At 25.5% G+C, this 91,433-nt stretch carries 75 protein-coding genes, 9 tRNA genes and 2 rRNA genes; 35 read left to right on the plus strand and 51 right to left on the minus strand.

Translation table 4 applies throughout. From position 1 onward, the window contains the following. The 16 genes from KQ876_RS02635 to KQ876_RS02710 form a co-directional block, all read right to left on the minus strand. Positions 1 to 77, minus strand: a 16S ribosomal RNA gene (locus tag KQ876_RS02635); the annotation flags it as partial. A gap of 224 nt (positions 78 to 301) precedes the next feature. Then, positions 302 to 493, minus strand: coding sequence for a 50S ribosomal protein L28 (gene rpmB, locus KQ876_RS02640; protein WP_205852270.1), 192 nt, complete (start codon positions 491 to 493; stop codon positions 302 to 304). 51 nt (positions 494 to 544) lie between these two features. Beyond that, a complete protein-coding gene (gene rpsO / locus KQ876_RS02645) occupies positions 545 to 811 on the minus strand; it encodes a 30S ribosomal protein S15 (protein WP_205852269.1) in 267 nt (88 codons plus the stop codon). A gap of 122 nt (positions 812 to 933) precedes the next feature. Then, a complete protein-coding gene (locus KQ876_RS02650) occupies positions 934 to 1,803 on the minus strand; it encodes an FAD synthase (RefSeq protein WP_205852268.1) in 870 nt (289 codons plus the stop codon). Positions 1,804 to 1,805: 2 nt separating this feature from the next. Further along, positions 1,806 to 2,630 (minus strand): YcsE-related riboflavin metabolism phosphatase, encoded by an 825-nt coding sequence (locus KQ876_RS02655; RefSeq protein ID WP_241006976.1) that lies wholly within the window; start codon positions 2,628 to 2,630, stop codon positions 1,806 to 1,808. Continuing rightward, positions 2,621 to 3,433, minus strand: coding sequence for a tRNA pseudouridine(55) synthase TruB (locus tag KQ876_RS02660; RefSeq protein WP_205852693.1), 813 nt, complete (start codon positions 3,431 to 3,433; stop codon positions 2,621 to 2,623). The genes KQ876_RS02655 and KQ876_RS02660 overlap by 10 nt, the downstream gene beginning before the upstream one ends. 75 nt (positions 3,434 to 3,508) lie before the next feature. Further along, positions 3,509 to 3,742 carry a phosphopantetheine-binding protein gene (locus tag KQ876_RS02665; RefSeq protein ID WP_308699364.1) on the minus strand — a complete coding sequence of 78 codons (234 nt, stop codon included), beginning with the start codon at positions 3,740 to 3,742 and terminating at the stop codon, positions 3,509 to 3,511. Between the two features lie 16 nt (positions 3,743 to 3,758). After that, entirely contained in the window at positions 3,759 to 4,169 is a 411-nt protein-coding gene (locus tag KQ876_RS02670) for an MHO_1590 family protein (protein WP_205852265.1), read from the minus strand. Then, complete coding sequence (locus tag KQ876_RS02675) at positions 4,144 to 5,244, minus strand: hypothetical protein (protein ID WP_205852264.1); 1,101 nt, start codon at positions 5,242 to 5,244, stop codon at positions 4,144 to 4,146. The genes KQ876_RS02670 and KQ876_RS02675 overlap by 26 nt, the downstream gene beginning before the upstream one ends. Further along, a complete protein-coding gene (locus KQ876_RS02680) occupies positions 5,213 to 5,665 on the minus strand; it encodes an MG284/MPN403 family protein (protein WP_216490160.1) in 453 nt (150 codons plus the stop codon). The genes KQ876_RS02675 and KQ876_RS02680 overlap by 32 nt, the downstream gene beginning before the upstream one ends. Positions 5,666 to 5,791: 126 nt before the next feature. Next, positions 5,792 to 7,240, minus strand: a complete 1,449-nt coding sequence (gene proS / locus KQ876_RS02685) for a proline--tRNA ligase (RefSeq protein ID WP_205852262.1) — start codon at positions 7,238 to 7,240, stop codon at positions 5,792 to 5,794. A 97-nt stretch (positions 7,241 to 7,337) separates the two neighbouring features. Further along, a tRNA-Gln gene (locus KQ876_RS02690) sits at positions 7,338 to 7,412 on the minus strand. Between the two features lie 5 nt (positions 7,413 to 7,417). Beyond that, positions 7,418 to 7,501 (minus strand) — tRNA-Tyr (locus tag KQ876_RS02695). Positions 7,502 to 7,630: 129 nt separating this feature from the next. Then, positions 7,631 to 9,064: a pyruvate kinase gene (gene pyk, locus KQ876_RS02700; RefSeq protein WP_205852261.1), complete on the minus strand. Its 1,434-nt coding sequence runs from the start codon at positions 9,062 to 9,064 to the stop codon at positions 7,631 to 7,633. Between the two features lie 136 nt (positions 9,065 to 9,200). Beyond that, positions 9,201 to 9,890 (minus strand): 16S rRNA (uracil(1498)-N(3))-methyltransferase, encoded by a 690-nt coding sequence (locus KQ876_RS02705; protein WP_205852260.1) that lies wholly within the window; start codon positions 9,888 to 9,890, stop codon positions 9,201 to 9,203. Then, a complete protein-coding gene (locus tag KQ876_RS02710) occupies positions 9,890 to 11,512 on the minus strand; it encodes an ABC-F family ATP-binding cassette domain-containing protein (protein ID WP_205852259.1) in 1,623 nt (540 codons plus the stop codon). Before KQ876_RS02710 ends, KQ876_RS02705 begins: the two co-directional genes overlap by 1 nt. Before the next feature lie 136 nt (positions 11,513 to 11,648). Between KQ876_RS02710 and rrf the strand changes: the two genes are divergently transcribed. From rrf to KQ876_RS02725, 3 genes are all read left to right on the plus strand, one after another. Then, positions 11,649 to 11,754: ribosomal RNA gene (gene rrf, locus KQ876_RS02715) — 5S ribosomal RNA — on the plus strand. Positions 11,755 to 11,882: 128 nt separating this feature from the next. Next, positions 11,883 to 12,194: a co-chaperone YbbN gene (locus tag KQ876_RS02720; RefSeq protein WP_205852258.1), complete on the plus strand. Its 312-nt coding sequence runs from the start codon at positions 11,883 to 11,885 to the stop codon at positions 12,192 to 12,194. Between the two features lie 149 nt (positions 12,195 to 12,343). After that, entirely contained in the window at positions 12,344 to 12,925 is a 582-nt protein-coding gene (locus KQ876_RS02725; protein ID WP_205852257.1) for a hypothetical protein, read from the plus strand. 81 nt (positions 12,926 to 13,006) lie between these two features. Here the strand turns inward: KQ876_RS02725 and KQ876_RS02730 are convergent. The 6 genes from KQ876_RS02730 to KQ876_RS02755 form a co-directional block, all read right to left on the minus strand. After that, positions 13,007 to 13,082: transfer RNA gene (locus KQ876_RS02730), tRNA-Thr, on the minus strand. Between the two features lie 116 nt (positions 13,083 to 13,198). After that, positions 13,199 to 13,283, minus strand: a tRNA-Leu gene (locus KQ876_RS02735). A 45-nt stretch (positions 13,284 to 13,328) separates the two neighbouring features. Further along, positions 13,329 to 13,404: transfer RNA gene (locus tag KQ876_RS02740), tRNA-Thr, on the minus strand. Positions 13,405 to 13,411: 7 nt separating this feature from the next. After that, positions 13,412 to 13,487 (minus strand) — tRNA-Val (locus KQ876_RS02745). A gap of 4 nt (positions 13,488 to 13,491) precedes the next feature. Next, positions 13,492 to 13,567: transfer RNA gene (locus KQ876_RS02750), tRNA-Glu, on the minus strand. A gap of 8 nt (positions 13,568 to 13,575) precedes the next feature. Next, positions 13,576 to 13,650: transfer RNA gene (locus KQ876_RS02755), tRNA-Asn, on the minus strand. A gap of 223 nt (positions 13,651 to 13,873) precedes the next feature. Between KQ876_RS02755 and KQ876_RS02760 the strand changes: the two genes are divergently transcribed. Next, positions 13,874 to 14,347 (plus strand): hypothetical protein, encoded by a 474-nt coding sequence (locus KQ876_RS02760; RefSeq protein WP_205852697.1) that lies wholly within the window; start codon positions 13,874 to 13,876, stop codon positions 14,345 to 14,347. Positions 14,348 to 14,368: 21 nt separating this feature from the next. Here the strand turns inward: KQ876_RS02760 and KQ876_RS02765 are convergent, their stop codons facing one another. The 4 genes from KQ876_RS02765 to KQ876_RS02780 form a co-directional block, all read right to left on the minus strand. Next, on the minus strand, positions 14,369 to 14,899 hold the full coding sequence (locus KQ876_RS02765; RefSeq protein WP_205852255.1) for a hypothetical protein: 531 nt from the start codon (positions 14,897 to 14,899) through the stop codon (positions 14,369 to 14,371). Between the two features lie 101 nt (positions 14,900 to 15,000). Further along, the gene (locus KQ876_RS02770) at positions 15,001 to 15,501 is read right to left on the minus strand and encodes a hypothetical protein (protein WP_205852254.1); all 501 of its coding nucleotides are present in this window, start codon (positions 15,499 to 15,501) and stop codon (positions 15,001 to 15,003) included. A 1,185-nt stretch (positions 15,502 to 16,686) separates the two neighbouring features. Then, positions 16,687 to 17,019 carry a hypothetical protein gene (locus KQ876_RS02775; RefSeq protein ID WP_216490162.1) on the minus strand — a complete coding sequence of 111 codons (333 nt, stop codon included), beginning with the start codon at positions 17,017 to 17,019 and terminating at the stop codon, positions 16,687 to 16,689. A 446-nt stretch (positions 17,020 to 17,465) separates the two neighbouring features. Then, a complete protein-coding gene (locus tag KQ876_RS02780; protein WP_205852699.1) occupies positions 17,466 to 17,807 on the minus strand; it encodes an HNH endonuclease domain-containing protein in 342 nt (113 codons plus the stop codon). Between the two features lie 86 nt (positions 17,808 to 17,893). Here KQ876_RS02780 and KQ876_RS02785 point away from each other — a divergent pair, with 86 nt between their 5' ends. The 7 genes from KQ876_RS02785 to serS all read left to right on the plus strand — a co-directional run bounded on the left by KQ876_RS02785 (position 17,894) and on the right by serS (position 24,759). Continuing rightward, entirely contained in the window at positions 17,894 to 18,493 is a 600-nt protein-coding gene (locus KQ876_RS02785) for a ribonuclease HII (RefSeq protein ID WP_216490164.1), read from the plus strand. A 12-nt stretch (positions 18,494 to 18,505) separates the two neighbouring features. Then, the gene (locus KQ876_RS02790) at positions 18,506 to 19,303 is read left to right on the plus strand and encodes a C1 family peptidase (protein ID WP_216490167.1); all 798 of its coding nucleotides are present in this window, start codon (positions 18,506 to 18,508) and stop codon (positions 19,301 to 19,303) included. Next, on the plus strand, positions 19,258 to 20,598 hold the full coding sequence (locus KQ876_RS02795) for a lectin like domain-containing protein (protein ID WP_216490169.1): 1,341 nt from the start codon (positions 19,258 to 19,260) through the stop codon (positions 20,596 to 20,598). Before KQ876_RS02790 ends, KQ876_RS02795 begins: the two co-directional genes overlap by 46 nt. 119 nt (positions 20,599 to 20,717) lie before the next feature. Next, on the plus strand, positions 20,718 to 21,533 hold the full coding sequence (locus tag KQ876_RS02800) for an energy-coupling factor transporter ATPase (RefSeq protein WP_205852248.1): 816 nt from the start codon (positions 20,718 to 20,720) through the stop codon (positions 21,531 to 21,533). Next, on the plus strand, positions 21,509 to 22,459 hold the full coding sequence (locus tag KQ876_RS02805; protein ID WP_205852703.1) for an energy-coupling factor transporter ATPase: 951 nt from the start codon (positions 21,509 to 21,511) through the stop codon (positions 22,457 to 22,459). The genes KQ876_RS02800 and KQ876_RS02805 overlap by 25 nt, the downstream gene beginning before the upstream one ends. Next, positions 22,459 to 23,394, plus strand: a complete 936-nt coding sequence (locus tag KQ876_RS02810) for an energy-coupling factor transporter transmembrane protein EcfT (protein ID WP_216490171.1) — start codon at positions 22,459 to 22,461, stop codon at positions 23,392 to 23,394. Before KQ876_RS02805 ends, KQ876_RS02810 begins: the two co-directional genes overlap by 1 nt. Positions 23,395 to 23,493: 99 nt before the next feature. After that, positions 23,494 to 24,759 (plus strand): serine--tRNA ligase, encoded by a 1,266-nt coding sequence (serS, locus tag KQ876_RS02815; RefSeq protein ID WP_205852245.1) that lies wholly within the window; start codon positions 23,494 to 23,496, stop codon positions 24,757 to 24,759. 27 nt (positions 24,760 to 24,786) lie between these two features. Here serS and KQ876_RS02820 read toward each other — a convergent pair whose 3' ends face one another. Further along, positions 24,787 to 25,002, minus strand: coding sequence for a sigma factor-like helix-turn-helix DNA-binding protein (locus tag KQ876_RS02820; RefSeq protein WP_216490173.1), 216 nt, complete (start codon positions 25,000 to 25,002; stop codon positions 24,787 to 24,789). Beyond that, the gene (gene ftsY / locus KQ876_RS02825; protein ID WP_205852705.1) at positions 24,995 to 26,050 is read right to left on the minus strand and encodes a signal recognition particle-docking protein FtsY; all 1,056 of its coding nucleotides are present in this window, start codon (positions 26,048 to 26,050) and stop codon (positions 24,995 to 24,997) included. Before ftsY ends, KQ876_RS02820 begins: the two co-directional genes overlap by 8 nt. Before the next feature lie 62 nt (positions 26,051 to 26,112). Here ftsY and KQ876_RS02830 point away from each other — a divergent pair, with 62 nt between their 5' ends. The 5 genes from KQ876_RS02830 (at position 26,113) to KQ876_RS04445 (ending at position 33,089) form a co-directional block, all read left to right on the plus strand. Continuing rightward, entirely contained in the window at positions 26,113 to 26,841 is a 729-nt protein-coding gene (locus KQ876_RS02830) for a hypothetical protein (RefSeq protein ID WP_205852706.1), read from the plus strand. A 211-nt stretch (positions 26,842 to 27,052) separates the two neighbouring features. Continuing rightward, positions 27,053 to 28,519: a lysine--tRNA ligase gene (gene lysS, locus KQ876_RS02835; RefSeq protein ID WP_205852707.1), complete on the plus strand. Its 1,467-nt coding sequence runs from the start codon at positions 27,053 to 27,055 to the stop codon at positions 28,517 to 28,519. 2 nt (positions 28,520 to 28,521) lie between these two features. Further along, positions 28,522 to 29,439, plus strand: coding sequence for an alpha/beta fold hydrolase (locus KQ876_RS02840; RefSeq protein WP_216490175.1), 918 nt, complete (start codon positions 28,522 to 28,524; stop codon positions 29,437 to 29,439). Then, positions 29,432 to 31,213: a S41 family peptidase gene (locus KQ876_RS04440; RefSeq protein ID WP_216490177.1), complete on the plus strand. Its 1,782-nt coding sequence runs from the start codon at positions 29,432 to 29,434 to the stop codon at positions 31,211 to 31,213. Before KQ876_RS02840 ends, KQ876_RS04440 begins: the two co-directional genes overlap by 8 nt. A 1-nt stretch (position 31,214) precedes the next feature. Beyond that, positions 31,215 to 33,089 carry a S41 family peptidase gene (locus tag KQ876_RS04445; RefSeq protein ID WP_216490179.1) on the plus strand — a complete coding sequence of 625 codons (1,875 nt, stop codon included), beginning with the start codon at positions 31,215 to 31,217 and terminating at the stop codon, positions 33,087 to 33,089. 4 nt (positions 33,090 to 33,093) lie between these two features. Here the strand turns inward: KQ876_RS04445 and rsmI are convergent, their stop codons facing one another. The 7 genes from rsmI to KQ876_RS02885 all read right to left on the minus strand — a co-directional run bounded on the left by rsmI (position 33,094) and on the right by KQ876_RS02885 (position 42,272). After that, positions 33,094 to 33,798 carry a 16S rRNA (cytidine(1402)-2'-O)-methyltransferase gene (rsmI, locus tag KQ876_RS02855; RefSeq protein WP_216490181.1) on the minus strand — a complete coding sequence of 235 codons (705 nt, stop codon included), beginning with the start codon at positions 33,796 to 33,798 and terminating at the stop codon, positions 33,094 to 33,096. Further along, on the minus strand, positions 33,791 to 34,726 hold the full coding sequence (locus KQ876_RS02860; RefSeq protein WP_216490183.1) for a hypothetical protein: 936 nt from the start codon (positions 34,724 to 34,726) through the stop codon (positions 33,791 to 33,793). Before KQ876_RS02860 ends, rsmI begins: the two co-directional genes overlap by 8 nt. A gap of 1 nt (position 34,727) precedes the next feature. Next, positions 34,728 to 35,378, minus strand: a complete 651-nt coding sequence (tmk, locus tag KQ876_RS02865) for a dTMP kinase (RefSeq protein ID WP_205852235.1) — start codon at positions 35,376 to 35,378, stop codon at positions 34,728 to 34,730. A 23-nt stretch (positions 35,379 to 35,401) separates the two neighbouring features. Then, the gene (locus KQ876_RS02870) at positions 35,402 to 35,983 is read right to left on the minus strand and encodes a recombination protein RecR (protein WP_216490185.1); all 582 of its coding nucleotides are present in this window, start codon (positions 35,981 to 35,983) and stop codon (positions 35,402 to 35,404) included. Beyond that, positions 35,983 to 36,270, minus strand: coding sequence for a YbaB/EbfC family nucleoid-associated protein (locus KQ876_RS02875; RefSeq protein ID WP_205852233.1), 288 nt, complete (start codon positions 36,268 to 36,270; stop codon positions 35,983 to 35,985). Before KQ876_RS02875 ends, KQ876_RS02870 begins: the two co-directional genes overlap by 1 nt. Before the next feature lie 18 nt (positions 36,271 to 36,288). After that, the gene (dnaX, locus tag KQ876_RS02880; protein ID WP_205852232.1) at positions 36,289 to 38,181 is read right to left on the minus strand and encodes a DNA polymerase III subunit gamma/tau; all 1,893 of its coding nucleotides are present in this window, start codon (positions 38,179 to 38,181) and stop codon (positions 36,289 to 36,291) included. Positions 38,182 to 38,723: 542 nt separating this feature from the next. Continuing rightward, complete coding sequence (locus tag KQ876_RS02885; RefSeq protein ID WP_216490187.1) at positions 38,724 to 42,272, minus strand: hypothetical protein; 3,549 nt, start codon at positions 42,270 to 42,272, stop codon at positions 38,724 to 38,726. A 175-nt stretch (positions 42,273 to 42,447) separates the two neighbouring features. On the opposite strand from KQ876_RS02885, the gene KQ876_RS02890 reads away from it, so the two are divergent. The 16 genes from KQ876_RS02890 to KQ876_RS02965 all read left to right on the plus strand — a co-directional run bounded on the left by KQ876_RS02890 (position 42,448) and on the right by KQ876_RS02965 (position 70,373). Then, positions 42,448 to 45,012 (plus strand): DNA topoisomerase (ATP-hydrolyzing), encoded by a 2,565-nt coding sequence (locus KQ876_RS02890; RefSeq protein WP_216490189.1) that lies wholly within the window; start codon positions 42,448 to 42,450, stop codon positions 45,010 to 45,012. A 116-nt stretch (positions 45,013 to 45,128) separates the two neighbouring features. Next, on the plus strand, positions 45,129 to 50,936 hold the full coding sequence (locus tag KQ876_RS04450) for a ZmpA/ZmpB/ZmpC family metallo-endopeptidase (protein WP_216490191.1): 5,808 nt from the start codon (positions 45,129 to 45,131) through the stop codon (positions 50,934 to 50,936). 293 nt (positions 50,937 to 51,229) lie between these two features. Beyond that, positions 51,230 to 52,417 carry an elongation factor Tu gene (tuf, locus tag KQ876_RS02900; RefSeq protein ID WP_205852228.1) on the plus strand — a complete coding sequence of 396 codons (1,188 nt, stop codon included), beginning with the start codon at positions 51,230 to 51,232 and terminating at the stop codon, positions 52,415 to 52,417. Positions 52,418 to 52,588: 171 nt separating this feature from the next. Continuing rightward, positions 52,589 to 56,767, plus strand: coding sequence for a hypothetical protein (locus KQ876_RS02905; protein WP_216490193.1), 4,179 nt, complete (start codon positions 52,589 to 52,591; stop codon positions 56,765 to 56,767). A gap of 100 nt (positions 56,768 to 56,867) precedes the next feature. Further along, positions 56,868 to 60,803 carry a hypothetical protein gene (locus KQ876_RS02910; protein ID WP_216490195.1) on the plus strand — a complete coding sequence of 1,312 codons (3,936 nt, stop codon included), beginning with the start codon at positions 56,868 to 56,870 and terminating at the stop codon, positions 60,801 to 60,803. Positions 60,804 to 60,939: 136 nt separating this feature from the next. Further along, complete coding sequence (gene rpsP, locus KQ876_RS02915) at positions 60,940 to 61,167, plus strand: 30S ribosomal protein S16 (RefSeq protein WP_205852225.1); 228 nt, start codon at positions 60,940 to 60,942, stop codon at positions 61,165 to 61,167. A gap of 6 nt (positions 61,168 to 61,173) precedes the next feature. Then, entirely contained in the window at positions 61,174 to 61,860 is a 687-nt protein-coding gene (gene trmD / locus KQ876_RS02920) for a tRNA (guanosine(37)-N1)-methyltransferase TrmD (RefSeq protein WP_205852224.1), read from the plus strand. Next, positions 61,850 to 62,203 (plus strand): 50S ribosomal protein L19, encoded by a 354-nt coding sequence (gene rplS / locus KQ876_RS02925; RefSeq protein WP_205852223.1) that lies wholly within the window; start codon positions 61,850 to 61,852, stop codon positions 62,201 to 62,203. The genes trmD and rplS overlap by 11 nt, the downstream gene beginning before the upstream one ends. 72 nt (positions 62,204 to 62,275) lie before the next feature. Continuing rightward, on the plus strand, positions 62,276 to 63,343 hold the full coding sequence (locus KQ876_RS02930) for a hypothetical protein (protein WP_216490197.1): 1,068 nt from the start codon (positions 62,276 to 62,278) through the stop codon (positions 63,341 to 63,343). Between the two features lie 232 nt (positions 63,344 to 63,575). Next, entirely contained in the window at positions 63,576 to 64,703 is a 1,128-nt protein-coding gene (locus tag KQ876_RS02935; protein WP_216490199.1) for a trigger factor-related chaperone, read from the plus strand. Between the two features lie 21 nt (positions 64,704 to 64,724). After that, positions 64,725 to 65,807, plus strand: a complete 1,083-nt coding sequence (locus tag KQ876_RS04065) for an LLM class flavin-dependent oxidoreductase (RefSeq protein ID WP_205852220.1) — start codon at positions 64,725 to 64,727, stop codon at positions 65,805 to 65,807. Positions 65,808 to 65,947: 140 nt separating this feature from the next. Then, positions 65,948 to 66,022, plus strand: a tRNA-Trp gene (locus KQ876_RS02945). Between the two features lie 44 nt (positions 66,023 to 66,066). After that, positions 66,067 to 67,068, plus strand: a complete 1,002-nt coding sequence (locus KQ876_RS02950) for an NAD(P)H-dependent glycerol-3-phosphate dehydrogenase (RefSeq protein WP_205852724.1) — start codon at positions 66,067 to 66,069, stop codon at positions 67,066 to 67,068. A 49-nt stretch (positions 67,069 to 67,117) separates the two neighbouring features. Then, entirely contained in the window at positions 67,118 to 68,467 is a 1,350-nt protein-coding gene (gene tig, locus KQ876_RS02955) for a trigger factor (RefSeq protein ID WP_216490201.1), read from the plus strand. Between the two features lie 102 nt (positions 68,468 to 68,569). Beyond that, a complete protein-coding gene (locus KQ876_RS04455) occupies positions 68,570 to 69,520 on the plus strand; it encodes an ABC transporter ATP-binding protein (protein WP_216490203.1) in 951 nt (316 codons plus the stop codon). After that, positions 69,513 to 70,373, plus strand: coding sequence for an ABC transporter permease (locus KQ876_RS02965; protein WP_205852726.1), 861 nt, complete (start codon positions 69,513 to 69,515; stop codon positions 70,371 to 70,373). The genes KQ876_RS04455 and KQ876_RS02965 overlap by 8 nt, the downstream gene beginning before the upstream one ends. Positions 70,374 to 71,079: 706 nt before the next feature. Here KQ876_RS02965 and asnS read toward each other — a convergent pair. From asnS to rpsD, 5 genes are all read right to left on the minus strand, one after another. Then, positions 71,080 to 72,438, minus strand: coding sequence for an asparagine--tRNA ligase (gene asnS, locus KQ876_RS02970; protein ID WP_216490207.1), 1,359 nt, complete (start codon positions 72,436 to 72,438; stop codon positions 71,080 to 71,082). A 1-nt stretch (position 72,439) separates the two neighbouring features. Then, positions 72,440 to 72,907, minus strand: coding sequence for a YhcH/YjgK/YiaL family protein (locus KQ876_RS02975; protein WP_205852728.1), 468 nt, complete (start codon positions 72,905 to 72,907; stop codon positions 72,440 to 72,442). Further along, positions 72,907 to 73,254 (minus strand): 30S ribosome-binding factor RbfA, encoded by a 348-nt coding sequence (rbfA, locus tag KQ876_RS02980; RefSeq protein WP_205852213.1) that lies wholly within the window; start codon positions 73,252 to 73,254, stop codon positions 72,907 to 72,909. Before rbfA ends, KQ876_RS02975 begins: the two co-directional genes overlap by 1 nt. Before the next feature lie 177 nt (positions 73,255 to 73,431). Continuing rightward, positions 73,432 to 73,647: a 50S ribosomal protein L31 gene (gene rpmE / locus KQ876_RS02985; RefSeq protein WP_205852212.1), complete on the minus strand. Its 216-nt coding sequence runs from the start codon at positions 73,645 to 73,647 to the stop codon at positions 73,432 to 73,434. A gap of 18 nt (positions 73,648 to 73,665) precedes the next feature. Then, positions 73,666 to 74,265 (minus strand): 30S ribosomal protein S4, encoded by a 600-nt coding sequence (gene rpsD / locus KQ876_RS02990; protein WP_205852211.1) that lies wholly within the window; start codon positions 74,263 to 74,265, stop codon positions 73,666 to 73,668. A gap of 413 nt (positions 74,266 to 74,678) precedes the next feature. Here rpsD and KQ876_RS02995 point away from each other — a divergent pair, with 413 nt between their 5' ends. The 3 genes from KQ876_RS02995 (at position 74,679) to KQ876_RS03005 (ending at position 78,821) form a co-directional block, all read left to right on the plus strand. Next, positions 74,679 to 75,782, plus strand: a complete 1,104-nt coding sequence (locus tag KQ876_RS02995) for a hypothetical protein (RefSeq protein ID WP_216490209.1) — start codon at positions 74,679 to 74,681, stop codon at positions 75,780 to 75,782. Positions 75,783 to 75,916: 134 nt separating this feature from the next. Further along, positions 75,917 to 77,983, plus strand: coding sequence for a leucine-rich repeat protein (locus KQ876_RS03000; protein WP_216490211.1), 2,067 nt, complete (start codon positions 75,917 to 75,919; stop codon positions 77,981 to 77,983). Between the two features lie 64 nt (positions 77,984 to 78,047). Then, entirely contained in the window at positions 78,048 to 78,821 is a 774-nt protein-coding gene (locus tag KQ876_RS03005; protein ID WP_205852208.1) for an MAG0110 family membrane protein, read from the plus strand. 177 nt (positions 78,822 to 78,998) lie between these two features. Here KQ876_RS03005 and KQ876_RS03010 read toward each other — a convergent pair whose 3' ends face one another. From KQ876_RS03010 to KQ876_RS03060, 11 genes are all read right to left on the minus strand, one after another. Further along, complete coding sequence (locus KQ876_RS03010; protein WP_205852207.1) at positions 78,999 to 79,433, minus strand: 23S rRNA (pseudouridine(1915)-N(3))-methyltransferase RlmH; 435 nt, start codon at positions 79,431 to 79,433, stop codon at positions 78,999 to 79,001. Further along, positions 79,433 to 81,253: a tRNA uridine-5-carboxymethylaminomethyl(34) synthesis enzyme MnmG gene (gene mnmG / locus KQ876_RS03015; RefSeq protein WP_374978438.1), complete on the minus strand. Its 1,821-nt coding sequence runs from the start codon at positions 81,251 to 81,253 to the stop codon at positions 79,433 to 79,435. The genes KQ876_RS03010 and mnmG overlap by 1 nt, the downstream gene beginning before the upstream one ends. Before the next feature lie 114 nt (positions 81,254 to 81,367). Further along, on the minus strand, positions 81,368 to 81,805 hold the full coding sequence (locus KQ876_RS03020; protein ID WP_216490215.1) for a hypothetical protein: 438 nt from the start codon (positions 81,803 to 81,805) through the stop codon (positions 81,368 to 81,370). Next, on the minus strand, positions 81,798 to 83,543 hold the full coding sequence (gene thrS / locus KQ876_RS03025; protein WP_205852733.1) for a threonine--tRNA ligase: 1,746 nt from the start codon (positions 83,541 to 83,543) through the stop codon (positions 81,798 to 81,800). The genes KQ876_RS03020 and thrS overlap by 8 nt, the downstream gene beginning before the upstream one ends. Further along, positions 83,530 to 84,546 (minus strand): tryptophan--tRNA ligase, encoded by a 1,017-nt coding sequence (gene trpS, locus KQ876_RS03030; RefSeq protein ID WP_205852203.1) that lies wholly within the window; start codon positions 84,544 to 84,546, stop codon positions 83,530 to 83,532. Before trpS ends, thrS begins: the two co-directional genes overlap by 14 nt. A gap of 91 nt (positions 84,547 to 84,637) precedes the next feature. Beyond that, positions 84,638 to 85,672, minus strand: coding sequence for a hypothetical protein (locus KQ876_RS03035; protein ID WP_216490217.1), 1,035 nt, complete (start codon positions 85,670 to 85,672; stop codon positions 84,638 to 84,640). A 148-nt stretch (positions 85,673 to 85,820) separates the two neighbouring features. After that, positions 85,821 to 86,816, minus strand: a complete 996-nt coding sequence (locus tag KQ876_RS03040; RefSeq protein ID WP_216490219.1) for an aromatic motif membrane protein — start codon at positions 86,814 to 86,816, stop codon at positions 85,821 to 85,823. After that, positions 86,803 to 87,669 carry an aromatic motif membrane protein gene (locus KQ876_RS03045; protein WP_205852199.1) on the minus strand — a complete coding sequence of 289 codons (867 nt, stop codon included), beginning with the start codon at positions 87,667 to 87,669 and terminating at the stop codon, positions 86,803 to 86,805. The genes KQ876_RS03040 and KQ876_RS03045 overlap by 14 nt, the downstream gene beginning before the upstream one ends. Further along, positions 87,656 to 88,669, minus strand: coding sequence for an aromatic motif membrane protein (locus KQ876_RS03050; protein ID WP_216490221.1), 1,014 nt, complete (start codon positions 88,667 to 88,669; stop codon positions 87,656 to 87,658). The genes KQ876_RS03045 and KQ876_RS03050 overlap by 14 nt, the downstream gene beginning before the upstream one ends. After that, a complete protein-coding gene (locus KQ876_RS03055; RefSeq protein ID WP_205852197.1) occupies positions 88,647 to 89,363 on the minus strand; it encodes an ABC transporter ATP-binding protein in 717 nt (238 codons plus the stop codon). Before KQ876_RS03055 ends, KQ876_RS03050 begins: the two co-directional genes overlap by 23 nt. Beyond that, the gene (locus KQ876_RS03060) at positions 89,363 to 91,096 is read right to left on the minus strand and encodes an ABC transporter permease (protein ID WP_216490223.1); all 1,734 of its coding nucleotides are present in this window, start codon (positions 91,094 to 91,096) and stop codon (positions 89,363 to 89,365) included. Before KQ876_RS03060 ends, KQ876_RS03055 begins: the two co-directional genes overlap by 1 nt. Positions 91,097 to 91,433: the final 337 nt, after the last annotated feature.

Genomic DNA, 91,433 nt, shown 5'->3' on the forward strand with positions numbered 1-91,433 from the left:
GAAGAACTCCGCTCGACATGCATGTATTAGGCACACAGCCAGCGTTCATCCTGAGCCAGGATCAAACTCTCGAAAAAATTGACTGTCATGTTTATTGTATATATCTAGTTTTCAAAGAACTTCTATTTAACTATCTTAATAATTGATAGCCAAATTATTATAACACATTTTATTAATAACAAAAAGTTATTTTTTATTTTTTTTGATTTATTTTTTTAAACATCTCAAAATTAAATGCGTTAATATAATTATAAACTATATAAAAAAATAAAAAAATGCTTTTTTGCATTTTTTTATTTTTTTATAATAAACCTTTTGATTTTAAAGTTTTTAAAGTTTTTGCTGAAACTCTCAATGACATTCTCTGTCCATCGATAGTAACTCTCACCTTTTGTAAATTAACATTAAATTTTCTCTTTGATGCATTCAAAGCATGTGAACGTTTGTTTCCTGATTGTGGACCAACACCTGATATTTGACATTTTCTTGCCATATTATTAAACCTCTTAGTTATTTTATAAACTTAAAATATAAATAATAAAAATTATTTACGAATTTTTAATAAATCAGTTACTTTGTTGTATTCGTTTAAATCAGATGCTTTTAAATGTTTTAATAAAACTTTACGTTGAGAAATTTTTGCTAAGAAACCTCTACGTGAGTGGTTATCTTTTGGATTATTTGAAAAATGTGGTTTTAATTTTTCAATATCTTCTGTTAAAATAGCGATTTGGACAGATACATTACCTGTATCTTTTGCATTTTTACCGAATTGTGAGACTAATTCAGCTTTTCTTGTTTTTGAAACCATAATTCTCCTTAAATAAATAAAATTATGTTTTAACCAAGCATAATTTTTAAAATTTAAATTAAACCTAGTTAAAATTTGTGTTTTGCATACTTTTGAAATGCTTACGAATTATAACATAAAAATTATTTTTTATAATTAGAATATTTATTTAGAAAATAATTTTTAGTTTCTAAAAGATCATCTTCAAAAACTTTGTCCATATTTTTATCTGATATTTTTCTAATCTTACTTAAAACCTCAACAAAAACCTCTTTATTATAAAATAAATTCAATTCTAAGTTTTCTTTAAAGTCTAAAATAAATAATTTATATTCTTTTTTATAATCTACGTATAGACAAGTGAAAAAAACTAAATCATTTATGTGCATAAAAGACGAGTATATCCCCGATTCCATCTTCATCAAATGCAATGGTAAATCTAGTACTAAATCTTCTTTTAACGTAGCATTGAAAACATAATTAGAAACTAATAATTCATTAACCAAATCAATATCTCCAAATTTTAATGACTCTTTTATCATACTTGAACTAATTTTAGTATTTAATAATTTAAAAATTTCAACATTTTTTATTTCAACATTTTTTAAATAAAAAGGTATATCAGATAATTTATATTGTGCGTTTTGACCAAATTTAAAGTCGCTACCAGCAATAAAAGTTACCTTTTTATTTTGAACTATTTTTTTTATAAATTCAATTCCGTCCAAATTTTTTATCTCTGAAAAATTTAATTCAATGATTGAATCGAAATCTAATTCCGAAATAGAAAAATATTTAGATTTATTTGTGTAAAAAATATCACTATGAAATAAATTTTTTGTGTCTAAGTTACTAAAATTAATTAATATTTTTCTTCCTTCGTATTTTATTAATTCTTTATAAAGTTGATAATGTCCTAAATGAAAAGATTCAAAGGCTCCGATTAGAAAAGTGTCATTATCTTTTGTTTCAAAATTATTTAAGTTATAAACAAGCAAATCGCTATTTTTCAATTTTAAATCAATTTCAATTCTTTTAATTTTAAATAAACACCATCATAAACGGAATCTAACGCAATATCATTAGCAACGGCTTTAATTTTTTCTCCGGCTCTTTGCATTGCCACCCCATAATATGCATCTCTAATCATTTCAAAATCATTTGAACTATCACCAAAACTAATTAAATTATCATAACTTAATTCTAATTTATTAAGTAAAAAATTTAAAGTAGTACTTTTATTAACTGATAAAGGATTTATAAAAAAACCTTTAGATCAACGCGATGATATTTCCATATCTAAATTATTTTTAGTTATAAATTCCTTAAATTCTTCATATAATTCTCTTAAATTTTCTGTTGAAGTTATTGTAATTAAGTATAAATCTTCATCTCCTATTAAATCAGGATCGAAGGCGTGATAATTTTGAACGAACGGTTTAATAAATCAAGTATTTAAATTCATATCTTTCGAATTATAAATTTTATCAAAATCACTAACCGCAAAACCTCTAACCTTTTCCCCAAACTCATTATATAACTTAATAACTTGGTCACGTTTTAATGTATTTTTAAAAATAAATTTTTTATTTTGAACATCCCATATGAACGCACCGTTAGCACCCATAAAATAATCTACTGGGTATAATTGTTCTAAAAAATCGCCTATTGTAGCAAACTCTCTAGCAGTAGAAATGACGGTTTTAATACCTTTCTTATTTAAGTTGCTAAAAATAGATTTTGTATTCTCCGAAAACTTTGTATATCCATTTGGTAAAAGTGTTTCATCAACATCAAAAGCAGCTAATTTAATTATTTCTTCTAATTTTTTTATTTCCATAATAACCTTTCCTTAAAAACTTTTTTAGGGTAAAAAAAATTATCTTTAATTTTACCTACACAACAAACATCATTATTAATATTTTTAATAAAGAAAACATTTTCATCTTTTTTTGAAATTCTAAAACTTTGACCATTAAATACTTTTATATAAATTTCCTCTGTTAAAGAAATAGAATTTATATCAAAAAGCAAATCAAAACTTATTTTTTCATACTTTTGAATTTCTAAATTATCTAATAATATTTTACCAACTCCAATTCTTTTTAACGAAGTCATAACACTAGAGTTATTTAACTCTAAAGATATATCATATAACAAAGTTCTTATATAAGTTCCTTCAGAAACATTAAACATAATTTCGTATTCTTGTTTATCATAATCAAAACTAATTAATTCATATTCTAGTACTTTAATTTTTTGAGGTTTTAATTCAAACTCTTTTCCTTCTCTTGCTAGCTTGTAAGCATGTTGTCCATTTATTTTTTTAGAACTAAATTTAGGTGGAATTTGGGATTGTCTTTTTGATACTGTCTCAATAGCTTTTTTAAGTTCTTCTAATTTTATTTTTGGAAAATTATAGCTTCTAAGTTCTCCATCAATATCTAAAGTATCAGAACCTAAATTAAACTTGGAATTTGCAATATAAATTTTATTTTTATGATTGATGTATTCTAACAATTTAGTATCATAATCAGTCGCAACTATTACTAATCCAGAAGCTAAAGGATCTAAAATTCCGGTATGTCCTATTTTTTTTGTTAAGAGAACTTTAGATAAACCTCTAACACTTTTATTTGTCATAGTGCCAGTTGATTTATGGTATTTATAAAACATAGAATAAAAAGTGAGCTATTCTAATCATAAAATTAAAATAGCTTACTTTTCACCAACCTTTTTTGAAACTAATTCTAGTACATCTTTTACTTTTTCAATATTTAAAATTTCCTCATCAGAAATTACAATTCCATATTTTTCCTCTAGATTAATAATTACTTCTGCTAAGTCCAAAGAATCAATATTAATATCTTTTATATACGCATCATAATTAACTTTTTTCTTAGATAAGCGTTCTATTTGACTCATAATTCATTTTTCATAATCTAAACTCATATTTTAATTATATCAATTAAATTTTAATTTCGTATACTTTGTGATATTTTTCTTTTTTATAATTAACTTCAATATAAACTTCTATTTCTTTATCACTTCTTTGTACAAAATCAAAATCCAACTGTGCATCGCTAATATTTGAATTTAGTATTAAATTATATATTAAATTTCTGACTATTTCTTGATCTATGTAATCTTCTCCAAATTCATTTTTTTTAATAAAATTAACTAATGATTTTTTATCGATATCCGGGAAAATAAATGAATTTTTTACGCTAAAATTATCATTTTCTCCTTTTGGAATATTATTTTTTAAATTGTTTTTTTGCTCTATTATTTTTAAATAACCATAATATGATAATCCTGCTACAAAACTAGCAATTATAGCAAAAGCTAATAATTTATAAATCGATTTGATATTCTTCATTTTTCTTTAAAAAATAACTAATATCATTTTCATTTTTTAAATTATAAAAATCTCTAAATGAAACAGTATACTTTATTTTATTCAAAAAAACTCTTTGATCTGTTATGTCATTTATTTCAAATTTTTTTGCTTTTCTTTCTTCTAGATTATTATCAAAATTAATTTCTTTCAAAATTTTAAAATTACCAAAAGTCGTTTCTAATTCAAATATAAAAATCAATTTACCACTGTAATTTTTAGGTATAACTATTTTTTTATTACTATTTTCGCCTAAAGATTTAATATATCTTTTTTCATCGGGTAAATATTTAATATATTCATCTATATAAAAATCAATTAAATCAAATTTATTTTCATTATTTTGTAATATTTTACGTATACCTTTTAATTTTATTTTTTCATTTTCTAATCCTAAACCGTTAATATTTAAGTTAATTTTCCTTACATTAAAATCCAAGGAAGTTATTTTATATGATTTTAAATTTATTGAATTTGCATCGAAAGTTATAAATAAGTTTAAAACATTAAAAATTGGTATAGCACACTTTAAATTCTCAAGATTAAAGATTAAATTTCAATATTTTTTATAATTTAACACTTGGTTATTTTTTATTCTAAAAATAGAAGAATAATGTATTTTTAATAAATTAGTTTTATTCTCCATTTTAAAAATTTCAACATTATCATTTAAATATCTATTAAACTCGACACTTTCAACAATCTTGCTTGTTTTTTTAGATTTAATTATAATTTTAAAATTATTAACTTCTTCTGCTTTCGACTTATTAAGAGATGAAATGTTTGCAATAAAATTTGAATTATTCGAACTTAATTTTTTTGTTCCTTTATATCATAACTCGATAACTCATTCTTTATAAACTTTATTGCTGAAGAAATCACAAAATAAATATAAATCATTGTTATTTTTATAATTAAAAATTTCAATTTGATAATCCAAATTAATTGATTCTTTATAAACACGTCTATCAATTCTAAAGTTATTGTATTCATATACTAATTGTTTATTAATTGAATTAATGTCATTAGTTGAATATTCCTGTATAGTATGAAACAAATTCCTTTACCGCCTCACGTTTAACTTTATAAAAAGTAGTTTTGGAAAAATGTTGTTCATATCACAACGTATTATCCATTGTGTTTTTATCTAAATAACATTTTTCAAGTATTCACGAATGCTTATGTGTCATATTATCTAAAATCATTCTTACAATGCTATTTTTCCCTTCAGCCATCTTAAGCAATCATTCTTTTTGTTTTTCATTTATTTTTTTATGATAAAACCTTTCTTTAAAAGTTTCTCCCATTAACTTTCTTTTAAATATTTCTCTAAATTTTCAATGGGTTTTAAAGATCATTTCGACAAGTTTATGCTCATAAACATAAAGTTCTTTGTCATTTTCGACTTCCTTAATTAAATCTTGTAACCTCAATTCTTCTAAAGCTTTTGTTTCTACATCTGCATTTAATTCGTTCATTTTCAAATACCCCTCCCACTTTATTTATATAAATTTTTTTGGAAATTTGTCAAAAATGAACTAAAAAAGGAAAAAAGTCGCCTCTTTCCCCTTTTATTTTTATAAAATATGAAATTTTTTTCAGTTTTAGTATGCTTTTGCAAATACAACATACCTATTAGTAGACTTATCGCAACCATCAAAAAAACACTTACTATCTTTGTTAGGTTTTTTGAACGACTTAATAGGTATACATCTCGCTGTTGCACCCGTCTCTTCTTTAATCTTACCCTCAACATAGTCGTCACAACAAAATGGAGCAACTAAAAATTTATTTTCTTTAATTTTCTCTTTAAAGTCGTCATAGTTATATACATATTCAGTATTTTCTTCTAATCTTTTTTGTGCTGAATCATACAAATTATTATGGATATTATCAAGTAATATTGGTATTAACTCTTTTAGTTTTTCTATTTCAACTAATTGTTTTTCTAAAGTATCTCTACGTACTACTAGGACTTTATTTTCTGCTAAGTCTCTAGGACCTACCTCAATCCGTATCGGAACACCTTGTATTTCACTATTCGAAGCTTTAAATCCAGGGTTTTTATCTGATGAATCTAAACGTACTCTAAATTTTCTTCCGATTTTACTCTTAATTTCTTTAGCAATTTGATGAACTTTAGGATCTTTTTTCGCAAATAATTCAAGAATATCAACTTGAATAGGTGCAACTTTAGGAGGTATTATTACACCTCTATTATCACCATGTGTCATAATTATAGCACCTAATAAACGCGTAGTCACTCCTCATGAAGTCTGATAAACATATTCTTCTTTGTTGTCTTTATTTTTAAATTTAATCCCGTATGGCTTAGAAAAGTTTTGGTTTAAGTAATGACTTGTACCAGATTGTAAAGCTTTACCATCCTTCATCATAGCCTCTATAGTATAAGTAGAACACGCACCAGCAAATTTTTCCCTTGGGGTTTTTTTACCTACTATTGTTGGGATAGCTAAATAATTTTTCAAAAATTTTGCGTATGTAGAAATCATTTCTCTTGTTAATTTACGTGCTTCTCATGCGTTATCATGGCATGTATGACCTTCTTGTCATAAAAATTCTCTTGTACGTAAAAAAGGATTTGTGGTTTTTTCTCATCTCAAAACATTTGCTCATTGATTGTAAACAATAGGTAAATCGTTATAAGAATTAATTGTTTTTTTAAACAAATCAGCAAATAAAACTTCCGAAGTAGGTCTAATAAATAATTTTTCGCTTAACTCTTTGTCTCCTACTTTTGTAACTGTAGCTAACTCAGGGTTAAAACCTTCAATATGTTCTTTTTCAAGTTGAAATAAATTTTCTGGAATCAAAAGAGGCAAATAAACATTTTGAATTCCTTTTGATTTAAATATGTCGTTTAATTCTTTTTGTATTAATTCTCAAATACCATAAGAATTTGGTTTATAAATAATAGAACCTTTAGTTGGTCCATACGCTATAAGATCTCCGTTTTTCACAACATCTGTATATCATTTTGCAAAATCCAACTCCATTGGAGTAATTTTATCTATTTGTTTTTCTTTATTCATATTAACTTAATTATATAACAAAAAAATATTTAGAAAAATGCAAATAAGTAATTTTTAGGGCAAAAAAGTATAAAAAAACACTCTTTTTAGAGTGATATGGCTGTCCCAGTTAGATTCGAACTAACGCATGTCGGAACCAAAACCCGATGCCTTACCGCTTGGCTATGGGACAATAAATGGTGGGGGGAGAGGGATTCGAACCCCCGAATCCTAAGAAAGTGGGTTACAGCCACCCGCATTTGGCCGCTTTGCTATCCCCCCATTTAATTTTGCTTATATATTATAGCATATAAAATCTTTAAATCAAAAAAAATTATTTATTTTTTAAATTTTTAACTTGCAAAATTAAACAAAAAAGTGCCTAAGCACTTTAATTTATTATATTATATATTATTTAACTTCGTGTTCTGTAAATCTTTCATTTTCAACAACTAAGTATTTATCACCTTTTTGAATTCCATATGGTCTTAAGGCTTCTTCAGCTAATGAATTATCAGCTTTAACTTTATCGAATAGATCTAACGAATCAACTGAAACAAATACACCAGAGTATGCTCCGAATCCATTAATTAATTTATCGTTATTTAAAACACCAATTGTAATTGTATTAGGTCTAAATTTAGAAACATGTTTTAATAATTCACCTGTTCTTGATAAAACAACCGCAAATTTATAATCACCATCTTTTGCTTTTTTAGCAATTTCATAAGCTATTTTTGTTCTTTTGTCTGATTGATTTGAATTTGCTCAAACTTTTTCAAGTTGTCTTTCATAGTAATTTCTTGAGTAAAATTCTTTTTCAGCACGTTTTGAAATAGCTGTCATTGTTTTAACCGCTTCAAGAGGGAATGAACCGTTTGCACTTTCACCTGATAACATTGTAGAATCAGCACCTAATTCAACTGCATAATAAACGTCAGTTACTTCTGCACGTGTTGGATGTGGTGTATTTTCCATTGAATCTAACATTTGTGTAGCGACAATAACTGGTTTACCAGCTTCACGAGCTTTTCTAATCATATTTTTTTGGTGGTAAGGAACATCGTAGTAAGGAATTTCTAAACCTAAATCACCACGAGCTACCATAATCCCATCTGATGCTTCAATAATTTCATCGATATTTACACATCCTAAATGTGATTCAATTTTAGAAATAATTTGAATATGTGATCCACCATTTTCTTTTAATAATTGTCTTAATTCATTTACATTTCTAGCTGAGTTAACAAAAGAAGCTGCAACATAATTAATACCTTGAGTAATACCAAATTTAATATCATTAATGTCTTTTTCTGCTAAGAAAGGAAGTGAGAAATCTACACCTGGTAAGTTAACACGTTTATTTGTTTTTACTTTATGTGTGTTTTCTGCTTTAACTTTCACATACCCTTCACCAACTTCTGTAACTACTGTTGATAATTTACCATCATCAATTAAAACTTGGTTACCAACAACTAAATCTCTAGCCATGTCATATGCGACTGTAATTTCTGTTGGTGTTCCTTCAAAGTTAAGGTATTTATCTTGTGTTGTATGAATTAAAACTGTAGATCCAGCAACAATAACTTGAGCACCATCTTTCATTTTTCCTACACGAATTTCAGGTCCCTTTGTATCTAACATTAATGAAACCGGAATTCTAAGTTCTTTTGAAAGTTCTTTAGCTATTTTAAATTTATTAGCTTGTTCTTCGTGAGAACCATGACTAAAGTTAGCTCTAATTGTTGTTACACCATTTTCAATCAATGTACGTAATGTGTCAATATTATCACTTGAAGGTCCGATAGTAGCAACTAATTTAGTTCTTTTATCTGTAATTTTCATTTAATTTTCTCCTAATTATGATTTGATTATTTTATATTCATTATTTTACCAAAAAAATGTTTTTATGATAATGTTTTTAAGTCATATTTAAAAAAATTCTTGATATGTTAAGTTTATACACAATAACTTAACTATATTAAGAATTTTTTATTTTTGAGAGCATATATATTGCCGCTGTTTCTGCTCTTAATATCCTTTTACCTAAAGATACTAAATTAACATTTTTATTGTCTAAAACTAATTTATCTAATTCTAAATTTGAAAATCCACCTTCAGGACCTACAACAAAATAAACATTTTTTTCGATTTCGCTTGGAATTTGGTTATTTTCTGAGTTAATTTTTTCGTGAGCTATATATATTTTATAATCTTTTTTAAAATCAATATTAGATAGCTTTGTCAACTCCCCCAATGTTGGAATTTGATTTCTAAAAGACTGTTCAGCTGCATTTTTTAAGATTTCCTCAAAGCGTTGGCGTTTTTTTTCAAACTTATTGAATGAATATAATTCACCATTAGTATGTTCTGTTATTAAAGGGATTATTTTTTTAACTCCCAATTCTGTACTTTTTTGTAAAAGCCATTCGAAACGATCGTATTTTATTAAACTCATTAATAAAATAATATCATTTTGTAATTCATGATTTTCATTAATCTCTTTTATAATATGAGCTTTATCAAAATCAACTAAGCATTCAAAAAAATTATTTTCATAAACGCAAATAATTTTTTTGCCATCTAGTCTTAAAACTTTAATATGTTTTTGAGCTTCTTTATCTAAAATAAAGTAATTATCTTCTTTTTTATTAACAAAAAAACGATTCATTAATTATCCTGCATCATAATTTCTTCATATTCTTCTAGAGTACCTCTAAATAAAAAACTTTTTGTTGCAGATTGTAACTCTAATATAACATCAGCACATTGATTAACGAAAGCTCTATTATAGGTAGTAAAAATTGCGCCACCTTTGTAATTTTGAACACCTTCAATTACCGAATCAATACTTTCGGTATCTAAGTGATCAAGAGGTTGATCTAGTATAATAAAATTTGATTCCAAAAGCATCATTCTAGAAAACATCAAGCGCGCTTTTTCTCCACCACTAGTTACATTAACTTTTTTGAATACTGAATCTGCGCTAAATAACATTCTACCTAAAAAACCACGCATTCTAGCATCATCATTTTCTTGATTTTCTTTTATTTTATTTAATAATGGTCATTTCGAGATTCACTCTAAAATATTTTCTTCAGTATTAAAATATTTTGCATTATCATTAGGAAAATAACTAGGTGTAATTGTTTGTCCTCACTCAACGGTGCCTGAAGTAGCTTCACGCTCACCAAAAATTATTTCAAGTAATCTTGTTTTTGCGATATCATCATCACCAACAATTACCATTTTTTCACCTGGTCTTAATGTAAACGAAACATTTTCAAAAAGTGTTTGTCCCAAATCATTTTTATATGTTAAATTTTCAACATTTAAAATTTGTTTTCCGTGATCACGATTCATATCTCAACGAATATATGGATATTTACGATTGGAAGGTTTAATCTCATCTAAAGAAATTTTTTCTAAAGCTTTTTTTCTTGAGGTTGCTTGTTTTGATTTTGAAGCATTTGCACTAAAACGAGCAATGAAATCTTTAAGTTTTTCTATTTGAGCTTCTTTTTTAAGATTACTTTGCTTCATCATCTCACGCGCTAGTTCTGATGATTGTTTTCAAAAACTGTAATTACCTGTATAAATTTTTGCTTCGTTATAATCAATATCAACTATATGTGTACAAATTGAATCTAGAAAATCGCTATCGTGACTAACAACAATAACAACATTAGGATAATCGATCAAGAAGTTTTCTAATCATTTAATTGAACGTAAATCAAGATGGTTAGTTGGTTCATCCATGATCAAAATATCAGGATTTCCAAATAACGCTTTTGCTAATAAAACTTTAATTTTTTGATTAGCGGTTAATTCGCTCATATTAACATTTCACTTATCTTTAGGTATAGATAAATTACTTAGCAATTCTTGCGCATCGTTTTCAGCGGTTCATCCGCCCAACTCACCATATTTATCTTCCAATTCTCCGGCTCTTGTGTAATCTTCCATTGTTGCGTCTGGATTTGCGTAAATAGCATTTTTTTCTTGTAAAACATCATATAAATCAGTGTTACCCATAATAACTACATCGGTAACATTCATGTGATCATACGCATTATGGTCTTGAGAAAGAACAGAAATACGTTTATTTTTTTCAACTAATATCTGTCCACTTGTAGCTTCAATTTGACCTGATAATATTTTTAAAAATGTTGACTTACCAGCACCATTTGCTCCTATAATTCCATATGTATTACCCTCTGTAAATTTTAAATTAACATTCTCAAATAATTTTTTATCACTAAAAATTTTACTAATATTTTGTACTTCAATCATGTTTTCTCCTTATTTGTTCTTGATCTAATAATATAAATTATATAGCAATTTTATTTTTGTTCTTTTACAAACTAAAAAATATTTTAAAAAAAAATAAAAAAAATTTTTTGTTTTTAAATTTATAGTGTATACTATTATCAGTAGCAATAGCAAGAGGGTCCACCTGATACCATTCCGAACTCAGTAGTTAAGCCTCTTTACGCCGACGATAGCCACTTGGTGAAAATAGGGAGCTGCTTTTTTTATATCTTTTTTTAAATAAAAAAATATAAAAAAACCTTTTTTCGTCATTTTTTAATATAAAAATAAACTTTTTAACTTTATTTATTAAATGATATAATTATTAATATTTAAAAATTAAGGAGGCGATATGCTAAAAGAAGCGAATAAAGAAATAATTTCTGAAGCATTAAAAAGCGAAAAAACAAAATTAGTTGTTTTTTACGCCGATTGATGCGGTCCATGTAGAATGTATAAAGGTTCTTTAGAACAATTAGATTCTAATGATAATGTTGAAGTTTTAAGAGTTAATATTGATCACAATAGAGAATTTGCACTCGAAAACGGAGTACAAGGAATCCCGTATACTAAAGTATTTAAAGGCGACAAAGAAGTGAAGGATTTCTCTGGTTATGTACCTTACGAAATTTTAAAAGAACAAGTAGCACCTTACATTAAATAACACATTAAATTAACATTGAAAATGTTAATTTTTTAATGTTTTTTGCTTAGTAATCATTTTTAATTTATTTAAAAAATATTAATTCAAAAAAATTAAAAGTAATATAATTTTTACTATTGATCAATATAAAATAAATATTTAAGGATAAAATGGATAAAGAAGAAGCAAAGAATAAAAAAACAGAAGAATTCAACGAGTATATAAGAGGGTTTGTAAATTTTTTAAAAGGTAAGTCCCTTAGATATCATCTTGATAATTTGTTCATTGAAATTGCTAGTTTTTTTAATGAAAATGCATGAGATATTAAAGCTAAAAAAGAATTATGTGATATAAAACTTTTGAATCAAAAAGATAATATCCCCATAGTCGGATGAAATGTTTTTACTGATAAAAAAGGTTATATTGTAGCTTTTAAAAACGAAAATTTGGGAACATTAAAAATTAGCTTAAATTGAATAAAAAAATTAGACGATCTTACTATAGCACAAAAAAATGAATTAATCCATTTCTTTAACGATGCTAAACAAAAATATGATGTAAACTGAGGTTATAGATATGATGCAGATGAAGAAGAACTGATCTTAGATAATCTTATGGTTGTATCTAACGTAGATGAAGCAATAAATAAAGCAAAAGATTTTGGCGGATATCAAATCTATGATTTAGAAAATGAAAAAGTTATTTCAGTTTCTGATTACGAAAAAGAGAATAATAAAAAGCAGAAAACTTAAATTTTCTGCTTTTTACTTATTTAAACCATGTCATACATACTAAAATAAGTATATTTATCCATCAAAAAGTGCATAAAAAAATGGTGCCGACAACTGGACTCGAACCAGCGACCCCTTCCTTACCATGGAAGTGCTCTACCTACTGAGCTATGACGGCACATCTAAATAAGGTCATTCAATACCTTAGTTTTTCTTTCTTGTTTGTCTTGTTTGTTATAAAGGTTAATAAAAATGTTTAAAAAATAATACTTTTTTTAAGTATTAATGTTCTAATGGTGCGCGAAGAGGGACTTGAACCCTCATGCCGTAAGGCACTAGAGCCTAAATCTAGCGTGTCTGCCAATTTCACCATCCGCGCATTGTGACTTAAAATACACAAATAATAAATAAAAAAAGCACACTATGGTGCCGTCTATAGGACTCGAACCTACGACCTACTGATTACAAGTCAGTTGCTCTACCAACTGAGCTAAGACGGCGCAATAATGGTGGAAGATAAGGGACTCGAACCCATGACATTCGCCTTGTAAGGGCGACGCTCTCCCAGCTGAGCTAATCTTCCAAAATGGCAGTCTGTACGGGGATCGAACCCGTGTATGCATGGATGAAAACCATGTGTGTTAACCGCTTCACCAACAGACCTTATAAAATGGCGCCGATTGCGGGGATCGAACCTGCGACCAACTGGTTAACAGCCAGCTGCTCTACCGCTGAGCTAAATCGGCATTTGTATTTGCGTAATATATTATAGCATATAAATATTTTTAACAATAAAAATAATATATTTTTTTGATTTAGTTTCCTAATTTGTTTTTAGGTAAAATTATTATACATACTTTTTTAAAAAATAAAAAAAATTTTTTAAATTTTAAAAGTGTTTAATAGATAAAGATTGCTCTAATGAAATTTAAATATAAAAAATATACTAAAAAATGTTTTAATTATATTATGGAATTATTAGAACTTAGAAAAGGTTTAACAAAACAAAATATAGAATTAATATACAAAACATTAAATCAACCTTTATTCAGTAAAAAGCAAATGGAACATTTCTTTTTACTGAATGTAATATTATTTTCAGAATATCAAAATAATACAAATTCAAAAGAAGCTCGCTTTAATTTTAATAAATTAGCGATTGGAGCTTGATATTTATACCAAAATGTCGTCGCACCTTGAAACGAAGATGAATTTAGAATTTATAGCAAAGAACAGTTAATTGAACTAATTCAAACAATGATTGATGTTTATGCGACATTCATAAGTCAAAATGATATTAAAATATTTTTTAGCGAAAAATATTTGGAATTTTATAACGTTTATTTTTCTGATATTAAAACATTGAAAGATTACTTAAACAAAATAGAAATATCAACAAAACAAGAATACAAATTGAATTACAACGGAAGTTTTGAAATTTAAAAAAGTTTAACATTTTGTGTGTTAAACTTTTTCTTCACTAATAAATTGTGCGGTTAGATCTAAATGAACAGGGCAAGTTAAAAATTGTTGGTCAGGGGTAAATTGAACATAAGCCACGTTATTACTATATTGGCGAACATATTCTTCTCCTGATAAAAATTTAATTTTCATTATCGGAACCGAAACTATAGATCTCTCTGTTTCGGTTAAATTAGTATTAATAATAGGAAAAACTTCTATGGTATGACCCATAACAATATTTTTTTTAATTATTTCTATTTCTTCCGGGAAGAAGAAATTTATTACTTTTTCATAATTATTATTTAGAAGTTCTAATTGATTTTCTTCAGAAAAATTTTTAAATTCTTGAATGTTATTAAGAAAAATAGGTTTAAAGTGATTGATAAATTTTTCTCTATCAAATAATTCGATTTGTGATTTTTTGTATTCATCTAAAAAAATATTAAATAATATGAGTTCATCACTTTCTCCAAATAAATATGTGTAATTAATATTACATTTAGCACAATGTGCAGTAACTTTTGAAGCCATTTTTACCTCTTTTCTATAATATAAATTATTATATCATTTTAGGTAAAAAATCATATAAACAGCTAAATAAAAACACAAATATAACAATTGTGTTCATATTATTAATTATTTTTGGTTTTAAAATTATTTTCTAATGCAAATAGAATGCTTTTATAAATGATATTATATATTTTTTCGTAATCTTTTTCATTAGAGTGGGTATTATCGCTTAATACCCAATAATTTGAACTACTAGTATCAACTTCATATATAAACTCTTTTATAGGTTTATTAGTTTTTTCGTAAATATTATTTCCTCCTAAAATAGACACTCTCTCAAATGAATTAATTTCAAAACTATTATTTAATTTACTTCCTAATAAAATACCCGAAACATAAATTCTATTTTTCGAATTATTTGTAGTATATGTGGAATTAGTGTTATTTAACAATCATTTATTGAATTTAAATTTAAGAAGCTTCGAAACACCAACATTTTGTTTTTGATTTAAATTTTCAGAATTTCCTTTTTGTATTGAACCTTCTATAATTCTATCTGTTAAAAAATCTAACCACTTTTCTCTTAAGGTTAAAAATTTATCTTTAAACTGCCAATCATTCATTTCTGTTATATGAAGATTATTTTCTTTAAAATTTGTATTATATATATTTCATTTGTTTTAGAAACTTTAAAACTTAAATAATAGAATAATTCAGAAAAAATAGAAATATTATTAAAACCACTTGTAAAAGAAAAAACTGCAGGATCTTTTTCTTTATAAACCAACAAAAACGAAGCATTAGCGTTTAGGGATTGTATTATTCTAGACTTTGATTTATAACTCCATTTTAGAAAAATAGATTCATTTAAATTTATTTTTATTAATTCGTGTTTTTTGAAGAATTAAAAAGATAACTACTTACAATATGATTATTTTTTACATAATTATCATCTTTAGAAAAATAAGTAAATTTAACAATATATTTATTTATATCTATGAAATTAAAGGATATTTCACTAATTTGCTAATTATATCCAACTTGCAAATCGTTTTAACTAATTTGAATTGTTATACCTTGCAAATCTATAAATTTTTCTAATTCTTTTTTGGTTCAATAATTTCTTTTTTATTGTTTAAACCATTAACTTTATTTTTAACACTTTCTTTTCTTGAATTTGGTCATTTTCTAAATTATTAATTTCCTTATCAATTTCGTATAATTTTTTTATATTATTTTCTATGTCTACCTTTTTATTTGAATTATCTTTAACATCAACATATAAATCAGAATCTAAAATTTTTTGTCTTAATTTTTCTTTTTTTAGTCTCTATTAACTTACTAATATCATCATTTTCTATTAAATAATTCTCTAATTCTTTTTCTAATTCATTCATTTTAAAAGAAACTTATTTTTTTCTTTAACAATTGATTCTAATTTTTTCTCGCACCTTAATTCGTTATTAAATTCAAAATGTTTTTCATCATCTAATATTTTAAAAATATCTTCAATAATTTTTGGTATATCGCTAATTTCGCTCGAAACTATTTTTTCAATAATTTCACTTTTAGTATTAGAATTTTTAATTATTTTAAATTCATCGGATACTTTTTTATATTTTATTAATTCACTTTCTAAATCTTTTAATTTATCAAAATTATTTAATATTTTGTCTTGTTTTTAATAAATTTATCTTTTAACAAATCAACTAGTGAATCAATTGTAACTTGATTTGTTTTTCTTTGTTCTCTGTTTTATTATTTTACTTTTTTATCTACCATATCAAAATCACTTATAATGATATTCTTTAATTCATTTTAAAATGATTCTTGCTATTTAACTCTTTAATTTCTTCAATCCTTTTATCAATTAATAAAATTGTATCTAAGGAATTTTTATAATTTAATAAATCTAACCCATTTTTTGCATTCAAAATCTCATTTTTTCTTGAAAAATTATCAATGTCATCTACTTCAATATTTACGTTTTTTAATATTGATTCTTTTTCTAAAATAGATAAAATTAAAGAATTAAATATTTTATCCTCCATATTTTTAAGATCTAATATTTGATTTTTATTTTTGTAAATTAGTTTTAATTTATTGAATTCAACCAAAATATTCTTGGTACATCATTTCATTTATTTATTATTTTTTTAACTTTTTTATAACTATTTTCATAAATCAAATTATTGTAATTTCAATTTAACATTATAGCTACGGAACTCGTAATAGACAGTGTTGTTGTATACTCGATACAATAAATAAAAAAATCCTCTTTTTGCTTTTAAACATTCTCTATCCTTAAAAAGCTAAAAGTCAAAAGAAAAATGTATACATAAATAAGTTTTGTAATAAATTTTATTACAAAACATAATAATGATATTTTAATATATTTAAAACAATTTAACTCTCTCTACATCTCTCTTTTAAACCGCTTAATATATTTTTATAATTATCAAACTACTAAAAAGTAGTGTTTTTTAGTTTTTCATATTTAGTAAACATTTATTTACCTTTTTAAAAAATTAGAAATAAATTATAAAAAAGTTGAAGAAAAAACTTGCGTTTTCAAAATTAGCAAGTTTTATTTTAATTTTGAAGGTGTCACTTGAGTTCATTCATTACTATTATTAGATTTTCTAAAAATTATATAATGATAATATCCTTCCTGTTTTGAACCGTTCTTTACTTGATAAGTATAGTCTCCGTCTGATCATGTATTATAGTCAGCTTTGTTTTCGTTTGATTTTCTATGACTAGGAATTACGTTTTCATAACTATTATCACGTTTTATGGATGAAGGCATAATATGTTCTTCAGTTCAATCGCCATCTTTTGTAATTTTTCTTCCGGCAAAATCAACTCCTTCATTTTTTGTACCAAAATAATTTCTTCATATTTTATTTCTTTGTTCTTGAGAAGTCATGTTACCTCCTTTCTTTTTTTAAATTATATATATATATATATATTCAAAGCAAAAAGATAAAAAATATAAGGTGGTAAAATATTGTTATGTTAGATTACGAAAAAAAATACGATAAAAATATTTTAATTGCTGGGTGTGACGAGGCTGGTAGAGGTTCATGGGCAGGACCATTAGTTGCCGCTTGTGTAATAATGAAAAGAAATTATAAGAATTCAGAAATAAATGATTCTAAAAAATTGAGCGACAAAAAAAGAAATAGGTTGTATCAAGAAATAATCGAAAATTCAATAGAATATCAAATAATAGTTAGATCAGTTGAAAATATAAACAATAGTAACCCAAAAAAAGAATCACAAATTGCAATGGAGTTAGCTATTAAAAATATGAGAACAAAGCCTGACGTAGTATTAACAGATTTTGAAAAAATAAACATTGATATTCCACAAGAAAACTTGGTTAAAGGAGATTCTGTTTCTTTTAATGTAGCAGCAGCATCTATACTTGCAAAAGTTTCCAGGGATAACTATATGATAAAACTTGATAGTGAATATCCTCAATATGATTTAAAAAATAATAAAGGTTATGGAACTAAATCACACTCAAAAGCTTTAATAATAAATGGAGTAGAACCAAAAATTCATAGAATTAAATATAAACCTATAGCTAAATTAATTAAAAATATTTAGAAAGAAAAAAATATGAAAATAAAAAATAAAATGTGAATAAAAACAATTTTTTTACCAATAGCATGTATTAGTTTAAACGCTTCTACTAATTTCGCTACGGAAGTGAAAAAAGATCAAGAGGAAGAAATAGTTAAACAACCAATCTTTGATTGAAGAAAAAATAAAAATAATTTCATTTTGTCCCCTGTTAGATACCAAATTTGAAATATTTGTTGAGCATATTCTGTAATAGGGGTAGCAGAAACTAATATTTTAAAAAATGGATTGTACGCTTCACCAAATACTTTAGATTTATCTGAAAATAATTTAGCATATATAACAAAAAATAGAGATAAATTTTCAGATCCTTTAAATAATACAAAATTTGACAACTATAGTACTAATTTTTGAAATAGTGGCGGTTCCACAAAAGATGCAGCTTATACTTTAATGCAATGACGCGGACTCGCAAAAGAAACAAATGAATTTCAAAAAAATAATTTTAATTTGCCTTTTTTTCCTGAGGAGTTTATACAAATAAATAATAATGATAGTAATTCAATAAAAAAATATGTGGTTAAAAATGGTGCAGTAGGTTTTAGTTTTATTGCTGGTGATGCAACAAAATATTATAACGCTAACGAAACGTATAATAACGTCAAGAGATATTGACACGCCGCTACAATAATTGGTTGAGATGATACTATACCAAGAGAAAAATTCGGTCCAAAAACCAAACAAAACGGGGCTTGAATTGTTAAAAATAGTTGAGGCACAAACTATATATGTATTTATCTTATGATTCAAAAATTAACAATACATTTACATTAAATTTTGCATCACCTGATAAATATAAAAATAACTATTATTTCGATGGATACTTAAAAAATATTTACAAGCCGGGTCAAAAAAGTGCAGCAGTTACATTTAAAGCAAAAAAAACATCTAACGAAAATATTGAACAATTAAAATCAATAAATGTTGGTTTTGAAGGAAAAAATGTCGATGTTAACGTAAAAGTATTTTTAAATAATGATGATTCTGAAATAAATCCGATTACTCTTAATTTAAATAAATCAAAACTAATAGCATCCAAAACAAAACATTTCGAGGATGGCGGACTTAGAATTATAGAATTAGATAAACCTATAGAGCTTGACAAAGGACAATATTTTTCAATAGTAGCAACAGTTAAAAATAATGATAATACTGCAGAAATTTTATTTTCTGATGAAGAATTTTCGAGTTTAGATTTTACATATATTAAAAAACAAAACAAGTGAATAAATAGCCAAAATATTTTTAATGGAGTAGCAAGAATAAAGGCTTTTACATCAGAATTGTATGATAAAAATAGTAATAGAATAAATGACAAAGACTTAAAGTATGCAGATGTAACCTTAGACAATGATTTTTATAAATATGGTCTAAATGATCCGAAAAATAAAATAAATATAAATGTTAAAATGGGTTCTAAAATTCTAAAAGAAAATCATGATTATAAAGTTAACTATGAGTTTGTGCCAAACGATAACGATCACTATTATAAAGACTATTCAAAAATTGGGTACGGAAAAATTAAAATAACTGGTTTAAATGAATTTTTAGGTAGTAGAACAAAAGTTTTCTACACGCCCCTAGTAGGACTATATCCTAAAATTCAAAATAAAGATTACCAAAATAACCCAAACGAATTTATTATAGAAGCAAACAACAAAATACAAAAAGCTTCTGAGATAAATTATGGGCAAGGGTGAGAAGTAGAAAGTGATTTTAAATTATCTAACGGAAATAATTTGGTTAATTTAGTCTATACTGCTAAAGACGCGAAATTTTATAGAAAAAATAACGCAATTGTCACAGTAAGAAAAAATATTAACACAGAAGAAAATAAATCGATTACAAATAATGAAGAAAATAAAAAAATAATTAAAGATAAATCTATTAACAAAAGTAATGTAAAACAAAAAATAGATAATATAAAAAATAATAGTCACTATGATAAAAAAGATGATAAAACTAATACAAAAATGATTTTAATTATTTTTATCCCAATATTAATATTTGTACTTTTTGTTTTTTGCGCATTGAGAATATTTATAAAAAAATTCAAAATAAAAAAATAGATATTTTTGAAAAAGATTACATAAGTAAAAATAAATTAAATATCTTTTTTATATATTTTAAGTATAAAATAAACTAAATAAAATTACAAAAAATAAGGTTTTTTAATAAAATATATATTATGATAGATGTAAAAAATATAGTTTTTAGTTATAAGCCAGGTATTTTAAAACCCGCATTAAATAATGTTTCATTTAGTATTAAAAAAGGTGAATATATAGCTATTTTAGGACACAACGGTAGTGGTAAGAGTACACTTTCAAAAGTGCTAGTGGCATTATTGAAACCACAAGAAGGTTCAATTTATATTGACGGAATAAAATATCACAGAAAAAACTTAAATGAAATTAGAAAAAAAATTGGAATTATTTTTCAGAACCCAGATAATCAATTTATTGGTTCTTCTGTGGAAGATGATATTGCATTTGGTTTGGAAAATAGACAAATCCCTAATAAAAATATGAAAGAAATAATTCATCATTATGCCGAAAAAGTTGGTATGATAGAACATTTGGAACGTGAACCAGAAAATTTGTCTGGTGGGCAAAAACAAAGAGTGGCTATAGCTTCAATTTTAGCACTCAATCCGGATGTTATTATTTTTGATGAAGTTACATCTATGTTAGATCCAAAAGGGAAAGATCAGGTTTTAGAAATAATTAAAGAAATAAGAGATAAAAAAGATAAAACTCTTATTTCAATAACACATAATATGGACGAAGCTATTTTAGCAGATCGTTGCTTAGTTTTTGCGAATGGAAAATTAATTGCTAATGGTGATCCAAAATCAATTTTAAAAGATAAAAAAATAATGGATATAGCAAAAATTGAATCTCCATTTATTTATCAAGTTAGTGAACAAATCAAAGAAATAGAACCTACATATAATGAAGAGGAGTTAATAGAAGAAATATGAAAATTGAAATCAAAAAAATAAGTCATATATTTGCTAAAAAAACTCCATGAGAATTTCAAGCATTAGATGATATAAGCGCAAAAATAGAGCAAGGTGAATATGTGGGTATAATTGGCTCTACCGGCTCAGGAAAAACCACTTTAATAGAACATTTAAATTTACTTTTAGAACCTACAGAAGGCGAAATAGAATGATTATTTGAAGATGATGTTCTAGACAAAAAAACAAAAGAAATTAATAAAACTTTGTCTACAATAAAATTTCCGAAAAATAAAAGGAATGAAAGTAAATTTAAAAAAATAATTCGTAGATTAAAACGCGAAAATAAAATAAAAAATATTAACAATTTGAGAAAGAAAATTGGAATAGTTTTTCAATTTGCTGAATATCAACTTTTTAAAAATACAATTGAAGAAGATATTGCGTTTGGACCAATTGCGTTTGGAGTTCCTAAGGAAGAAGCGCTCAAGAGAGCTGCAAAATGTTTAGAAATTGTTGGGTTACCCAAAGAATACCTTAAAAGAAGTCCGTTTGAGTTATCAGGAGGTCAAAAAAGACGTGTTGCGATTGCCGGAATTTTAGCAATTAATCCCGATTTTATGATTTTTGATGAACCAACTGCAGGTTTGGACCCTGTAGGAGTAAAAGATATTTTAGAAATAATTGAAGAAATTAATAAAAAGGGGCAAACAATTATAAATGTAACTCATGATCTTGATCATGTATTACAATATGCAAAAAGAGTTTTTTTATTAAATAAGGGTAAATTAATTAAAGATGGCGAACCATATAAAATATTAAGCGATATAAAATTACTAGAAGAAAATAATTTAAGACCTCCAAAACTTTTAAATTTTATTTTTAAATTAAAAGAAAGAGGTATTGATGTACCTGAAGTAAAATCCGTTAACGAATTAGTTGATTTTATTAATAACGGAGGTAGATAATGAAAAGTGTTTTTGGAAGATACATACCTGGCAATTCATTTTTATATAAGTTGGACCCGAGAATTAAATTATTAATAGCTCTTTTGTACATTATACTAGCATTCTTAATAAGTAATTTTATAGATATGTTTATCATTTTGGCACCTGCAATTATAGCTTATATTTATTCAACAAAAAAAATAAGACCATTAATTAAACTAATGAAATTACCTTTTTTCATATGTATAATAATTTTCTTTGTAAACATTTATACTATTAATTCTGAAATAGTAATTAAAGATGATTATTTTAAAGAATATTTTAAAGTTTTAGTCCAGACCAATAAGACTATCAATGGTGTTGATACAATAGTAAAATATGGATTGTCATTAAATAATTTAAATCGTGTTTTTGCACTATTTTTAAGAATTTATACAATGATTTTAATTACCACACTTTTAACAAATACCACTAGACCTATTTTGTTAAATAAATCAATTGAAGATTTAATGTGACCATTAAAGTTCTTATTCGTTCCAACTCACATTATAGCCACAATAATTTCTATTGCCCTTAGATTCATTCCTACACTTGTAGATGAAGCGGGAAGAATCATAAAGGCACAATCTTCTCGTGGAGTAGACTTCAAAAGAGGTAAATTTAAAGAAAAAATAATTGCCTTTACAACTTTAATAATCCCTTTATTTGTTTCTTCATTCCAAAAGGCAGATGATTTATCCAATTCAATGGAAACAAGAGGTTATGATCCATACGAAAAAAGAACAAAATATAGACAAATAAAACCCAGAGTTATTGATATTATGCTATTTATAGTAATATTGCTAGTTTTCTCCTTTTTAATTCTTAATTACTTAAACCTAAGCAAAGGTATTGACATAAATATCTATGATTTAAGAAATGTTAATATATATAAATATATAAGAATAGTGGGTTAAAATATGCGTTCTAAAATGCATATTTTTTTATTATTTTAATAAAAAACGAAATAATTTTAAATAACATTATAGTATAATTTATAAAGAAATTGAGGTTATATGTTAGACTTAAAGTTTATTCAAAAAAATACAGAAATGGTTCGCAAAGGACTTAAAAATAGAGGTTTTGATATTGAAATTTTTGACAAGTTAATTTCCATATCAGAAGATCGTGGTTCAAAAATGTTTATTGCACAAAATAAAAAAGCAGAGCTAGCTAAATTATCTAAAGAATTTGGCACACTTAAAAATAATCCTGAAGCAATAAGACAGTTAAAAGAAAAAATTTCACAAGTTAAAAAAGAAGAAGAAGAGTTAAGTAAAATTGCTGATCAATTAAATACTGAAATTAATGACTTATTATCAAAAATTCCTAATTTACCTTTAGAATCGGTTCCTGTCGGTTTAGATGAAAATGACAATGTTGTATTAGAAGTTAAAGACAAAATTGGGAGAGGATTGGTTAAAGGTGTTTTACCTCACTATGAAATTGCTAAAAATCTTGATATTATAGATATTGAAAGAGCAGTCAAATTATCCGGTTCAAGATATGTTATTTATAAAAACGCAGGTTCAAGATTAACTAGAGCTCTTATCTCATTTATGTTAAATTTACATGCAACAAAAGGATACAATGAATTTAGTACCCCGGTAATAGTTAAAGACAATATTTTATTTGGTACAGGACAATTACCAAAATTTAAAGAAGATTTATATAAATTAGAAGGTTCAAACGATTATTTAATTCCTACTGCTGAAGTAACATTAACAAACATTTATAATAACGAAGTTATAGACTTAGAAAACCCTTTTAAAGCAACAGCATATACAGAATGTTTCAGATCGGAAGCTGGTAGTTCCGGAAAAGATACAAAAGGTATTTTAAGACAGCATCAATTTAAAAAAGTGGAATTAGTAAAAGTTACTAATTCAAAAACTGCATATGATGAATATTTAAATATGGTTGAAGATGCTAAAGACGTACTTGAAAAACTAGAAATCCCATATAGAGTTTTACAATTATGTACAGGTGATATGGGATTTTCAGCAAGAACAACAATTGACCTAGAATTATGATTACCTTCTGAAGAAAAATTTAGAGAAGTTTCGAGCGTAAGTTATATGGGTGATTTTCAAGCACGTAGAGCAATGATTAGATTCAGAAATAAAGAGGGTAAAACAGAGTATGCTCATACAATGAATGGGTCTGGCTTAGCAATTGATAGAGTTGTTGCTGCAATTTTAGAAATATATCAAAACAATGATGGTACAGTTACTGTTCCAAAAGTTTTAGTTCCATTTATGGGTATAGATTTAATTAAATAAAAAAAACTAGAAAACAGTTCTAGTTTTTTATTCTTCAAATTTTTCAAGTTTTTTTATCGCTTTAGTTACCGAATCATAAGCGGCGGAACGCGTTGCCGCTAATATTTGAGCAACTTCCGCATAAGATAAATCATTATAAAAATACAATTCAAAAGCTTGTTGTTGATTTTGTGTTAATGCACCTTTATATTTTTCATATAAAATAGTATATTTTTGTAAATTTTCTATAGATTTCTTACTCATTTTTCTCAACAATTAAATCTTTTGTCATTTGATAAATAAATAATTCTAAATCAAATTCTTGTAAATCATCTAGCTTTTCACCTAAACCAACGTACTTAACATCAAGATTGAATTCATCCTTAATTGATAGCACAATACCACCTTTTGAAGTGCCGTCCATTTTGGTTAAAATAATACCCGTTAAATTGGCGATATCTTTAAAGTTTTTTGCTTGTGATAAGGCATTTTGACCCGTTGTAGCATCTAAAACTAATAATGATTCGTGCGGCGCACTAGGCTCAAAACGTTGAATAATATTTACCATTTTACCTAATTCATTCATCAAATTAACTTTGTTTTGTAATCTTCCTGCGGTATCGATGATCAATAAATCATAACTACCTTCTTTAGCTTTTTCTAAGGCTTTATAAACAACAGAAGTAGGATCAGCACCTTCTTTATCAGGCTTAACAATATCAATACCAATTTTTTCGGCTCAAATTCCTAATTGATTAACAGCGCCTGCCCTAAATGTATCACCAGCAGCTATTAGAACTTTTTTACCTTCATTTTTATATTTATTCGCAAGTTTAGCAATCGACGTAGTTTTACCTGAACCATTAACACCTACAAAAATAAAAACATTTAATCTATCATCTTCAAAATTTAAGTTTGTATTTGTAACGGAGTTATTTGTATAAATAACAAACATTTGATCAGCCACAATTTCGCCAATTAATTTTGGGTCAGTAATTTGATTAATCTTAATTTCTTGTTTTATTTTTTGAATCATAATATCGACCAAAGGTAAACTAATATCAGACATAATTAAAAGTTCTTCTAATTCCTCTAAAAAATCTTCATCGACTTTTACATATCTATTTTGTATTTCTAACAGCTTTTTACCAAAAGTTGAACTATTATTTAAACCAGTTTCATATTTTTGAAATTTACTACTATTTATTATTTCTTTTTCTTTTTTATCTTCTAGTTCCTTTTCAATTAAACTAGCATCTTTTTTATCTTCTTTTTTGAAAATTTTATTAACTATATTTTTAAAAAATCCCATAATAGTATTTTACTAAATTATTAATATAATAATATATAATTTAATTATTTAAGGAGTTAATAATGACACAAAATACTTTTTTAGTGTTAATAGCACTTACCGTAATAATATCAATTAAATTTTTATTTGATGTCTTTAAAATTAAGAAATATTATGATAATGGCATAATTTACAAATTTGTAAAAAAATGATTTTTAAATAACTTTTTAATTTTAGCTACCGTAACATCATTTGCGATAATTATGTTTTCTTTCGTCATGACCGGAAATTTATCTATAATTAAAAATGACAATAATCAAAAAAATACTTTATTGATTTGAGAACCATATAATCTTGCTTTAATTACGTTTATAGTGTTATATTTGCCTACTTCTTTATTAAATTTATATTATGTGATAATAACAAAAGTAAATACTAATATAACTAAAGATGAAGTTGAAAATTTTGACATAAAAAAACTTCAAGATTATAGTGTTGATAGATCATATATATTGATAAAATCAAGAAGAAAAAAAATTTCAGACCAAGAAATTAGATTTAAAGACGTGATATATCAAACTTTCATTTGGAGAAGAATAAGTAAACATATGTTAATTAAAAGTTTGATAAAAAAATCAATTAACTTTGCACTTAGGGGACCTAAAAAAATTAAAACAAATCCCCAAAATGATGATGACATAAACCAACTATCGATAGCTTTGATGTTAAGCGCAATAGATATTGTGAATAATATTTACCCAAAATTAATAAATAAAAAAGATATAGAAAAAACTATTGAAAAAGTTGCATAAAACAAAATTAGGAATAAGTATTTATAAAAAAATAATACTTATTTTTTTAATTTAATAAACACTAAAGAACGTTAATATTATTTGTTAAATAAATAATTATAATATTATATAATTTAATTATTTAAAGAGTACAGTTAAAAAATAACTAAAAACTACTATAAAAAAATAATGCTTAAAGCATAATGTAGTCATATATTTAAGGAGTCTTAAAATGGAAAAATTAACAGAACAAGAACAAATTAGAAGAAATAAACTGGATGAATACAAAAAAATAAATGTTAACGCATTCGAAAATGCTGATAAATTAGAAAAAATAACTTATTCAGATGAAATAGAAAATAAATTTAACTCATTTTCGAAAGTAGAACTAGAAGAACAAAATAATGAAGTAAATGTCGCAGGTAGAATAGTCGCTATGAGAGGACCTTTTATAGTCTTGAAGGATTATCACTCAAAAATTCAACTATACTTTAATTCTAAGACAGCAGAAGAAGAGTATAAAAAAGTAGTTGAACTAGCAGATTTAGGTGACATAATGTATGCAAATGGTACAGTTATTAAAACCAACACTGGTGCAGTTTCAATTAAAGTTAAAACAATTAAATTACTAACAAAATCATTAAAACAATTACCAGATAAATATCACGGTCTAACCGATATTGAAGAAAGATATAGAAAAAGATATGTTGATTTAATAGTTAACGATGAAGTTAAAGATGTATTTTGAAAAAGAACTAAAATAATTTCAGAAATTAGAAAGTTTTTTGATGAGTTAGAATACATGGAAGTTGAAACTCCATTTTTACATGATTATCTTTCTGGTGCATCAGCCAAACCATTTAAGACTCACCATAACGCTTTAGACCAAGAGTTTGTCTTAAGAATTGCCACTGAAATTCCATTAAAAAAATTATTAGTTGGCGGGATTGACAGAGTTTATGAAATTGGTAGAATTTTTAGAAACGAAGGAATAGATACAACACACAATCCTGAATTTACTTCTATTGAATTTTATGAAGCATATTCTAATTTAGAAGGAATGATGGACAGAACTGAAACGTTAATCAAGAGATTAGCAACTAAATTGGATATACAAAAAGTAAATAACAAAGGTGTAGAAATAGATTTAACAAAACCTTTTAATAGAATCAACATGGTAGATGCAGTTTCAAATGCAACAAATGTAAACTTTAGAGAAATTACTATTGACGAAGCAATTGAAGTGGCTAAAAAACACGGAATAAAAGTTCAAAAATACTTTAAATTAGGTCATATTATTAACGAATTATTCGAAGAACTAATTGAAAAAACTTTAATACAACCTACTTTTGTTTTTGGTCACCCAATTGAAATTTCTCCACTTACTGCAAAGAGCAAAGATCCAAGATTTACTGAACGTGCTGAACTTTTTATTAACACTAAAGAGTATGCAAATATGTACACCGAACTTTCTGACCCAATTGATCAACTCCAACGTTTCAAAGATCAATTAGACGAAAAAAATAATGGTAATGACGAAGCTAGTGACATAGATTGAGATTTTGTTGATTCATTGCTATATGGTATGCCACCTGCTGGTGGTTGCGGAATTGGGATTGACCGTTTAACCATGTTATTAACCGAAAAAGAATCTATTAGAGATGTTTTATTATTCCCAACAATGAAAAGTAGAAAATAAAAATGAGAAGTAAATCATTTTATGGCGAAAATAATATATATGTATCTGAATGAAAAGTAGAGAATCCGAAAGGAATAATTCAATTTGTACATGGATTGGGAGATCAAATTGATAGATATGAAGATTTTGCAGAGTTTTTTAATTCAAAAGGCTATATAGTAGTTGGAAACGATAATTACGGACACGGAAATACTATAGACGTTGATGCTCAATTAGGTATTATACCCGAAGATATTAACGAATTAATAAATAGTGTAAAAACACTAAATATATTAATTAAAAAGAAATATCCAGAACTGCCAATTTATCTTTTTGGACACTCAATGGGTTCCTTAATCTCACTATTGTTTGCCACAAAAAACAGTGAGAATATCAATGGATTATTTTTAATTGGTTTTCCGTATTATAGCAACATACAAGGTTTAGTAGGAATAAGAATAATTAAATATCTTGAAAAAAAATATGGAAAAGATTTTAAATACACAGGATTTAAAAAATTTATAGAAAAAAGATTAAATAGAAAAATAAAAAATCCATCAAATGAATTTGAATGACTTTCAAGTGATAAAACATACTATGAAAACTATATTTTGAATAGTAAGTTTAAAAAAATGAATTTTCCTTCTTTGCATTTAACATATGCACTAATTCAATTTTCAAAAAATGCGTATGATTTAAAAATATTAAAAAATATTAATAAAAGTATTCCTGTTTCAATTTTAGCTGGTAAAAATGATTCAATTGGATTATTCGGTAAAGCTCCTAAAAAACTATATTTAAACCTTGTTAAACTAGGTTTACAAAATTTAAATTATAAAATTTATAAAAATTCAAGACACAATATTATTCATGATGTTGAAAAAGAAATTGTTTTTAATGACATATATAAAATAATTAAAGAAATAAATAGACATGACTAAAATTATAAAAAGAATATTATCATCGATTTTTACAACAACTTCAATAACAGCGGTAACAAGCTGTTCTTTTTATGTTTCTCCTATTGACAAAAAATATAATTTTAACGTTTACGAAAAAATAGAAATAAACAACAATACATATTTTGCTCATCAAGTTAAATTTAAAAATTTTAAAGAAGGTCAATTTAAAATAATTGATAACACTAAAATAAGTATTATTAATATTGAAGATATAGAATATGCTAACATAGAAGATTTTTTAAAATTAATTAATGGGTTAATTTATACTGATGTATATTTATCAAATTTGGAAAAAACGGACGATTACTGACTTTTTACTCCGTACGGAAAATCGGAAAAAGATTATCCTTTCGTTAAATTTAATTTCAAAGATGGTTTTATTGAATTTAATGATAACTCCGTTTTTACCGCTTCAATTAACGGCGTAGACAGTGGAACTAAATATAATAAAAATATAAAATTTGTTAAGTCTGAAATCGTTAAAAAAGGCAATAAAATAATGAAAATTAAATTAAGGGATTATGGTTTCAACTTATTTAAATATAAAAACGATTTATTGGTTCCTTTTGATATTTTAAATTTACTTTTTGGATCTAACAACTACTATAATTTATATCTTGGGAAAGAATTATTGGTAGGAAACTTTTTACCTAATAGCTTAAATGATAACCAAACTCCTAATACTTTATTAAATAATGAGAATAGATATTTAGAAGAGACCAAAAAAACTAGAACAATTAATTACAATTTTATGGCCTTAGTTTTTGACTATTTTTACGGATTTAAAGATTTAAAAATGCCAAATGGATTTAAAACATACACAAAAAATAACTTAAATAATTTAACTAGCACAAACCCTAATGATTACTTAAGCGAATATGCTAAATTGTTTACTATTGACTTAAATGATCCACACGCACAAATCTTTTCAACTATTAAGGACTTAAAGCCTTCTATTAATTTTACCGATTTAAGCGAAGAAGAAAAAAACAATAATAAAACCTACAATATTTATAAATATTACAAGATATTAGATCGAACACTCCAAAATCTAGATAATGAAATTTATCAAAAAGACAAGAGAAATGAAATTAATATAATTCATAGTAATGACTTAGCTATAATTAAAGTTAATAATTTTGTTGTCGCAAGTGAAGAGATGATTAAGAATAATAAAGAAAAAGCATATGAATATGATACTTTTTATAGAGTTTTAAATAGCATTAAAAAAATACAAAAAGATTATAAAGACGTTAAAAATATCGTGTTAGATTTATCTACTAATACCGGAGGACATGTTGTCCAAGCCGAAAAGCTTTTAGGTATGATGACTAACGAAAATATTAGACAATATCAATTTGATACAATTACCAATAATTTTTCGTATAGTGAATTTAAAATTGATGCCGATGATGATGGTGATTATAATGATGATGATGCATTCACAGAATATAATTGATATATAATGACTAGTCCAATTACATTTAGTGCCGCTAATTTTATGGCTACCTACGCAAAAGATAATAATATCGCTAAAATAATTGGAAATAGAAGTTCTGGAGGCACATTCTCAGTATTTCCATTTGTTTTACCTGATGGTACAACGTTAGGAATTAGCTCAAATGATGGATTTACATTTAAAGACCAAACTTTTGTTGAAGACGGCGCAGAAGTTGATTTAAGAATAAATTATGAAGATTATTATAATCCAGAAAAAATTGATAAAATAATACATAATCAAAAAAGAAGGTAAAATGAAAACAAATTTAAAAAAAATATTTTTAGGATTAGGAAGTTTAACTGCTTTAGTTCCACTTTCTATAGCATGTAGTAGTAACGAAAATAAAAACACTGATAAAATAAACGATCAAAGTAAAAATAACAACTCTAGTGTTGTAAATTCAAATGATAGTACAAGCAGTAGTGAAGCTATAGTAACTAAACCAACAATAAAAGAACCTGAACAATATAATGAACGTCAAGTTACATTCGAGAGTTTAATACCAAAACAATCATTATCTTTCAAAGAAAATATATCTTTAAAAGTTTTAACAAGTCAGGCTGTTGACTATTTAGAAATTAATGAATTTATTAATATGATTGACGGTTTGGTTGATAAAACCAAATATATAGCAACTAAAAATCCCGAAAGTTTTGAATGAACTTTTAAGCCATACAATGAAGAAACAAAAGATGGTGTAAATCCTTATTTAAAGTTTAATTACAAAGACAATACAATCGAATATAATTCAGAATGAGTTTTTAACGCTTTTAAAGAAACAACAGAATCTCAAGATTCAACATATAGTAAACACTTTAAAAACCTAGAAGACGAAATAATTAAACAAGGCAATCCAATAATAAAACTTAATTTATCAAATTACGGAATGAAATTACATTACGATAATGATAAACTTTATATTCCTTTTGATGTTTTAAACTTATTATTTGGTTCTAAAAATAGAATTCTTTTCTATATTACAGGTACTAAAATCTTCGCATCAACACCTTTTCTTCCTGTATATACTCCTGAAAGAAGAAAATTATTTCAAGAAACAAGAAGATCCGGAGAAACAAAAAAAGATAGAGAATATAACTTAAACTTTTTTGCATTTGTAATGGATAATTTTTATGGATTTAAAAATAAAGTTAAAGGCGGTTTTAAAAACCTATCCACAATAAATAAAGAAAAATTATTAAGTTTGGCGCCCAACCAATATTTAGAAGAATATATTAATATTTTTTCAAATGTATTAAATGATCCTCACTCACAATTTGTAGATTTTTCATATTATGTAACACAAAATACCCCTGAGTTAAATCGTACAAGCACAGAAGGAACTAAAATAAATGATATTAATACAAATATGCAAAAATTAAGAGCTATATTACTTAAAAACCATCCACAAGAAGGCCAAAATCCGACATTAGATGAATTAGATTCGTTTAGCGTTCCTTACGCATTAACACACAATGACTTAGCCATAATTAAAATAAATGATTTTGTTATTGGCGATGAAAATCCACAAGCAATACCACAAACAAGATATAGCAGAATTATAGATACTTTCGCGCGTATTAAATATATTATTAACAATACAATTAAGAAAAACGGAGAAATTAAAAAAATAGTTTTAGACCTTTCTTCAAATAGAGGTGGAGAAATAATTCAAGCAGAAAAAATTCTTGGACTAATGACAAATGAAGATATAAAACACAGAAAAGAAAACAGTCAGACCGGGAAACAATATGTCCAAAAAATAAAAGTTGATGCAAATACAAACGGTAATTTCGATGACCAAGATGCAGAAACTAGTTATAAATGATATGTAATGACAAGTCCCGTTACATTTAGTGCGGCAAACTACTTAGCACAATATGCTAAAGATCATAAATTAGCAACAATAATTGGTCAAAAGAGCAGCGGTGGTACATATTCAATTATGCCGTTTGTTTTACCTGATGGTACAACATTAACAATAAGTTCTCTAGACGGAAGCGTTGATAAAAATGGTTTATCAATAGAAGATGGAGTTACTCCTGATATAGAAATACCTTATGATGATTTCTATAATGAAACTAAAATTCAAGAAATTTTATCCAAAGAAACAGAAAAAAATAGCAATTAAGTTGCTATTTTTTATACTTATTAACTTTTTCCCTCTTGACTTTAGGGATATTTAAAACTAAAGTAAATTCACCCTTTATGCTATCTAGTTCTTGATATTTAGATAATAATTCACTTGCTGTTCCGAAATCTCAAGTCTCATATATTTTTGTTAATTCTTTAGTTAAGCATAATTGCTCTAAGCCTTTAAAAACACTATCAATATCTTCAAGTGTTTTTAATAATTTATGAGGAGATACAAAATAAATATAAGTACCCACAGTCAATTTTTCTAATTCATGAACTCTTTGAATAGTTTTATCTTTTATAAAGCCACAAAAAGTAAAATTATTTGAAAAAGATGAACCTGCAAAGGCAGTTATTACAGCGCTAACTCCGGGAATAATTTCCAAATCTATATTCTTTTCTCTAGCTAATTTTATTAAGTCGAAACCAGGGTCTGAAACGACAGGCATACCTGCATCAGATACTAACGCAACATTTTGTCCGCCTTCAACTAATTTAATAATACCTTTAGCTGAATTAGATTCTGTATGTGCATTATAAGTTATTAATTTTTTTCCTAATATATTTAACTTGCTTAATAGTTTAAATGTAACCCTGGTATCTTCGCAAGCAATAATATCAACATTTTGTAACGTTTCTATTGCTCTTAAAGTTATATCTTTAAGATTTCCTATTGGTGTTCCTACAATGTATATTTTACTCATACAACCCTTCTAATTTAATTAAAAATATCGTTTTTTGCAAATTAAAATCTGAAATTGGTAAATTTTCTAAAAAACTAGATATTTCTTCTATAAATTTCAATAAATTTCTATTTTTTTCAAGAACAAGAATATTTGAATCTTTAATCTTTTTCATATATTTATTATCTGAATCGATAAAAGAAGAAGTTGACATAATTAAATTTAATAATAAATTAATAACAAAAATATTTTGTTCTGATTCCGTTTTTATTAGCAACTCATCTAGTAATATAAATAATTTATAGAAATAGCTTATATTTGTCGTTAAACTCTTATTAAACAACGTAACAATATCGTTATAAATTTTTATATACTTTTCCTTTGATTCCATTACTTTAGTAAGCATATGATAATTATTTTTGAATAAAGTAATAAAAATAGGATTAAAATCGTTATTACCATATATTTTATTAATTCAATCTAAAGTAATGATGTCGGATGTATGAAAATTTAATATTTGAGATCTAGACTTTATTGTTGGTAAAACTAAGTTTAAATTTTTTGTTGTTAAAATAATAAAAATATCATCTACAGGTTCTTCTATAAATTTTAATATTGAATTTAGTGCATTAATTGAACTATTATTAACATTTTTAACTACAAGTATTTTTTTCTTTTCTACACTTGCAAAAGTCATATTATAAAAAGTATTTTGATACTCTTCTTTAGTTATGCTTTTTGAACTTCCGTCCAAATAAAAAACGTTAGAATATAAATTATTAAAATCAATATCATTTGTAAATTCATTATTATTTTCACTCAAAATATTGATAATATTAAAAATAACAAAATCATCATTAAATTGATTTTGCAAATTTAATAAATATAAATGTGATGTTTGATTATTTTTTACAGCTTCTTTAAGGTAATCAAAATTTTTATCATTCATTTTAATTGCCTTTCTTTAAATAATTAATAAATTTTTCATTTTTAATTAAGAGATTAAATATTTCATTAGTAACATCTTCTAATGTTCCGGAAGCGTCAACAACTATAAAACGTTTAGGGTCTTCATTAATAATTTGTTTATAACCTAGATATACTTTTTTATGAAAATCTATATTTTCTAATTCTAAACGGTCTTCTACAAGTCTTGTTTTAGATCTTCTTTCTTTACTTTTTTCAGGAGTAATATCTAAAAAAATTGTTAAATCCGGAATAGCATTATCAATAATTAAATTTGTAAGATCTTTAACAAATTTATAACCTAATTCTCTTGCAAAACCTTGATATGCGTAAAAACTATCTATGTATCTATCACAAAAAACAAGTCTTTTATTTTTTAATGCAGGTCAAATAACTTTTTCTAAATGTATTCTTCTACTTGTAGAATATAACATAGCTTCCGCTACAGGTGATAAATCACTTGAACTATCTAATATTATTTCTCTAATTCTTTCTGCTTCTTTTAAATCCTTCCCCCCAGGTTCTCTTGTTACTAAAAAATCAATATTTGGAAATCTATCCTTTATTAATGTGATTAGTTTTGATAAAATTGTAGTTTTTCCGCTACCGTCAAGTCCTTCAAAAGTTATAAACATATTTAATTCTCTTTTCTATTTTATTATTTACGATTTTTAAGTGAAAAATTAAGAGTGCCTTGATCAATATAATCAACCGATGCACCAATTGGTATTCCTATTGCTATTTGTGTAACATTGATGTTGTTGGATTCTAAAAAACCCTTTAAGACAGTGCTAACTATTTCTCCTTCTAAATTTGGGGAAATACCTAAAATCACTTCGTTAAAGTTTTTAGAATGATTAATTAATTTAGCTATAAGATCGCTATTTTCATTTATTTCATTTTGAGTATTTAATTTTTTATTGAAAACAAAATATTTTCCTTTGTAAAATTCACCTTTTTCAATTTTGTCCAATATTTGCAAATTTTCAATAACCAAAAGAGTATTTTCTCTATTTGGATCATTACAAATGATACATTCTGCTTCCTCTTTTGGTCTAAAACAAAATTCGCATAAAATAATTTTTTCTTTTATTATCTTAAAAGAATTTGCAAGTAAACCTACAGTTTGATAATCTTGTTCAAAAATTCAATATACTATTTTTTCTGCAGTTTTTTTACTTATATTTGGTAATTTTGTAATTTTCTTAATAAATTCTTCGATAATTTCGGAATCAAACATTAAAATGGAAGCCCACCAGGTAGTGAAGGAGCGTTTTTTTCTTCTTCTGTTTGAATATTTTCGAACAATTCATTAATTGCTACAAGTAATAAGTCTTCTAATAATTCTTTGTCATCTGGATCGATTAGTGCTTCATTAATATTTATTTTTTTTAGTTCATAATCACCTGTTGCTACTAATTCAATACCTTGTTTTTCAAGTGTAAATTCTTTTTCTTTAAATTTCTTTTGAGTATCTTCGAAATCTTTTTGTATTTTTTTTAGTCTTTTGATCATTTCTGGATTCATTTTATATACCTCTTATTTTTATTTTTTTGGTTCTATTAAAGTTACTTTTGGTAAATCGTCATTGTTTTTTAATTCATTAATTTTAAATTTATATTCTTTCATAAACATTTCCTTAACTTTCTCCATACCTTCTGAATCTATGAAAAATAAATGTTTATATCCCTCTTTAAAAACAAAATCTATAAATGTTTGAAAAGAATAACTAAGTTTTTGCTTATTTAAACCAACAACTTTATTTGAAGGTGCTGAAAAAACAATTGCATTAGGTGTGCCTAAAATAATTTTAAGATTTTCTAATTGCTTTACTACATCGAAAAAATCATCTTTATAATTTTGATTTTCAATGTAGTCTTTTATTTTGTATTGGTATTCTTTAGTTTTATTTAAATGTATTTTTTGTTTTTTAACTAAAAGTACTAATTTTGTTATTTTTATTAAATCATCTTCATCGTTATTTTCTTTGTCTAAATTAATTTGATGAGTATCAATAAACATATTCTCAGAAGTATTTGATAAATTATTATTTAACAAATTATTTTGCATGTCATTATAATTCGTAACATTATCATCTAATTTATTTATAGACCTCTCGGTATTCAACATAATTTCCCTTGTTTTTTGCTCTAAATCTGAAACTACTGATTCGATTTCTTCTGACTTAATTATGTTTTTATTTGCTTTAGATTTGAAAATATTAGGATTATAATAATCTGAATTATCGTTTGCAAATATAGTTTGACTATTTTTCTTAAAAACTTCTTTTGGAGCAATATGTTTCTTTTGTTCTTCTTTTTCTTCGGTTTTTATTTTAGCCACATTAATTGGATTTATTGCAACATTTGCATTTTCATTTAAATCGATCGCATTTATCAATCCAAGTTGCAATATTTCAAATGGAATTTCACTTTTAGCAACTTTGGTAAAAATATCATAAAAAGCTTTAGTCAATCGTAAAGCTGAACGTACATTTAGATTTAATTCATGAACTTCTTCAATGCTCAAATAAGATAATAATGAAGCATTATTTGTTTGAGAAATTAAAAGTCATTCTTTAGTTATATTTAAAAGTCTAATAACTAATTGATTAATATTAATCCCGGATTTATTAAGTTCATTTAAAAAACTAATCAATTCGTGGATACTTTTAGAACTAATTAAATTAATTATTTTAATACCTGTTTTATTTGAAATAATTCCGTAATTATTAAAAATATCCTTTTCATAAATTGTTTTATTATTAAATGAACTACATTGATCCGCAATAGAAAGAGCATCTCTCATGCCGCCTGTAGCTAAAGAAGCAATTGTTCTTAAAGCGCTCATTTCATATGTAACCAGTTCTTTATCCAAAATTAATTGTAAATGTTTTACGATATCATTTTCTGTCATTCTTCTAAAATTAAATCTCTGAACTCTAGAAAGTATTGTTAAAGGTATTTTTTGCGGGTCTGTTGTAGCTAAAATAAAAATAACGTGCTTCGGAGGCTCTTCAAGAGTTTTTAATAATGCATTAAATGCAGTATTAGATAACATATGAACCTCGTCTATTATATATACTTTAAAAGGGCTATTAATAGGGCTTTGCTCAACTTTTTGTTTTAACTCTCTAATCGAATCAACACCATTATTAGAAGCGGCATCCATTTCAATTATATCTAAGTTGTTTTGAGAATTTTCTAGACATATTTCACAAGCTTTAGTTAAATCATTACTATGAGAACAATTTAGAATAGACGCAAATATTTTCGCAACAGATGTCTTACCTGTGCCTTTGGGTCCTGAAAACAAATAGGCATGACTTACTTTACGACTCTGTAAAATATTTTTTAATGTTTCAACCACAAAATCTTGTCCAACAACTTCATCAAATTTTGTTGGTCTATATTTTCTATAAAGTGCTTTGTAACTCATATACCTCCATTAATTAAAATTAATATTTTAATAATATTAATTATATAATAATATGTTTTATTAAATAAAAATTGAATATAAAAATAAGGTAATCACCTTATCTATAATATTATTAAAATGATTTAAAGGACTATGCAGCTTGTGATTTTTCTTGTCTTCTTAAATCTCTTGCACGCTCTTTTGATAATTTTTTAGCTCTTTTTTCAGCACGAAGTTTGTTTTTTAATCTAACAACTTTTCTCATAATTCAATCCTTTCATCGGGTTTTATTTTACTTTTTGTGTAATATAAAAATTTTACATTAAAAATTATTTTTTTAAAACAAAAATTAATAGGTGCCTTTACTATCGTTTCTAATCTAAGTAAGTCGACTGTCACCTTTGAAGAATCTGATAGAACATGTTTTAAGAAATTACCAAAAAAGTATTAATAAAAGTATTAAAGATTAATTATTTTAAAACTAGAAATCACAAAGATAACAACTGAAAGCATTTTAATATCTGAGATTAAATTACAAAATCTTCACTAAATATTTTACGAAATTAAGATTTAGTATTTTTATTTTCGTCCAAATAACTAATATCTTCATAAATATCATCATATAAGTCTGGATATAGATATGCTAATTTCTTAGTTTCCGCAACAAAAGAATTAGGATTATTTAAATTTCTAACATCGCCAAAAAAGGAAATTTTTTGAGTATCAAACATTAAAAATGTTATAAATCTATCGTTAACACTTAATCCTGGTTCCAAACTAGAACCAGAATTTATTACACCAACCAAATCACCTTTTACATCAAAAACTCCAGTTCCGGATGAACCGGCTTCTAGGTCAACAGAGTTTTGTTTTAAATTAAATACACGTGCAAAATAATTTCCTCAAGTAACAGGAGAACTATAATGAGTAGCTTCCGGTATATTTGTAATTAAGTACTCTCTATAACGACGTGTTCTACCATACGATGCGCTATTGGCTGAATTCTCCATTGGAAATGATCCTAAATATCAATTTAATGATGAATAATCGTTATAATGATATACTTCATTACTTATTTTTAAAGGTTTTAAGTTATCTAAATTTAAAATAAAATCAACTACTGCTTTTTCATTTTTTTTGAGTGTATAACCATCAAATATATAATTTTCTTTTCCTTTTTGATTTTCAAAATGGTTGAAAAAGAAACTAAAGTCTATTTCTGCAATACTAAAATCCATATTATTATTTTCATCGTTATTTAGTAAAATGTTTCCTTCATCATCAAGTTGCTCGCCGTGTAAATAGTATAATTTCTCATTTATTTTTTTACCATTACGTCCTTTTTCATCTTTTATTCTATAATCCTTTATCATTTTAAAAGAAATTTGTTCATCTGCAGGAATTTTAACCCTGCCTAAAATTTCATCATAAAATCTTGCTTGCTCTTTATTCTTGTGAAAAACATATAAATTTTCAATATTAGAAGCACCTAAATAATCATCTCTTTTAAACTTTTGATTACTAAACCACAGTCTATTTAATCCGTTTTTTTCGTCCAATCCATAAATTGCTTCTTGAGTAAAATAAGGTTTTTGAGGATTTTGTTCAATTTCACTTTTCGATAAAATAGTCGGTACTAATATACTATCAAATCCTCGATTTCTATAATAAGAGAATTTAAATAAATTATTAATAAAATTATTCATTTCATCGGCTATAATAGGTGCCGTAACATGTGAATTAGTCATCACATAATAACGATGATCCTTATTATTAGTCTTTCCGATAACACTTCAACTACCACCTCCGTCACTCCCTAACGCAAAGGCTCGCGAACGAATATTATTTGCTCCAATAGAATTATCTTCTTTAGTTAATCTAGTGGCGAATTTTTCTGGATTTGTATTTTTGATTTTAAAATCAATATTCGGATAATAACTATTATTTAAATTTGCTTTTGTTATAGTGTTGTTTGATAATTTATCAATTTTTTTAGGAGTATAACTTATGTAATTGCTTATATTATCATTTTGTCTTTGAAAACGGTGTATAAAAAAATAATTATTACCAATAAAAGCCGACTCTTTTGGATCGTCATTATGTTGCGAAGCTATTTCATATATCTTTGCTTGATAGTTAAAATTATTTTTTGAAGATATTGTTAATTTTAAATTTAGGTTGTTAGTGGTATTGCTTGTATTTATTTTTCTATTAATATCAAGCGTAAAATTAAAGTTTTTATGAATATAATTTAAAACACTTTTAGATACATCTTTATTTTCATTAATATAAGTTATATCTAAGTGTGGATTTGTTATTTTTGTATAATTAGTCAATTTAGACAAAGGATATGATATTTTAATGATCGACCTTGCCTTTTGAACTTCTGAAAAATGTCTCGGATTAGTTTGATAAGGATCAAATTCAAATGCAAAGGTAACAATAATTTTACTAGGATCCAATTCTTTAAATTCATATAAGGATAAATCTTTTTCCAAAATTGCTTTTGTATTATTTTCACTTATTTTAAAATAATTATTTCTTATATAATCTTTGCCTAAAAAAGGAACCAGTTTATAAATTTCATTATTTTTTATAATATTTAAATTTTGCCTTTCGTAGTTATAATCGTATCTATCAAAACTATTTTCGAATGTAAAATTAAAATATGTATCTAATTGAGAATCTACCAATTTAGACAATTCTTCATCATTTTTATATGTATAATCAACTTTATTTTTACTAATTAAATTAATTCTTTCTACAAAATAATTATCATTATAATTAGCTATTTTAGAATTATCCGAAAAACTATTGTCCTTTATTTTATCGATATTTATCTTTATAAAACTTTCTACTTTAGAATCACCTTCTAATATTTTAATGTTGTCTAGTTTATATTCAACGTTTTTAAACAACTTATTCAACTCAAACTTATCTAATTCAGAAATTCTTATATAAATAGTTCTCGACGGAAATAGTTTTTTTCTTTTGAATGTTTCATTACTATTTTTTAAAATTGGTGAAAAACTTAAGGCAAAAGTCTTTTGAGCAAAGTATTCTTTATTTGATTCATTTAAATTTATTTTTAATGAACCATAAAGTTTATTATTTTCTTTAAAGACTTTAAAGTCTTCCGCTTTTATATTGTCTACTTTATTGTTATTTGTAAATATATATTTTGGATAAAAATTTAATGAATATGAGTCTGTTGATGTAGAATATGAAGTTACTATAAAATTATTAATGTGTTTAGGTAATGTTTTTAAATTAAATTTAAAAACTTTTTTAGAATCTGATTTTTCAGATTTAAAAACTTTAGCAAATGGCATTAAATAATTTGTAGATTTAATCATAATATCAATTTCATCCACTGATATTTCGTTTTCAAAATTTAAAGTCAATTGTTTATTAGAATCATTAAATTCCATCGAAAATTCACCAATATTTTTTATTGTTTTTTCTTGTTGTGTAAATTGCCCTTTTAATTGTTTTTCGTGTGATTTTAAGTTATCAAATTCAACATCTTTAGTAACTGCATAAGATTTATAAAAATTTATAATATTTCTTAGTTCTCCAGAGTAAAAATTAGGGTTTGTTTGTTCTATATTTATATCATTGTTTGAGTTAGAAAATTTAATAATATTTGAATTTAAATTCTGAACGTCAACATCATAAATATTAGGAATAGATTTACCATCATCAATTACTTTGGGAGTTTCCTTGACGCTCTCTTCATTTTCAATAATTAAGTTATCGTTAATTGTTTGTGTTTTATTAGTGTCTTGGATTTTTAATAAAGTGTTGTTAGTATCATTTTTATTTGAATTATCTATATTTTTATCTTTCGATTTAGAAATAGAATTACTTTGATTCGAATTTTTTGAATCGTTTATAGAATCATTAATTTTATTTTTTTCTAATTTGTTGTCTTGCGGAACTAATACATTATTTTTATTATTAATCTTGATTTCATTATTTTTGTCTTTTTCTTTAATTTTAGAATTCGAATGTTTAACATATTTATTTTCAGAACAAGATACTAAAGTAGGTGATACACCAACAGATAACATTAGTGTTCCTAAAATAAATCATTTTTTTGTTTTTTTCATATTTTCCTTTCTCGAATTATTATTTTTCTCTTAGTTTTTGTTTGAAGGAATTATAAATATTTTTTTATAAAATAAAAACTAAATAACTATTTAAAAATAGTAAACTAATACAAGACTTTGAAAACACTTATTTAGACAAAATTAAATAAACTATTATAATATAGTTGAGGTATTTATGAAAAATAAGCAGATTGTTGAAAATATAATTGAAGAATCATTAGATAAGATAATGTCTGATAGATTTAAAAAATATTCTAAATATGTAATTCAAGACAGAGCTATACCGGATGTAAAAGACGGATTAAAACCTGTACAAAGAAGAATTCTATATTCTATGTTTGTTTTAGGTTTAGATGCAGACAAACCATATAAAAAATCAGCCAGAATTGTCGGAGATGTAATTGGTAAATATCACCCTCACGGTGATAGTTCTGTCTATGAAGCAATGGTAAATTTAAGTCAATGATGAAAATCAAATGTACCACTTTTAGATATGCATGGTAACATTGGTTCGATCGATAATGATCCCGCTGCTGCTATGCGTTATACTGAAGTTAGATTATCTAAAGTTGGTCGTTATATTTTAAACGATTTAAAAAAGAATACGGTTGCTTTTGTTCCTAATTTTGATGATAGTGAGATAGAACCAAGTATTCTACCTTCTATTTTTCCAACACTTCTTGTAAATGGAACAAAAGGTATTGCTATAGGTATGGCAACAGAAATGCCACCACATAATTTATCTGAAATAATAGACGGCACAATTGCATTAATAAAAAACCCACAAATTACAACAAAAATACTTATGGCTTATGTTAAAGGACCGGATTTTCCTACTGGAGGAATAATTAAAGGTACTAGCGGAATTGTTGAGGCTTTTGAATATGGACAAAACAAAAACGAAAGAATTTACTTATATTGTAACTACAAAACTTATAGCGAAAAAAATAATCAATTTATAGAAATTACTGAAATTCCATTCGGAATTAATAAGTCAGAATTAGTCTATAAAATTGACTTAATAATATCTAACGGAGACATTGATGGCGTTTTAGATATTAAAGATAGATCTGATCGTAATGGTATTAATATTTTGATAACTTTAGATAAAGATATTAATATAGATAGTGTATTATCATATTTATTTAGTAAAACGGATTTAAGGGTTAGTTATTCATACAACAACACTGCTATAGACAATGACCAACCTAAAACACTAAATTTAAAACAACTTCTAAATTCATATGTTACACATGTTAAAGATATAAAAACAAAAACATTAACATATGATTTAGAAAAAAGTAAATTAAGACACGAAATAGTTTTAGGTTTTATTAAGGTTGCCGAAATTCCGGATGAGGTAATTAAAGTAATTAGAAATTCCGAAGGGTCAAAAGCAGGAGTAATTGAAAACTTAATTAAGCATTTTAAATTTACAAATTTACAAGCTACTGCAATTGCAGAGCTTAAACTTTATCGTCTAAGTAAAACCGACAAGATTGCGTACTTAAACGAAAAAGAAGAATTAGAAAAAACAATCAAAAGAATTCGATCACTTTTAAACAATTCTGACATTTTTGATGAATACATTATTGATAAACTTCAAGAAATTAAAAACGAGTTTGGTACAAAAAGAAAAACTAAAATTGAAAAAGATGAATTTGATGTTTCTTATAAACAAACTGATTTAATAAAAGAAGAAGAAGTTTACTTCGGAATTTCTAAATTAGGATATATTAAGAGATTTTCTGATAAAACTTACGAATCCAATAACATTAGCACATACTACTTAAAAGAAGATGATAATTTAATTTACTTCGAAAAAGCTAATACAATGCATAATTTTTTAATTTTTACAAATTACGGAAATTATGCAATTGTCCCTATTTATAAAATAAACGAGAATAAATGAAAAGATTATGGAACCTCCTTGAGAGATTTAGTTAATTTAGGTCCTACCGAAGAGGTTATTAGTATTTTTGAAATTAAGAATTGAAATAGTAAATTAAATGTTGTTTTAGGTACAAAAAATGGATATTTCAAACGCACTAAATTAATAGATTTTGAAGTAAAAAAACTAAATAAAATGTATACAGCAATTAATCTTTTAAACAGCGATGTTTTATTAAATGCCTATTTAAGTAATGACCAAAATACCATTTCTATCATCACTGAAAAAGGGCTTGTGTCTTCTTATTCAGAACTAGATATTAGTATTCAAGGTATAAAAGCAAAAGGTGTTAAAGGTGTTTATTTATCGTTGAATGATAAAGTAGCAAATTTCACAATAAATAACGATCATGATATTTTGATTTTAATTTCTAAAGATGGAAAAATTTTAAAAATTAACGCTAATCAAATTCCAGAAATTTCGAAGACAAACAAAGGTAAAAAAATAGTTGATGTAAAAACATTTGGGGAAATAATTGATTTAAACATTTTAAATAATGATAAATGTTTAATAGTTAAAACAAATGACAATAGAACATACTTTGATGATTTAATATCTTATAAAACAAATAGTAAACCTCAAAATATAAATATTGAAAATTTTGATATTGCAATATATAAAAGAAATATGCAAGATTACAATTTTAAAAACTATTCTGACTTTAGTGCAGAAACAATTAAGGCAGTTGATAATAAAGTGCAAAAAATAGAAAAAACAATAAAACAAAGCGAAAAAAATCTTGACGATCTCCTTTCGAGAGTTGAAAAACTACTCAAAAATGATAAATAAGAAAAGAATAAAAAGTTAAAAGAATGAATATTTTACTTTTTATTCTTTTTTATATGTCTTTTAAAAAAATGCATTTTTGGTGTATGCTATAATATTTATATTAAATAAGGAGATTTATGTCGTTAAATAAAAAGAAAAAAAATATAATTATCGGTAGCGTGATCGCATCAGTAATTTCGGTAGGAACAGTAGTCGGAGTTACCGTTCCTGTTTTAAACAAAAAAAGCAATTCTACTCGCAAACAAATACCTCAAAGAGAAAATCAAAATGCAATTATAAGTTTAAAAGGAGTTTCTTACTTAAATAATAATGCAAATAAACAATTAAAAATTGGTGATTTGATTGAACTAAAACTAGATATCCCTAATGGAAAAAAAGTTTCAGAAATAAAAATAAATAATAAAAAACAATCAATTCAATTATCTGAACAAAATACATTTAATTGAGTTATAAATCAACAAAATACGAATATAGAAGTTATTTATGAAGATATACAAAACTTTAAAGTGTCGTTTTCTAATAATATTACATTAATAACACCAAACGTTAACTTAAACAGCGTTAAAGAAGGGACTTCACTGCAATTTTCATTTAAAATACCAAAAGATAAAGAAATTAATTCATTAATAATTAATAATGAAGAATATAAAGAGACCATTTCTAACAATTCATTTACTTATAAAATAAATTCAAATACAACAATAAACCTTATGTTCAAAGATAAGGAATCTAGTGTAGATTCAAACGTATCGGATGAACAAAATAATAACAATAAAGACGGAGAATCAGATAATAATGATCAGGGAGTTTCGAATGAGGTTCCAGAAAATTCGAATAATGATCAAACCGGTTCCGGAGAACCAAAAAACCCAGAAAATAGTAATGAAAAAAATGAAATTGTAAAAGAAATACCTGAAGAAAAAGAAAAAAACGCTACCTTGAATTTACAAGGTTTTTTAGAAGAAAACAAAATAGTAGAACAAGGTAAAGTTGTAACACTAAATCTTAAAATTCCAGCAAATAATCATTTAGTTTCACTAACTGTAGATGGAGTTAATAAAAAAGATCAAGTTATTAATGGACAATTTAGTTTCACACCTGAAAAAGATACATATCAAATAAATGCATCTTACTCTTTAAATAAATATTCTTTAACGTTAGGTAGCTCAGAATTATCTATACAAGATAACATCGATAAAGCAAATATAGATTATAATAGCGAAGTTGTTGTAAGTATAAATGTTCCTAATGGTAAAAAAATTCAAGAATTAATGGTAAATGGTTCTAATAAAAGAAGAGAAGTAGATTCTAATAATAAATTTAGATTTAATATTAAAAACAATACAACAGTTAGTGTTAAATTTAAAGATGCGATTCATGAAATTAAAAATTATACACTTACTTTAGGAAACAATTTAGTAACATCAAGCGATATAAATCTTAAAAGTGTACCCGAAAATTCAACTATTAGAGTTTTCTTTGACATACCTTCTGGGCAAAAGGTTTCAACCTTAACTGTTAATGATCAAGATAAATTATCAAGTATGGATTCATCGGGAGCTTTTATTGATTTAACAATGAACGAAGCGAAAAATGTTCAAGTTACTTTTAAAAATAGAGATAATGCAAATAAAAATATATATTATATAGCAACAAATAATACCGGTTACGATAATTTTGGTGTATACATTTATAAATCCGGTAAAATTTTAAAAGATAATAACAATAATAGCACATTACTAACTGATATAAAAATTGGTGATGTAATATTATTTAAAATAAAATCAGAAAATAATAATTTTGAAACCAATGAATTAAAAATGTCTGAATATAATCAACCAGAAGTATCGTTAACCAAAAATGTATGAGGAGATATGGCTTATGGCGTTATATCATCCGGGTCTTTTAAAGATGTAAGAATAACATTTAAAGAAAAGCCTAAAAAAATTGTTGATAAATCAAAATTACTAGAAGCAATTAGATTAGCAGAGGAAAAAAAGAAATCTTCTACATACATTTTTGAAAAAGATGAAGAAATTAAGAAAGTATTTGATGACAGTCTTAAAGATTCTATTAACATAAAAGACAAAGAAAATGTAACCGAAGAAGAGATAAACATTTCAACTGAAAAATTAATAGATTCAATGGATAATTTAAACGGTCAATATAATAAAAAATCATTTGATTTTAAAGACATTAAAAATGTCGAATTATTTAATATTGATAACGGAACTCAAAAAGTAGCAGGTTTAAGCGGAGAAAATTTTGATTATAGTAAATATTTTGCAAAAATTACTAATGGTGAGGAAATTTTCGAACTCCCAATTAGAAATATTAAGAAAATGAATAATAAATATGAAGTTACAATCAGTAATGATAAATTAGTATACTTTAATTCTTCAAACGATGCAATAGATCATTTTAGTTTTTATGTTGATGAAATATCAACCGAACAAGGCGCTATAACTTCGTTCAATCAACTCGTTTCTGAAATAACAAAAAATCCAAACGGTACATTTAAAATAGGGTCCGACTTATATGCATCAAATACAAATGCAGATGCATATATAATGAGTGATTTTACAGGTACATTAACAAGCTCCGCAAATAAAGGTTATACTATTTATGGATTGAATAAACCTTTGTTCAATAAATTAATAAATGCTACTCTTGAAAATTTTAAAGTAAAAAATTCTACTTTAGAAATAACTAAAAATGGTGGTGTAATATCTATATCAGCAACTAGTTCTAATATAAGACATTTAGAAATTGAAGCAACAGTAAATTATAGACGTTCACAAACCGATACCACTTATGTCGGAGGTATTTTTGGTTCTTTATCGGGTGGCAATGATATAAACGACAAAAAAATCGAAAAAAACATATTTAATGTTAACTTAAATATATTTAATGGTTCTGCAAATAGTCAATATTATGGTATTGTTGCTTCTAGATCATATAATATTGATTTAACAAAAAATTATATTTTAGGAAATATAACTAGCGATCAAAACTTACAAAACAAAGTAGGTTTAGTTTTAGGTAATAATATTAATTCTGGAACCGTAATGAATCAAAACATTATAAACGTTAATAACAATTTAACTTCACATATTATGGGGAATGAAAACTCAGAAACAATCGAAAATAATTGAATCCTTACCGAATCAACAACTGACGAAACACACATTTCAAAAAGTGAATTAAATCAAAAATTATTAAACCTTGAAATAATTAAAAACGAAGCCAAATTAAACGTTTTTGACAAAGTTAATTATGCAAGTATTAACAATTATGATTCGACAAGAATTATCGCATATAAGAACATGTCTAAATTAGTTCCACTATACGATAGAAACACAATAGTAGAATTAGGTAATTTAGTTAGTACTTCTGATATTCTTTACACAAAAGAAATCAACTCTATAATTCCATTGACCGAAAATGATACTTTTGCAACAAATTTATATAATAAAGATTTAATAAAAAAAGTATTAGTTAAATTTAACGATAACACAATACAAGTTTATAACTTGAGTTCTCCTGTTCAATTCGAAAACACAAATATCTATGAGTACACACTTAATGGTGACCTCAAATTTACACCAAGACAATTTTTAAATAAAAATCAACAATTGATTGATGAATTAGCCCATGAATTCAATTCATTAACACTTAATTCAACCGAATTCCAAAACTTAGTAGGTTTGAATGAATATAATGATAAATTTAGATCAAATATTCGTGATCAAGAAATGAGAGAAAATTGACCTGGTGAAACAATGGATGCATTATATCTAAATAAAACTTTTGACTACGTTAAAGAGCATATTAAGTATTATTTGGAATCTATTATTGCTAATTATAATATCGCGGATTATTCAAACGACACAATTAAAAATTTAATTAAAGAAGAAATTTTAGATAACAAATTCAAAATAATGTTAGCTTTAACCTATCTAGAAAGATTATATAAAGTTCAATTTGGCAAATATAATATTAAAAACATAGTATTATTTAGACCTGATTTTTATAATTCAAAAATTAAAAACATCGATTTACTAAAAGAAATTGGTTCACTAAAATTTGAAGATTTATTATTGCAAAATAATGATAAAGTTTTTAAAGAGCACTTGAACAAATTGATTTTAGAAAATGATAAAAATAATATTTTTGATTTCTTAGAAATGAATAATAAAATTTTTAATAACAATCAAATGATGGATATTTGATTGAAAGAATCTTCGAAAGCATACATATATGAATTGAAATCAAGTAAATATCCTGATATCGACGTCTCACTATATACAAAACTTAAAAATAAAACAAATGCAAATAAATACATTCTTCCTTTACTAAATCTAACTGAAGATAATGTTTATGTTATTTCAACAATAGCTACAATGTACTTTGGTGGATATGGCAGAACTATTGATGAAGCAATTTGAAATAATAAAGAAGCATATTCATCCGAATTAGAAAAGGCTAAAAATAAAGTTAGAGTAAGCGCAGAAAAATTCATGCACTTCCTTGAACTTATGTATACAATAGCAAACGAGCAAGGAAAAAAAGAAATGAAAAATAATGTAACCGAAATATTTGAAGGTTACTGATTATTATCAAGCCAGAGTGGAGAGCCGATTTACAAAGATGCGGATGAAAAACGTAGATGAGCAACCGCTCATGATCAAACTTACACAGCAATAAACGACTTTTTTGGTCCGATTGGTAAATATTACAGTCAGTCCGCACGTAAAGAATCAGCATACGCTAATCAAAACACAAAAGTTGTTAGGTTCGATAGTGTCAACTTATTAGATCCGGAAGGTGCTTCAACAATAACTCATGAATTAACACATATTTACGATAGAAAGACTTGACTACAAGGAAACGAATATAGACCAGGACAAGGACCTGAGGGGTATGCTCTCGGATTATTCCAATCAGTTTCTACAGCTAATGCATATTTTTACGGTTTTAACTTAACTGAAGAATTAAGTGGAGATGTAACAACAAACAACAGTATTAGTAGATTCTCAAGTAAAGATGATTTCAAAACATATATGCACAATCTTTTTGATGTAACCTACTTAGTTGATGCATTAGAATCAGAAATTATGTTGAATAGAAGTAATAATGAAAAATCTAAATTCTATGCTAAATTAGAACTAACAAAAGATAAAGAAAACGAAAGAAATGATAGAAACTTCTATAGACCAGCCGATGAACATAAAAAAGTAAAAAGTGATGTTGAAAAAGGTTACATTCATGGAATTGATAAATATAGAGAGTTAACATCAGATGAAATATCTTCTCTTCACACATTAGATGACTTAGTTGATAAGAACATAATATTCAGAGGAAATAAATTTAATTTACAAAGAGCAAATGATTTTAGCGGACAACGTAATAACGACTACAATTATTACTGAATCTCAATGTTTGATCCTATTTTTGCAGGATATCAAAACGATACCGGTGTTGCTGGTGGTTTAATTTTCAGAAGAAATGCATTCGAATTACTAGCAGAATATGGATGGGATGACGGTTTAGTTAAATACACATCAAATGCATTAGAAAAAAATGCACCTGAAAATCAAATTCTATCAGATACATATGTATATAGTCAAATTTTTGGCAATAAATATAAAACATATGCCGACTTTAGAAAAGCGATGTACAAAGAAAGATTAGCTAAAAAAGACAACTTCAAACAAATCACAGTAAAATATAAAAACGAAAGTTATACTCTAAATAATTCAACAGATATTAAAAACTTATTAACTAAAGCTATAAATGATGATTTAAAAGAGATGCAACTTCATCCTCGTAAAGGATTCTTTAATAGAGATGCAGTTAAAACAGAAATATTAAGAAAATTTAATACATTAACAAAGAATTTTAGAACAAGTATTTTTAAATAATTTTAAAATAATGGTTGCAAACAACGTAAATGCAAGCATTATTTTTTTAACTTTCATATTCAAATAATAAAAATAATATTTAATAAAATATGTTAAAATATAAAAATAAATAAAAGATAATTAAAAATAAATTTAATTTACTTATTTTTGGTAAAATATTTTTGCTAACAACATAATAATTTAAGGACAGGTTCTAGTTGCAAGGCTAGACTTTGGTGGTTTTAGCGCTAAAACAAATTTTACAAATAAAAATAATTAAATTACAAATTAAATTTTAGAAAGGATTTAAAAATATGGCAAAATTAGATTTTGATCGTAGTAAAGAACACGTTAACGTTGGAACAATCGGTCACGTTGACCACGGTAAAACAACATTAACAGCTGCTATTGCTACAGTATTAGCTAAAAAAGGATTATCAGAAGCTCGTGATTACGCTTCAATCGATAATGCACCTGAAGAAAGAGCTCGTGGTATTACAATTAATACATCACATATCGAATATCAAACAATGACACGTCACTACGCACACGTTGACTGTCCTGGTCACGCTGACTACGTTAAAAACATGATTACAGGAGCTGCACAAATGGACGGTGCTATCTTAGTTGTTGCTGCAACAGATGGACCTATGCCTCAAACACGTGAACACATTCTTTTATCTAAACAAGTTGGTGTTCCTCGTATCGTTGTTTTCTTAAACAAATGTGATATGTTAGAAGGTGAAGAAGAAATGATCGAATTAGTTGAAATGGAAATTCGTGGTCTTCTTTCAGAATACGGATTCGACGGAGATAACGCTCCAATCATCCGTGGATCAGCTTTAAAAGCATTAGAAGGTGATGAACACTACGAAGGTAAAATTATGGAATTAATGGATGCTGTTGATTCATACATCGAAACACCAGTTAAAGAATTCGATAAACCTTTCTTAATGGCTGTTGAAGACGTTTTCACAATTACAGGACGTGGAACAGTTGCAACAGGACGTGTAGAACGTGGAACACTTAACTTAAACGAAGAAGTTGAAATCGTTGGATTACACGCTACTAAAAAAACTGTTGTTACAGGAATCGAAATGTTCCGTAAAAACTTAAAACAAGCACTTGCAGGAGATAACGCTGGATTATTACTTCGTGGAGTTAACCGTGAAGATATCGAACGTGGACAAGTTTTAGCTAAACCAGGTTCAATCGTTCCTCACACAAAATTCGAAGCTGCAATTTACGTACTTAAAAAAGAAGAAGGTGGACGTCACACTCCATTCTTCAAAAACTACAAACCACAATTCTACTTCCGTACAACAGACGTAACAGGTGGTGTTGTGTTTGAAGCTGGACGTGAAATGGTTATGCCAGGGGAAAACGTTAACTTAACTGTAGAATTAATCGCTCCAATCGCTGTTGAAGAAGGAACAAAATTCTCAATCCGTGAAGGTGGACGTACAGTTGGTGCTGGTTCAGTAACAAAAATCGTTAAATAATTTTTTTTGAAAAATATATAAAAATAAAAGGCAAAATGGTATTTCATTCTGTCTTTTATTTTTATATATTTTGAAATAAACTTGTTTTATTTTCATAATTTATGACCACATTTCAACATTGTCTATAAAGTTATATAATTAATAATTATATTAAGATTATAAGGAGATAGAATGAAAAAGCGTAATAAATGGTTGATTTTGGGATCACTTACAATTTCTTTCGGTTCGTTACCGGTTTTGATAGCTTGCTCAAATAATGTAAAAACTAGAAAACCAATACCGAAAAATAATTCTAAAATTGATGAACAAAACATATCAAACAATAATAAAACCAACGAAAAAGCAAAAAAAGATAATATTGTAGTTAGCCAAACACAAAACAACAAAAACAAAGAATCTAACATTATAAATACACCGAATAATGTTGAAAACAACGACCAAACCGACGTCAAAAACGAGAACGATATTGAAAAAAATAAAAAAATAGATAATGTTGACTCAAACAAAAAACAAGATAATGAAAATAAAGAAAACGAAAGTCAAAACAATAAAGAAAAAGATAACTCTTCAATTAATAAAAATAATACAATTACAATTGATGATGACGAAAATATTGATAATCAAGCTGAAACATCAGAACATAAAAATCAAGAACAAAATGTTAGTTCTAATGCAAAACCTGCAAACGAAAATATAGATTCAACAAATAACACGCATATCTTTAACAATAATTTTAGTTTAAGAGAAGAATATATATTAAAAGAGAAAGTAAATGTAAAAGATATATCGAATTACCATGAAAATGATCAATATTTCGACGTTTACAATAATTGATTAAAAACAAAGACAAGCAATAATAATACCAATATAGTTTTTGACGACTCACATTTTATAGAATTTTCGTTACTATCTTATGTTTACGCAAATAATTCATTGACAATTAAGATAAAATCAAATTTTGACTTAGATGAAATTAATAATTACAAGTTAATTTATAGATCTGATGTTGCTAATGAAAATATTGAAGTATCATTATCTCCTTTTGAAAACTCAAAAAGAACATTACTTGCTAATATTTCTAATATAACTCAAAATTATAAAATAAAACTAGTGGATATTAAGAAAAATAATGAATCTTTAAACTTTTTATCAAAAGGTGAAATTATGTTAGGTAACGAATCATGAGAGGAGTCTAGAAACTTTATAATTTCAAATGATAATGAGTGAAAAACATGACCTGCAGTCGGAAATAGACACAGCTTTAAAATTGTTTTTAGATCTAAGTATAATGGAGCCACACCGTATGTTCCTAATAATTTAAGATTTATTTGATTAACAAAAGATAAAAGAATAGAATACGCTAGATTTTCATATAAAAAGGTTGACGATTGAAATAATATAAAAACAAGTGGGTATACTAAATTAATTGCAGAGTCTGAGACATTCGATATTTCTAATATTGATAAGATTTTAGGAATAGAAATAAACCCCAAAACTGGAAACCAAGATAAATGGTTGAAAATTAATGGAATACCCGAAATAAAAATTACAGGTAAAGAAGATGAAAACTCCTCACAAATTTCTAATGCGCCAATCATCAATTCTACTACTTTACAAAATAATAGTGTAATTATTGACTTTAGACATTTAGACCAATCATTAGTCGATACTTCAAAAGTTCAATTTGAAGTAAAAAGTATGGATCCTTTTAATAAATTTTCAAACGTTTTTTTAGGTTATAAAAGTAACGATAATCAATACACAATTCAAGATGTTAATCTCCCTAAAGATATTTCGCAATTCATGATTACAAGAGTTAATTTTGGAAATCAATTATATGATTACAACATAAATAGTCGAGAATCTATCATTAAAAATCATCCCATTACAAAAAATTTTAAAGTAGAAAGATTAAATTTTTATACTGATAACGAGACTAAAAATATATATGGTTCAATTGGAATTAATTTTTCAAAAGAAGATTTAGAGTTGTTTAAAAATAAGAATTTAGAACTAACTTTCCAAAGAAAAGATAGAGTTCCCGGAGAAGATTCGTATGGAGGAATTTACTATAACTTATTTTTAAAGGAAGAAAAAATTGTAGTTCCTTTTGATAAATTACAAAAATTTAATTTGAATGGATTTTACGAAAACACTAAATATGAACTTGAAAAAATTGGAATAGTAGATAAGTATTCTTTAATAGAATTTGTAGGTAATCAACACTTCGCTTTTAGTTTAGATTTAGAAAATAATAAATCATTTTTATATAATTTTGAATATAGTAATTTTGATAATAATTATATAGCTGGTTCTAATTCAGGTGAAACTAAAAATAGTCTTATGAAAAAAGTTAGCAACACAGATTTGAATATTGATTACTCAATACAAAATCACTACTCGCTAAATAATTATAATAGAGAATTATGATACAAACAGAGAGCATCATTGTTTGAAGATGAAATTTCTCCTGAATTAAGTACAAAAAAAGAATATTTAAAAAATCATGCTTCTAAAATTCATTTAACACAACACAATAAAGAAATTAAAACTCATTTTATTTCACCGCGTGAAGTTATAAATGATTTATCTTGAAAAATAAATGACAATTTTACCCTAGCATCAATAACAAAAGATTTATCTAATTTTGATGGAATTGATAACCATCAAAAAGATGCATACTTTGAAATAGGATTTGAATTTGATCCAAAGCAAAGACAACTTATAGATTTAATTGAACCAGAGCCATTTGTTAGATACGGAAGTTGAACTTACAATTCCTCTCATTCAACAAAAAATATGTCTAAATCATTTGTTTATATTTCTGTTCCATATAGTCAAATTTTAGAAAATAATGAAATTTCCGATTTAGGTTTTGAATATTTAGCAATAAGAAATTCAAAAGAAGAAGAACTAAAATTAAAACAGCTAATAGCAAATAGATATAAATTTAATGTTAAATATAATAAGAACACAAAAGAATTAACTTATATAATAGAATCAAGAGATAAATCAAATAAAATAGTTGATAGATTAGGTGATCACTATTTCTCATTACACAATTCCGCTTTTTTAGGAAACTCTCTTTTCTTTGTCCATTGAGCCGATCTAGATGAAAATAATATAACAAATATTACTTACATACCAAAAAGTAAAAAAGGTATTCTTTCAATTGGGTTAGATCAATTAAATTTTGAAGATAGTTATGATTATGTATCAACAACTATTTGAGGTTCCTCAAAACGTGTTTATTTCAATAATACAGAAGAAAATGTCTTAAACGCAAGAGATAGAGTGTTTAATTTCGCTCCAAGACCAAAAGGTGCCGAAGGTACTTGAGATGTAATCGGTAAAGTAAATCCAAATGATCCGAATGATTATAGATTTTTTGTAACTACTAATCAACATGTTTGAGGTTCTGCATATAGTAGAGAATTTAAAAATAATAATTTTAATTTACCAATTAAATTATTCGAACCAAAGGGAGGTTGAACACCCGATTCAAGAGATACTAGAGGTCGCATCGAAAACGAAAAAGAATGATCGGAAGCAACAGTAAAAGTTGAATTAATAGCTAATTTTCATAATGATATTACATTCCCTAATACTGCCACAGAATTTAAAAATAACTATGCTGATATAAATGAAAATAGTACTTGACATATATTTGGAGAAAATAAAACTGAACATTCACTTTCTAATGCCGACTTAGTTGTTGGTATTGCTGATTTTAAAGATTTTTATTCTATTTTTAATGAAAAAGATGGAAAAATGTTTTATAACGGACAAGAATTTAATGAAAATAATGAAGCAATTTACAGAACATATATGTTCTTTAAAAAATTACCAACACTAAAAACAATAAAGCCAAGTAAACATAATTTACATTTATCTAAATTGGTTAATTTAAATTGAAGTATAGCTTCATTTCCAATAAAAGAACAAACATATAATAAAGATTCTTTAAATAATAAAAGATACCGTGAATACATAATAGGAAGTATGGGAGACTACTTCATAGAAGGACTAGCATACGGTGGCGCTAGATCAAAATTACCTGCTATACCACTTGATTCAACAATTTTTGACTTACAAGGTGGTTCATCAGGAAGTATGGCATTTGATTCCGAAGGAAATGCAACAGGACTTTTAACAGAATCAACATTTTCTCGTTCAAATGTAATGTTAATCGACACAAACGGTAACGCCTTTTTAGGTGATGGTAAAACAACGCAAAACCCTGCTTCTTTCTATGAACGCATGAGACTTTTGAGTTATTTATTCCCAAACAAATATAACCACAATCAATTTAACGAAAAACCGAATTGAGAAAAAATAAATAATGAATAATTTATAAAAATCGCAAACATACAACTTGCGATTTTTATAATTCTGATATTTTTATATAAATTTAAAAGGTATATAATTGTTCATATTTTAAGGAGAAAAAATGAGAAAGAGAAAAATTATTTTAGGAATATCATTATTTTTGACAAGCGTTCCCTTAATTGCAATATCTTGTTCAAAAACATATTCAACATTGCATCAAAGAAATAATTCTAATGATGGTGTTAAAGATAATAATAAGATAAATAATGATAAACTAGATAAAGAAAAAAACAAGAATAAAATTTTAGATAAAGATTCTAATATTACTTTAAATAAAAATACAGATTTAGAGAAAAATGAAAAAGAAGTTAAAGACAAAATTGATAAGAATAATTCTACAAACAATACAGATTTAGAGAGAAATAAACCAAATAAATTACAAAACAATAAAACTATTTCTAACAATACTCAAAAAGAAATTATGCTTTCATACAATTATGATCTAACTGAACCCTATATTTATAAAACTCCAATAAATATTAAAAATTTAAGTGAGTTTGACGAAAATAACGAATTATTTAAAACATATAATAATTGATTGATATCTAAATCAAAAACTAATTATAAAAACTCAACAATTGATAAAAGAAAATATCTTAGATTCGAGTTAAAAGATAGTAAATTTAGCAACAATTCATTAGAATTAATTTTTAAAATAAATTACCAAGTAGATAATTTAAATAGATTTAAACTAATATATACTTATGGAGAAAATAACATTAGAGAAGAAATAAATTTAGACAATATTAAAATTAAAAATAAAATATTTTCAGTAAAAATATCCAACTTAGAAAAAAACAAATATGTAAAGTTAATTGATATTAAAAACGGAAACAAATCATTTAATTTTATTTCAGAAAATGAAATTATATTATTTAATAAATCTAGCGAGTTATCTGATGATATAATAATCACAAATAACACACGTTGAGAAACATGAGAATTATCTCAAAACTTACACACATTTTCTTTATTTTTTTCAACTAAAAACGGACAAAAACCAGAGTTTAGGAAAGAAATGAGATTAGTTGCTTTAAAAAACAACGGAGAAATTAAATATTTTAATTTTAATTTTGACGAAAAAATCTATAGTAATCCGGAAAATAGCAATATAAAAATAACAAAGATTAAAGCTAACACTGAAGAATTTGATCCAAGAAATATATATAGAATTCTTGGCATAGAAATAAAGAATAATGAAAATGTTTGGTCGAGACTAGATAAAATACCAAAAATTAACATTAAAGGTAAGGTGAATTTTATTAATAACAAACCCATTATTAATAAAATTAATTACAATAATAGTAAATTAGAAATTAATTTTAGTGACACAAATATAAAAAACATAGAAATAGAAGTTAAAAGTTTAGATCCATTTACGAATTTTTCTAATATTTATAAATTAGATATAAATAATAATAACTGACTAGAGATTCAAGACATTTCATTACCCGAAGATATAACTAAATTTATAATAACCAAAATCGGATATAAAGACCAATTATGAAATTATGAAATCGATGAAAATAATGTTTTTAATAATTTAAAAAATATTAAGAATTTTGAAATTAGTAAATTTGATATATTTTTATCTAACAAAAATATATATGGTTCAATTATGTTTGATTTTAAAAAAGAAGAATTAGAATTATTTAAAAATAAAAATTTAGAACTAATATTTGAACGTAAAACAAAAATAATGAATGAAACAAATAATCAAAGCATATATCATAATTTATTTTTAGATAAGAATAAAGTTATCGTCCCGTTTACAAAACTTAAAAAATTCACTTTAAACGGATTTTATGAAAATACAGAATATGAATTAAAAGAAATTAAAATAGTCGACAAATATACGTTAAACGCATTTTTAGGAAGTGAAAATTTTGAAAATTCTTTATCAAAATTAAAAAATAAATCATTTTTGTTTAATTTTGAATATGATAATACGGATAATAATTTTATTTACGGAGAAATAGAGGGAGAAACAAAAAATAATTTATTTAAAAAAGAGTCTTCAAACGATAAAAATATCGAGTACAAAATACAAAATCATTATGCTATAGTTAATTATAATAAAGAAAAATGATACAAGCGCCAAGCTTCACTTTATGAAAATTCAATTTCAAAAGAACTAAAAGAAAAACTTTCACAAAAAACAAATTCTTTTAATTTAGTTAAAAATGGTCAAAAAGTAGAAACACACTTTATATCACCAAGAGAAATAATTAATGATCTAGATTGAAAAATTAATGATGAATTTACTAAAGCATCAATAACAAAAGATTTATCACAATTTCATAATTTAGATAAGCATATTGAAGACTCTTTTTTAGAAATAGGGTTTGAATTTGATCCAAAACAAAGACAAATAATTGATTTAATCGAACCAGAACCTTACGTTAGGTATTTAGAGCAAGCAGAAAGTTATAATACTTCACAAAGAAATATGTCCAAATCATTTGTTTATATTTCGGTGCCATATAAAGAAATACTCAAGAAGCCATTAATTTCAAATCTAAGCTTTGAATATTTAGCCATAAGAAATAGTAAGGAAGAAGAATTCAAGTTAAAACAATTGATAAATGATAAATATAAATTTAGCGTTGAATTCAATAAAGAAAATAATAAATTAACATATAATATAGAATCTAAAGATCCTTCAACGAAAATATTTGACAGATTAGGTGATCATTATTTATCAAGTTATAATTCTTCTTTTATAGGTAGTTCACTATTTTTTGTTCACTGAGCAGATTTGGATATAAACAATAGAAGTGAAATAAAATACGTTCCAAAAGGCAAAAGCAATATATTATCTGTAAATCTCGAGCAATTAAATTTCAAAGATAATTATATTCACCTTAATAATGATGCGACCAAATCATCAAAACGGACATATTTTAATAACGCAGAAACTAATATTTTGAATGCAAGAAATAGAGTTTTTAATTTTGCTCCTTGGGCTCAATCTGGACAAGGAACATGAGATATTATAGGTAAAGTTAACCCCAACGACCCGCATGATTATAAATTTTTTATAACAACAAATCAACATGTTTGAGGCGAATCTTTAAGCAAAGAATTTAAAAATAATGTTTTGAACTTACCAATAGAGGTTTTCGAACCTGATGGAGGTTGAAACATTGAAAGCACTGATAAAAGAGGATCTGTTTTTGATGATAAAAAATGATTAAACGAAACTATTAAAGTAGATATTATTGCTAATTTTCATAATGATAAAGCATTTCCGAATAGTGAACATGAATTTAAAAATAATTATGGAAATATAAATTTTAATAGTACTTGAAACATTTATGCGTACAACACAAATAATTCTCTTTCAAACGCTGATTTAATCGTTGGTATTGCAGATTTTAAAGATTTTTACTTAAATTTCAGTGAAAAAAATGAAAAACTATTTTATACTTCTAATAGATTCGATAAAACTGATAAAAAAACTTACAACACCTTCAAATTCTTTAAAAAACTAAAGAAATTAAAGAATATAAAACCAAGTAAACACAACTTGCATATATCAAGACTTGTAAACTTTAATTGATCGCTTGCTGCATTTCCTATTTCTGAACAAAAAATAAATGCAGACACAATAAATAGAAAAAGATATAGAGAATACATTATAGGAAATATAAGTAACGATGATATTTTAAGATTAGGATATGGTGGCGCCAAATCAAAACTTCCAGTTATACCTTTAAATTCCTTAATCTTTGATTTACAATCAGGTTCATCGGGTAGTATGGTTTTTGATTTAGACGGTAACGCTACCGGTTTAGTAACCGAAGCATCATTTACACACTCCAATATTATGATAATAGATACAAACGCTAATGCCTTTTTAGGTGATGGTTATACAACTCAAAATCCCGGTTCATTCTATGAAAGAATGAGGTTGTTGAGTTATTTATACCCGGATAAATACGATAATTCAGAATTTAAAACTTTACCAAACTGAGAAAAATTAAATGATGAATAAGATTAAAATCACAGAAATGAATCTGTGATTTTAAAACTTTATTTTTATAAAATATTTTGTTTTATGAAAATATAATATATAATAAATTTACTATTTACTGTCAAGCACTTTTGCTTGACACTTATTAGGAGGTGATATGGTAAAATTAAGATTAAAAAGAATGGGGAGCAAATTTAGACCAGTATACAAAATAGTTGCTGCTGACGCTAGAGCTCCACGTGATGGTAAATTTATTGAAGCACTTGGACACTACAACCCTTCAACAAAAGAATTAGTTCTAAATAAAGAAGCTACAGATAAATGAATTAAACAAGGTGCAAAACCTACTTTAACAGTTGCTAACTTATTAAAATCTTCTAAATAATATAATATGAAATTTAATTTTTTAACTCTATTTCCAAAATACTTTGAACCTTTTATTAATGAAAGTATTATTAATAAAGCTATTCAAAACAAATTACTAGAAATAAATGTAGTAGATTTTAGAACTTTTAGTACTAACAAACATCGCAAAGTTGATGATGAAATTTATGGTGGCGGACACGGACTATTATTACAAATAGAACCAATTGATTTAGCGCTTGATTCACTACCAAATAGAGGTGGTTATAAAATATTAGTTTCGCCCCAAGGTAAAAAATTTACTCAAGAAATAGCGAATGACTTAGCTAAAAAATATGATCAAATTACATTTATTTCAGGCAGATACGAAGGTTTTGACGAAAGAATTGTTGATTTAGTTGATATTGAATTATCTATAGGTGATTATGTTTTAACAGGAGGAGAACTTCCTTCTATGGTTATGGCAGATTCTGTAGCACGTTTGGTTCCAAACGTAATCAAAGCGGAGTCACATATTTATGATTCTTTTCAAGGGGACGGATTATTAGACTACCCCCAATACACTAGACCAAGAGAATACAAGGGATTAAAAGTTCCTGAAGTATTATTTAGCGGAAACCACAAAGAAATAGAAGCTTGAAAAAAAGAATTTCAATTTAAAAAGACATTAAAAAATAGACCAGATATTATTGAAAGGATTAAAAATGAGAAATAAATTAATTGAAGCTGTTGAGAAAACACAATTACGTACAGATATTCCTGCATTTACAACAGGAGATAACGTTAAAGTTTCTGTACGTATTCGTGAAGGTGAAAAAGAACGTATTCAAATTTTTGAAGGATTAGTAATTTCTAAAAAAGAATCAGGAACAAGAGAAACATTTACAGTAAGAAAAATTTCTTACGGTGTTGGGGTTGAAAGAACTTTTCCAGTTCACTCACCGCTAATTGCCCACATTGAAGTTGTTCGTTCAAATAAAGTTCGTAGAAAAAGATTATTCTTTATGAGAGATCGTAAAGGTAAAAGTGCACGTCTTAAAGAAATTAAAAGAAAATAATAAATATCATCTTAAACACCATTTCGATGGTGTTTTTAAATAAAATAATATAATTAGATTAAAGAAGGAAAAATGAATAAAAAATTAGAAATTTATATCGATTTTGAAGCTATTACCTCCAATTTCCTAAAAAGATTCTTCAAAGATACACCACATAATATGGATTTTCCTTACATATACACTGTGGGTTTTTATAAAGACGGGAATCTAGTTTTAGAAACTGACCATATTGAGCTAAATAAAATTTGAAATTTAGAAAATTTAATTTATCAAACAAAAACAATAATAAAGAAAAAATTAACTAATTCTATCAGAAGAATAACAGGAATTAAAAATTTAGAAATTTCCTCAAACAATATAGAGTTCTTAGTTTGAGGAAATTCACTTGAAGATAATATTATTGAACCTATGTTTGGTTTCAAGACTAAAAATATACAAAAAGGCAACGGAGTATCGATAGATAGAGTCGTTCCGTCAAAACTATTTAATGAAAAATATTTTGAAAAAATGACTAGCATAAAAAATCAAGACGCATTATATAAAGGGTCAATCATTAAAATAAAACCCGAATTTTCAAACGGAACATTATGTTCGGTTTTAGGCGCTATTTTAATATTAAATAATTTTAAAAATTCACATCAACACAAAAATTACAAAGTTATATTAACAAAAAATGAAAGATCAATAATAATGAATTGTATTGCTAAATATAATAAAGATGATGTAAACAAAATAGCTTTTATACACAAGAATATCGAAAAGAAAGAAATAATAGAAAAACAAATACATAAATATATTAAAATAATAAATAGTTTAAGAAACCAAGAAGTAAAACTAAATAAGATGAATGACATATTTAAGTTATTAGATAAGAATATTAATTTGAATAAGGAAACAAAAATTGGTGATGCAATAGATAAAATTATAAAAATATTTGAACAAAAAAATCAAATTAATACAAAGGTCGCAATAAAATTCTATGATTTTTTACCAACATTTAAAGAATACAACAAAGATAATAGCTTCGTTTTAAGAAATATAAAATTAAATCGTCGTAAAATAAAAGAAGTAAAAGAACAAATTAAAATAATAAAAGAAGATATATTACCTTCTATTGCAGACACCATTTTTTATGGTTAAAAATAAAAAACATTAAAAAACCCCTTTTTTTAGCAAAAAAATAACTCTTTTGCTAAAAAGTGATATAATTAATACGTTAAGTTAAGAGTAATAGGTTTTGGTAATCTTTTTTTGAGCGCAAAAGTTACTTTTTTAATTAACGTTCAATTTATAGTAAACAAAAACTAAAATGCGACACATTTTATTATTTGAGCTTCAAATTACTTAAATTAATTTAATATTAAGGAGAAAAATGAAATCACTAACAAGAAAAGTAACTTTAGAAAAAGAATTTTGAATTAACGTTCAAAACCAAGCTTTACGTTATTTACAATCAAAAAATCAAAAAGATATAAACCAAGCAAAAATTTTAGATGAATCAACTAAAACAATAGTGTTTTTTGAAAAAATGAAATTACACGAAGAATTATTATCTAAATACGAAGATGCAAATGTCTATTTACAACCAATTTTAGTTAATAAAAACATTACTATTGAAAAAGCTGAACTTGAATTTAAAGTTTTTTATATAACAGAAGATGAATATAAAGACTTTACTTCAGACTTAACCGACAGACCAGATTTTAAATTACCGGACAATTATGATGCACAAATTAATACTTTTGTTGAAAATTATATAAAAAACTTCAGTTTTAAAAATGATATTAAGGGTGAAATAAAAATCAACAACGAAGTAGGTTTAGAGATTTTTAAAGCCAACATAAATAGAAAAGATAAAATAGTATTAATAGCAAATAATAATGATCAAAAAAGTCTTGAATATGCTTTAATCGGTAAAAAAGTAGGTGATAAGTTTACATATAAATTTACCGATGATGAAACATATGAAATACAAATATTAAACGCAAAAGAAGTTGTTAAAACTCCTTTGAGTGATGATAATGTAAATCAACTTCAAATACCAGAAATAAAAAATTTAGATGATGCAAAAAAATATGTATATCAAACTATTAAAAGCGGAATGGTTGATGAAAGCTTAGTAACATACGGATTTCAAATTGTTGATAAGATAAGCAAATTGAACCCAAACAAATTTAATTTTCCAACTGAGCTTCTCGAAGATAAAATATTGGAAATCGACCCGCAAAAAATTGCTAATTTAAAACCTGAAGAAATAGCAAACACTATTTTTGATAGATTTGTAACACAATGAATTTTAATTAAAAAATTTAAACTAAATGCATCACAATCTGATATGAATGAAGAAATAAATAAGATAAATGCTTCTATGACGCCAGCTGAAGCAAGTCGAATTAGTATCAGAAAGGTAATAGATATAATCTTAATTAAAAAAATAGGTTTAGTATATTTACAAAAATATCAACCTAATGCTTATAAGCAAAATTTTGAAACTAAATAAAACATTTTTAGAGGAGTAATTATGAAAATTGAATTAGGTATTTCTACATTTGGTGAGACAACTAAATTAGAATCAACAGGAAAAATCGAATCTCACCACAAAAGAATCAAAGATTTAATCGAAGAAATGGTGCTAGCTGACGAAGTTGGTCTTGATGTTTTTGCTGTAGGGGAACACCATAGAGATGATTTCGCAATTTCTAGCCCTGAGATGATTTTAGCTGCTGGAGCAGTTAAAACAAAAAATATTATTTTAACAAGTGCTGTTACTGTTCTTTCTTCAAACGATCCTATTAGGGTATACCAAAACTTTGCACATGTAGATTTAATGTCAGATGGTAGAGCTGAAATTATGGTTGGTAGAGGTTCATTTACAGAATCATTCCCACTATTTGGTTACCAATTAAGAGACTACGACGGATTATTTGATGAAAAATTAGATATGCTACTTGAAATAAAACGTGATATTAACTTAAATTGAAAAGGAACATATACTCAAACTGTTGAAAATAAACCTGTTTATCCAAGAGCATTAAATATGCCAATTTGAGTTGCGACAGGTGGAAACCCTAACTCAACAATTGATATTGCAACACGTAAATTACCAATTGTATATGCAATTATTGGCGGAAATCCACATGATTTCAAACCACTTGTACAAGCATATCGTGCAATCTACAAGGAAGCATCAAAGGCTGATAAAAATCCATCATTCGAAAACATGAAAGTTGGTTCTCACTCATGAGGTTATATTGATGAAACTGATGAAATAGCAGCACAAAAATATTGACATCCAGTTAAATTATTCGTTGACCGTATAGCAAGCGAAAGACCACATTGAACTGAACTTACAAAAGAAAGATACGAAAGAATGATCGGCCCTGATGGAGCTGTATTTGTTGGAAGTCCTGAAACTGTAGCCAAAAAAATTATTAGTGTAATTGAAACAGTTGAATTAAATAGATTCTTAATTCACCTACCAGTTGGTTCAATGGACCATAAAGATATTATGAACTCAATTAGATTATTTGGTGAAAAAGTTGCACCTATTGTTAGAAAATATTTTGAAGATAAAGAAGACTTTGCAACTAAATACATGAAATAATTTTTAAACGAACATTTTTTAAAGATGTTCGTTTTTTATTAAATTTTTTTAGGTTATAAAAAAGTCTTTGTCCATAAGTTTTTAACATAAAATTTACTATATATAAAAAAATAATGTATAATATTAACACTTATATTGTTAGGGGTATAGTTCAACGGTAGAACAACAGGCTTCAACCCTGTGTGTTGTGGGTTCGAATCCTGCTACCCCTGCCATTTTTTTATACCTTTTTTTAGATTATTAGAATATAATATATATTATGAAATACAAATATGACTTTGGCTTTATAGGAACAGGAGCTTACGGTAGTGCGCTAGCTAATGTTTTATCTTATAATAATAAAAAAATATCTATGTATGGCATTGATGAAAAAGAAATTCAGGACATAAATAACGGACATAATCAAAAGTACTTTGGATCAAATAATTTCTTTAATAAAGATAATATTTTTGCTACAAATGATTTATCTGAAGTTGTTTTAAATTCCAATTTTGTGGTTCTTGCAATTCCTTCAAATGCTATAAAATCTGTTTTAAAACAAATAAGCAAATTAATTAAATTTAAGAAGATAAATTTAATTAATTTATCAAAAGGTATTGAACCTTCTACTGAGCTTTTTTTTAGTCAATTTATTAAAAGAAAATTTAATAAAAACTTAAAAAATTTAGCTACACTTTTAGGGCCTTCTTTTGCTATCGAAATTTTTAATAAAGAATTAACAGTTATAAATATTGTTGGTGAAAACAAAGAATACAACGAAGAATTAATTCAAAATTTTAATAATAATTATTTTAAATTAGTTGAAAATAATAACGAAATAGGTTTAGAATTATTTGCTTCTCTAAAAAATGTTTTAGCAATAGGTTTAGGTATAGCTTCCATCACAACAGAAAGTAAAAATACAAATGCAGCTTTAATTACAATTGGTATTCAAGAAATGATAACAATATATCGTAAACTCACAAATGATTCAGACAATAATTTTGTTTACCAATTTGCGGGTATAGGTGATACTTTTTTAACTTGCACATCGGTTAAAAGTAGAAATTATACATTCGGTACAATGATTGGTGAATTTGGGATAAACGAAGCTTTAAAAAAAACAAATGGAACTGTAGAGGGTTTTACGACTGCTAAATCATTAGAAAAGATTATTAAAAACAATCAAATAAATGTTCCGTTTTTTGAAAATATTATAGAAATACTTTCTAACAAAAAAGAACACATGAAAATATGTGATTTTATAACTAAAAATAGTTAAAAAATAATGTAAAATTATATTATATTTATAATATAAAATAAGGAGTAAAATGATTAAACATACACAAGATGTTAAAAATTCTCAAGTTGTTGTTTCATACACAATTAAATCAGATGAATTTCAAAAATTATTTAATGAATCAATAGATAAAAAAGCACAAAAAGTTAAAGTTCCTGGTTATAGACCTGGTAAAGCTCCAATTGAGAAACTAAGATCATACGTTAACAAAGAAGATGTTTTTACAACACTTATTAATAACTTAGCTAGAAATAAATTCTCTGAAATTGCTAGATATATCTCAGAAAATAAATTAGCAGTAGTTTTACAATTTCATGAATTAGATATTAAAAACGAAGAAAACGGTGACTTAGTAATTAATTACAATTTCCCTATGATGCCTGATCTAAAAAAACTTACTTTAAAAGGAATCGATACTAAATTTAACTTTAAAAAAGTAGGTAAAAAAGAAGTTGAAGATGCAAAATTAGAAATTTCAGAAAAATTCAATGGTCTTGAAGAAATTAATGACAAAAATGAAAAAACAGTTTTAGGTGACACAGTTAACATCGACTTTAAAGGATTTATTGATGACGTTGCTTTCGAAGGTGGTGAAGCTCAAGGACATGATTTATTATTAGGTTCTAAAACTTTTATTCCTGGATTTGAAGATCAATTAGTTGGTAAAAAAACAGGATATAAAGGTGATGTAGTTGTTAAATTCCCAGCAGATTATTTTGTTAAAGAATATAGAGACAAAGAAGCAACATTCCAAGTTACAATAAACGCAATTAAAAGACCTTCAAAATTTGACTTTAACGATGATTTTGTAAAAGGATTCAAAATTGAAGGAGTTGAAACTTTAAAAGAATTTGAAAAATTATTAAAAAATAAAAAAGAAGTTGAGTTCTTTTTAGAATCAATTAGACAATTTGAATTAGAAACTATTGAAGAAATTATTAGCAAGTCAAAACTAGAAATTAATCGTCAATTATTACAAGATAGAATAAAAAAATTGGAAGATGATTTTAACAATTCATTAAAACAATACGGATTAAAGAGAAAAGAATATCTTTCATTTGTTAAAACAACAGAAGAAGAATTAAACGAAGAATTCAACAAAATAGCAAGTTCCGAACTTAAAAAATCATTAGTTCACGAATATTTATTTGGTGAACTTAAAATAAATGAAGAAGATAAAGACTTCAAAGAATTTAAAGAAAAACTACAATTAAGCGGAGAAAAAGGTATACCTGGTAACTCGGCTCAAGAGATTGAAAAAACTAAATCAGAACTTGTTAAGACAATTACATTTAACTACAAATTGCTTGTATTATTAAAAAAAGATAAAGATGCAGAAGAATATAAAAAATTAGCATTAAAATTAAAATTCACATTCTAATAATATTTAAAAATCAGGAGAATATCCTGATTTTTTGAAACATTCTTTCATTTTGAAAATATTTTTTGAAAGTTATATAATAAGAAATATATAGGAGGGAATGTGAATTCAAATGAAGAAAACAAAACAAATAGTGAAGTTATTGTAATAAATAACTTAGAAAAAAGTTTCAAAAAATATAAAGCTTTAAAAGGGATTTCTTTTAGCGTGAATAAGGGTGAATTGTTTGGTTTTTTAGGACTAAACGGAGCTGGTAAAACAACCACATTGAATATTATTTTAGGCTTATTAAAACGTGATGCGGGAGAAGTTTTGATAAATGGTCAAAATATTGATGAAGACATAGTTTCAATTAGAAAACAAATAGGTATTGTGTTTCAAGAATCTATTTTAGACCCCGGATTAAATGTATATCAAAATTTACTAGTTAGAGCTAGTCTTTATAAGTCTTTTTTTAAAGATAAAACTCCAAAAGAAATCGTTGACGAAATTATTGATGAATTTCAACTAAATGATTTTGCTAATAGAAATTACTCTCAACTTAGTGGAGGACAAAAAAGAAGAGTGGACATAGCTAGAGCACTTGTTCATAAGCCGTCGATTTTATTTTTAGATGAACCTACAACCGGTCTAGATCCAAATTCTAGAAAACTTGTTTGAGAAATACTTGGTAAAATACAAAAAGATAGAAATCTAACTATTTTACTCACAACTCATTATATGGAAGAAGCAAACAATTGTAATAGAGCAATAATAATTCAAAAAGGTGAAAAATTAGTTGAAGGGTCCCCTTCAGAACTGAAATCAAAATATTCAAGTTCTAACATTAAAATATATAAGATGTCAAACACATTAAGTGACTCAATTTCAAAGTCAAATTTAAATTTTAAAATTGAAAATAATGTTTATACAGTTAAATTTAAGGATTTTAATGAAGGTTCAAAATGAATTAAAGAACACATCAAGCATATTGAAGATTACGAATTTTTCAAAGGTTCAATGGACGAAGTCTTTTTAAATGTAACCGAACAATTTGGAGGTAAAAATGTTTAGTCAGTTAAGCAATTTATTTAAAAGACATTTCTTAATCTTTGCAAAAGATAAAAAAAGAATTTTCTTTACCTTTATGAGTCCTATGATTGTACTTTTATGTTTCGCGTTATTTGCAAGAAATATTTACATTGGCCAAATGCCAAAACAAACGCCTGAAATTATTAAAAACCAATATGCCGATATAAGTTTAATGATTGGGCTTTTATCGGTAACCACATTTACAAACGCAATTAGTTTATCAAGTGTTATGGTAACTGACTCAGAGAGAAAAATATTAAATGATTTGTATATGACACCCGTTAAAACTAGTGTCATACGTTTGAGCTACCTACTATTCAATATATTTTTAAATATTTTAATTACGACAATAATGTATCTAATAAGTATTTTTTGAATGTTAGGAAACAAAACTTTTATTGTGAACAACCAAACTACTATTCCGTTTGCAAAAGGAATGTATATTTGATTTAGCGTTATTGTTGGATGCATCTTAAATAGTGCTATATTTGTGTTCATTTTTAGCTATGTTTCAAATAGTGCTGCATTTAGTGCCTTAAGCGCTTCTTTAAGCGGAATCGCCGGTTTTCTTATTGGTGCATTTGTTCCACTAATCACATTTCCAAGAGCACTTGCTGAGATATCAAGTTTAATTCCTGCTACACAAATTAGTAATTTAATTAAATACTTTGCTCTAAAAGACTTGTCGTTTGTGAATCAAAGTAACGCAAGTTTTGAATTCTATATTCTATTAGGACAAGATATAAAATGATGAGGATCATTCCTATATGCAACAAGTTGAATTACATTAATGTTTACACTTAATTTTGTGATTAAAGTACCTAAAATTAAGTAAAAAAATAACATTTAATTAAAACTCCAAATTTAATTTAGATTTGGAGTTTTAATTTTTTACAATACTATCTTTATTATTTTTTTTAAGATAATTATTTCATACTTTAGAAAAATTTCTGCATCTTGATTTTTTCTATCTCTAGTTAGGTTGAAAAGTGTTTCTATCCATATCGTCAAAATTTACAATATTTCCCATTTCCATTTTTATACCTAGACTTTTTCATCTTGATGAACGATTACTTTATCTTTAATTCTTTAAGTATTAAAATCTTGTTCGATTATTACCTCATTTATAAACGATATTTTGTTTGTTAAATCATAAAAATAAAGTGCTGTTTGATAAGAAAAAAATAATTGCATTATTTGTTGTTGAAAAAATAGTTTCATCATAATTATAATAATTAAAACTAATGTAAACTCACTCGAATCTTTCGAAGTCACCTTTTTAAACATTTTTATTAAATATCATGAATGGATATTATTTTAAATAGCTATTTCGATATTATTACGTTGTTAGATTTCATAATTTTAGGATGTTTTAATTTCTTTTGTGCTCTGTTATACTACACATATACAAGTTATAAATTAAATATTTAATAATTATTTTAATACTTTAGGTTTTCAAAATAAAAATTAACATTTACGTAAAATGTTAATTAATAATATTAGATTTATATATTTTTTTCACATATTTATGTGATATTTTATTACATTTTAATGTTTCCTGGTGTTCTTGGGTAAGGAATAGTATCTCTAATATTTTCCATACCTGCAACGTACATTACAAGCCTTTCAAACCCTACTCCAAAACCAGATGATTGCATGTGTCCAAAACGTCTTAAATCAAGGTATCATTGTAGATCTTCTTGGTCAATACCTAATTCGTTTACACGTTGTACTAATTTTTCGTAATTTGTTTCTCTTTGGCTACCACCAATTAATTCACCAACACCCGGTACTAAAAGGTCGAAAGCAGCGACTGTTTTACCATCTTCATTTTGATACATGTAGAAAGCTTTAAAGTCTTTAGGGAAATTGATTACAGCAACAGGAGCTTTGTAAAGTTCATCTGTTAAATATTTCTCGTGTTCACTTCCTAAGTCTAAACCAAATTTAATATCTTGGTTTTCGAATCTATCTTTAACTTTCGATAATTCTTCAATTGCATCTTTGTAATCAACGATTTTAAGAGGTGTATTAATATAATTTTCTAAACGTGAAATTAAATTGTTGTCAATATGTTCGTTTAAATATTCTATCTCTAATTTATTAATTGATAAAGTGTTTCTAATAACGACTTTAAGCATATCATCTGCTAATAAAATAGTTTTATTTAAGTCATAAAAAGCCATTTCTGGTTCTATCATTCAAAACTCAGCTAAATGTCTTTTGGTATTTGAGTTTTCTGCTCTAAAAGTTGGTGCAAAGGTATAAATCTTGTTCATACCTAAGGCATAACTTTCTCCATGTAATTGACCTGTAACACCCAAACTTGCCTTATTGCCTTTACCAAAAAAGTTTCCTTCTTTTGATGAATCATCAACTAAAAATGTTTCACCTGCCCCTTCTCCATCATTGCTTGTAATAATAGGGCTATTCATATAATAAAATCCTTTATTATCAAAGTATTTATGTACTTCTTTCGCAAGAGTTGAACGTATTAACATAACAGATCTAAATAAATTAGTTCTATGTCTTTGATGTGGTATTTCTCTCAATGTTTCAATTTTCATTTCTTGTTTTTGAATAGGAAAATCTTCATCAACGTTTTTATAACCAATTAATTCTATCGCCTTCATTTCAATTGGTTGTGGAGAATTAGGTGTCGCATTTAATGAACCTTTAATTTCGATAGCTGCACCGTTTCTTAATTGATCTAATAAATCAAAATCAAATTGTTCACCCTTAAAAACTACTTGTAAGTTTTTAACAGTTGAACCATCATTCATTTCAATGAAACGAATTTTCTTGCTACCCCTATTAGAAACAACTCAACCTTTAACTGTAACATCAGTTCAGCCATCGTAAAAGTTTGGTTTTAAAATCATTTTTTTAATAGTATGCATATTATTCCTCTATATTAATTTTTATTATTATTTTAGTTATTTCCCGCTTTGTTTTATCAGTGATTAGCGGACAATGCAATTCACCGGGTAAAAATAAAGCAAAATATCCTTTAGTCAAACGCAAATAATTATTTTTATTATTGTAATTCACAAAAACAACATCGTTTTCGGGTTTATGTAATAAAACATTTTGTTCGTTATATTCAGGATTTAAATCATATCCAAATATTTCATCACATTCACCTGCGTAAATATGTATATCCACATTTTTAGCATGAATTTCGCCGAAAGTTTCCCTCGGAAATAATTCTTTATACTTCATTTTGACAATTTTAATTTTGTCATCAATTTGTGTGATACCAAAATCTAGAGTGCTAAAATCAAATTCTTTAAGTAATTTTAAAGCACGATTTAGTGACGAATATTTGGTTTGATAAACATCAGCATTAATAATTTTATCGTATATCATTATTTATTATTTTCCTCGTTTTTTATTTTCAATAAAACTTGGTCAATTCTGCTACCAATTGTAGATACATCATCAAAGTAAAATTTAATCGAAGGAACTTTTCTTCAATTTAATCTCTTAGATAAAATTCTTTTCACCATGCCCGCAGAATTATTAAGTGCAATTAAACCTTTTTCTTTATTAGAAAATAAGTTTACATAAACCTTTAGATAACTCAAATCTGATGATAACTCCACATCCATAACAACTGGATCTATGATATTTTTATTTGTTATTTCATTAAACAAAATATCTGCTATCATATTTCTAATTAATGCTTCTTTTCTTTTTAAATTTATATTGTTCATAAGTATTTAAATTATATATTATTTTATCCAAAATTTATACAAAAATAAGCCTAGTATATATTAAGTTTTGAATTTTTTTAATAAAATTATCGTTTTATATTCGTTAGATATATTAAACAAAAAATATTAAAAAACATCAAGAATATAAAAATTATACTTGATGTTTTTTTGTAATAATTATTTGTTTGCGTTTGATTTTTGTAAACGTTTGTTAAATCTATCAATTCTACCTGTAGCTTTGATTTGAGTTTTGTTTCCTGTGAAGACTGCGTGACAGTTTGAACATACGTCAACTGTAAAGTTTTTTCTTGTTGATTTAAAAGTAAATTCTTTTTGACATGTTGAACAAGCAACTTGAACTTCGTAATAAGCAGGATGTAAATCTTTTTTCATTTTTTTCGATCCTTTCGACTATTTTGAGTAGAACTCAACAACTAAAGCATCTTTGATTTCTGAATGAATTTCTGTTCTTTCTGGCAATCTATCTAATTTAGCTGTAAAGTCTTTTCTTGTCATTCAAGCTGAAGCTTGTTTTACTTCTAATGCTTCTAAAATTTGTTTATTTGTTCTTGATTTTTCTTTTAATTCAACAACGTCCCCTAATGAAACTACCATTGAAGGAATATTTGCTTTTTTACCGTTTAATGTAAAGTGTCCGTGATTAACAAGTTGACGAGCTTGTCTTCTTGTTGTAGCAAATCCAGCTCTATAAACTACGTTATCTAAACGTGTTTCAAGTAATTGTAATAAATTTGTACCTGTAACACCTTTAGCTTTAACAGCTTTTTCAAAAGCTTTACGTAATTGTTTTTCGTTTACACCAAATAAGTGTTTAACTTTTTGTTTTTCGTATAAGTGTAAACCGTAATCTGATAATTTAACTCTTTTGTTTCCGTGTTGCCCTGGTGCATAAGTTCTTTTTCTACCTTTTGAAAATTCTTTACCTGTTTCTAAGATAGAAAAACCTAAACGACGAGCTTTTTTGAAAACTGGTCCTGTGTATCTTGACATTTTTTCCTCTTTCTGCATAGGATGAGGGTTTATTTCTAACTATTAAAGTTTAACTTAATGTTTTCAACTAAACAGCTTAATCTACTAACAAAGTTTGACATGTTAAATTTTTCTTAGCTATAATAAACTGCTGTGCTCAATTTATGCTTTATTATTTTATCATTTTTATGCATTTTTATAAATAATATTTACAAGTTTATTTACCTTAAATTAAGTCACATTTTTCAATATGCTAAAAACACATTGCAAAAATATCTAATTATTTAAAAAATATTTTAAGCATTAAATTATATGTTGTATAATTTGTTTATATTACTGGTCGGTAATATAAAATTAAAAATTTAATTTCATATACTAAGTCATATTAATTTAAATGACAATTACATAATAAAAAATAAATAAACGAGGAAATAATGAAAAAAATAAAATTATTAAAAAAAATACTTCTCCCACTATTGGGATCAAGTGTTATTGTTGTTGCGTCATGTTCAAATCAAGCAGAATCTAATATTTCAAAAGAAAAAGAAAGTAAAGAAACTACAAAAGAAAATAATGAAAAAGAAACAGAAACACTTAATTTAATTACAAATTCGGATGATAATTCCGAAAAAGGTGAATCAAAAGAAACTAAAACAACCGACGAAGTAAATTCTGATTCTGACGATGAAGAAGGTGACGATGATGAAGAAAACGGAATTTTCGGTTCTTCAAAATTATCAAATTTAGTTGGATTACTTAAAGGTGATTCTAACAGTTCAGATTCAGTATGATCAGGTGGCTCAAGCGGCTCAGATGAAGACGAAAATTCTTTAAAACAACAAGCAAGCAAAAAATTAAACGAAGCTTGAGAATACTACGATTTCCTTACAGAGGATGAAGATGGAAAATATTCAGATCTATCAGATAAGTTAAATTTAGGAATAAATAATATACAAAAGGAAACCGGTTATTTTAAAGGAAATTTAACAAATGAAAAAGCTCAAAATTTCATTAATCGCATTAATGAACTTTTAGAAGATACAAAAGCTAAAAAAGAAGCTATTGATTCTGAAAATTCAAGCAATGATGACACAACTAAAGAAACCGAAAAACAACAAAAAGAAGGTGAAGAATCAAATTCTAACACTGCAAAAGAAGAAAAACAAGAAAATCCTGAAGATGAAAAAATAAAAAAAATATATAGCGAAATAGAAGACATAATTTTAGAAGCTTATGATTATGATACAGATGAACTAACTGATGAAAAATATAAATCACTTTCAACTGAATTAATGGAAAATCTTGAGAATTTTAAGCAAAAACTTAAAGAAGCTAAAGAAACACTTTCAGAAGACAATGCTAATAATTTTAAGGTTGAAATAAGAAAAATTGTAGATGATATAAAAGTTAAAAAAGAAGCTATTGATAACGAAAATACAAACGGAGAAACTACATCAAAAGACTCTGATGAAACAGAAACAAGCGAAGAAGCGCAACCGGATGAAGAAACTTCTACAACATCAACAACACAAGAATAATTATTAATAATAGATCCTAGCGATCTATTTTATTTTGCAAGAAAAAACCATTTATTTTAAAAAAACATAATTATTCGATTGTATATTATAATTAAAGTAAGTTTTTAAACTTAAAGTTTGTATAAGGAAGTAAAATGAAAAAAAATAAAATACTTAAAAGTCTACTTATCCCTATATTAGGAACAAGTTTTGTGACTTTAATTTCATGTTCTCCAACAAAAGAACAACAAAGCAAAGTTATAACTAATGATTCTTCAAATAAAAATCATTCTGAAGAAAAACAAAATAATTCAGAAAATCAAGATATTTCAAATTTAAATAACGATAAGATAATAAACAATAATTCTAGAGGAGCAGAAGAAAAAAATAGTAACAAAGCAAGCTCTAGTGACACTCAAAATAATAACAGCCAGAAAAATAATCGTGGTAATTCAAGTGAAGGTTATTCAAACTCAGATGATGAAACTAATAATGAATCTAAAGAAGATGATCAAAACGTTAAAAAAAGCGTACTAGAAGCATACGAAAATATAATTAATGAACAAAAAAACTTTATAAATTTGTATAATGAAGCTAAATTAGAAAAAAACATAATGTATAAATACGAAATGTTATTTGATTCAATAGATAAAATTACTGAAGATTTTGATCGATTAGAAACTCCGCTTAAATTTGATAAACAAGAATTAGAAAAATACAATAAAACTCTAAACGATTTAAAAGATAAGTTCGATGAAATTACTAAATTAAAAAATACTTTAAGTACTCACCAGGACACTAGGCCTGAATACTATGCAGGAAATTTTGACAAAAATAATATTAAAAAAGAGGAATCTTCACCTAAAAATGATTACAGTAACTACCCTGAACTTGAAGCTATAAAAAAATCTACCAAAGATGGAAATACAAATGTAGATCCTGTTAGATCTTTAGTAAATAAAAAAGCTTTAGAATTCATCGATCTTGCAAAAGGAAATATAACTGATTTCAATCAAAATAACTATACCTTACATCAAAAGGAAGAATTGAGACAATTTCTTAATGAAACTATTATAAAAGGTGAAACAAACAAAAAAAATCAAATAAGACTTGTGTTTAATTGAATTACAAAAAACGTACAATATGCCAGACAAGCTAATCAAGCCAAATTAAACCCATATGAAGTTAAACAATATTTATATGCCGTTTGTGGTGGGTATAGTATATTATATAAAGCATTTTTAGATTTGTTAGGCATTAAAACAGTTATGGTTATTGGTTGATCTTCTGCTGGAGCTCACCAATGAAATGCAATACAAGATCCTGAAACTAATGAATGATTCTTTTCGGACACAACTTGAGGGGTTATTGACCAAAGATATTTTAGACTATCACCTAAAGAAATTTCAAATGATCATATGGTGGAACGTGTTTTAGATTTAGATTTTAGTAATGAAAATGTAATATATGAATACTGAAACGGATTATCAGTTAAAAATGCACTAGTAGATAACCCTAATATACTAGATAAATTAGATGAAATTGTTGTAGAAAATATTTCGGACACTATTTTAAATAATGACAAAGTAAGAACATTACATATACCACAATTTGTAAAACACATTGAATACCCCGGAACTAAAGGCACATACGCTTTTGATGTTTCAAAGGATAATAAATTTTTTGCTTCACAAGATGGTATTCTATATAGTAAAAACTTTGAAAAAATATTGATGACTCCTAATAATTTAAATGTTAAAAATGTCGTAATACCAAAAGAAACATCAACATTAAATGATGGAAAAGAATTATTTGAGTCAAGCGTTGTTGAAAGCATTGAAGTTGAGGCGGGTAATTATTCTTTCGCTTCATTTAAAGGAGTTTTATACAACAACGACTTTTCACAAATAATATCAATACCAAATGGACTGACAAATTTAGTTGTGCATCCAAATGTTAAATTCCAAGGACAAGAAATATCTTTCAAAGATAATATTAAAACAGTTAAATTAAACGAGGGAATCACAAATATTGTAGATTATACATTTAACACACTTAAAAAATTAGAATATGTTATTTTACCATCTACAATTGAAAATATTAGTGAATATGCCTTTTGACAAGTTAAAAATATAACTCTTAAGACTTACAAACATAACAAATACGTAGAGGACTTCGCAAAAAAACATTCATTTAAATATGAAGTTATTGAAAATAATTAAAAATTACTTCCTTTTATATAAAGGAAGTTTTTGTTTAATTTAAAAAAATAATATAATTTAAAATATGGAAAACATTAAAAAAATCTTTACTGAAAGCAAAACATACACCGGTGCTAGAAAAGTTATTTTTATAACAACTTTTATTTATGCATTTTTATTTATTTTAACAATATTATTATCCATTTTAGGAAGTTCTATATTAGAAAAAATGTTATATAGCTCTAAATATAGTGGACGAGTATTTTTTATAGCATTAGGTTTAATATTATTTGGTGTTGTTTCTAATTTTATAATTTCGTTTTTTATTAGAAACAATAATATGAGTTTACTAAAATCATCGTTACTCGCTATTTTTAATTTAATAATATGAACATCGATAATAACTGGATTTTTATTTATTTTCAAAACAAACGAAAGAGTTTCATCAATAAATGCAACCAATAACACTTTTAGTTATACAAACTTTCTTTTAATATCCTGTTTACCATTATTAATTTTAATGGTTTGTGCTACGATAGGTTATTTCGAACTAATTAATAAGCATATACTTAAAATAACAATGACATTACTCGGAATTGCCTTAATGATATTATTTTTTGTTTCTTTCTTTGTCTTAAAAGTTCAATGATATTATTCATTATTAAGTGTCATTTTTATATCAGGAGCAACAATATTTGAGTTTTACTATGTAAAAAAAGAAATTCAAAACTTTGCTTATGTATCTTCAAATTCTCAAATATATAGCTACGCAATTAATTTGGCAACTAGATTATTTGTTAACACGTCATCAATGTTAATACATATTTTAAGACTTTTATCTTTTTCAAGAGATAATTAAGAGATATATTACTTTTATAAAAAGTACTTAAAAATAATATTAAAACATTTAATATTAGCAAAAACAAAGCAACAAGCACCAACACTTATTAATGCTTGTTGCTTTTTTATTAGACATAAATATTTTTTGCTTTTAAAAACACTACTATTTATATAAAAAAGTAAGTAATCACTTACTTTATTTATGATATGTAATTCCATTTTTAATTGTAAATGCTCTATATATTTGCTCAATGAGCATCACTCTAAAAAGTTGATGTGGAAAAGTCATTTTAGAAAAATTTAACTTATTACTAAAATATGTTTCTATAACTCCATTTGATCCTCCGATTACAAAAGTTATATTATCTGTATTAGTAATACGTTCACTAAATTCTTCTGATGTAACTTGCTTAGCTTGGGTAGATAAGTAAATGACTTGTGAATTTTTTGGTATTTTTTCTAATATTAATTCTGTTTCTTTTTGTTTCTTCAATTCTATATTTTGTATTTTTTGTTCTTTAATTTCTATTAAGTTAACTTTAGCAAAAAAGTTAACTTTTTTTAAATAATCATTAAAAAGGACTTGATATTCTTTAGATAAACTGCCTACTGCAACAATATTTAATTTCATTATTTTTGAGAAGCTATATGAAACATTAACATTTGAATATCTGCAGGGTTAATTCCCGAGATACGGGAAGCCTGACCGACAGTCTTAGGTCTAATTTGTTCAAGTTTTTGCATTGCTTCTGTAGCTAAATTAGCTACTTGACGATAATTAATATTATCAGGTATTTTAAAGTTATCTAATTTAGACATACGATTTGCCAATGATTCTTGTTTTCTAATATAACCATCTAAACGAACCATTGTTGTTAATTCATTTTTAAATTCAAAATCACCTAAAATATCTTTAGCATCCACGTCTGGTCTAGCTAAAGCTTTTAACATTGAAACACCATTTTCAATTTTATATTTAATTCCAATTTCGCTCTTAGATGAAACAAATTGTTTTGATAATTCATCTATTTTTTTATTGATTAAATCATATTTATCAATAACTTTTTTATAATCATTATCATTAACTAAACCAACATTATGACCGTGTTTTGATAATCTAATATCAGGATTATCATTTCTAAGTAATAAACGATATTCTGCTCTACTTGTAAGCATTCTATAAGGTTCTTTAGTCCCTTTTGTTACTAAATCATCAATTAAAACACCAATGTAAGCATCACTTCTTCTTAAAATAAGAGGTTCTTTATTTTCTAATTTTTGACCCGCATTTATACCCGCTATTAAACCTTGGGCGGCAGCTTCCTCATATCCACTTGTTCCATTAATTTGACCTGCAGTAAACAAATTACCAATAACTTTTGACTCTAATGAACTTGAAATTTGTAAAGGGTTTAATGCATCATATTCAATTGCATACCCTCATTTTTGAATTCTTGCATTTTTAAGTCCTGGTATAGTTCTTAACATTTTATCTTGAACATCTATTGGCATAGATGTAGACATACCATTAACATAAATAATACTTCCGTCAGCTGTTTCTGGTTCAAAGAAAATTTGATGGCGTTCTTTATCCCTAAAACGCATTACTTTGTCTTCGACACTTGGGCAATATCTAGGTCCAATTCCTTTAATTAAACCTGAATACATTGCAGATTTAGAAATATTATCTTCAATTATTTTATGTGTTTCTTCGTTTGTATATGTTAAGTAACATGAAATTTGTTCTGCTAATTTAACACCTGAACGTGAAGAGAATGTTAGTGCAGTGTCATTTAAAACTTCTTTCTCAACCTCTGAAAAATCAATGGAGTCAGCGTAAACTCTTGCAGGAGTACCTGTTTTTAATCTTTGTAGTTCTAAACCTAGTTTTTCGAGTGATTTACTTAATTTAGGTGTAGTTTTTTGGTTGTCGGGTCCACTTATCGTAATTTCATCTCCACGTAAAATTCTAGAATTCATATAAGTACCTGTTGTAATAACGGCAACTTCTGCTTCTATTAGACCAATCCCTTCAACTTGAAAACCCTTAAATGTATTGTTTTGATCTGTTATAACTTCTTCGACAACAGCTTCAATTAAGGTAATATTAGGATGTTTTTCGAGTGCTTCGTAAATAATCTTTGAATATTTATCTTTATCAATTTGTGCTCTTAGTGCTCTAACCGCAGGTCCTTTTGATTCATTTAGCATTTTTATTTGAATCATTGCTAAATCAGAAAAATAACCTTGAACTCCACCTAAAGCATCTATTTCTCTTGTAATTATACCTTTAGCCGGTCCTCCAATAGAAGGATTACATGGCATCATAGCTAATCGATTTAAATCGAAAGAAATTAACGCTACTTTATGACCTTTGTTCGCTAAAGCAAATGTGGCTTCGACACCTGCGTGACCACCACCAACTACAATTGCGTCATATTTTTTTTCTATCTTAAACATAATTTAATATTTTACCAAATTTAATATTTTATTGTAAAAAGAGCTAAAAAAAGTTAAAAATAACGTAAAAAAGGACGTTGTTTTTAACTTTTATATTTTTAAATCTTAGAAAGGGGACTTAACTTTTAAGAATTTTCTTATTTTAGTTATATTTTGGCTCGTTATAAATTTAATAGATAAAAAGTAAATTATCACAAATACAATTACAACAGGTATAACATCACCTGTATATCAAACTCATTGAAAACTTTTATCATCATTAACAAATGGAATTCACATAAGTGTATTAGTAATTCCTACAACCAAAATAACTCATGACAAATTTTTAAATTTGTAATAATAATATGTTGCTAATAAAAATCCGCCAATAATAAAAATAATGCTAAATAATGTCGAAAGAATAATTCTTACTCAATAGTTTAAATTCAAACTTTTTGTTTGTTCGATTAAATGCCAAGGTATTATTCTTCCAGAAATTAAAACTAATGCAATTACACTTAAAGTAAATAAAATATTAAAAATTCATGATATTTTCTTATTCACGTGTTTCTTTAAGTCTTTCTAATAAATTAATAAAGTCATCAAGTGAAACCGTAGTTGTTTCGGTTTCGCCATATTTACGATACGAAATAGTGTTCGAAGTTCTTTCTTGTTCTCCCAAAATAACTTGGAATTTAGATTTTGATATTTGTGCTTCACGCACTTTTTTTCCTAATCTTTCTTCAGAAGAATTTAGTTTTGATCTAAATCCTAGTGAAAAAAGTTTATCATTAACTAGTTTTGAATAATTAAAATCTTCTTCTGAATTTGTTGCAGGAATAACAGTTATTTGTTTTGGGGCAAGTCAAAACGGTAAAACACCTTTAGTTTGTTCAATTAATATTGCAACAAATCTTTCGTATGTACCGATTAATCCACGGTGAATCATAACCGGAGTTTCATCTTGACCTTGCGAATTTGTAAATGTTATTCCAAATTTTCTTGGTAATAAAAAGTCTAACTGTAATGTTGAAACGGTTATTTCATGACCTAAAGCGGTGAAAATTTGAATGTCCATTTTCGGACCATAAAAGGCAGCTTCTCCAACTTTTTCTTCGTATTTAACACCTAGATCATTTAGAACATTGCGTAATTCATTTTCTGCTTCATTTCACATATTATCATCATCAAAATATTTTTCTTTGTTATTTTGATCTCTCAACGATAACGAAACATAATCAATCTTTATTTTAAATGCTTCAAGTGTTTCTTTAATTAATTGATACATTGATTTGAATTCTTGTGCTATTTGATCTTTACGCACAAATAAATGACCCTCTGTTAATAGCATTCCACGAACACGTTCAAGACCTGTAAGAGCTCCAGATTTCTCATAACGATATAATTGTGATTGTTCGCTATATCTAATCGGTAAGTCTCTATATGAACGTTTTTCTGTGTTATAACAAATTATGTGATGCGGACACGTCATTGGACGTGCAATTAATCTTTCATTTTCTACAACAATTGGTTTAAACATATCATCTTTATAGTGAGATAAGTGACCTGAAATTTTATATAATTCCTCTTCACCAAAATGTGGCGTTAAAACCTCGGTAAACCCATATTTACGGTCATTTTTTAAAACTAAATTACGAATTTCATTATGAATAGCCATACCATCTTCTAATCAAAAAGGTAAACCTTGCCCACCCAATTTATTAAAAGTAAAAAGTTTCATTTCTTTACCTATTTTACGATGATCTCTTTCTTTTCTGTCTTTTAAAATTGCTAAATACTCATCTAATTCTTGTTTTGTTTCTCAAGAAGTACCGTATATTCTTGTTAATTGAATATTATCAGAATTACCTCTTCAATATGCACCAGCAAGACTTAAAAGTTTAAAATGTTTGATGTTTTTAGTATCTTCAACATGGTTTCCTGCACATAAATCAGTAAAAATAACTTCCTTATTTAGTGGGTCAACTAACGAATAAAATGTTATTGTTTTTCCCGCTGCTTTTAACTCATTATACAATTCTTGTTTATAAGGTTTATTTGTTAAATCATATTCTTCTTCTGATACTTGTTTCATTACTAAATTTCTAGAAGCAAGTTTTTTCATTAAACGTTCTATTTTATTTAATTCTGAATCAGACAATGGATCTAAAAACTCAAAATCATAATAAAAACCTTCATCAGTTGCAGGACCAAATCCTAGTTTCACATTAGGAAAAAGTTTCTCAACCGCAGCACCTAAGAGGTGGCTTGTAGTATGATTCAATTGCTTATTTGCTTTCATTTATTTCTCCTTCAAAACCAATATTTTTCATTATTTTTGATAAAGTTTTGTTTGCTATAATATTAGCTTTTTTTGCACCATTTTTTGCTATTTGGTCAACAATTTCAAGAGCTTTGTAATATTTAGATTGAATATCAATTAATAAATCTTTAACAGCATTTCCGACTGCTGATTTAAAGTCTTTATAATTATAGTCAGCAAATATTTTTTCTGCTTCTTCTAAACTAATTTCTTTAATTGAAGCATAAATATTTAATAAATTCAACACGCCAGGTTTTTGTTCTGAAACATAAACTTTATTTTCTGAGTCAGTAACTGCTTTCATAATTTTAGAATACGCCTTATCAGGATCATCAAGTAAATATATTATAGATTTTTCACTTTTAGAATCTGACTTAGACATTTTAAAATTTGGATCTGTTAAAGATCTAATTCTTGCTCCAACTTTTGGAACGTAACCGGTTGGTATTTTTAAATCTAAATTATATTTTGAATTGAATCTCTCAGCTATATTTCTAGTCAATTCTAAATGTTGAATTTGATCTTCTCCAATCGGTACAACATCTGTATTATAAAGCAAAATGTCTGCAGCCATTAAAGGAGGATACATCAAAAGACCGGTTGGTATTTTCTCAGTTCCGTTACCTTGTTTCATTTTACTAGATTTATCTTTAAATTGAGTCATTCTTGATAATTCACCAATAGTTGTTAAAGATGTACAAAGTCATTGTAAAACACCAGTTGCCATAATATCAGATTGATAAAATAAAGTCGTTTTTTCATAATCTAGTCCACATGCAATGTACATTGCTATAATGCTTTTACGTGCTTTATTAAATTCAACAGGATCAACTACGCCTGTACTCAATGCGTGTAAATCAGCAACAAAAACGTATGAATCATATTCCTTTTGCATTAAAACAAAATTTTTAATAGCACCTATATAATTACCTAATGTCAAGCTACCTGTGGGTTTTATACCACTTAGTAATGTTTTTTTCATATTTTTCTCCAATAATTTAATTATTAATTAAATTATAATACAATTTGAAATTATATATTGTATTTAACATTAAATTTAAAAAACCAAAGACCTATACTCTTTGATTTTTCATTTTTGAATTAATATCAGATAAAATATCATTTATTTTTTCAAATTCTTCTTTTGTTAACTTTCCTTTTAATTCTATTGTTTTAGAAACAATGCTATAAATTTTTTTCATTTCTTCACTATATTTTTTGTTTTTTTCATCTTTTCCATAGTGATTTAATTGATATTCGATTTCGAATAAGTAAGTATAATCTATATTACTTTCAATTATTTGCTCTAATATTTTGAAAATTATCATTATTATAATTGCTCTAAATTCCTTTTGATTGTAATCAAAATTTTTAAGCAAATTATTCAATTCATTATCAAGTAATTTGAAAAAATTAGAATAATCAGCATGTCCATGACCGACATTTGAACTTTCCAAAATTTGATCAACAAAATTCATGTCAATTTTATTATTTTCTATAATCTCTTTATATTTCTTTAATAAAGAAAATCCTTGTTCTATTTCATTTTTATGTGTATCTAGATTAAGTGCAACTATTTTACTTAAAATACTCTCAGCCTCTCTAACGTATTTATATTTTAGAAAATCATTTTCATTAGAATAAGAAGTAAAAACAGATGAAGTGATTGTTCTCAAATTTAAAAACAAAATTGAACTTATCAATCGATCGTTGTTTTTTTCGTTATCTTTTGAACCATCATTTTGCATATGTCTATCTTCGTTTATTGATTCAATTTCATTTTCTTTGGTTTGCGACGCATCATTTTGCATATGTCTATCTTCGTTTATTGATTCAATTTCATTTTCTTTACTTTGTGAACCATCATTTTGCATATGTCTATCTTCGTTTATTGATTCAATTTCGTTTTCTTTAGTTTGCGACTTATCATTTTCTATTTTATCTTTAGAAGACTTGTTATTTTTCATTTCATTTTTGTCATTTAAGTTTTTGTCTGGCATGTCACTTTTTAGTTCTTCTTTTTTTGTGATATTTGATGTACAACTTGCAAGTGTTGCAAAAGAACTCATAAAACCTAAAAATAATAATGATTTTGTATATTTATTCATATTTACCTCTCTCTATTTTTGATAACTATTTTACCATAGATTTTAAATTACAAAATTTTAATACTATGATATAGCGTTAAAGGAAAAGATGAAAAGTAAAAAACACAAAAAACTATAAAAATAATATAGTTTTTTGTGTTGAATATTTTTATTTAATTACATCGATCAATGTGTATCTAAAAGTTTCACCTCCGTATTCTTCAACAAATAATGTACGTTTTGCATCACTAGGTTTTATTTTAGAACTTTCTCAAGGCGCGACAGTATCAATGTATTTTTTTAGATCAAAATCATTTAATTTATCATTACTTAAAATCAATTTAGGAAATGAATAAAGATATTGGTTTAAATAAACTCTATCAACATTTTTCCTTTCAATTACTTCGTTATTATTGTATTTTGTTACTTTTTTTGTTCCAAAAACTCTTATAAAATATATATATCCTTCTTCTGATAAAAAGTATATTCTATCTTCATATTTATAAATCGTCTCTTTTATTTTGTAAGTTGAAGAATTTGGATTTTTTTCAAAGTTTTTAACTGAAAATTCTCTTAAATCATATTCTTGTATCGCTGCGTCAATAATTTGTAATTTTTTAGGATTGTAGAAATCATTAAATATTTTTTTATTAGTTTCTAAATCTTCTATAAAGTCTTCTTTAAAAGCTTTATCGGGTTCAATATCTGAAAAGTGAAAGAAATTAAAGCGATTTATATTAAAAAGAAAGAATAATCAATTTTTTGAATATAATTGTTCTTTTATATCGGCGGACTTTTCAGTAATAAAATTTTTTCCGTTGCTAAAAAAACTGGTTTCATCATCGAAATCAGAGATTATATTATTGCCAAATCTTGAAGCAATTTTAATATCATCAAAATATTTTTCCTCAACACTTTGTTGATTTTGAATATATTTTCGAATTTCATCTTTAGAATTAAAAGATCTTTCTAAAATTAATTTTATATATTTTTGATTAATAAAATTTTCTCATTCTTTATTTTCATCATTTTTTTTAATAAAATTTTGAGCGGATTGCAATTTCTCCACATTAGTAGATGTATTTGAACACGAAAGGGACATTAGTAAGGGTAGGCTAAAAATAAAAGAACTAAAAACTATTTTTAAAATTTTACTTTTTTTCATTTTCGGCTCCTTTAAATAAAATGGTTGGAAACACAAAAATAGGGCTTCCGTATCTTTGTTCTTTAACCATTACTTCTTCAAATTCAGAAAATGCAGACGGATAGTTATGTATAAACAATGTATGAACAATAGAAGAAACTAATGCCAATGAAATAGACTTAGCTTTTGATTCAGGAAAATATCAAATCATAGGCAAAATATTTATTGTCGGTTGATCTTGATCTAGATCGTTTACACTTAATCTAAATACCATTTTTTCTTTTAAAATATAATAAATGTTAGTGTTTGATATCTCGATGGATTCATCCCCTACTCTTATCTTTTCTAAAAAAATATTTTGAAACGAAAAAGTATCAACATTTTTTTTATTTTGAATAATTTTTTTATATTCTTCGCTTGCGGTATTTCCGTTTTGCAATCCATCAAATACATATTCTAGAAAATTAAATTCAAATTGATTAATATGAGTTAAGAAAAAATATCAGTTTTTAGAAAAGAATTCTCTTTGTTTTTTTGCAAACTCAATCCTTGAATTGTTATCATCTAAATTACTAAATTCCTTTTGGTTCTGGATAAATTTTTCCAAAATTATTTTTTCGTTTATTTTTTGTGAATTCAAAAAATCTAATATTTTAATTTTATTACCTTTAAAAAGTTGATTCAGTATTCTATTTAAAATATCTTCAGTTTTAGTTTTATTTTTATCTATCGTTTTTTCGCTAACTTCGTCTAATAATAATATTTTTTGACTTAGTTTATTTCTGGAAGATTGAGAAAAGTCGGCACATGATACAGAACTTAAAGGCATTAATATTGATATTAAAAAACCAGTTAAATATTTATTTATTTTCATTAAAACCTCATGTATATCTTTTAACTTTGATACTCTTATTTAATCTATTAAATTCAAATATTTTTTTAAAAAATAATTCAGAATAATTTTCGCTATTAAAAATTTGGAATAAAGATACATCATTATATTTTTTATAACTAATATTCTCATCATAGTTGTTGGATTTAATTTTTTTAAAATATTTAATATCCTCTTCTATTCTTTGATTTCTAAGTTTAATAAACAATTCAAACATTTGCGCAATATTTTTATCGCTCAAATCACTATCAAAAACAAATAAATCTGGTGTTATTTGTAAAATATTTTCATCATTTTTATTATATGCAAAAAAAGGAATTAAAGCATTATTTGAAATTTGTACAAAGCCTATTTTCTTATTAGTATATATATCTTCTTGTAAGTTTGGTAAGTCAAAAAATTTAAAACCTTTAATATCCTTAGAATGAATTTTATAAAATAATTTATTTTGTTTTAATAATGACTTAAATTCATTGACATTTGTTTTATCAGTTTTTCCTTTATCATTAACATTATCTTTATATTTATTGTCAAAAGGATTGAATTGAAATAACATCGAATCTAAATTATTTAAATATCAGAATCAATTATTTGTTAATAAATTATTTAATATTTCTATTGATTGTCTAGCATACTTTATTTTAATTTCTTTTGCTTTATCTAAAATGTTAACAACAGAAAAAGGTGAATAAGTCAAAGAAACATTTAGTTCGTCAAAATAATCATTACTAATATTATTTTGATTTAAAAAATATTCATTTTTAAAAGTTTCGCCCAAGTCTTTGCTAAAAAAGAAAGTATTAGCTAAATTTTTAAGGTATATATTTTCATCTTTTTTATTATATAAATAATTTTTGTAATTATTCTTATCTTCATTATTTGTTTTAGATGAAATAATAAGTGCGGCGGTTAATATAGAAATAGCAACTGTTGAAGAAATAGTCCCTAATAAAATTTTTTTAATTTTTAATAACTTTTTCATAAAATACTTTTTCTAAATTTGTAGTTTTAGGCCCGTTAAATAATATTTTTCCTTTGTGAATAAGAGTAAACGAATCAACATATTTATCAATTTCACTTAATATATGTGAACTAATGAAAATTGTCGTCCCTTTTGAATGCAACTCTTTTAAAAGATTAAATAATTGATATCTAGCCGTTGGATCTAAATTTGCCGCTGGTTCATCCAAGATTATTAATTCAGGATTATTAAGTAACATTTGGATTAATAAAACTTTTTTCTTTTGTCCTGAAGAGAAATCATATGGTTTCTTGTATTGTAAACTTTTAATCTCAAATTTTTCTAATAAATAATCTATTTTTTGTTGAACTACTTTTTTAGACAAAGAACCTAAACAACCTAAGTAAAGTAAATATTCGTTAGTGTTTAATTCTTTTGGAAAAATAGCACTTTCTGGCACATAACCGATTTTAGATTTAATAGTTGGATTATTTTTAACATTAGAATTATCTATTAATATTTCACCAGTATAATTTACATATGAACTTATTATTGACTTAATAGTTGTTGTTTTACCAGAACCATTTTCTCCTATAAAAGCGTGAAATGACCCTTTTTTAACAACAAAATTTAGTGAAAAAACTCCAGTTTTTTCTTTATTCGCACTCTTATAAATTTTCGTTAAATTCTTAACCTCTAAAATATTATCATTCATTATTTATAATCCTTTTTATAATATAAAACACTATTAATTGTAATAAGTACACTAATAATTGCTATTCATATTAATCAATATATATTTTTATCAACTACTTTATTAGTCCTTGATAATTCAAAAACTTCATTACTTGTTTGAAATAAATAGTTATCTGATTTAGTTAATTCGTATCTAATAATAATTTTATTATTATCCCCTATTTCTTGTTTAGGTGTGTATTGACTATAACCACCAATATTATATTTAAAATCACCAACTTGTAATGTTAATTGTGTTGGAGTATATTCTAACTCATCTACTGGATTAATTAAAATTGAATCTACTATTTGTTGATTTTCAGTGTTCATAAAATTAAAATAAGCATAATATAAAATAGCTATACCTAAATAAATTTTCTTTTCTGTAATATTCTTGATTTCTTTAGTTTGAAGAGATTTCGGATTTAAAACTATTGAATTAGTTTCTAATCTATTTAAATCACTTGATTCATCATTAATAATTTGTTCGATTTTTGAAAGTAAAGTTACTTTAATATCTCTTTGATCAACTAAATTACTATTTGTGTTTATAAATTCATCATAAAATTTAGTTACGTAATCAATAAAAACCTTATCACTTAATAATTCTCTTAAATAATTCCATTGAATTTCACCTACTAAATTATCAGCCGAAGAGTAAACATATTGATCTTCAGGGAATAAAAATTTAAACGAATCTGCTTTTTCTCTTGCGTAAATTATGTTTCTATTTTCTAATCCTGGTATATTAGATTGATTTTTTAATAATCCAGGCACTAAATAAACACTATTAGAAACTCCTTTAAGAGTTCCGTCTTCATTAAATTCTTCCACTTTATATTTTTCTAAATCAGAATTTTGTTTTAAAGAGTAGTTATATATAAAACTTTCATTATTATTATAATTGAAATATTTTTCTAAATTATTGATTTTTGTTCCACTAAAAAGATTAAATACATTTACATCATCATAATTAAATGTATCTAACATTTGATACGGGGTTGCTAACAATGAGTATATTTGTCAGCTTTTTGGAGCATTTTTAGCAATTTTGTATGCTTCGTTTAAGAAAACTTTTTGATCATTTCTAAATTCTTTATTATTCATACCATTTGGAACAATATAAAAATTATCAGAGTAGTTATTTAAATAAAATATTTCGGCATTAACTAAGTTTCCGGAAGGATTTTTTTTATGCTCAGTATTTAAGTAAAAAGCAAAATTATCACTCACCGAGGTTGTATTACCTGATATAAGAGTTCCGCCAAAAGCTAAGGGGCTAAATAAAACAACAGGTAACGTTAAGGCTATTTTAGAATTGAATCAATACGCTATTAATAAACTTACATTTCCGAAAAGAATATAACTTAAATAAATAGTTAAAAAAGTTGTATATAATGTCTTTATAATTCACATATGATTTAAAACACTTGCTAATAAAATATTTAAAAGAGTTATCATTGTTGTTCAGTATAACCCAATAATAATATTTACTATTGTTTTTCCAAAAATGATATTTTTTCTTGATAATGGTTTTGAAAAAGTTAATAATTCTAGTCCATCTTCACTTAAATCTTTAAAAATATTTATAGATTTAAGTGAAGAAAAAAATATTGTAAAAATCAATTGTATAGCAATAGTTATATAAAAAATAATGTTAATTTTGTTATTATCTAAATTAATTTGAGAAAAAACTATTGTAATAATCAGCATTAATAAAATTATAATAATCGGTATTATGATTGAGTTTTTCTTTTTTAGAATAACCTTATGCAAAAATTGAATATAATTTCTTGTATTTTTCATATTTCCTTTCGTTTATCATATTACTAGTTAGTAATATATAATAATATTATATATTAAGCACTAAATAACAAAATATTTTTATATTTTTTTATTAATTAACATCTCTGACAAAAAAGAAATAAAAAAATGCCCTTCTGGGCTTATTCTTTGAAAACTGAATAGTAATTAATAATTCATTAAAATGTCTTAAATACATCTTAACTTCTAAACCTATCAATTTATTAGTAATGGTCAGCTAAATGTA

This window comes from Mycoplasma sp. CSL7491-lung (assembly GCF_018913965.1).
Taxonomy (GTDB): domain Bacteria; phylum Bacillota_I; class Bacilli_A; order Mycoplasmatales; family Metamycoplasmataceae; genus Mycoplasmopsis.